At 61.9% G+C, this 98,830-nt stretch carries 94 protein-coding genes, 2 tRNA genes, 4 pseudogenes and 1 riboswitch (1 of these 101 only partly in view); of the genes and pseudogenes, 47 read left to right on the top strand and 53 right to left on the bottom strand.

Annotation, left to right across the window (positions count from 1 at the left end):
• Both ACT6VE_RS18530 and ACT6VE_RS18525 read right to left on the bottom strand, forming a co-directional pair.
• On the bottom strand, positions 1-953 hold a 953-nt coding region (locus tag ACT6VE_RS18530), incomplete at its 3' end, for a hypothetical protein (protein ID WP_444799982.1).
• Positions 954-1,304: 351 nt separating this feature from the next.
• Positions 1,305-2,333 (bottom strand): annotated as a pseudogene (locus ACT6VE_RS18525) (IS3 family transposase).
• Here ACT6VE_RS18525 and ACT6VE_RS18520 point away from each other — a divergent pair.
• Positions 2,223-3,179 carry a pseudaminic acid biosynthesis-associated methylase gene (locus tag ACT6VE_RS18520; RefSeq protein ID WP_444799981.1) on the top strand — a complete coding sequence of 319 codons (957 nt, stop codon included), beginning with the start codon at positions 2,223-2,225 and terminating at the stop codon, positions 3,177-3,179. The pseudogene ACT6VE_RS18525 and the gene ACT6VE_RS18520 sit on opposite strands and share 111 nt — an antisense overlap.
• Before the next feature lie 150 nt (positions 3,180-3,329).
• Here ACT6VE_RS18520 and ACT6VE_RS18515 read toward each other — a convergent pair.
• A pseudogene (locus ACT6VE_RS18515) lies at positions 3,330-4,135 on the bottom strand (IS256 family transposase); the annotation flags it as partial.
• A 252-nt stretch (positions 4,136-4,387) separates the two neighbouring features.
• Between ACT6VE_RS18515 and ACT6VE_RS18510 the strand changes: the two are divergent.
• Positions 4,388-4,579 carry a hypothetical protein gene (locus tag ACT6VE_RS18510; RefSeq protein WP_444799980.1) on the top strand — a complete coding sequence of 64 codons (192 nt, stop codon included), beginning with the start codon at positions 4,388-4,390 and terminating at the stop codon, positions 4,577-4,579.
• Positions 4,579-5,274, top strand: coding sequence for a pseudaminic acid cytidylyltransferase (gene pseF / locus ACT6VE_RS18505; RefSeq protein ID WP_444799979.1), 696 nt, complete (start codon positions 4,579-4,581; stop codon positions 5,272-5,274). Before ACT6VE_RS18510 ends, pseF (ACT6VE_RS18505) begins: the two co-directional genes overlap by 1 nt.
• Positions 5,275-5,577: 303 nt before the next feature.
• Here pseF (ACT6VE_RS18505) and ACT6VE_RS18500 read toward each other — a convergent pair.
• A pseudogene (locus tag ACT6VE_RS18500) lies at positions 5,578-5,950 on the bottom strand (transposase); the annotation flags it as partial.
• A gap of 383 nt (positions 5,951-6,333) precedes the next feature.
• On the opposite strand from ACT6VE_RS18500, the gene pseB reads away from it, so the two are divergent.
• Genes pseB through pseI form a run of 6 tightly spaced genes read left to right on the top strand, consistent with a single transcriptional unit; the run spans position 6,334 to position 12,004 of the window.
• The gene (gene pseB / locus ACT6VE_RS18495) at positions 6,334-7,332 is read left to right on the top strand and encodes a UDP-N-acetylglucosamine 4,6-dehydratase (inverting) (RefSeq protein ID WP_444799978.1); all 999 of its coding nucleotides are present in this window, start codon (positions 6,334-6,336) and stop codon (positions 7,330-7,332) included.
• 2 nt (positions 7,333-7,334) lie between these two features.
• Complete coding sequence (gene pseC / locus ACT6VE_RS18490; RefSeq protein WP_444799977.1) at positions 7,335-8,498, top strand: UDP-4-amino-4,6-dideoxy-N-acetyl-beta-L-altrosamine transaminase; 1,164 nt, start codon at positions 7,335-7,337, stop codon at positions 8,496-8,498.
• On the top strand, positions 8,495-9,190 hold the full coding sequence (gene pseF / locus ACT6VE_RS18485) for a pseudaminic acid cytidylyltransferase (RefSeq protein WP_444799976.1): 696 nt from the start codon (positions 8,495-8,497) through the stop codon (positions 9,188-9,190). The genes pseC and pseF (ACT6VE_RS18485) overlap by 4 nt, the downstream gene beginning before the upstream one ends.
• Positions 9,187-10,299: a UDP-2,4-diacetamido-2,4,6-trideoxy-beta-L-altropyranose hydrolase gene (pseG, locus tag ACT6VE_RS18480; RefSeq protein WP_444799975.1), complete on the top strand. Its 1,113-nt coding sequence runs from the start codon at positions 9,187-9,189 to the stop codon at positions 10,297-10,299. Before pseF (ACT6VE_RS18485) ends, pseG begins: the two co-directional genes overlap by 4 nt.
• Positions 10,300-10,959: a formyltransferase family protein gene (locus ACT6VE_RS18475; protein WP_444799974.1), complete on the top strand. Its 660-nt coding sequence runs from the start codon at positions 10,300-10,302 to the stop codon at positions 10,957-10,959.
• Positions 10,943-12,004 carry a pseudaminic acid synthase gene (gene pseI / locus ACT6VE_RS18470; RefSeq protein WP_444799973.1) on the top strand — a complete coding sequence of 354 codons (1,062 nt, stop codon included), beginning with the start codon at positions 10,943-10,945 and terminating at the stop codon, positions 12,002-12,004. The genes ACT6VE_RS18475 and pseI overlap by 17 nt, the downstream gene beginning before the upstream one ends.
• Positions 12,005-12,132: 128 nt before the next feature.
• Here the strand turns inward: pseI and ACT6VE_RS18465 are convergent, their stop codons facing one another.
• Positions 12,133-13,239 carry a 2'-deoxycytidine 5'-triphosphate deaminase gene (locus ACT6VE_RS18465; RefSeq protein WP_444800001.1) on the bottom strand — a complete coding sequence of 369 codons (1,107 nt, stop codon included), beginning with the start codon at positions 13,237-13,239 and terminating at the stop codon, positions 12,133-12,135.
• A 79-nt stretch (positions 13,240-13,318) separates the two neighbouring features.
• Positions 13,319-13,397, top strand: a riboswitch (SAM riboswitch).
• A 43-nt stretch (positions 13,398-13,440) separates the two neighbouring features.
• Here ACT6VE_RS18465 and ACT6VE_RS18460 point away from each other — a divergent pair.
• The gene (locus ACT6VE_RS18460; protein ID WP_444799972.1) at positions 13,441-14,625 is read left to right on the top strand and encodes an O-succinylhomoserine sulfhydrylase; all 1,185 of its coding nucleotides are present in this window, start codon (positions 13,441-13,443) and stop codon (positions 14,623-14,625) included.
• A 122-nt stretch (positions 14,626-14,747) separates the two neighbouring features.
• Complete coding sequence (apaG, locus tag ACT6VE_RS18455) at positions 14,748-15,140, top strand: Co2+/Mg2+ efflux protein ApaG (protein ID WP_444799971.1); 393 nt, start codon at positions 14,748-14,750, stop codon at positions 15,138-15,140.
• Between the two features lie 15 nt (positions 15,141-15,155).
• Here apaG and ACT6VE_RS18450 read toward each other — a convergent pair whose 3' ends face one another.
• The 3 genes from ACT6VE_RS18450 to ACT6VE_RS18440 all read right to left on the bottom strand — a co-directional run bounded on the left by ACT6VE_RS18450 (position 15,156) and on the right by ACT6VE_RS18440 (position 18,472).
• Positions 15,156-16,148, bottom strand: a complete 993-nt coding sequence (locus ACT6VE_RS18450) for an Hsp33 family molecular chaperone (RefSeq protein ID WP_444799970.1) — start codon at positions 16,146-16,148, stop codon at positions 15,156-15,158.
• Between the two features lie 194 nt (positions 16,149-16,342).
• Positions 16,343-17,254: an ornithine carbamoyltransferase gene (gene argF / locus ACT6VE_RS18445; RefSeq protein ID WP_444799969.1), complete on the bottom strand. Its 912-nt coding sequence runs from the start codon at positions 17,252-17,254 to the stop codon at positions 16,343-16,345.
• A 27-nt stretch (positions 17,255-17,281) separates the two neighbouring features.
• Positions 17,282-18,472 carry an aspartate aminotransferase family protein gene (locus ACT6VE_RS18440; RefSeq protein ID WP_444799968.1) on the bottom strand — a complete coding sequence of 397 codons (1,191 nt, stop codon included), beginning with the start codon at positions 18,470-18,472 and terminating at the stop codon, positions 17,282-17,284.
• Between the two features lie 425 nt (positions 18,473-18,897).
• Between ACT6VE_RS18440 and ACT6VE_RS18435 the strand changes: the two genes are divergently transcribed.
• On the top strand, positions 18,898-19,434 hold the full coding sequence (locus ACT6VE_RS18435; protein ID WP_444799967.1) for a GcrA family cell cycle regulator: 537 nt from the start codon (positions 18,898-18,900) through the stop codon (positions 19,432-19,434).
• A gap of 135 nt (positions 19,435-19,569) precedes the next feature.
• On the opposite strand, the gene phoB is transcribed toward ACT6VE_RS18435, so the two are convergent.
• The 7 genes from phoB to phoR all read right to left on the bottom strand — a co-directional run bounded on the left by phoB (position 19,570) and on the right by phoR (position 27,500).
• Positions 19,570-20,253: a phosphate regulon transcriptional regulator PhoB gene (gene phoB / locus ACT6VE_RS18430; RefSeq protein WP_069060129.1), complete on the bottom strand. Its 684-nt coding sequence runs from the start codon at positions 20,251-20,253 to the stop codon at positions 19,570-19,572.
• Between the two features lie 14 nt (positions 20,254-20,267).
• Positions 20,268-20,996, bottom strand: a complete 729-nt coding sequence (gene phoU, locus ACT6VE_RS18425; protein ID WP_069060130.1) for a phosphate signaling complex protein PhoU — start codon at positions 20,994-20,996, stop codon at positions 20,268-20,270.
• A gap of 107 nt (positions 20,997-21,103) precedes the next feature.
• Complete coding sequence (gene pstB, locus ACT6VE_RS18420; protein WP_444799966.1) at positions 21,104-21,919, bottom strand: phosphate ABC transporter ATP-binding protein PstB; 816 nt, start codon at positions 21,917-21,919, stop codon at positions 21,104-21,106.
• A gap of 14 nt (positions 21,920-21,933) precedes the next feature.
• Positions 21,934-23,262: a phosphate ABC transporter permease PstA gene (pstA, locus tag ACT6VE_RS18415; protein ID WP_444799965.1), complete on the bottom strand. Its 1,329-nt coding sequence runs from the start codon at positions 23,260-23,262 to the stop codon at positions 21,934-21,936.
• Positions 23,259-24,743, bottom strand: a complete 1,485-nt coding sequence (gene pstC, locus ACT6VE_RS18410; protein ID WP_444799964.1) for a phosphate ABC transporter permease subunit PstC — start codon at positions 24,741-24,743, stop codon at positions 23,259-23,261. The genes pstA and pstC overlap by 4 nt, the downstream gene beginning before the upstream one ends.
• A 232-nt stretch (positions 24,744-24,975) precedes the next feature.
• Positions 24,976-26,010, bottom strand: a complete 1,035-nt coding sequence (locus tag ACT6VE_RS18405) for a substrate-binding domain-containing protein (protein WP_444799963.1) — start codon at positions 26,008-26,010, stop codon at positions 24,976-24,978.
• Positions 26,011-26,198: 188 nt separating this feature from the next.
• Positions 26,199-27,500, bottom strand: a complete 1,302-nt coding sequence (phoR, locus tag ACT6VE_RS18400; protein WP_444799962.1) for a phosphate regulon sensor histidine kinase PhoR — start codon at positions 27,498-27,500, stop codon at positions 26,199-26,201.
• A 144-nt stretch (positions 27,501-27,644) separates the two neighbouring features.
• On the opposite strand from phoR, the gene ppk2 reads away from it, so the two are divergent.
• On the top strand, positions 27,645-28,526 hold the full coding sequence (gene ppk2 / locus ACT6VE_RS18395) for a polyphosphate kinase 2 (RefSeq protein WP_444799961.1): 882 nt from the start codon (positions 27,645-27,647) through the stop codon (positions 28,524-28,526).
• A 9-nt stretch (positions 28,527-28,535) separates the two neighbouring features.
• Here ppk2 and ACT6VE_RS18390 read toward each other — a convergent pair whose 3' ends face one another.
• Complete coding sequence (locus tag ACT6VE_RS18390; protein ID WP_444799960.1) at positions 28,536-29,684, bottom strand: biotin transporter BioY; 1,149 nt, start codon at positions 29,682-29,684, stop codon at positions 28,536-28,538.
• Between the two features lie 476 nt (positions 29,685-30,160).
• On the opposite strand from ACT6VE_RS18390, the gene ACT6VE_RS18385 reads away from it, so the two are divergent.
• The 4 genes from ACT6VE_RS18385 to ACT6VE_RS18370 all read left to right on the top strand — a co-directional run bounded on the left by ACT6VE_RS18385 (position 30,161) and on the right by ACT6VE_RS18370 (position 32,629).
• Complete coding sequence (locus ACT6VE_RS18385; RefSeq protein ID WP_444799959.1) at positions 30,161-31,123, top strand: NAD(P)H-dependent flavin oxidoreductase; 963 nt, start codon at positions 30,161-30,163, stop codon at positions 31,121-31,123.
• Between the two features lie 126 nt (positions 31,124-31,249).
• A tRNA-Thr gene (locus ACT6VE_RS18380) sits at positions 31,250-31,325 on the top strand.
• Positions 31,326-31,530: 205 nt separating this feature from the next.
• Positions 31,531-32,307 carry a hypothetical protein gene (locus tag ACT6VE_RS18375; protein WP_444799958.1) on the top strand — a complete coding sequence of 259 codons (777 nt, stop codon included), beginning with the start codon at positions 31,531-31,533 and terminating at the stop codon, positions 32,305-32,307.
• Positions 32,252-32,629 (top strand): DUF3768 domain-containing protein, encoded by a 378-nt coding sequence (locus ACT6VE_RS18370; RefSeq protein ID WP_444799957.1) that lies wholly within the window; start codon positions 32,252-32,254, stop codon positions 32,627-32,629. Before ACT6VE_RS18375 ends, ACT6VE_RS18370 begins: the two co-directional genes overlap by 56 nt.
• A 56-nt stretch (positions 32,630-32,685) precedes the next feature.
• On the opposite strand, the gene ACT6VE_RS18365 is transcribed toward ACT6VE_RS18370, so the two are convergent.
• On the bottom strand, positions 32,686-32,955 hold the full coding sequence (locus ACT6VE_RS18365; RefSeq protein WP_444799956.1) for a helix-turn-helix domain-containing protein: 270 nt from the start codon (positions 32,953-32,955) through the stop codon (positions 32,686-32,688).
• Positions 32,956-33,115: 160 nt separating this feature from the next.
• Here ACT6VE_RS18365 and ACT6VE_RS18360 point away from each other — a divergent pair, with 160 nt between their 5' ends.
• Positions 33,116-33,448, top strand: coding sequence for a DUF805 domain-containing protein (locus tag ACT6VE_RS18360; RefSeq protein ID WP_444800000.1), 333 nt, complete (start codon positions 33,116-33,118; stop codon positions 33,446-33,448).
• Positions 33,449-33,726: 278 nt separating this feature from the next.
• Here ACT6VE_RS18360 and chrA read toward each other — a convergent pair whose 3' ends face one another.
• The 3 genes and pseudogenes from chrA to ACT6VE_RS18345 form a co-directional block, all read right to left on the bottom strand.
• On the bottom strand, positions 33,727-35,127 hold the full coding sequence (gene chrA, locus ACT6VE_RS18355) for a chromate efflux transporter (protein ID WP_444799955.1): 1,401 nt from the start codon (positions 35,125-35,127) through the stop codon (positions 33,727-33,729).
• A gap of 4 nt (positions 35,128-35,131) precedes the next feature.
• The gene (locus ACT6VE_RS18350; protein ID WP_444799954.1) at positions 35,132-35,944 is read right to left on the bottom strand and encodes a chromate resistance protein ChrB domain-containing protein; all 813 of its coding nucleotides are present in this window, start codon (positions 35,942-35,944) and stop codon (positions 35,132-35,134) included.
• Positions 35,945-36,095: 151 nt separating this feature from the next.
• Positions 36,096-36,311, bottom strand: a pseudogene (locus ACT6VE_RS18345) (transposase); the annotation flags it as partial.
• 565 nt (positions 36,312-36,876) lie between these two features.
• Here ACT6VE_RS18345 and ACT6VE_RS18340 point away from each other — a divergent pair.
• Positions 36,877-38,160: a M10 family metallopeptidase C-terminal domain-containing protein gene (locus ACT6VE_RS18340; protein WP_444799953.1), complete on the top strand. Its 1,284-nt coding sequence runs from the start codon at positions 36,877-36,879 to the stop codon at positions 38,158-38,160.
• 80 nt (positions 38,161-38,240) lie between these two features.
• On the opposite strand, the gene ACT6VE_RS18335 is transcribed toward ACT6VE_RS18340, so the two are convergent.
• On the bottom strand, positions 38,241-39,512 hold the full coding sequence (locus tag ACT6VE_RS18335) for a hypothetical protein (RefSeq protein ID WP_444799952.1): 1,272 nt from the start codon (positions 39,510-39,512) through the stop codon (positions 38,241-38,243).
• Between the two features lie 430 nt (positions 39,513-39,942).
• Between ACT6VE_RS18335 and ACT6VE_RS18330 the strand changes: the two genes are divergently transcribed.
• The gene (locus ACT6VE_RS18330; RefSeq protein ID WP_444799951.1) at positions 39,943-40,881 is read left to right on the top strand and encodes an omptin family outer membrane protease; all 939 of its coding nucleotides are present in this window, start codon (positions 39,943-39,945) and stop codon (positions 40,879-40,881) included.
• 66 nt (positions 40,882-40,947) lie between these two features.
• On the opposite strand, the gene ACT6VE_RS18325 is transcribed toward ACT6VE_RS18330, so the two are convergent.
• The 3 genes from ACT6VE_RS18325 to ACT6VE_RS18315 all read right to left on the bottom strand — a co-directional run bounded on the left by ACT6VE_RS18325 (position 40,948) and on the right by ACT6VE_RS18315 (position 43,144).
• A complete protein-coding gene (locus ACT6VE_RS18325) occupies positions 40,948-41,184 on the bottom strand; it encodes a DUF4189 domain-containing protein (RefSeq protein ID WP_150129962.1) in 237 nt (78 codons plus the stop codon).
• Between the two features lie 190 nt (positions 41,185-41,374).
• Positions 41,375-41,893, bottom strand: coding sequence for a hypothetical protein (locus ACT6VE_RS18320; protein WP_444799950.1), 519 nt, complete (start codon positions 41,891-41,893; stop codon positions 41,375-41,377).
• Positions 41,894-41,953: 60 nt separating this feature from the next.
• Positions 41,954-43,144 (bottom strand): AI-2E family transporter, encoded by a 1,191-nt coding sequence (locus ACT6VE_RS18315; RefSeq protein WP_444799949.1) that lies wholly within the window; start codon positions 43,142-43,144, stop codon positions 41,954-41,956.
• A gap of 310 nt (positions 43,145-43,454) precedes the next feature.
• Between ACT6VE_RS18315 and ACT6VE_RS18310 the strand changes: the two genes are divergently transcribed.
• Positions 43,455-45,155 (top strand): long-chain-fatty-acid--CoA ligase, encoded by a 1,701-nt coding sequence (locus ACT6VE_RS18310; RefSeq protein WP_444799948.1) that lies wholly within the window; start codon positions 43,455-43,457, stop codon positions 45,153-45,155.
• Between the two features lie 127 nt (positions 45,156-45,282).
• Complete coding sequence (gene pgi / locus ACT6VE_RS18305) at positions 45,283-46,908, top strand: glucose-6-phosphate isomerase (protein WP_444799947.1); 1,626 nt, start codon at positions 45,283-45,285, stop codon at positions 46,906-46,908.
• 2 nt (positions 46,909-46,910) lie between these two features.
• Here pgi and ACT6VE_RS18300 read toward each other — a convergent pair whose 3' ends face one another.
• The 4 genes from ACT6VE_RS18300 to ACT6VE_RS18285 form a co-directional block, all read right to left on the bottom strand.
• Positions 46,911-47,996, bottom strand: a complete 1,086-nt coding sequence (locus tag ACT6VE_RS18300; RefSeq protein WP_444799946.1) for a glycosyltransferase family 4 protein — start codon at positions 47,994-47,996, stop codon at positions 46,911-46,913.
• Between the two features lie 50 nt (positions 47,997-48,046).
• Positions 48,047-48,976 carry a carbohydrate kinase family protein gene (locus ACT6VE_RS18295; protein ID WP_444799945.1) on the bottom strand — a complete coding sequence of 310 codons (930 nt, stop codon included), beginning with the start codon at positions 48,974-48,976 and terminating at the stop codon, positions 48,047-48,049.
• A gap of 66 nt (positions 48,977-49,042) precedes the next feature.
• On the bottom strand, positions 49,043-49,741 hold the full coding sequence (locus ACT6VE_RS18290; protein ID WP_444799944.1) for an orotate phosphoribosyltransferase: 699 nt from the start codon (positions 49,739-49,741) through the stop codon (positions 49,043-49,045).
• Positions 49,742-49,871: 130 nt separating this feature from the next.
• Positions 49,872-50,315 carry a DoxX family protein gene (locus ACT6VE_RS18285; protein ID WP_444799943.1) on the bottom strand — a complete coding sequence of 148 codons (444 nt, stop codon included), beginning with the start codon at positions 50,313-50,315 and terminating at the stop codon, positions 49,872-49,874.
• A 197-nt stretch (positions 50,316-50,512) separates the two neighbouring features.
• Between ACT6VE_RS18285 and ACT6VE_RS18280 the strand changes: the two genes are divergently transcribed.
• From ACT6VE_RS18280 to ACT6VE_RS18265, 4 genes are all read left to right on the top strand, one after another.
• Complete coding sequence (locus ACT6VE_RS18280) at positions 50,513-50,701, top strand: hypothetical protein (protein ID WP_444799942.1); 189 nt, start codon at positions 50,513-50,515, stop codon at positions 50,699-50,701.
• Positions 50,702-50,820: 119 nt separating this feature from the next.
• Positions 50,821-51,525 carry a Crp/Fnr family transcriptional regulator gene (locus ACT6VE_RS18275; protein ID WP_444799941.1) on the top strand — a complete coding sequence of 235 codons (705 nt, stop codon included), beginning with the start codon at positions 50,821-50,823 and terminating at the stop codon, positions 51,523-51,525.
• Between the two features lie 38 nt (positions 51,526-51,563).
• The gene (locus ACT6VE_RS18270) at positions 51,564-53,408 is read left to right on the top strand and encodes a CHASE2 domain-containing protein (RefSeq protein ID WP_444799940.1); all 1,845 of its coding nucleotides are present in this window, start codon (positions 51,564-51,566) and stop codon (positions 53,406-53,408) included.
• Between the two features lie 30 nt (positions 53,409-53,438).
• The gene (locus ACT6VE_RS18265; protein WP_444799939.1) at positions 53,439-53,867 is read left to right on the top strand and encodes a DUF4279 domain-containing protein; all 429 of its coding nucleotides are present in this window, start codon (positions 53,439-53,441) and stop codon (positions 53,865-53,867) included.
• Here the strand turns inward: ACT6VE_RS18265 and ACT6VE_RS18260 are convergent.
• Positions 53,864-54,502 carry a FecR family protein gene (locus ACT6VE_RS18260; protein WP_444799938.1) on the bottom strand — a complete coding sequence of 213 codons (639 nt, stop codon included), beginning with the start codon at positions 54,500-54,502 and terminating at the stop codon, positions 53,864-53,866. The two genes, ACT6VE_RS18265 and ACT6VE_RS18260, sit on opposite strands and share 4 nt — an antisense overlap.
• 186 nt (positions 54,503-54,688) lie before the next feature.
• Between ACT6VE_RS18260 and ACT6VE_RS18255 the strand changes: the two genes are divergently transcribed.
• A complete protein-coding gene (locus ACT6VE_RS18255) occupies positions 54,689-55,723 on the top strand; it encodes a tetratricopeptide repeat protein (protein ID WP_444799937.1) in 1,035 nt (344 codons plus the stop codon).
• Positions 55,724-55,874: 151 nt separating this feature from the next.
• Here the strand turns inward: ACT6VE_RS18255 and ACT6VE_RS18250 are convergent, their stop codons facing one another.
• Positions 55,875-56,909, bottom strand: coding sequence for a proline racemase family protein (locus ACT6VE_RS18250; RefSeq protein WP_444799936.1), 1,035 nt, complete (start codon positions 56,907-56,909; stop codon positions 55,875-55,877).
• Between the two features lie 192 nt (positions 56,910-57,101).
• On the opposite strand from ACT6VE_RS18250, the gene spdA reads away from it, so the two are divergent.
• Positions 57,102-57,908 carry a 2', 3'cyclic nucleotide phosphodiesterase SpdA gene (gene spdA, locus ACT6VE_RS18245; RefSeq protein WP_444799935.1) on the top strand — a complete coding sequence of 269 codons (807 nt, stop codon included), beginning with the start codon at positions 57,102-57,104 and terminating at the stop codon, positions 57,906-57,908.
• Positions 57,909-58,032: 124 nt separating this feature from the next.
• Positions 58,033-58,668: a DUF1236 domain-containing protein gene (locus ACT6VE_RS18240; protein WP_444799934.1), complete on the top strand. Its 636-nt coding sequence runs from the start codon at positions 58,033-58,035 to the stop codon at positions 58,666-58,668.
• 47 nt (positions 58,669-58,715) lie between these two features.
• Here the strand turns inward: ACT6VE_RS18240 and ACT6VE_RS18235 are convergent, their stop codons facing one another.
• Together ACT6VE_RS18235 and ACT6VE_RS18230 are read right to left on the bottom strand one after the other, a co-directional pair.
• Complete coding sequence (locus ACT6VE_RS18235; protein ID WP_444799933.1) at positions 58,716-59,963, bottom strand: alpha/beta hydrolase; 1,248 nt, start codon at positions 59,961-59,963, stop codon at positions 58,716-58,718.
• Positions 59,964-60,266: 303 nt separating this feature from the next.
• Positions 60,267-60,968, bottom strand: a complete 702-nt coding sequence (locus ACT6VE_RS18230) for a winged helix-turn-helix transcriptional regulator (RefSeq protein ID WP_444799932.1) — start codon at positions 60,966-60,968, stop codon at positions 60,267-60,269.
• Between the two features lie 139 nt (positions 60,969-61,107).
• Here ACT6VE_RS18230 and ACT6VE_RS18225 point away from each other — a divergent pair, with 139 nt between their 5' ends.
• Positions 61,108-62,523: an FAD-binding oxidoreductase gene (locus ACT6VE_RS18225; protein WP_444799931.1), complete on the top strand. Its 1,416-nt coding sequence runs from the start codon at positions 61,108-61,110 to the stop codon at positions 62,521-62,523.
• A gap of 60 nt (positions 62,524-62,583) precedes the next feature.
• Here ACT6VE_RS18225 and ACT6VE_RS18220 read toward each other — a convergent pair.
• The 3 genes from ACT6VE_RS18220 to ACT6VE_RS18210 form a co-directional block, all read right to left on the bottom strand.
• Positions 62,584-62,660 (bottom strand) — tRNA-Arg (locus tag ACT6VE_RS18220).
• Positions 62,661-62,796: 136 nt separating this feature from the next.
• On the bottom strand, positions 62,797-64,269 hold the full coding sequence (locus ACT6VE_RS18215; protein WP_444799930.1) for a sensor histidine kinase: 1,473 nt from the start codon (positions 64,267-64,269) through the stop codon (positions 62,797-62,799).
• A gap of 187 nt (positions 64,270-64,456) precedes the next feature.
• Complete coding sequence (locus tag ACT6VE_RS18210) at positions 64,457-66,463, bottom strand: methyl-accepting chemotaxis protein (protein WP_444799929.1); 2,007 nt, start codon at positions 66,461-66,463, stop codon at positions 64,457-64,459.
• A gap of 421 nt (positions 66,464-66,884) precedes the next feature.
• Here ACT6VE_RS18210 and rpmH point away from each other — a divergent pair, with 421 nt between their 5' ends.
• The 5 genes from rpmH to yihA all read left to right on the top strand — a co-directional run bounded on the left by rpmH (position 66,885) and on the right by yihA (position 71,082).
• Complete coding sequence (gene rpmH, locus ACT6VE_RS18205; protein WP_083242913.1) at positions 66,885-67,022, top strand: 50S ribosomal protein L34; 138 nt, start codon at positions 66,885-66,887, stop codon at positions 67,020-67,022.
• A gap of 33 nt (positions 67,023-67,055) precedes the next feature.
• Positions 67,056-67,448 (top strand): ribonuclease P protein component, encoded by a 393-nt coding sequence (gene rnpA / locus ACT6VE_RS18200; protein WP_069060155.1) that lies wholly within the window; start codon positions 67,056-67,058, stop codon positions 67,446-67,448.
• Positions 67,448-69,244, top strand: a complete 1,797-nt coding sequence (gene yidC, locus ACT6VE_RS18195) for a membrane protein insertase YidC (protein WP_444799928.1) — start codon at positions 67,448-67,450, stop codon at positions 69,242-69,244. The genes rnpA and yidC overlap by 1 nt, the downstream gene beginning before the upstream one ends.
• Before the next feature lie 220 nt (positions 69,245-69,464).
• Entirely contained in the window at positions 69,465-70,376 is a 912-nt protein-coding gene (locus tag ACT6VE_RS18190) for a DMT family transporter (RefSeq protein ID WP_444799927.1), read from the top strand.
• Positions 70,377-70,428: 52 nt separating this feature from the next.
• On the top strand, positions 70,429-71,082 hold the full coding sequence (yihA, locus tag ACT6VE_RS18185; RefSeq protein WP_444799926.1) for a ribosome biogenesis GTP-binding protein YihA/YsxC: 654 nt from the start codon (positions 70,429-70,431) through the stop codon (positions 71,080-71,082).
• An 82-nt stretch (positions 71,083-71,164) separates the two neighbouring features.
• On the opposite strand, the gene ACT6VE_RS18180 is transcribed toward yihA, so the two are convergent.
• The 3 genes from ACT6VE_RS18180 to ACT6VE_RS18170 all read right to left on the bottom strand — a co-directional run bounded on the left by ACT6VE_RS18180 (position 71,165) and on the right by ACT6VE_RS18170 (position 73,181).
• Positions 71,165-71,722: a fasciclin domain-containing protein gene (locus tag ACT6VE_RS18180; protein WP_444799925.1), complete on the bottom strand. Its 558-nt coding sequence runs from the start codon at positions 71,720-71,722 to the stop codon at positions 71,165-71,167.
• A gap of 188 nt (positions 71,723-71,910) precedes the next feature.
• Positions 71,911-72,645, bottom strand: coding sequence for an anti-sigma factor (locus tag ACT6VE_RS18175; RefSeq protein ID WP_444799924.1), 735 nt, complete (start codon positions 72,643-72,645; stop codon positions 71,911-71,913).
• Complete coding sequence (locus ACT6VE_RS18170) at positions 72,642-73,181, bottom strand: sigma-70 family RNA polymerase sigma factor (protein WP_444799923.1); 540 nt, start codon at positions 73,179-73,181, stop codon at positions 72,642-72,644. Before ACT6VE_RS18170 ends, ACT6VE_RS18175 begins: the two co-directional genes overlap by 4 nt.
• A 131-nt stretch (positions 73,182-73,312) precedes the next feature.
• Here ACT6VE_RS18170 and argB point away from each other — a divergent pair, with 131 nt between their 5' ends.
• Complete coding sequence (gene argB, locus ACT6VE_RS18165) at positions 73,313-74,200, top strand: acetylglutamate kinase (RefSeq protein ID WP_444799922.1); 888 nt, start codon at positions 73,313-73,315, stop codon at positions 74,198-74,200.
• Positions 74,201-74,232: 32 nt separating this feature from the next.
• Here argB and ACT6VE_RS18160 read toward each other — a convergent pair whose 3' ends face one another.
• Complete coding sequence (locus ACT6VE_RS18160) at positions 74,233-75,135, bottom strand: DMT family transporter (protein WP_444799921.1); 903 nt, start codon at positions 75,133-75,135, stop codon at positions 74,233-74,235.
• A gap of 102 nt (positions 75,136-75,237) precedes the next feature.
• Between ACT6VE_RS18160 and ACT6VE_RS18155 the strand changes: the two genes are divergently transcribed.
• Both ACT6VE_RS18155 and ACT6VE_RS18150 read left to right on the top strand, forming a co-directional pair.
• Positions 75,238-75,933: a pyrimidine 5'-nucleotidase gene (locus tag ACT6VE_RS18155; protein WP_444799920.1), complete on the top strand. Its 696-nt coding sequence runs from the start codon at positions 75,238-75,240 to the stop codon at positions 75,931-75,933.
• A gap of 128 nt (positions 75,934-76,061) precedes the next feature.
• Positions 76,062-77,015, top strand: coding sequence for an EF-hand domain-containing protein (locus tag ACT6VE_RS18150; RefSeq protein ID WP_444799919.1), 954 nt, complete (start codon positions 76,062-76,064; stop codon positions 77,013-77,015).
• Between the two features lie 88 nt (positions 77,016-77,103).
• On the opposite strand, the gene ACT6VE_RS18145 is transcribed toward ACT6VE_RS18150, so the two are convergent.
• The gene (locus tag ACT6VE_RS18145; protein WP_444799918.1) at positions 77,104-78,003 is read right to left on the bottom strand and encodes an LOG family protein; all 900 of its coding nucleotides are present in this window, start codon (positions 78,001-78,003) and stop codon (positions 77,104-77,106) included.
• Positions 78,004-78,177: 174 nt separating this feature from the next.
• Between ACT6VE_RS18145 and dapD the strand changes: the two genes are divergently transcribed.
• The 4 genes from dapD to ACT6VE_RS18125 all read left to right on the top strand — a co-directional run bounded on the left by dapD (position 78,178) and on the right by ACT6VE_RS18125 (position 81,315).
• On the top strand, positions 78,178-79,035 hold the full coding sequence (dapD, locus tag ACT6VE_RS18140; RefSeq protein ID WP_444799917.1) for a 2,3,4,5-tetrahydropyridine-2,6-dicarboxylate N-succinyltransferase: 858 nt from the start codon (positions 78,178-78,180) through the stop codon (positions 79,033-79,035).
• Between the two features lie 3 nt (positions 79,036-79,038).
• Positions 79,039-79,425, top strand: coding sequence for a DUF805 domain-containing protein (locus tag ACT6VE_RS18135; protein ID WP_444799916.1), 387 nt, complete (start codon positions 79,039-79,041; stop codon positions 79,423-79,425).
• A gap of 92 nt (positions 79,426-79,517) precedes the next feature.
• On the top strand, positions 79,518-80,711 hold the full coding sequence (gene dapE / locus ACT6VE_RS18130; protein WP_444799999.1) for a succinyl-diaminopimelate desuccinylase: 1,194 nt from the start codon (positions 79,518-79,520) through the stop codon (positions 80,709-80,711).
• Positions 80,698-81,315, top strand: a complete 618-nt coding sequence (locus tag ACT6VE_RS18125) for a hypothetical protein (RefSeq protein WP_444799915.1) — start codon at positions 80,698-80,700, stop codon at positions 81,313-81,315. Before dapE ends, ACT6VE_RS18125 begins: the two co-directional genes overlap by 14 nt.
• Here the strand turns inward: ACT6VE_RS18125 and truA are convergent.
• The 3 genes from truA to def are packed head-to-tail and all read right to left on the bottom strand — an operon-like array spanning position 81,296 to position 83,550.
• Positions 81,296-82,039 (bottom strand): tRNA pseudouridine(38-40) synthase TruA, encoded by a 744-nt coding sequence (truA, locus tag ACT6VE_RS18120; RefSeq protein ID WP_444799914.1) that lies wholly within the window; start codon positions 82,037-82,039, stop codon positions 81,296-81,298. The two genes, ACT6VE_RS18125 and truA, sit on opposite strands and share 20 nt — an antisense overlap.
• Positions 82,039-82,983, bottom strand: coding sequence for a methionyl-tRNA formyltransferase (gene fmt / locus ACT6VE_RS18115; RefSeq protein WP_444799913.1), 945 nt, complete (start codon positions 82,981-82,983; stop codon positions 82,039-82,041). Before fmt ends, truA begins: the two co-directional genes overlap by 1 nt.
• Before the next feature lie 42 nt (positions 82,984-83,025).
• Positions 83,026-83,550 (bottom strand): peptide deformylase, encoded by a 525-nt coding sequence (def, locus tag ACT6VE_RS18110; protein WP_444799912.1) that lies wholly within the window; start codon positions 83,548-83,550, stop codon positions 83,026-83,028.
• A 123-nt stretch (positions 83,551-83,673) separates the two neighbouring features.
• Between def and ACT6VE_RS18105 the strand changes: the two genes are divergently transcribed.
• The 3 genes from ACT6VE_RS18105 to ACT6VE_RS18095 all read left to right on the top strand — a co-directional run bounded on the left by ACT6VE_RS18105 (position 83,674) and on the right by ACT6VE_RS18095 (position 88,425).
• Complete coding sequence (locus tag ACT6VE_RS18105) at positions 83,674-84,867, top strand: DNA recombination protein RmuC (RefSeq protein WP_444799911.1); 1,194 nt, start codon at positions 83,674-83,676, stop codon at positions 84,865-84,867.
• Between the two features lie 43 nt (positions 84,868-84,910).
• On the top strand, positions 84,911-85,810 hold the full coding sequence (locus ACT6VE_RS18100) for a ribokinase (protein ID WP_444799910.1): 900 nt from the start codon (positions 84,911-84,913) through the stop codon (positions 85,808-85,810).
• Positions 85,811-86,094: 284 nt separating this feature from the next.
• Positions 86,095-88,425 carry a methyl-accepting chemotaxis protein gene (locus ACT6VE_RS18095; RefSeq protein ID WP_444799909.1) on the top strand — a complete coding sequence of 777 codons (2,331 nt, stop codon included), beginning with the start codon at positions 86,095-86,097 and terminating at the stop codon, positions 88,423-88,425.
• Between the two features lie 59 nt (positions 88,426-88,484).
• On the opposite strand, the gene ACT6VE_RS18090 is transcribed toward ACT6VE_RS18095, so the two are convergent.
• Positions 88,485-88,844 carry a hypothetical protein gene (locus ACT6VE_RS18090; protein ID WP_444799908.1) on the bottom strand — a complete coding sequence of 120 codons (360 nt, stop codon included), beginning with the start codon at positions 88,842-88,844 and terminating at the stop codon, positions 88,485-88,487.
• The gene (locus ACT6VE_RS18085; RefSeq protein WP_444799907.1) at positions 88,844-89,785 is read right to left on the bottom strand and encodes a nucleoside hydrolase; all 942 of its coding nucleotides are present in this window, start codon (positions 89,783-89,785) and stop codon (positions 88,844-88,846) included. Before ACT6VE_RS18085 ends, ACT6VE_RS18090 begins: the two co-directional genes overlap by 1 nt.
• Before the next feature lie 181 nt (positions 89,786-89,966).
• On the opposite strand from ACT6VE_RS18085, the gene ACT6VE_RS18080 reads away from it, so the two are divergent.
• Together ACT6VE_RS18080 and ACT6VE_RS18075 are read left to right on the top strand one after the other, a co-directional pair.
• Positions 89,967-90,398, top strand: coding sequence for an Hsp20 family protein (locus ACT6VE_RS18080; protein ID WP_444799906.1), 432 nt, complete (start codon positions 89,967-89,969; stop codon positions 90,396-90,398).
• A 132-nt stretch (positions 90,399-90,530) separates the two neighbouring features.
• Positions 90,531-90,788: a DUF1150 family protein gene (locus ACT6VE_RS18075; RefSeq protein WP_069061543.1), complete on the top strand. Its 258-nt coding sequence runs from the start codon at positions 90,531-90,533 to the stop codon at positions 90,786-90,788.
• A 20-nt stretch (positions 90,789-90,808) separates the two neighbouring features.
• On the opposite strand, the gene trmB is transcribed toward ACT6VE_RS18075, so the two are convergent.
• The 8 genes from trmB to miaB form a co-directional block, all read right to left on the bottom strand.
• Entirely contained in the window at positions 90,809-91,510 is a 702-nt protein-coding gene (trmB, locus tag ACT6VE_RS18070; protein ID WP_444799905.1) for a tRNA (guanosine(46)-N7)-methyltransferase TrmB, read from the bottom strand.
• Positions 91,511-91,517: 7 nt separating this feature from the next.
• Positions 91,518-92,756: a methionine adenosyltransferase gene (gene metK / locus ACT6VE_RS18065; RefSeq protein WP_444799904.1), complete on the bottom strand. Its 1,239-nt coding sequence runs from the start codon at positions 92,754-92,756 to the stop codon at positions 91,518-91,520.
• Positions 92,757-92,961: 205 nt separating this feature from the next.
• Complete coding sequence (locus ACT6VE_RS18060; protein ID WP_069060181.1) at positions 92,962-93,381, bottom strand: helix-turn-helix domain-containing protein; 420 nt, start codon at positions 93,379-93,381, stop codon at positions 92,962-92,964.
• Between the two features lie 149 nt (positions 93,382-93,530).
• On the bottom strand, positions 93,531-95,114 hold the full coding sequence (gene lnt, locus ACT6VE_RS18055; RefSeq protein ID WP_444799903.1) for an apolipoprotein N-acyltransferase: 1,584 nt from the start codon (positions 95,112-95,114) through the stop codon (positions 93,531-93,533).
• A 211-nt stretch (positions 95,115-95,325) separates the two neighbouring features.
• Positions 95,326-96,492, bottom strand: coding sequence for a hemolysin family protein (locus ACT6VE_RS18050; RefSeq protein ID WP_444799902.1), 1,167 nt, complete (start codon positions 96,490-96,492; stop codon positions 95,326-95,328).
• A gap of 9 nt (positions 96,493-96,501) precedes the next feature.
• Entirely contained in the window at positions 96,502-97,011 is a 510-nt protein-coding gene (ybeY, locus tag ACT6VE_RS18045; RefSeq protein WP_444799901.1) for an rRNA maturation RNase YbeY, read from the bottom strand.
• 16 nt (positions 97,012-97,027) lie between these two features.
• Positions 97,028-98,080 carry a PhoH family protein gene (locus tag ACT6VE_RS18040; protein ID WP_444799900.1) on the bottom strand — a complete coding sequence of 351 codons (1,053 nt, stop codon included), beginning with the start codon at positions 98,078-98,080 and terminating at the stop codon, positions 97,028-97,030.
• Positions 98,081-98,106: 26 nt separating this feature from the next.
• Positions 98,107-98,830, bottom strand: partial view of a tRNA (N6-isopentenyl adenosine(37)-C2)-methylthiotransferase MiaB gene (gene miaB / locus ACT6VE_RS18035; RefSeq protein WP_444799899.1) — the 3' portion only. It continues 665 nt past the right edge of the window; 724 of the gene's 1,389 nt are visible here — the last part of the coding sequence; its start codon lies beyond the right edge, outside the window — the gene reads right to left on this strand; its stop codon occupies positions 98,107-98,109.

The following is a 98,830-nucleotide window of genomic DNA, read 5'->3' as shown; positions in this document are numbered from 1 at the left end:
TTCTCCACGACCGAAACCGCCACCGGCCAGTATTCGGTGTAAACCAGCTCGGAAACAACGCGCTCGACATTCGTCAGTATCGCGTCCAACAGTGTGGGTTTCCGGCGCTTCACGACGTCTGTCGCAGCCTTTATCAGCAGGCTTCTTGCCTGGTAGAACTCTTGCTTGCGCAGAACGGAGAGAACACCCTCCACGTCGCCAGCCTTGAGACGCCTTGTAATTTTCTCGAGAGGGGTCGGCTTGCGGGCTTTGCTCGCGTTCTTCCGGGTCGTGCCATGGGCGAGCAGGATTCCGGCTGTTGCGGTGTCACCGGCATTGGCGTGGCGTTTGGCAATGGCGAAAAGGGCGCTAGCGCCTTCCGGCGAAGCGGGAATGAGTGCGAGAAGAGCCGCAATACCGTCATGTTCCCCCGCGGCAACCAGCGTACCGAGGGCTGAGGCCACGTGATTGAGGCGCGGTTTTGCTGCCGCATTCGACGCGAAGGACGAAATGCAGTCACCGAGACCGGACGGCGAAAGCCAAAGCTGAAGATGGACCGCCGGCACGAAAAGGCTCGGCGGCATGTCGCTCGCCGACAAGGTCAGGCTGCCGTATTGTTCCATAAACTCCCGCCGCGCCGAGATGACATAATCCTCGGCGAGCGTCCTCTTCCGGCGCAACATGTCGAGGATGAGCAGCAACTTAGCGTGCCGAGCATCCTGTTCCAGCGCCGCCGGATAGGAAACCGCTGCATCGAAACGGTCCGAGGCCGCGTCCTTGACGGCGGCAACCAGCGCGACGATATTGCGGCCGCTCAAGGCCGGCGCAGTGCGCCCGTTCTCCACGAGCGAAACGGCCACCGGCCAGTACTCGGTGTAAACCAGAGCGGAAACGACGCGCTCGACATTCGCGAAAACCCCTTCCGACCGCTCGGGCTTCACGCGCTTCGCGATGTCGGTCGCCGCCTTTATCAATAGGCTTTTTGCTTCATCGAACTCATGTCGGCGCAGAACGGACAGAACACCCTCTGCATTGCCAGACCTGAGGCGCTTTGTAACTTTCTCAAGCGGGGTGAGCTTGGGCGCCTTGCTCGCGCTCTTTATCCCCTCTTCCGGCTTATTCTGAGATGCACGCTCCTGGGGAACCTGCTTCGCTCCTGCCGAAAATGGTGCCCGGAGGAAAAGGTATAGTCTTTTGAACATGTTCTCGGACTTCGCTAGTTAGGGATGCGCGCCTTAATAGACCACCCCTCGTTCTGAGTCCACCAAGCGGCCCAGCCCCAATCCAAGCAGTGAATAGCCCCGATTTTCGTAGACATTCTCGGGTTACATTTTCTGCTGCTTTTCGAACTCGACGGGCGACAGCATCCCGTTTCTGACATGTTTGCGCTTCGGGTTATAAAACATCTCGATGTAATCAAACAGGTCCTGCCTGGCGTCGTCTCTTGAACGATAGACCTTCCGGCGTATCCGCTCTCGCTTCAACAGATTGAAGAAGCTCTCAGCCACGGCATTGCCATGACAGTTCCTCGGCGGCTCATCGAATGAACCGGATTGTAGTGCTTTAGGAACGCTGCCCCAGCCCATGCTGGTGAATTGCGATCCCTGATCCGAATGCACCAGCACCTTTTCTTTCGGCTTTCGCCGCCAGACAGCCATCAGCAACGCCTGCAGCACCACATCGGTCATCTGTCGGCTCTGCATCGACCAGCCAATGATGCGGCGGGAATAGAGATCGATCACCACCGCGGGATAGGCGACGCCTTCGCAGGTTCGGATGTAGGTAGTGTCCATGACCCATGGCATTGTCTGGAGCATCGACGTCGAATTGCCGATCCAGCGTGTTGTCGATGACAACGGAAGGCCTACCGCCATAAATGCCTGGGCGACGCTTGTAGCCGATCTGGGTTTTTATCCCGGCAATCCGCGTCAGGCGGACAATCCGGTTCGGGCAGCATGTCTCACCGTGGTCGAGCAAGTCGCCGTGAAGCTTGCGATAGCCGTAAACCTTACCACTTTCCTCCCAAACCTTCCGAAGCAGATCGATTTGCCGCTTGTCTTCGCAGGCACGGTTGCTCAATGGCGTCTGGGGCCAGGCATGGAAGCCGCTGGGATGGATGCGCAACAGGCGGCACATCGTCCGCACCGAAAGCCGCTGTTGATGCTGGGCAACGAACGCGTACTTCACTTTGCATCACTGGCAAAAGATGCCGACGAAAACCTCTTCTTCCACGCGTAGAGCGAATGCTGGCTCACACCCAACCGCTGCGAAACCTCCGAAACCGGGTAGCCCCGCTCAGTGATCTGGCGCACAGCGTCACGGTTAAACTCTTCACTGAAATTCGACCTGCTCATGATGCTCTTCTTGCCTCAAATTTAGGAAAGAAGACCTCTACAAATCTAGGGGCTATTCACGTTACTGGCTTCGCCTCACGGTGGACGGAGCGTACGTCATCCTGTATTGGTGGCGCCACCCAGGGTGAAGCTCCGGCTAACTTACGGCATCACTCAGGGCTGCCCTACTATTTAAGCTTGTTTGTCGGGGGTAACTGTGATGAACGTAGCGCGCAAAAGAGGAAGAGAGCATTGACATACAATACACCGCAAGAAAACTTCTGGGCCGGCGAGTTTGGCGACACCTACGTTGATAGAAATGACGGGGGAAAACTTCTCGCGTCAAAAATTTCGATGTTTTCTAAGATATTGGCGCGAACCCACGACGTAAAGTCTGTGCGGGAACTCGGTGCTAACATCGGCCTAAATATGCTCGCATTCAAGAATCTGCTTCCTGCGGCAACACTCCAAGCCATCGAAATTAACGAAATCGCGCTCGCGCGACTGTCAAGCATCGAAGGTGTGGACGCTAGACTCGGCTCACTGCTGGACGACCATCAAATGGCTCCGGTTGATATGGCGTTTATTGCCGGCGTACTAATTCATATCAATCCAGATGCGCTTGAAACCGCCTATCAGCGGCTCTGGGAATCGAGCAAGCGTTACATTGTGATGGCCGAATATTACAATCCATCGCCAACCTCAATTACCTACCGTGGGCATGAAGGTCGTCTGTTTAAGCGTGATTTCGCCGGTGAAATGATGGATAAATATCCATCGTTGAAGCTGGTCGATTATGGGTTCGTTTATCATCGAGACCCCGTCTTCCCCGGTGATGATCTAACCTGGTTCGTAATGGAAAAATAACGTCGGTCGCTCGCTCTACAACCTCGACGCATGTTGATTGCTACGCCAGCTGCATCGGCTCGTATAAGGTGATATTTCATGCCTGCCCTCCGCTCCGGCGGAGGGCAAAATCTGTGTGTAGTGGATGTACAATCAGATAGCCCGGCGTAAGGCGGAGACGACGCGCCGTCCGCTCTTTCCGGCATAGGCGAGTGCGTTGCGCATGAAGTGAACCCTGCAACGCTGTCAGGTGGAGGAAAGAACTTTCGAGACGGCGGCCTTGATGCCTTCGTGGGCATCGGAGACGACGAGCTTGACGCCACGCAGACCTCGCCGCGTCCGCTTGCGCAGAAACTCCGCCCAGATCGGCTCGGCTTCAGATGTTCCGATTTCGATGCCGAGCACCTCCCGTCGCCCGTCGGGGTTGACGCCAATAGCGATGATAACGGCGACAGAAACGATACGGCCGCCGCGCCGGACCTTGAGATACGTGGCATCGATCCACAGGTAGGGCCAGTCGCCTTCGATGGGGCGGCTGAGGAATGCCTTCACCTTGTCGTCGATCTCTTCACAGAGTCTGGAGACCTGGTTTTTGGAGGTGCCACTCATGCCCATCGCCTTGACCAGATCATCGACGGAGCGGGTGGAGACGCCCTGAATGTAGGCTTCCTGGATCACGGCCGTCAGGGCCTTCCTAGCCATGCGGCGCGGCTCAAGGAAGCTGGGGAAATAGCTGCCGATAGCAGCTTCGGGATGCGCAACTCGACCGTCCCGGCACGGGTCTCCCAGTCCCGGTCGCGGTACCCATTGCGCTGGGCAATCCGGAACGCATTCTTCTCGCCATGGGCCGCGCCCGTCTTCGCCCCGACGTCAAGTTCCATCAACTTCTCGGCGGCAAAGCCGATCATCTCGTGCAGCAAATCCGCATCAGCGCTCTTCTCAACAAGCGAACGCAGGTTCATCATCTCGGCGGTCATCAGTGATCTTTCCATCAGGTTGAGCTTAAACAACCCGACCCTACCGGAAAAAACACTGATGGCTGCCTTCATGCTACACCACTCCATGGTACATCATCTCTCATGCACAGATGATGAATCCATCGCCCTAGGGACTAGATATCTCGCGCAATTCCACGAAGGTTGCTTATCGGTTGCAGCCGCAGGCTAAGTGGACTCCCGATTTGGGGCAATGTATGGATGTTCGCAACCGCGTCACTCTGGAGGCTTAGAATGTCGTACTTTGTCGTCTACTCCGTCATGGGGGAGTCTCGGATAGACGAATTTCCAATCCTAGAGGGCGCGAAAACAGATTTTGCCGAGAAGAAGCGTCTGGATGGTCTTCAGTTTTTTGATGACCGCTTCGTAGTCGGCATTGAAGATCACGCCGGCCAGCGCGTAAGTATTCAGCGGGCCGCGGCCTGATGTCCCTCAACATCGTTGCGATCATCCCTGCCCGTGGCGGCAGCAAGCGCATACCCAAAAAGAACGTCAAGGACTTCTGCGGAAAGCCGATGATCGTTTGGCCGATCGATGCTCTAAAAGCTTTTCCACTGGTCAGCGACATTATCGTATCGACGGACAGCGAAGAAATCAAAGAGGTCGCAGAAGCTCACGGTGCGCGAGCCCCCTTTATGCGCCCGGCAGAGCTGTCCGACGATTTCACCGGCACAGCAGCAGTGACCAAGCACGCAGCTCAGTGGTACTGCGACAACGTTTGTGTCCCAGATCTCTTCCTGACCGTCTACCCGACTGCGGTTTTTCTGTCAGGCGAAGACCTTTTGAAATCAGTCGATCGAATGACCGAGACGGGCGCGGAGATCGTTTTCAGCGCCGCGGAATTCCCCTCCCCGATCCAGCGAGCCGTTTTTCTGAATGATGACGACAGAGCTATCATGTTTCAGCCAGAAAATTACTACATGCGCTCGCAGGATCTCCAGAAGGCGTTCCACAACGCCGGCCAGTTCTATCTGACGAAACCGGAGACGGCGCTGCAGGGAACGCCCGTCTTTGGCGCGCACGCTTCGCTTATCGTTCTTCCACGGCATCGGGTCGTTGACATCGACACTATGGAGGATTTTGAGCTTGCTGAGCGGCTGTTTATGGCTTCACGTCCTTAATCCCTGGTAATATGTATAACGTTTCTCGAAAGACGCGTGTCTGAACCTGAGGGTATGTCCGCCGCTACGAGATCCGCAGAAAGCTGACCGGTCCCGGAATGCCGGAAGGCGACTTGTGCCGAATTTGCCAACTTGGGCGCTGATCCGCGCATAATTTGCCTCGGTGACACTGGCGTGCCCCCATCGGTTGATCCGGGTTTAATGCTAGTGCATGCTGGGTCTGACCGCTCCTGCTGGCGTTGAAGCCGGGCCGTTGTGACGCGGGCACACGGTGGCTTCAGGTGCCGGTGGCTTGTAGTTCAGTGTGGAACGATGCTGGCCGAAAGCCAGGCATGCCCGCCGTTCGGACACACCCAGTTCCTCGGGGACATGGTCCACGCACAGCGGCGGGCGTGGGTTGGAAGCTTCCCCTGGCAGCCTCAGCGAGGATCATCTTGTCCAATGTCAGATCGGAAACAGCCCGCCGAAGCCGGGCATTCTCGGTCTCCAGCTCTTTCAGGCGCTTCACCTGATCGCCCTTCAGGCCACCGTAGTCTGCCCGCCAGCGGTAATATGTAACTACCGTTCCGCCTATCGACCGGATCGCCTCCGCCATCGATTTGCCCTGCGCATTCAGCACGTCAACCTGACACAGCTTCCTGACAATCTCTTCCGCCTTGTGTCTTTTCACTGCCATTTCAATGGCCTTCTTCGGCTCAAAGCCATACTTCAAAAAGGATCACTTTTCAGAGGGAAGACCATTAATAGACCTCCCCTCGTTCTCAGTCCACCAAGCGGCCCAGCCCCAATCCAAGCATGTCCGGCTATGATAAGAAGGTCTTCTGTCATGATCAGCCACGCTCTGCGTGGGCCATAAGGCTGCCTTATTCGACGGCAACATTCTCTCGGTAACGTTACCGAACATGATCAACTAGATCGACCAGAGTTAACCTTTCGATTCAAGTCTTCTCAAGTTGAGACCCTGCGTACATTTAAAACAGTTTGCGAATGATCGCCCTAGCGCATCCACCGGCGTGGTGCTATTTGAGCCATCCGAAAAGCGGATTATAAGGAGTTCCGATGCTCACAGAAGCGTCCATACTTGTCACGGGGGGTACGGGATCATTCGGCAACGCATTCCTGCCGATGACGCTCGCAAAATACAATCCGAAGCGCATTATCGTCTATTCTCGCGACGAAATGAAACAGTGGGAAATGGCAAGGAAGTTCGAGGGGGATCCCCGCGTCCGCTTCTTTATCGGTGATGTCCGTGACAAGGAACGCTTGCATCGCGCACTGGATGGCATCGACTACGTCGTTCATGCGGCCGCGACCAAGATCGTGCCGACGGCAGAATACAATCCGTTCGAATGCGTGAAGACCAACATCCACGGCGCCATGAATTTGATCGACGTCTGCATCGATCGTGGTGTGAAGCGGGTCGTGGCGCTTTCCACGGACAAGGCCAGCAGCCCAGTCAATCTCTACGGTGCGACCAAGCTTGCATCCGACAAGCTGTTTGTGGCGGGCAACTCGTATGCCGGCGGCCATGACACACGTTTTGCAGTCGTGCGCTATGGCAATGTCATGGGTTCGCGCGGCTCGGTCATTCCGTTCTTCCTGTCCATTGCCGACAAGGGCGAACTGCCGATCACCGACGAGCGCATGACACGCTTCATGATCACGCTCGAACAGGGCGTCGAGCTTGTCTGGCATGCATTCGACGATATGGAAGGCGGCGAGATCTACGTCAAGAAGATCCCCTCCATGAAGGTAACCGACCTTGCCCGCGCGATCGTCCCCGACGCGGAACTGCGCTTTGTCGGCATTCGCCCCGGCGAGAAGCTGCACGAGCAGATGATCGGTGAGGAAGACGCGTTCTACACGTATGAATATCCTGATCATTACAAGATTTTGCCCGCCATCCACAACTGGCATGTCAGCAACGAGCGCATCAAGGACGGCGTCAGAGTGCCGGATGGGTTCAGCTACACGAGTAGCAACAACCATGAATGGATGACCACCGAGACCCTCCAGTCCTGGGTCGAAACCAACCGCACGAAAATCGGGGCAGTCTGATCATGATACCGTACGGACGGCAGGAGATCGTCAACGCTGATATCGAGGCCGTTACCAGCGTCCTCAAGTCGGATTATCTGACCCAAGGGCCTGCCGTACCGCGCTTCGAGCAGGCTGCTGCTGCCTATTGCAGTGCCGCCCATGCGGTGGCGGTCAACAGCGCCACGTCGGCTCTGCATATTGCCTGCCTTGCCCTCGGGCTTGGACCTGGCGATTGGCTGTGGACCTCTCCTGTCAGCTTCGTCGCATCCTCGAATTGCGCGCTCTATTGCGGGGCGCAGGTTGATTTTGTGGATATCGATCCTCAAACTTACAATCTGTGCCCTGTCGCGCTCGAACAGAAGCTCTTGGAAGCCGAGAAAACCGGCAAGTTGCCGAAGATCGTCGTCCCGGTTCACCTTTGCGGGCAGCCGTGCGACATGGCTGCGATCGCCGAATTGGCGCGCAGATTTGGCTTCCGCGTCATCGAGGACGCTTCTCATGCGATCGGCGGGAAATACCAGGACAAGGCTGTGGGCAGTTGCCAATACAGCGATATCACGGTGTTCAGCTTCCATCCGGTCAAAATCATCACGACTGCCGAAGGTGGCATGTCGGTGACGAACGACGACAATCTTGCGGAACGCATGCGTCTTCTGCGCAGCCATGGCATCACACGGGATGCCAGCCTGATGACGCATGCGCCGGATGGCCCCTGGTACTATCAGCAGATCGATCTTGGCTTCAACTACCGCCTGACCGAGCTGCAGGCAGCGCTCGGCCTGAGCCAGATGGAGCGGCTCGATGCCTATGTCGCGCGGCGCCACCAGCTCGCAAAGCGCTACGACGAGAAGTTTGCAGGACTGGCGGTCAAAACGCCGTGGCAGCATCCAGACGGCTATTCTGGCCTTCATCTCTACGTAATTCGGCTGGAGCTTGACGGCCGACCGGATGATTTCCATCGCACCGCCTTCCAGGGCCTGCAGGCGAAGGGTATCGGCGTCAACCTGCACTATATCCCGATCCACACGCAGCCCTACTACCAGAAGATGGGCTTCCGGAAAGGCGACTTCCCGCAGTCAGAAGCCTATTATGCGGAAGCAATCAGCCTGCCTATGTTCGCCGCCATGACGGATGAGCAGCAGGACACGGTTGTCACCGCCCTGACGGAGGTCCTGTCGGCATGAGGCTGGCGGTTATTCCGGCACGCGGCGGGAGCAAGCGCATACCGCGCAAAAACGTCAAGCCGTTTGCCGGCAAGCCAATGATCGTCTGGTCCATCGATGCGGCGCTGGAAAGCGGCTGCTTCGACCGCATTATCGTCTCGACCGACGATGAGGAAATCGCGGCAATCGCTTCGAAAGCGGGCGCCGACGTTCCGTTCATGCGGCCAGCCAATCTGAGTGACGACTATACGGGCACGATCCCGGTTGTCGCGCACGCCATATCCTGGATGCAGGAACACGCGCGTCCGGCGGAAACTGTCTGCTGCATTTATGCGACTGCGCCATTCGTGCGCGCAGAAGACATCCGCCGGGGGCAAGCCATCCTCGAAGAAGGCGGCGCCGATTACGCTTTCAGCGTGACGTCTTTTCCCTTTCCCATCCAGCGGGCCATTCGCCTGAAGGCCGAGGAAAGGGTCGAGATGTTCTGGCCTGAGCATTTCGCCAGCCGCTCCCAGGATCTGGAGGAAGCCTTCCACGATGCCGGGCAGTTTTACTGGGGGCGGGCGGAGGCTTGGCTCGCGGGGCGTCCACTTTTCTCGCCGCAAGCCGCTGCCGTCGTTCTGCCGCGCCATCGTGTCCAGGATATCGACACTCCGGAAGACTGGCAGCGCGCAGAATTCATGTTCACCGCGCTCAATGCGGCAGGCGAATGACACGACGGATCCGGGTTGCATTTCGCGCAGATGCCTCTCTCGATATCGGGACCGGCCACGTGATGCGTTGCCTGACCTTGGCGCAGGCCCTGCAAGCCCACGGCGCGGAATGCCTGTTCTTATGCCGTGAGCATGCCGGGCACCTGTTGGATGTCATCCGAAATCGCGGTTTTGAGGCCCGGTCCCTGCCCTTGCACGATCCAGCCGTTTCGACCAGCACCGAAGGCGAGCCCTCTCACGCCGCCTGGCTTGGTACCGATTGGCGTACCGATGCGGACGATGTGATTGCGGCTCTCGACGGCGAGGTCCTAGACTGGCTGGCCGTCGATCATTATGCACTCGACCGGCGCTGGGATAGCGCGCTTCGCCCCTTCTGCAAGCAATTGCTTGCCATCGACGACCTTGCCGACCGCAAGCACGATTGTGACGTGCTGCTCGACCAGAATCTCGGGCGCGCTGTCTCGGACTATAGCGGGCTTGTCCCACCGCATGCGCGCGTCCTGGCAGGCCCCATGCACGCGCTGCTGCGTCAGGACTTCTCGGTATTGCGCGATGCCAGCCTAGCCCGCCGGCATACGTCCTCAACCATTCGCCATGTCCTGATTTCCATGGGCGGTGTGGACCAACCCAACGCTACGGCGCGAATGCTCGAAGCTCTGCAGCATACGGATTTGCATGCCACCTGCCGGGTGACCGTCGTGTTGGGGCCGCACGCGCCCTGGCGCGCCGACATTCTCGCACGCGCGACCGGCATGAAATGGCCGACGGAGGTTTTGATCAATGTCGCCGACATGGGGTCATTGATGGCCGCGAGCGATCTGGCCATCGGAGCGGCGGGCACCACATCCTGGGAGCGTTGCTGCCTTGGTTTGCCGGCCCTCATCGTTGTCCTGGCCGACAACCAAAAGGATGCCGCCCGTGCCCTGGAACGGGAAGGCGCCGCGGTCGCCCTGAAACAGTTTCCGGATACGGCATTCGACATCGAACTCGAAGCAGCCGTGCATGAATTGATCAGCGCCCCGGAAAAGCTTATGGCCATGAGCAAGGCGGCATCCGCCGTGACGGATGGCCAGGGCGCCGACCGCTTGGCCTTATCTATGGTGACGTGAATGACACTCAGGATCACGATACTTTGCAGCTCGGAAACGCACCCGATCAATCAATATCTGTTTGACTGGATGTCGCAGAACGCGACTGAAAACGAAATCTCCATCGCCCGGAAGAAATCCGAACTTCAGGGCGGGGATATCCTTTTCCTGATTTCGTGCAATGAGATCCTGAAGCAGGAAGATCTTGACCGCTACGGAAAGGCCCTGGTTCTTCATGCCAGTGATCTTCCATTGGGCCGCGGGTGGAGCCCGCATATCTGGCAGATTGTCGATGGCGCCACGGAAATCACGATGAGCCTGCTGGAAGCCGCGGAAAAAGTGGATCGCGGCGATATCTGGATGAAGTTGAAGGTGCAGGTTCCTCGGGGCGCACTGTGGAACGAAATCAATCACCTCCTGTTCAAAGCAGAACTGCAGCTGATGGATTTTGCCGTGAAGGCCTATCATACCGTTCGCCCGGAACCCCAATCCGCAAGCATAACGCCGACATATTACCCCAAGCGAACCCCTGCAGACAGCAGGCTGGATCCGACAAAGAGCCTTGAAGAGCAGTTTGATCTGATAAGGGTATGCGATCCCGAGCGGTTTCCTGCCTTCTTCGAACTGCATGGACACACGTATGTGATAAAATTGGAGAGACGCGATGAAGCCGCCGATTAAAATTGCAAACAGATCGATTGGGGACGACTTCCCCCCCTACGTCATTGCCGAAATGTCGGCAAACCACAACGGCGATCTCTCCGCCGCCTTGAGGATCATTGAGGCCGCCAAGGAAGTCGGTGCAGACGCCGTCAAGATCCAGACCTACCGTCCAGACACCATCACGCTGAACAGCAACCTGCCCGATTTCCAGATCGTTGGCGGCCTGTGGGGCGGAAAAACCCTGTACGAGCTCTATGAGTGGGCACATACGCCGTGGGAATGGCATGCGGAGCTTTTCGAGCACGCGCGCAAACTCGGCATCACGATGTTCAGCTCACCCTTCGATACGACCGCCGTCGATCTGCTGGAAGACCTGAACGCCCCCGCATACAAGATCGCGTCCTTCGAGGCGGTTGATCTGCCGCTGATCCGCTATGTTGCCTCCACCGGCAAGCCGATGATTATTTCGACCGGTATGGCCGACGCGGAAGAAATCCAGGAGGCCATCGACGCGGCCTACGCCGGGGGCTGCCGCCAGCTTGCGGTTCTTCACTGCGTCAGCGGTTATCCGGCACCCGCCGCGGACTACAATCTGCGAACGATTCCGGACATGATCGCACGGCACGGTATCGTGACCGGGCTTTCGGATCACACGTTGGACAACACGACGGCAATTGCCAGTGTTGCTCTGGGTGCCAACATCATCGAAAAGCACTTCACGCTCGACCGCTCGGCTGGCGGCCCGGACGACAGCTTCTCCCTTGAACCCGCCGAATTCTCTGCACTTTGCAGCGGTGCGCGCACGGCGTGGGAAGCCATTGGCCGTGTTGACTATGGTCGCAAATCCAGCGAACGCGACAACGTGAAGTTCCGGCGATCCCTTTACTTTGTGAAAGACCTCAAGGCTGGCGACGTGATCACGGCTGATGCGGTGCGCAGTGTGCGTCCCGGCTTTGGCCTAGCGCCCAAGCACCTGGATGTTGTCATCGGCGCACGCCTATCGGTGGACGTGCAGGCCTGCACCCCGGTTCTGGCGGCAGTGATCGCTGACAGGCAGTTCTAGGCCGGCACTCCGCCGCCTCGAATTCATGACAACGCGCCGGCTGTTAGCAAATAGCCGGCGCTGAACTGTCGTAGACACCCCGAAGCTTCACAGGCACATAGCTGCGGGAAACGCCTTCGCGAACAGCTTTATCCGACGCGGAAATGCTTGGAGAGTTTTAGACCCTGTGCCTGATAGTTCGATCCGAGACCGGAGCCGTAAAGGCCCTCCGGCGTATCAAGCATGTGCTCATAGACGAGGCGGCCGACGATCTGGCCGTGTTCCAGGATGAAGGGCACTTCGTGGCTGCGCACTTCCAGCACCGCGCGGCTACCGGAGCCGCCGGCCGGGGCGTGGCCGAAGCCGGGATCGAAGAAGCCGGCATAATGCACGCGGAACTCGCCGACGAGCGGGTCGAAGGGCGTCATCTCGGCGGCGTAGAGCGGCGGGACGTGCACGGCTTCCCGCGAAACGAGAATGTAGAACTCGTCCGGATCGAGGATCAGTTCGTTGCGGCCGCGGCTGAACAGCGGCTCCCAGAAATCGAAGATGTCGTGCTGGTTCTTGCGATCGACATCAATGACAGAGGTGTGATGTTTGCCGCGATAGCCGATCAGTCCTTCCGGGCCGGTGCCCTTGAGGTCTATCGACAGCGCGATGCCGCCGCCGGAGACGTTCGGCGTGTCGCTGGCAACGAGCGTGTCGCTGGTGTGCAGCGCCAGCAGTTCGTTTTCGCCGAGCAGGGCCTTGCCTTTCCGGAAGCGTATCTGCGACAGGCGCGAACCGCGCCGCACGACTATCGGGAAGGTACGCGGCGAGATTTCGAGATAGAGCGGGCCGGAATAGCCGGCCGGGATCTTGTCGAATTCCTGCGCGCGATCGGTGATGACGCGGGTGAAGATATCGAGGCGACCGGTCGAGCTTTTCGGGTTCGCCGAAGCCGCGAGTTCCGCCGGCAGGTCGAGGCTTTCCATCAGCGGCACGATGTAGACGCAGCCCGTTTCGAGCACCGCGCCCTCGGACAGATCGATGACGTGCAGCTTCAGCCGGTCGAGCTTGTCGGCGACGAGATGGGCGGGGCCGGGCAGGAAGCTGGCACGCACGCGAAAGGCTATCGCGCCGAGGCGCAGGTCCAGGCTCGCCGGCTGGATCTGGTCGTCGTCGAGGGGCGCCTCGCTCTTCAGCCGTCCGCTGTCGAACAAGCCGCGAATGGCGTTGTCCGCCAGAATGCCCGTGCTGCGCACCGCAGAAGCCATCATCATACCGTCCCGTGAGAAGGCCCGCACAAAACCAAATGCCGGCAATTGACGCAAGCGCGGCCGCGCAGTAATAACAAGGTTATCCCGTGGTGATTTGGCCGGCCGGCTTGCAGCCACGTAAAACAAGTAGCTAAAAAGGCCGGGTTTGAAACCGGCCTGCTTTTGCGGCCGGTTTTTTTGTTTGAAGGCGACAATCACATGAGCAAGTCCTGGCGCCCGGCCACCCAACTCGTTCACGGCGGAACCACCCGCTCCCAGCACGGCGAAACCGCAGAAGCAATCTTCCTCACGCAGGGTTTCGTCTATGACACGTCGGCTGCGGCCGAAGCCCGCTTCAAGGGCGAGACGGACGGTTTCATCTACGCCCGCTACGGCAGCCCGACCAACGACATGTTCGAAAAGCGCATGTGCCTGCTGGAAGGCGCCGAAGACGCACGCGCCACCGCCTCGGGCATGGCTGCCGTCACCGCTGCGATCCTCTGCCAGCTCAAGGCCGGCGACCATATCGTCGCCGCCCGCGCGCTGTTCGGTTCGTGCCGCTGGGTCGTCGAGACGCTCGCGCCGAAATACGGCATCGAATGCACGCTGGTTGATGGCCGCAATCTCGCCAACTGGGAAAAGGCCATTCAGAAAAACACGAAAGTGTTCTTCCTCGAAAGCCCGACCAATCCGACGCTGGAAGTGATCGACATTGCCGGTGTGGCGAAGCTCGCAAACCAGATCGGCGCCAAGGTCGTCGTCGACAACGTGTTTGCAACGCCGCTCTTCCAGAAGCCGCTCGAACTCGGCGCGCATATCGTCGTCTATTCCGCCACCAAGCATATCGACGGCCAGGGCCGCTGCCTCGGCGGCGTCGTGCTGTCCGACAAGGAATGGATCGACGAGCATCTGCACGATTACTTCCGCCACACCGGCCCGGCCATGTCGCCGTTCAATGCCTGGACGCTGCTGAAAGGGATTGAAACACTTCCGCTGCGCGTAAAACAGCAGACGGAAAATGCCAGCCGCGTCGCCGACTTCCTCGCCGAACAGAGTCAGGTTGCCAGCGTGATCTATCCGGGCCGCAAGGACCATCCGCAGGCCGACATCATCGCCAAGCAGATGACGGGCGGCTCGACGCTCGTCTGCTTCGAGCTGAAGGGTGGCAAGGAAGCAGCCTTCGCGCTGCAGGACGCGCTCCAGGTCGCGAAGATCTCCAACAATCTCGGCGACGCAAAGAGCCTGATCACCCATCCGGCGACGACGACGCACAAGAACCTGACGGACGAGGCGCGCGCCGAGCTTGGCATGTCGGACGGAACGGTCCGCTTTTCCGCCGGTATCGAGGACAGCGAAGACCTGCTCGAGGATTTTGCCCGCGCGCTCTCCAAGGTCAGAGCCTGACCTTCAGCAACAGATGGACAAATACGGAGGCACCGGTCGATGAGGCCGGTGCCTCTTTGCTTATCCTTGACGAAACCACATTCCTGTAGAATAGCAGGAGCTAATCAGTTCAAGGCTTGCCCATGTATCGTGCGCTGACCCGCGACATCGAAGTGACCGTAGAGCCGTACTATCTGGCCGACCAATCAGACCCCGACGACAGCCGGTATGTTTGGGGATACAGGGTCGTCATATCCAACCATTCCAACGTCGCGGTGCGGCTGATGACGCGCTACTGGCATATCACTGACCAGAATGGCCAGGTGGACGAGGTGAACGGTCCAGGCGTCATCGGCGAGCAGCCGGTGCTGCGCCCCGGTGATACCTACGAATATTCCTCCGGCTGCCCGCTCGAAACCCCCTCCGGCATCATGTTCGGCCGATATCTCATGGAAACCGAGAGCGGCGAAGCCTTCAACGTCGCCATTCCCGCCTTCTCGCTGGATACACCGGGACAACCGCGCACCCTCAACTGAGGATGCGCTTGGGCCCTACTGCGGCAGGACTTCCGCCGCGTCGAAGCGGTAGGTCGTCGAGCAGAACTCGCAGGTGACCGAGATGTCGCCCTTGTCGTCCGCGGTGTGCGCAATATCGTCGGCGCTGAAGCCGACCAGCACACCCTTCAGTTTCTCGCGCGAGCAGGAGCAGCGGTCAAAGACCTGTTGCGGCTGGTAGACACGCACGCCGCGCTCGTGGAAGAGGCGGAACAGCAGCCGTTCGGTGCCGACAGTCGGGTCCGTCAGCTCGTCAGCGTCGATCGTCTCGACCATCGCCTTGGCTTCCGCCCAGTTGTCATCGTCGTCGATCTCGTGGCCGACATCGTCGCCATCGCCGCCGGGCAAATCGGGGTGGCGCATGCGTTCCGGTGCCTGCGGCAGGAACTGCATGACCATGCCGCCGGCCCGCCAGCGGTGGCGCGCCTTGCCGGCCTCGTCACGATCGAAGAGTTCGGCAACGCCGAGCCGCACCCTGGTTGGAATCTGTTCGGACTGACGGAAATAGACGCCGGCAATCTCCTCCAGCGTCTCGCCGTCCAGCGGCACGATGCCCTGGTAGCGTTGCGTGTGCACGCCCTGATCTATCGTGAAGGCCAGAATGCCCTTGCCGAGCAATTCGTGCGGCTCCGTCGTGCCGGCGGCGATGGCGGCATCGAGGGCTGCCTGGTCGAAGCGGGCATAGGCGCGCACATTCTCCGGTGCTGAGAAATCGGCAACGAGCAGGTCGACCGGGCCGTCGCCCTTCGTCTGGACGATCAGCTTGCCTTCGAACTTCAGCGAGGTGCCGAGCAGCACGGTGAGTGTAATCGCCTCGGCGAGCAGCCGAGCGACGGGGGCAGGATAATTGTGCCGGCCCAGAATAGTATCGAGCATGGGGCCGAGCTGCACGGCACGGCCGCGCACGTCGAGACCCTCCACCTGAAACGGCAGGATATGGTCGTCGCCGGAATAACCGAGCTCACCGAGTTTCAAGGCATTGTCAGCCATCATCATTCTGCTCCTTGCACACCGGGAAGCCACCGGGCCATGGGCCCGGCTGCTTGCGACCGGCATTCTACCGTGATTCAGCGCTATCACCCGATCATTCCATACCGGACGGGCATGCGCCAGAGAGAGCGCCTTACAAGCGCCCTGTGATGGCCCCTAGATCGTGTCGGTCGCCGTGTTTTTCAAGACGGCCGTCAGACGGCGCCGAGGCACCAGGCAAGGATCGATTTTTGCGCATGCAGACGATTTTCCGCCTCATCGAAAACCACCGACTGCGGGCCGTCGATCACTTCGTCAGTGACCTCCTCGCCACGATGCGCCGGCAGGCAATGCATGAACAGCGCATCCTGGTTCGCACGCGCCATCATCTGCTTGTTGACCTGATAGGGTTGGAAGATGTTGTGGCCGCGGGCGCGGTGTTCCTGGTTCATCGAGACCCAGCAGTCGGTGACGACGAGATCGACGCCGTCGATGATCGCCTCGGGATCATGGCCGAGCAGGATGTTGCCGCCATTGTCGCGCGCCCAGTTCAGGATCTTGTCATCCGGCTCGGAGCCCATCGGCACGGCCATCCTCATCGTGTAGCCGAAGCGGGCCGAGCCCTCGACGAAGGAATGCAGCACATTGTTGCCGTCGCCCGTCCAGGCGAAGGTCTTGCCTTTCGTCGAGCCGCGATGCTCCTCGAAGGTCATGATGTCGGCCATGATCTGGCAGGGATGCGTCAGGTCCGTCAGCGCGTTGATGACCGGCACGGTGGCGTGCTCGGCAAGCTCCAGCAGACGGTTATGGTCTGTCGTGCGGATCATGATGGCATCGACGTAGCGCGACAGGACCTTGGCCGTGTCGCCGATCGTCTCGGCGCGGCCGAGCTGCATTTCCGTGCCCGACAGGAACAGCGTCTCGCCGCCGAGCTGGCGCATGCCGACATCGAAGGAGACGCGGGTTCGGGTCGAAGGTTTCTCGAAGATCATCGCGAGCATCTTGCCGGCGAGCGGCTTGGCTTCCGTGCCGGCCTTGCGGGCGGCCTTTCGCGTGTGCGCATCGTCCATGATGACGCGGAGATCGCTTTCCGAAACGGCGGAAAGGTCGAGAAAATGCTTGGCCATGATATGTCCTGTCTGTCTCGGTCCTGCTTATGCGGCTTTGGCCGCCGTCAGCTTTTCGGCTGCGCGCTCGATGCGGGCGAGCCCCTCGCGCGCCTCTTCCGCCGTGACGGTAAGCGGCGGCAGCAGCCGCAGCACATTGTCACCGGCGGGCACGCCGAGCAGCTTTTCCGCACGCACGGCCTTCAGAAGGTCGGCGACCGGAATCTTTGCCTTGATGCCGAGCATCAGGCCTTCGCCGCGGACATCCTCGATGATCTCCGGGAAACGGTCCTTGAGGGCCGCGAGGCCCTGGCGGAAGACGAGGGCGATGTCGCGGACATGATCGAGAAACCCGTCTTCCAGCACGACGTCGAGCACGGCATTGCCGACAGCCATGGCGAGCGGATTGCCGCCATAGGTGGAGCCGTGCGTGCCGGCGACCATGCCGGCGGCCGCTTCGTTCGTCGCAAGGCAGGCGCCGAGCGGGAAGCCGCCGCCGATGCCCTTGGCGACCGCCATGATGTCCGGCGCAACACCGGACCATTCATAGGCGAACAGGCGACCGGTGCGACCGACGCCGGACTGCACTTCGTCGAGGATCAGCAGCAGGCCATATTCGTCGCAGAGCTGGCGCAGTTCCTGCATGAATTCCTTCGGCACCGGGCGGATGCCGCCCTCGCCCTGTACAGGCTCGATCAGGATCGCCGCTGTTTCCTCGGTGATCGAATCCTTGACGGCCGTGATGTCGCCGAAGGGAACCTTGAGGAAGCCTGGCGCCTTGGGGCCAAAACCCTCGATGTACTTTTCCTGCCCGCCGGCGGCGATGGTCGCGATCGTGCGGCCGTGGAAGGCGCCGTCGAAGGTGATGATGTGGAACTTGCCGGGGTGACCCTTGGCGAAATGGTAGCGACGCGCCGTCTTGATCGCGCATTCCAGCGCTTCCGCCCCCGAATTGGTGAAAAACACCTTGTCGGCGAAGGTCGCCTCCGTCAGCCGGCGACCGAGAATTTCCTGGCCCGGAACCTCATAGAGGTTGGACAGGTGCCAGACCTTGTCGGCCTGGTCCTTCAGTGCGGCGACGAGATGGGGATGCGCATGGCCCAGCGAATTGACGGCGACGCCGGCGGCGAAATCGAGATATCGCTCGCCATTTTCGGCGACCAGCCAGACGCCCTCCCCGCGCGTGAACCGGAGCGGTGCACGCATATAGGTTTCATAGAGCGGCGCGGCATCGGCCATGGCGCGGATCCTCCGAAAAGAGATGCGGAAAAACTCGTTTACGACTTGACTTTTCCAGGCTCCAGAAAAATCAAAAACCGCCTTTCGGCGGCATGCTGCACTATCGGCATTTCCCCCTGCAATGTCAATGAAATGCGCGTCTGAAATGCCGCTGAACCTACCGCAACGTGAGGATTCACGATACGCGCGCAAGGTGTCGCTCTTGAGTCACACCAGGGCAGCAAGTTGGGGAAAACTACGAAATCGATTCGCACCGATTCCCGCGACTCTTGTCACAGAGTCCCCCGAACTCTAGGTTAAAGACCAATTACTAGACTGCATGCGGCGGAACTAGTCACCAAAAGAGTTAGGGCGTTCAAATTCCGGACCTGTCCGGAACGCGATGAGGGATTCCCACATTGCGAACGTCGAACGGAGACGAGAAGATGAACTGGACAGACGAGCGGGTCGAGAAACTCACGAAGCTCTGGAGCGAAGGCCTGAGCGCGAGCCAGATCGCTGCGCAGCTCGGCGGCGTCAGCCGCAACGCTGTCATCGGCAAAGTGCACCGGCTGAATTTGCCGGGCCGTGCGAAAGCCGGCGGCACACCAAGCGCCACCCGTCCGAAGCGCCCCGTCGTTGCAGCGCCGCGGCCGTCGAACTTCGCGGCCCGTCCGGTCCCCGCTCGCGTAGCAACGCGCCCGGCCGGCATGATCATCGCCAAGGAAGATATCGACGCCGGTTTCGACGCGCAGATCGAGCAGCTTCCGGTTCCCGCCAACGGCAACAAGACGGTTGTGCCGATGTCGCGGAAGCTGGAACTGACCGAGCTGACCGAGCGCACCTGCAAATGGCCGATCGGCGACCCGCTGAACGACGACTTCCACTTCTGCGGCAATGAGTCCCCGGACAACTCGCCCTACTGCACCTACCACCAGCGCCTCGCCTACCAGCCTTCGGCTGAACGGCGCCGGATGCGCTAGCCGAAACGAAAAGCTGAATGCGATGAGGGCCCGGAAGGGCCCTTTCTTTTGTGCTGACGAAGGGCGCGTACGGCCCCCAAAAACGCAAACAGGCCCCGAAAGGCCCATTTCCGTCCTTGGGAGGAAACGTTTTTCTCAGGTTTCCAGCGAGTAGCCGGCGCCGCGGACCGTGCGGATGACGTCCTGCATGTTGGCGAAATTGAGCGCCTTGCGCAGGCGCCCGACATGCACGTCGACGGTGCGTTCGTCGACATAGATGTCATGGCCCCAGACGCCATCGAGAAGCTGCGAGCGCGAGAAGACGCGGCCGGGCGAGGTCATCAGGAACTCCAGCAGGCGGAACTCCGTCGGGCCGAGGCGGACTTCGCGAGTGCGCCGGTGCACGCGGTGCGTCTCGCGGTCGAGTTCGATATCGCCGCAGCGCAGCACCGTCGAGACGACCTCGGGCTTTGCGCGGCGCAACATGGCGCGAACGCGGGCGACAAGCTCCGGCGTCGAGAACGGCTTGACGACATAGTCGTCGGCGCCGGTCGCGAGCCCACGTACGCGCTCGCTCTCCTCGCCGCGTGCCGTCAGCATGATGATCGGCAGGCGCTCGGTTTCGGGGCGCTGGCGCAGCCGCCGGCACAGCTCGATGCCCGAAACGCCCGGCAGCATCCAATCGAGGATGAGAAGGTCCGGCAGTCGCTCCTGCAGGCGCATCTCGGCCTCGTCACCGTTCAGGATCGTATCGACCTCAAAACCTTCGGCCTCGAGATTGTAGCGCAGGAGGACGCTGAGCGCTTCCTCGTCTTCGACGACGGCAATTCTGGGCACCATGGAGGTGAAACTCCTTACTCGGAGGCGTCGGTAACGTCGGCAGTGACAACCGACGTCGTGGTGTCGTCCTTCGGGCGCTCACCCTCGGGCTGCGAGCCGGTCGCCATATAGTAGATGGTTTCCGCAATGTTGGTCGCGTGGTCGCCAATGCGCTCGATGTTCTTGGCGCAGAACAGCAGATGCGTGCAGGGCGTGATGTTGCGCGGATCTTCCATCATGTAGGTCAGGAGTTCGCGGAACAGCGATGTGTAGATCGCGTCGATCTCGTCGTCGCGCTCGCGGATGGCCTTGGCCTTCTCGATCGAGCGGGTCGCGTAGACGTCGAGGACTTCTTTCAGCTGCATCAGCGCGAGTTCCGCGAGATGCTCGAGACCACGGGTGAGCTTGCGCGGCATGCCCGAGCTCTGCACGGCGATAACGCGCTTGGCGGTGTTCTTGCCAAGGTCGCCGACGCGCTCCAGTTCGGCCGCGATGCGGATGGCGCCCATGATTTCGCGCAGATCCGCCGCCATCGGCTGGCGCTTGGCGATCGTGACGATCGCCTTCTCGTTGATCTGGCGCTCGGCAGTGTCGAGGATGACGTCCTCGGAAATGACCTTCTGCGCCAGGGCGCCATCGGTGGCAACCAGGGCCCGGACGGCATCCGCCACCATCTGCTCGGCCGTGCCGCCCATCTCGGAGATGCGGCGGGAGAGGTATTTCAGTTCTTCGTCGTAAATCGAGACGATATGGGTCGATGACATGGTTCTGTCCTTAATGCGCTCGGGTTCTTCGTTTGACGCAATTCCGAACGCAAAACCGTTTCACACTTTTGCTGGAATTGCTTGGGTACTTGGCGACGCCGGAGGCGTCAGCCGAAGCGGCCCATGATGTAGTCCTGCGTGCGCTGGTCGTCCGGGTTGGTGAACATCTTGTCGGTGTCGTTCTCCTCGACGAGATTGCCGAGGTGGAACATGGCGGTGCGCTGCGAGACGCGGGCCGCCTGCTGCATCGAGTGCGTCACGATAACGATCGTGAAGTTGGCGCGCAGCTCATGGATCAGTTCCTCGACCTTGGCGGTCGCGATCGGGTCGAGCGCCGAGCACGGCTCATCCATCAGGATGACTTCCGGGCTGACGGCGACGGCACGCGCGATGCACAGGCGCTGCTGCTGGCCGCCGGAGAGGCCGGTTCCGCCCTCCTGCAGGCGATCCTTCACCTCGTTCCACAGGCCGGCCTTCTGCAGGCTCTTTTCGACGATGGCATCCATGTCCGGCTTCGTCTTGGCGAGGCCGTGGATGCGCGGGCCGTAGGCGACATTTTCGTAGATCGACTTCGGGAAGGGGTTCGGCTTCTGGAACACCATGCCGACGCGGGCGCGCAGTTCCACGACGTCGATGTTCGGGTCGTAGATGTCGTCCGTATCAAGCGTGATGCGGCCGGTGACGCGGCAGCCTTCGATCGTGTCGTTCATGCGGTTCAGCGTGCGCAGGAACGTCGACTTGCCACAGCCCGACGGGCCGATGAGCGCAGTCACTGTGTTTTCACGAACGTTCAGGTTGACGTCGTATAGGGCGCGCTTGTCGCTGTAATAGACCGAAACGTCCTTGCCGATCATCTTGTAGGAAATGTCGTTCATTTTCTTGTCCAGCGCTTTCTCGACTGCTGCTTCTGACATGATGTTCATCTGTCTATAACCTTCTACCAGCGCCGTTCAAAACGGCGGCGCAACAGGATTGCACCCACATTCATGAGGATGAGGAAGATGAGGAGGATGATGATCGCTCCCGATGTACGCTCAACGAAGGCGCGCTCAGCCTCGTTCGCCCACATGTAGATCTGCACCGGAAGGGCCGTTGCGGGATCCATCGGCGTGGACGGAATATCCGCGACGAAGGCCACCATGCCGATAAGCAGCAGCGGTGCGGTTTCGCCGAGCGCGTGGGCGAGGCCGATGATCGTGCCGGTCAGGATGCCCGGCATGGCGAGCGGCAGGACGTGGTGGAACACGGTCTGCATCTTCGAGGCGCCGAGGCCCAGCGCCGCAGCGCGGATCGACGGCGGCACGGCTTTCAGGGCCGCGCGGGTCGCGATGATGATCGTCGGCAGCGTCATCAGGGTCAGCACCAGGCCGCCGACGAGGGCTGCCGAGCGCGGGAAGCCCGCGAAGTTGACGAAGACGGCGAGACCGAGCAGACCGTAGACGATCGACGGCACCGCGGCGAGGTTGTTGATGTTCACCTCGATAAGGTCGGTGAAGCGGTTCTTCGGGGCGAACTCCTCGAGATAGATCGAGGCGGCGACACCGATCGGCAGCGACAGCGCGAGCACGATCAGCATCATGTAGAGCGAGCCGACGGCCGCGACGCCGACGCCGGCGGCTTCCGGACGGCTCGATGCGCCGTTGACGAAGATGCCGGTGTTGAAGTGCTTGGCGAGCACGCCGCTTTCAGCAAGCTGGTTCATCCAGCCGAGCTGCTTGTCGGAGATCTTGCGGTTGCTCTCCGCGACGGAGAGATCGATCTGCCCTTTGAAGGCCGAGTCGAGATCGCCGTGCGCGAGGAACGTCACCGTCTGCGTGGTGCCGATGAGCGCCGGATTGGCCGTGATGAGGTCACGCAGCTGAACGCGGACGCTATCCGAAATCATGCCGTTAACCGCCTTGAGGCCAGCGCGGTCGTCTTCGCTGACGCCGAGCACCTTGGCGAGCGCATTGCGGGCAACGACCGGATAGTTGGCCGAGACCAGCTTCTGCGGATTGGTGGCGCGCTCATTGTTCTTGTCGATGATCTGTTCCGAGAATTCGACCGGAATGGTGATCATCGACTGCTGGAATGCGGTGTAGCCCTTGGAGACGACCGAAAACAGCAGGAGGAACAGGAACAGCAGGCCGAAGCTGATTGCGGCCATGCCGTAGAGGCGGAAGCGGCGTTCGGCGGCGTAGCGACCACGCAGGCCGATATCGCGGCGTTCGGGTTTGGCGACACTGCCAAGGGCGGCCATCGAGGGGCTCGTTGAGACCTGGCTCATTCGTACTGCTCCCGGTATTTGCGCACGATATAGAGGGCGTAGATGTTAAGGCAAAGTGTGATGACGAAGAGCGTGATGCCGAGCGCGAAGGCCACCAGCGTCTGAGGCGAGGTGAATTCGAGGTCGCCCGTCAGCTGGTTGACGATCTTGACCGTCACCGTCGTCATCGGCTCGAACGGGTTGATCTGCATGCGGGCGGCAACACCGGCGGCCAGCACCACGATCATGGTTTCGCCGACAGCGCGCGATGCAGTCATCAGCAGTGCGCCGACGATGCCCGGCAGTGCCGCAGGCAGGATGACGCGCTTGATCGTTTCCGAGCGGGTGGCGCCGAGGCCGAGCGAACCGTCACGCAAGGCGCGGGGCACGGCGGTGATGATGTCGTCCGACAGCGAGGAGACATAGGGGATCAGCATGATGCCCATCACGATGCCGGCCGTCAGAACGCTCTGCGCCTGGATGAAGTTCGAATAGTTGCCGGTGACGAGGCCGTTCAGCTGGGCGGAAATATCGCGCAGGAACGGGCCGACCGTGATCAGGGCAAAGAAGCCGTAGACGATGGTCGGGATACCGGCGAGCACTTCGAGCAGCGGCTTGGCGATCGAGCGGACGGTGCGTGAGGAATATTCGGACATGTAGATCGCCGCGAAGAGGCCAACGGGCACAGCAACCAGCATGGCGACGAAGCCGATATAGAGCGTGCCGGCGAGGAGCGGGATCAGGCCGAACTGGCCGGACGAGTCCGTCGCACCCGCAGCCGCAAAGCGCGGATCCCAGGTCGTGCCGAAGAAGAATTCCCAGGCAGGCACCATGTTGAAGAAGTGAATGGCTTCCGTCGCCATGGAAGCAACGATACCGATCGTCGTCAGAATGGCGATCGAGGAAGCGCCGATAAGACCGACAAGCATCACCCCTTCGACGCGGTTGCGCGCCCGGAACTTCGGCGCGATCGACCGATAGGCGAAGACGGCCCCGCCGAGCGCCGTGACGATGACGAGGATCGACAGCATGGTGCTGCTTGCACTCGACATGCGGTTGAAATCGTCCGCAGAGGTCAGCATGTAGGGCGCCGGATCGGCGGCGAGCGGCACACCCTTGCCGGCCAGCACTGTGCGTGCGGTGGTTCCATCGGCAAACACCCCAGCCCGCTCTTCAGCAGAAAGCAGCCGCAGGCCGCGGGCGATGGCGCCGATCATGTTGTAGTTGAGGTTCTGCGTCGCCTGCGGTTCGGCCTTCACCTCATCGGGAAAGCCGGCGCGCACGGTCGAGCTGATGTAAAAGGGGCTCGCGATGATCCAGACGAGGAGCACGGCGATCGCCGGCAGCATGGCCCAGATGGCAACGAAGGAGCCATAGTAACCCGGCCGGGAATGCAGGTTGGAAAGTTTGCCGCCGGAGAGCGCGTTGGCGCGCCAGCTGCCGACCAAATAGCCCGCCACGCCGATGACGGCGATGATGAGCAGAAGAAGGGAAATACTCATTTAGGAAATTCTCCCGGCGAGATCATCCGCGGTGTCAATTTGTTTGTCGCAATGCCGGACGCAAAACCGCATTCCGCACGTTGCTGGCATTGCTGCGGGCGTAAAATCGCTCGCCTCGACCGTTCGACAAGGCGCCCATTCCCGGTCGAAAAACATGACGCGGGCGAGAACCAGCCGAAAGGAAGCGGCCGGCGCGGCATCTCGTGAGAAATGCCGCGCCGGCCAAAGTCAATTACATGATCTTGCCGTCAGCGAAGGTCTTGCGAATTTCTTCGCGCTCTGCATCCGGAGCCGCGACGAGGCCGTATTCAGCCAGCGGGGAGTCCGGGCCAACCATGTCGTCGCTAGTGAAGAACTCGACATATTCCTTCAGGCCCGGGATGACGCCGAGATGTGCCTTCTTGACGTAGAAGAACAGCGGGCGGGAAACCGGGTATTCGCCGGAAGCGATCGTTTCGGTCGACGGAACGATACCGTTGACGGTGGCGACCTTCAGCTTGTCGGCGTTGTTTTCGTAGAAGGAGAGGCCGAACACGCCGACGCCGGACTTGTTGGCAGCGATGCGGGCGAGCGTTTCGGTGTAGTCGCCGTCGATGTCGATAGCCAGACCGTCCTTACGAACGGCTACGCACTTGGAGAGCTGCTCCTTGGCGTCGGCGATAGCAGCCTTGATGACGTCCTGAGCGCCCGAGTCCTTGCAGCCGTGAGCGAGGATCTTCTCTTCGAAGACTTCGCGCGTGCCGTGCTTTTCGCCCGGGATGTAGGCGGCGATTTCAGCGTCCGGCAGGTCCTTGTTGACTTCCGACCACTTCTTGTAGGGGTTGGCGACGAGCTTGCCGTCAACGACGACTTCGGCGGCGAGCGCGAGGTAAAGGTCCTTCGGCTCGAGCTTCAGGTCGGCATTGCCGGCGTCGGTTGCGAAGACGATGCCGTCGTAACCGATCTTGACTTCCTGGATTTCCGTTACGCCGGCAGCCTTGCAGGCTTCAACTTCGCTGTCCTTGATCGGACGCGAGGAGTTGGCGATGTCGATGGTTTCCGGGCCGACGCCCTTGCAGAATTCCTTCAGGCCGCCCGAAGAACCGCCGGACTCGACGATCGGGGTCTTGAAGTCGGGGAAGGTCTCGCCGAACGTCTCAGCGACGATCTTGGCGTAGGGAAGAACGGTGGAGGAGCCTGCGATCTGGACCTGGTCGCGCGCAATGGCAACGCCTGCGAAAGCGGCGGAGGCAACAAGCGCCGCAACAGTGAGCTTAAGAGATTTCATCTGGGTTCTCCCGAAGAGGACATATGTGGGAAGCGCTGTTCTGCGCTCTCTGCCGTTGACCGGCGGCTCTTCTCTAACCCCCGATCGCCCTCTCTTTTATGTCAGTTTGACGAAACATTTGTGACACGCCAAGCATCTGAAATTAATAGGTAATTTTAATTTACGCCGAAGTAGTACGACTTTTCATGTCAGAACTTGACGGTAAACACCGTTCCCTTGCCCACTTCGGACTTCACCACAAGGCGCGCCCGGTGACGGGTCAGGATGTGCTTGACGATGGCAAGACCGAGGCCTGTGCCCTTCTTGGACCGGCTCGCTTCCACGTTAACCCGGTAGAAACGTTCGGTTATCCGCGGGACATGTTCCGGCGGGATGCCGGGACCGTAATCCGTGACGCTGAATTCGACGGGCGTATCGCCGCCACCGGAGAGCACGACGTCCACCCGCTTGCCCTCCTGGCCGTATTTGCAGGCGTTTTCGATGAGATTTTCGAAAACCTCGACCAGTTCGTCACGGTCGCCCGGAACGGGGACGGGATGTTTGGGCAGGTCGAGCTTGATTTCTACACCGAGATCCGATGCCAGCGGCTGCAGGCTATCCCGCACATGGCCGAGCAGCGGCACGAGGTCGACGGTCTGGTCCGGCGTGAGGTTCGAGCGCAGTTCGAGGCGCGAGAGCGAGAGAAGGTCATCGACGAGGCGGCTCATCCGCGTCGCCTGCTCGTGCATGATGATCAAGAAACGTTCGTGCGCCTTGGCATCGTTCTTGGCCGGGCCCTGGAGGGTCTCGATGAATCCGCGCAGCGATGCCAGCGGCGTGCGCAACTCATGGCTGGCATTGGCGATGAAATCCGAGCGCATGCGATCGATACGGCGCGCCTGGGATATGTCCCGGAAGGTCAACAGCCAAAGCGGTTCCGTCGTTGGACCGGCAAGCGGGGCAATGCGCACGACATAGACCGTCTCGGACGGCAGGCGCTCGGCGTGCTCCGTCTCGCGCGGCTGGCCCGAACCGATGGCATCGCGCACCATGTCGAGAATGCCGGGCGCGCGGATCCGGCCGGCGAGGTCGCTGCCTTGCGGGATCGGGCCGAAAATAGCCTCTGCCGCACGGTTCTGGAGCTTTACCGTTTCGCGCGCCGACAGAAGAAGCGCCGGTGCGTCGAGAGCGCCGAGAACGGCTGCTATCGCCGTGAGGTCATCGGCGGTCGGGGCCGGCTCGACGGCCGGCTGTACGGAAACAGGTACGGCAAGCCCGGCCATGGCTTTGCTGCCAGCCTCAGCCGCACGGCGCTCCATGCGCAAAAGGCCCGCGATGATGAGCAGGAGGACGGCGAACGATACCCAGCCGAGATGAAGCCCGGCAAGCCACATCATGAAGCCAACAAAAAAGGCGGAAGCTATGAGAACGCGCTCGCCCCACAGTTGTGCTGTCAGCCAGCCGAGGCCCGTCCGCTGATCCGTCACCGCCACCCATTCCCTTGCAAGCATCGTATCCTCCGCACCTCCATCGATTCTCCATGGATAGCGCAGCTTCATGACATGTTTTTCACGGTGCGCTTGAATTCGCAATCCGGTTGTGGCCACCTCTCAGTGTAGCGGTATGCGCCGCAGCTGTTTCTGAAGGAGTGGACGATGGCGGAAGAGGCCGAAAGCCGGGCTGTGGAGCTGGATATCGACGGCAAGAAGCGGGTGTTCGATATAGACGATCCAAAGCTTCCCGACTGGATCGACAAGAGGGCTTTCGGCTCCGACGACTATCCCTATGACAAGAAACTCGATGGCGACGAATACGAGGAGACCCTCGAAGCCTTGCAGGTCGAGCTGGTCAAGGTGCAGTTCTGGCAGCAGAAGACCGGCAAGCGCATCATGGCGATCTACGAGGGACGCGACGCCGCCGGCAAGGGCGGTGCCATCCACGCCACCATGTCCAACATGAACCCGCGTTCCGCCCGCGTCGTCGCGCTGACCAAGCCGACCGAGACGGAGCGTGGCCAATGGTATTTCCAGCGCTATGTCGCGACCTTCCCGACATCCGGCGAATTCGTGCTGTTCGACCGCTCCTGGTACAACCGCGCCGGCGTCGAGCCGATCATGGGCTTCTGCACGCCGGAGCAGTCCGAGAAATTCCTGAAGGAGACGCCGCGCATCGAAAAGATGATCGCCTCCGAAGGCATCCATTTCTTCAAGTTCTGGCTGAGTATCGGCCGCGAGATGCAGCTCAAGCGCTTCCACGATCGCCGGCACGATCCCTTGAAGGTCTGGAAGCTCTCGTCGATGGATATCGCCGCGCTCAACAAGTGGGATGACTACACGGAAAAGCGTGATCGCATGCTGAAGGCGACCCATACGGACCGGGCTCCGTGGACCGTGATCCACGCCAACGACAAGCGCCGCGCCCGCATCAACCTGATCCGCCACATCCTGACGACGCTCGACTACGAGGGCAAGGACGAGAAGGCAATCGGCGAGATCGACGACAAGATCGTCGGCTCCGGCCCGGGCTTCCTTAAATAGAAACGAAGCTTATTCACCCGGCAGGATGCGGACAGCATAGAGATTTACGCTCGCATCCCCGCCGGTCATGTCGCTGTTCAGCACCAGATGCCCAGCGCCGCTCGGCGAGAGCGAGCGGTCGAATTCCACCTGGAACAGGATATCTGTGCGCTCCGACACCGTGAAGCGATGGCGGCCGCAGTTGCCCATCGTCGCGAAGTCGCACTCGACCGAAACCTGGATCGGCTTGCCGTTGACCGATTGCAGCGTGAGCGCGACCGTCGAGGTCTTCCCGCCCATTTCGCCCAGGACGTCGGGAGACACCTCGATCAGCACCGAACCGTCGCGCTCGGGATTGGTGGAGGTGACGCGCACCGCCGGACCGTCATTCGTGCTCACGGCTTCAAAACGACCGGCCGCGCCTGCGGAAAGCTTGGCGGTCTCGGCCGGCGAAAAGACGGCGCGCCAGTCGGAAGAGAAGCGGCTCTGCGTATCGAGCGCCTTCTTGAGCGGATCTTCGCCGGAAAAATCCTCCCCGGAAACGGTCGCCGGTGGTGTCGAGCCATCCGCGCCATTCTGCAGGTCGTCGAGAAGCCCGCTCGTCTGCATCCACCAGGCAAGCGCGCCGAAGGCCGCAATCAGCGTCGCCACAACGAGCAGGAAGGAGAAAACCCGGCCACGCCGCTTGCGCGCCTTGGCGACACGCTCCGGGCGGAAATCCGAAGCTTCGTTCGTTGCAGCGCTGCCGGTAGATGTTGTTGCCTTGCTGCTTTTGGCAAAGCCGTCCGCGCGCTCGGGGCGAATGGCGCCGAAATCGCCTGCCGCTGCCGGCTGACGCGTATCGACACGCGGCTCGGCGTCAATCTTCGGTTCGGGACGCACCTCGCGCTCGGCACGCAACACCGGTTCCGGCCGCGCCTCCACGACAGGTTCCACACGGTGGACATCATGCGCGGGCACTGTCGCCAGCTGCGCTCGTTCTTCCACCTCGATTTCGTGGATCGTCGCTTCCAGCCGGTGGCGCTGCGTGGCGATCGTCTCTGGATCGTTTATCTCCTGCTTGCGCAGGCCGGCCTCCAGCGCATTGCGCGCCGACTGGTAGATTCGCGCCCGAACTTCGGCATTGGCGCGTTCGGAGCGCGCCAGCGCGTTTCTGATTGCCGTTTCCAGTCCGCTCACATCTAACCCTTCTGCGGGAGCCGCCTAACGTAGCGGTCACGATACATCTGTAGAAAGAGCCCTACTTTCCGGCCTTTGTTAGCTTTTGCGTAACGTTTGCCGGGGCTTTGCGCAAGTCTTCCGGCCGAAACTGCCTCAGCACCGCCGGGGATAAGCGTTTGGGAGGGCGATGGATTCCGTGCTCCACAGGGAAAGCGCCAGACCGGATTTTGGGGGCAGCGACAGGTTTTTGTCGCAGCATGGCATCAAAACGCGCCGCCAAATCGGCCCGGCCGGCATTTCCAGGCGCGCGATAACCTTCCGCTTCGCGCAATCCGGCCCTGCTCCCTGGTGCCATAGACTTCCAATCTTGACCGCAAACACCCGCCTCGCAGCCGCATACTCCTCCCTTCGCCGCACACCCCTTTTCAGAGAGAAATCCCGCTGCTATGGTTTTGACGTTTTCGTAAACGTCAAAACTGGACTGGACTTCCACCATGGCCCTGCCCGCGATCCTCAAGGACAAGCTGCGCCTGCCCGTCGTCGGCGCGCCGCTCTTCATCGTCTCGCATCCCGCATTGACCCTCGCACAATGCAAGGCCGGCGTCATCGGCGCCTTCCCGGCGCTGAATGCGCGACCGGAATCGCAACTCGACGAGTGGTTGGCGGAAATCACCGAAGGCCTCGCCGCGCACGACGCACAAAACCCCGACCGCCCCGCCGCCCCCTTCGCCGTCAACCAGATCGTCCACCGCTCCAACAAGCGGCTGGAGCACGACCTGATGATGTGCGTGAAGTACAAGGTGCCCGTGGTGATCTCCTCGCTCGGCGCCGTGCCGGAGGTCAACGCCGCGATCCACTCCTATGGCGGCATCGTGCTGCACGACGTGATCAACAACCGGCATGCCAATTCGGCGATCCGCAAGGGCGCGGACGGCCTGATCGCGGTTGCGGCCGGCGCCGGTGGCCATGCCGGCCCGCTCTCGCCCTTCGCGCTGATCCAGGAAATCCGCGAATGGTTCGACGGCCCCCTCCTCCTCTCCGGTGCGATCGCGAACGGTGGCGCTGTCCTCGCCGCCCAGGCGATGGGCGCCGACATGGCCTATATCGGCTCCCCCTTCATCGCCACGACGGAGGCGCGCGCAAGCGACGCCTACAAGCAGATGATCGTCGATAGCGCCGCCGCCGACGTCGTCTATTCCAACTACTTCACGGGCATCCACGGCAACTACCTGAAGCCCTCCATCACTGCCGCTGGCATGGACCCGGATCATCTGCCGGAAGCCGACCCGACGAAGATGGACTTCGAAGCGGCAACGACCGGCGCCAAAGCCTGGAAAGACATCTGGGGCTGCGGCCAGGGCATCGGCGCCATCAAGGAAATAGCCCCCGTCGAAAATCTCGTCGCCCGGCTGGAACGCGAATACATCGCCGCAAAACACCGCATTTGCGCCGCCTGACCGCGGCGCAACGGAAAATCGCACAGGGAAAAATGCGGAAGTTGAAACTCCCCGCTTGAAATCTCTTCCCATTGCGGTTATCAGCGCACCAATTCCGGTCCCGACACGCTTCGGGATCGATAGAAGGCCGCTTTAGCTCAGTTGGTAGAGCACGTCATTCGTAATGACGGGGTCAGCAGTTCGAGTCTGCTAAGCGGCACCATTCTTTTCAATCACCTAGCTAAGTTCCTCGGCAAGCGCGCTAAGTGCTAGAAATCAAATAGCAATCAGCGCAGCGGGAGCAGCCGGGTACGTTCGTACGCGGCCTGCAATCTGGTTCTCAAGGGCAAATTGCCGTCGGCGGCACGATAACTTTTCACAGAGAACGTCCTACGGGCGCGCGCTTTTTCGTTTCAGGCGCACCCCATATGCACACTGCCGCATATCCCTCGCCGTCAAACCCGGCCGTTTCGCTGCCCCGCCTGTCCATCCTCGGCCACCCGCCCAAAGGGCAGGCGCTGCTACCCCTGCCGGTGCCGGCCATCGCCAAGCCGAAACCGCTGCAGGAGGCGCCACCGGCCGCGTTGGTGCTGTTCGGGCTGGACGATCGGGGCAAGGCGCATGGGGCGTGGTTCCCGCAAGGGACTTCAGAGGCGGCTGTCTCCGCCGCCGAAGCCATGGGCATGCTCAGCCTGCCGGTGGACGTCGATGCAGTTCGCTCGCTGGCCGGGCAGTTGCCGCAGGGCAAGATATTCCCGAGCGGCAAGGCGTTCATGCCCTTCGTCAAGACGCCGTTCTACGATGAGCTGATGGCCCACCTGCCGGAGAGCGAGCGCGACCGGGCACGACAGCCGTTGCAGGCAAGCGGCGGAAAAGGCTCTGCCGTTGCCGGTGCTGAGGCGACAGGGACAGGCGCGGTGACCGTGCAGCGCGACAAGCCGGAAGACTGGTCCAAGATCAAGGTCGGCGGCCTCGTGCTCGCTTCCGATGGGGAGGGCGACGGCTGGTATGAGGCCGATGTGGTCGAGGGGCTTCCGGAGGAGTCAAGCTGCGCTGGTATCAATGGCCTGACCTCCCCGACTTTGTGCGGCCGGTCACGGACATCGCCCTGCTGCATCCCCGGCACCAGTTCGCTTGAGGCTGGCGACCATGCGCTTTGCCGATCTCATCACCGATGCGCTGGAGACCGGCCGGGACAGGCTTAACCGCGCCGACACCCTGCGCCGCCTCAACGACAGCTTCCGCCGCACCTTCGCTGACGGCCATGTCGTCCCGACGCGCGGGGTGATGCTGCTCGACCCGGCCGACTGGCGCACCCTGTTTCAGGCGGTTCGGGACTTCGACAGCTTTGACCCTGAAGACGACCCCTATGGCGAACATGACTTCGGGGCGCTGGCCTTCAAGGGCGTGCGGTACTTCTGGAAGATCGACTATTACGACCTCGATCTTCGCCATGCCTCGCCTGATCCCACGGACCCGGCCTTCACCATGCGCGTGATGACGATCATGCGGGCGGACGAATATTGATGCCGGCCCTCGTGATCATCACCGCACCCCGCAAGCCCGCCCCTCGGCGGGCTTCTTCAGTTCAGGGCCTTGGGTTTCCTGCCGGCCTTCAGCGGTGCCGGCTCAGGCTCGCTTGGATCGACATCACGGAACCGGGCTGAGACCCGCACGCCGAGCACAGTGGCAAAAGCCTCCAAGGTCGAGACGGTCACGTTTTCCGAGCCACGCTCGACCCGCCCGACATAGGCGCGATCGATACCAGATTCCAGCGCCAGCCTTTCCTGCGAAAGGCCCTTTGCCACTCGAAGGCGGCGGAGGCTCCAACCGATGGTGCTGTGCGTGTCCATGCCGAGGACATGAGCCACATGGGAGGCTTGACAATCGACGGATTTATAGCCTCCCATTATTCAACTCAAGCACGAACAGAAGGCAAAACCAAATGAACGCCTACGTTGAAGCAATGCGCCGCTACTTCGACTTCAAGGGACGGGCAAGCCGCACCGAGTTCTGGATGTTCACGCTCGTCTGATCGTCGGCGGCATCGTCGCCCTGATCCTCGACGCGGCGCTCGGAAACGGACAAAGTGGCACGCCCTTCGTCACTGCGCTGTGGATCATTCCACACTACATTCCGGCGTTGGCCGTCGCTGTTCGCCGCCTGCATGACCTCGACCGGACAGGCTGGTGGGTGCTGATCGGCATCATCCCGCTCGGCGTACTGGTCCTGCTGGTCTTCTACTGCCAGCCCTCGACGCCGGGTGTGAATCGCTTCGGCACGGGGCGGGCCGGCAAGGGCGCACAATCGCCCGTACAGGCCCGCCAGCAGGCGAATGCGGGTTAGCCGAAACAGCCCCAGCCAAAGCTCAGCCCCCCACAAACCCACACCTAATCAATTCGACCAAAGCGGCTTTGCTGTGGACCTGGTCCGCGCCGCCTCACCTTATGTCACCTGAGGGTCAAAAGCTGAGGCTAATGCGTCACAAATAGCGGGGGTCAACCCGGACGTTACGGGTCATGCACATCGCCAGTTACGTCACGGCAGGGTGTACCGCGCTGTGACGGTCAAGCCCAAGCCATTGCGCTGACTGGAGCCGCCTTTGGCCCCAAGCAAACCTTGCCCTACAACATCAAGCGCCAACCAATCCCCGCTGCCGCCGAGATCGCCAGTGTGACGATAACCGACAGCTTGAGGCGGAAGATGGCGAATACCGCCAGCAAGGTCAGTGTCAGCGACGGTAACAAGAGCGACCCGAAAACGGGTATGTCGAGGGTGAGCGGGCCAAGGACTGTAGGCCGGACCTCGGCGAACAGCACGTGAAGCCCGAACCAAACAGCGAGGTTGAGAATCACCCCGACGACGGCGGCGGTGATCGCCGACATCGCGCCACTGAGCGCGGCGTTGCTGCGCATCTTCTCTATGAAGGGCGCGCCGGCGAATATCCAGAGGAAACTCGGCAGGAACGTCACCCAAGTCGTCAGGATCGCTCCGAGTGTCGCCGCGGCCAGCGGAGACAATGTTCCCGGATCGCGGTAGCCAGCCAGAAAGCCGACGAACTGGGTGACCATGATCAGGGGACCGGGGGTCGTCTCCGCCATGCCAAGGCCATCGAGCATTTCTCCCGGACGAAGCCAGCCGTAGTTTTCTACCGCAGCTTGGGCAACGTAGGCGAGGACGGCATAGGCTCCGCCGAAGGTCACAACCGCCATCTGGCTAAAGAACAACCCGATCTTCGAAAACACATTGTCCCAGCCGAGCCCGAGGACCAGCGCCACCACGGGAACCAGCCAGAGTGCCGCCAGTGCGCCGGAGGTCTTGAGCGACCAAGCGAGGTTGGGCTTGGCGTGCGGCGGGATACCTTCGCCGAGAACGGATTCCCTGTCTTCGAGTATATTGCCCGATCCGAACTTGTGCCCTCCGCCAGCTCTGAACGCGGCAAGTCCCGCCCGACCTCCGAAGTAGCCTATAAGACCGGCGACGATGATGATCAAGGGAAACGGCACATGGAGGAAAAAGATAGCCACGAAGGCGGCCGCCGCTATCGCGACCATCACGTTGTTCTTGAGCGCCCTACTGCCGATCCGGAAAACCGCTTGGATGACGACGGCGAGGACCGCGCATTTCAGGCCGAAGAACATCCCCTCAATCGCGGTGGCGTCGCCGAAAATCACATAGATGTAGCTAAGCGCCAGAATGGAGAGGAAACCCGGCAGGACGAATAGCAGGCCCGCGATCATTCCGCCCTTGGTCTTGTTCAGGAGCCAGCCGATATAGATGGCGAGTTGGTGGGCCTCCGGCCCCGGCAGGAGTATGCAGTAGTTGAGCGCGTGGAGAAAGCGGTGCTCACCCACCCAGCGTTTCTCGTCCACGACGATGCGGTGCATCACGGCGATCTGGCCTGCGGGGCCTCCAAAGCTAAGGGCCGCCACGCGCGCCCATACCTTCACGGCTTCAGATAGCGGGACGACATCGGTGCTGGGCGCAGCGTCGACGCGTGCGTTTGTCTTCGCGAGGTCGGTCATGGTCTTATGCCTTCCTCGGGTTGGGCCAGTTGTGGGTTTCCTCGGTCGCGTCACGGCACCATCTGTAGAAGGCATCGTAGACTGTCATGCCCGCATTGAGTTGTTCAAGATCATCGTTGAACATGCGCGACAGTCCGAGCGATGCCGCCAGTAGCCCCGGCACTTCAAGAGCAAGTTCGGGTCTGGACGTATCGGCTCCCCGGACAATCGTCGCGAGGCGGAGCATCGGCTCGGTCCCGAGACCGAACTCCTCGACCATGACGTCGAAGGTGCAAAGCTCCCCGCGGTGGCTCCAGAATATATCCTCGATGTCGAAGGGCGCGGCGTTGAATCGATCGGCGACGGCCGCAACTTCCGCGGCCGGCACAAACAGGAAGACCGCAGACGGATCGACGAAGCGCCTGATCAGCCACGGACAAGCAATACGGTCGATTTTCGGCCGGGAGCGCGTGACCCAAACTGTCCGCCCGTGGCTGTCGCGGGGCGGCAGCTTTTCCTCGGGGACAAGTGCAACCTTCGACGCACGCCATGCCTCGAAGCCCCCCTCAAGAACCTCAGCAGCCTTGCCAACGGCACGAAGATGGGCGGCGACACCGTGGCCAAGCTTCTGTCCCTTTTGGCAGAGGACAACGCAGGGGCCGTCTAGCCCTTCCGCCCATTCCGTCACATTGCGGTAATCGCGCCGCACCGATCCCGGTATGAGGCGGGGGTCGGCGGCAAAATCCTCGTCGTTGCGGACGTCGATAATCATCGGCGCGTTCGGCGTGCCGACGATGCGGTTCAGCTTGTCGGATGTGATCTCAAGAAATGACGGCATAGCGCGTCCCTCCGGTTTCTCGGGTTTAAAGGACGCGATTCTTCGGCCGTGGCCTCGTGGGGCGATCGCTGCCCCATGCGAGAGAATTTGCACCGCTGCCACGCGGTGTCAAGACCTTCGGCAGGGGCTGGGAAGGTGTAGGCTCCGAGGGCACGGCCAACCGGTTGAACACGCCGAGTCTGCTCCAGCGGATGAAGCGATTATAGATGGTCTTGTGTGGCCCGTATTCCCTGGGCGCGTCACGCCACCGCAACCCATTGCGCAAGACAAAGACAATGCCACTCAAAATCAACCGGTCATCGACACGTGGCACCCCGTGCGACAGCGGGAAATAGCGCTCTATCCGGCGCATCTGCACCTCCGACAAAGCATCGGCTCACTCATCAAGGCGTCGCCATTCGATCCCAGTGAATCAAAGAGAGGAAGACGCTGAAAGTAATTCAATAGGGCCTGAGCCTAAGCCGCACCATTTCCTTTGCAAAAGTATTGTTTCCCCAGGCTTTGCGGCCGGTGGATTTTTGACACGCCCCTATTGGGCGCGCTGGAGCCTCTTGCCCGCCCCAGCATGGGGGTCTTGGCTACGAGGCTCGGCGAATTCGTCTGTGCAATCCCAGGGCGACATTTGACATGCTTCGCGCGAAATGAGAATTTCCGACGGCACTCTACCTGTTGACCCGCGAAACAACTTCTCCCGGTAATTTACCATCCCGAACCGGACATGAAGCGCCAGATCGTGGGTTCTCTCACCCGGATTCAGGCAATGCCGATTGCACCTCTGGCAACGCCGATCCAGGAACGCGCGCGAACGGGAGCATAGACCGCCTATGAAGGCGGCGCATTCTTGACCATTAGATTTTACCGGGCGGCAATTGCCTCGCACGGACACCCAAACCGACATGCGCTGCGGGCGCGAAATCAAGAGAGATCGATCCATGGCCACCAAAAATTACGCCGGCATCATCACCGACACCATCATGGTCGATACCAGCGGCGACACCTACAACGTCCAGCAGGGCGCGTTGGTTCTGCGTGTGGCGACCGACGTCGATCTCACCGCCGCCATTGCAGAGAACTATTTGCTCGACAAACCGGTCAGAGACAACACGTTCAACATTGACGGCACCGTGATCGGCTACGAGGCTGGCATGATTTCGGGCGGACAGAATACCCGTATCAATGTCGGCACGACGGGTACTGTCAGCGGTCTCGTTGCCATCGCCATGGGCGGAGACGATTCCCATCTCGTCAACGACGGCACCATTACAGGCGAGGGCGTGGGCCTGTTCGCCACCATGGCCAGCAACCTCGATATCCGCAACAACGGCCTTTTGCGCGGCGCGGTCGGCCTGTTTCTGGATCGCACCGACAATGCCCAGATCGTCAACGGCGCCACGGGCAGTATCTACGGAACCGAGTTTGGCTTGGGCTCGGATTCCGACGCGACCGACACGATCAGGATTACCAATCACGGCATCATCGGCAGCTTCGGCGGATTCGAGTCCCTGACATTGGGCGCCGGACGCGAGATCGTCATCAATGGTGGCAGGCTGATCGGCGATGTTTCCCTCGGCGCCGGCAACGATACGCTCGACAATCGCGGCGGCTTCATCAAAGGCCTGATCTATGGCGACGCCGGCAACGACACGCTGTTCATCGACAATGCTAAATACAAGCTGATCGAAGCCAGCGGCGAGGGCATCGACAGGATCGTTTCCAGCGTTTCCTACACGTTGTCCGTCAATGTCGAAAACATGCTGCAACTTGGCACCGGCAATATAAGCGGGTCCGGGAATGCACTAAACAATCTACTTACCGGCAATATCGGGAGCAACAGACTGGACGGCAAGGCCGGCGATGACAAGCTCATCGGAGGGGCAGGTGCGGACAAGCTATACGGGGGTACCGGGGCGGATAGCTTTATATTTCAGAAAGTCTCAGACAGCATTCTCAACGCACGCGATAGGATCTACGATTTCTCCCGTGTCGAAGGAGACAAGATCGATCTGTCCCGTATCGATGCTGTTGCTGCGACCGAGGGCAACGAGGCATTCACCTTCATCGGAACAGATCCGTTCAGTAAAACGGCTGGCGAGTTGCGCTATTTTAAAAGCAGCCACACTTTCATCTACGGAGACGTGAATGGTGATGGAGCAATTGATTTCACCATCTGCCTGGATCCCAAGATTGACGTGACAAGTACTGATTTCATCCTTTAACAGGATCGATCGTCATCAGCCGGCGCCTTGCCGCTCTCGCATCGTCATCCCCTCTGGCCCGGTCCGGCGCTGGAATGCCGTCAACCCCGGCCCAGCGTCTTGACGTCTCTCTTCGAAAAATCATCCGTTCGGTGCGCCGGAAATGGACTGACGGTTAGAAGGCTGAAGTCAAAGGCGCCGCGCTTGTCGCCGTGAAGCACGTATTGGCGATGGACGCGGAGAAAATCGCGCTTGATTCGCTTGTAGCGCTCGGGTTCGAGCAGTTTCTTCACCCGGATATACATTTGCTCCGCCTGGGGGGCATCCGGGTGCCCGCACAGGGAGACGACCGGGCATTTGTAGAAATGGATCACGTCGGTCAGGCAGTGCACTTCCACGAAGGACACTTCGGGCATGCGCGCTATCGCCCCCACTCTTTCGCGCAATTTGACCGCCGGCCTGAGAAGAGCGCATTGCAGGATCGCCCCTCCGAGGGTGAGGAAGACGACCTTTTTTCCAGCCAATGCCGCAGGATTGTTTTCCAGCACCATCCCGAACACATGGGCTGCGAGCGTCGAGCCCATGCTGTGGGAGCTGATGACATACTCGTCGGCGGGCTCGTCGAGCGCTTTGGCAAGCCGTGCGGCGCATTGCTCCAGCCATTTGGCCAGGTCGGGATCGTCAAGACGGGCGGCTGACACCGCCAATTGCCAGTCGGCAAAAAGATGGAGGGTGAGAAACCGCTCCGAAAGCGGAAAAAGCACGTATTGAAAACAAATCCAGGCGAGCGGAATGCTCCAGACATAGTGCCAGGGCCGCAAATCCAGCCAGAAAGGGGTCGCCGCCACGAAAAGGCAGGCTCCGAGCACGAAGCCCATCAACAGGTATGGAAACACGAAGAACAGCCCGAACCGCCATGCGTGCCGGAAGTAGCCGGCCGCCGCGCCATAAAACACGACCTGGGCGGCACTGAAAAAGCCCGCTAGAATACGGTGCAGGATCGGTTTTTCAGTCAGCTTTTCGAGCAATCCGTTGTGATCGCACAGGTGTACGGTCGTGGACGTATTCCAGCCCCCGACGTCGCTCGAGACGGTGAAATTTGGACTGATGCCTTCGTCGGCGAGCGGAGATACGTTTGCCGCGTATTCCCAGACCTTTGCCGAAAATTGGACGGATCGCTTGAAGCGGCCGTAGTGTGCCTGAGCGGCCATTGGCTCGAAGCCGGGAAAATGCACCACAACGCGGCGGTCTATTGCTTTTGTCATGTCGTCCTGTAGCAACTCCGCGTCGAAAGCATGGTTGGTCGGCTGATCGCGTTCGCCAAATGCCGCCGACGAAGATGGTCCCGGTGATCTGTGGATGGTGCGTCTCATAGTCAAGTTTGCAGTCGCCGGAAACCGGCACGCCCTTCAGCGTCGCTGTATCGGCGTTGGCCGACGACATGCGGTCGGGACCCAACAGGTCTTTTGGTCGAAATTGCGGCTATCGGATCACCCGATTGGCCGGACGCACAACACGTCGCAACGTGTGCGCGAACCGATGTGCTCGCTGGGTGTTTCGGCCGTTGCTCTGGTTTTCATGAGCAGCAATCCGGCAGGATGCGAGGCGTGGCTTTTCAGAGAAAAGGGTGGACGACGGAGTTCAACCCTTTTTTGTCCTCAACTTGCGCGGCACCAATAGTGCAGATTTGCAACGACCCTCTGCATTACCAAGTTCAGATGGATCGCACGGTTACTAGCCACTCCGAACACGCCAGAAAACAGGCCTGTCCTTGCTCCGGGATTGTCACATATGAGATTTCTAATGCTTCGATCTACGCTGGTCGCATTGGCGCTTGGTACGTCCATGGCGCATGCAGGCGATGGGGTTGTACGGCCTGCTGACAGCAGTTTCTGGCTGTCCGGCGGCGTCGGCCTCATGAACATCGAAGCTCACGAATACGTCTATCTGGGCAATGACAAAGCGAGCCAGCTCGACTGGGACACCGACGGGGTCGTCCTCTACACGGTAGCGGCAGGCGCTGAACTCGGCAGCGACTGGCACGTCAAAGGTAAGCTCGACTTCGGCTTTGGCGGCGATGGCCACATGGTCGACTATGACTGGGTGCCGAAATATGCCATCGACCAGAGCATGGACGGCTGGAGCGATCGCTCCATCCATCCCGATACGCGCCTCGACTATTATTTCAGCGGCACGGTTGAGATCGGCAAAAACGTCTTCGCTGACGAACGCAGCACTGTCAGTGTTGGCGGCGGTGTGAAATACACCCAGGTGCGCTGGGACGCCTTCGGCGGTTCGTACATCTACAGCGACGAGGGCATCCGCAACGACATTGGCGAGATCCCGGATGGTCTGCGCGGCATTACCTACCAGCAGAACATACCCACGCTCTTCGTCGGCTTCGATGGGTCGACCAGCTTCGACCGCCTGACCCTGTCCGGCGGCGTCAAGGGCGGCATGACTGTCGGAATCGACGACACGGACGACCACTGGCTCACCAGCACCCGGTCTTTCGGCGATATGAAAGCCGCGCCGGTCCTTATGCTCAACGCAGCGATCGACTATCGACTGACCGAAACAGCATCGTTTTACCTCGCCGGCAACTTCGAGAATGTCTTCCACAGAAAGGGTGACCTGAACTCGACGGACACATCGACCGGCGACGCGACGCTCTACAGGAACGCTGCCGGCGCATCCTTCAAGACGATGTCTTTGCAGTTTGGCTTTCGCGGCCGGTTCTAACTCACGCGGCACGGCAAGGCAGGGCGAAGCCCGCCGGGTCGGCGGGCTTTCCAGGCGTGAATTTCTTTAGTCGTTTTCGTCACATTCGGTGATCTCGCACACGGATTCTTCCGTGGTGCGGTTTGCGCACTCGGTCAGCGCCTTTTCGCGCGCATCGCCTTCGTCGTCATAGCTATAGCTGTAGCCGTAGCTGCCTTCCTCGGAGACTGCGATGCAGCCCCAGGCCAACGCCGAAGTGGTGGATGCGGTGAAAGCGGTCGCAAGAACGAGGGCAGCAAGCCCTGTCCGCATTGTCGTCGTCATGTTTAGTCCCCCAAAAAGTGCGCGAAGGCGCGGGGCAACCTATGGCACGCATACTAATTTTAGCAAGTAGCGGCGGCAGTCCCGCGCGGCCAATTCTGGCGGCATTCTCGGGCGGCTTCGCTATCGGCAAATCCCGGACGGAGAGTAGATCGCCGATCTGGCGGTGGGTATGAGCCGCCGGCGAACGGGGTTAATCGCGCTCCAATTGGATCGTGCAGTTTTTGCTGGTGGATTTGCCTGACATCGTGTTCGCGTCGATTTTAACGACATAATCGTATGTAGCCGCCTTCGCGGTGACGATGATGTAGGAATCGGGCGCATCCTCGGTCGGCATGGGGCTTATCTGCGCCTCGTCGGTTCCTGTTCCCGCACCGCTGAAGGCAAACGAGCCTTTGGCGACCCTGCCGAACTGCTCGCCGACCGACAGGGTGACCGAGAACTGGCGGCGGCCGCAGGAAACGCCGCCGAGCCACGTGCCGATGAGGCTGCCCTTCTGAGGCACGTTCTCCACAGGGGACGCATTTTCGCGAAGTCGGGAAATCTCGCGCTCCATTTCGCGGATAACGGCCTTGAGGCGGTCGATTTCGGCCTGGGCCTCGTTCTGGCTGATACGTGGCCCGGTCGGCCCGCTGGCGTCGAATTCCTGCGCCTCGACCTGGGTGGCCATGGCGAGCGTGGATACTGCCACGATAAAGCCGAAGATGCGCATTGACTGTGCCCTCACCTGAGACAATCGCTCATCCAAAGCCACGAGTCGAGGGGCGCCGGCTCAGCCGACATTGCGCTCCTGATCGGCCTGGCTTGGCGGCACCGAATGGGGATCGAGAATGATCGGCGATGGCGATTCCATTGTGTCGACTTCGCGGATCCATTCTCGCCAGATCGCAACGAGCAGCGCCATCAGCACGGGGCCAATGAAGAGGCCGAGGAAACCCATGGTCTTCACACCGCCGATAAGGCCGAAGAAGGTGGGCAGGAACGGTAGCTTGATCGGGCCACCGACCAGGCGGGGGCGCAGCGTCTTGTCGACGATGAAGAGTTCGACCGAGCCCCAGATGAACAAGGCAAGGCCCGCCACGGGTGAGCCACTGGAAACGAGATAGATCGAGACGAGCGAGAAGGACAGCGGCGCGCCGCCGGGGAAAAGCGCCATGATGCCGGTCAGCACACCGAGCGTGACAGCTGACGGCACGCCGGCAATCCAGTAAGCGACGCCGAGCACGATGCCCTCGCCGATGGCGATCAGCGTCATGCCCGTGACGGTGGAGCTGATCGTCGCCGGTACGATGCGGGAAATGCGCTCCCAGCGCATCGGCAGAATGCGTTCTCCGAGGCGATCGACCTGGCCTGCGAAGGACTGGCCGTCGCGGTAGATGAAGAACAGCGCGATCAACATGAACAGCATGGCGAGCAGCAGGCCGAAGGCCTTGCCGCCGGCTGCGAGCGCGACGCGGTAGATATTGCCGATATTGGCGCCGCTGACGATCTGTGTCAGCTCGCCGATCGCACCCGGATGATCGATGAAGCGCGTCCACTGCATGTCGAGCCAGCCGCCGATGATCGGCAGCGCGCGGATCCAGTCCGGTGTCACGGCCCCCGTGCGATTGGTCTCCACCGCCCAGCCGATCCAGTCGCGGATTTCGTGAAAGGCATAGGTCGAGGCGATCATGATCGGCCCGATGATGAAGGCCAGGATGAGGAGAATGGCGATGGAGGCCGCGAGTGTGCGGTTGCCGTTCACCTGCGCCAGCAGGCGCGCATAGAGCGGCCAACTGGCAAAGGCGATGACGAGGGCCGCGAGCACCGGCACGACGAAGCCATGGAAGAAGTAGATGCCGGCGAAGACGACAAGGACCAGGAGCCAGCGCGCCGCCGAGATGGGCGATATGAGCGCGACGCTGCTCGGACGGGCAGCGCCGAGAAACCGGGGCTCATTTCTGCGATGTTCCGAATGCAGCAAGCGCGTTCACTCCAATGCGGCCGTCGTTCAGGCCAGACTGCCTAGATAAGCTGTACCCCAAGATTGTTAAACATATACGTGATATTTTAGGCCAAAGCGCGATGAGACGCCGCAGGGGCAGCGATTGCCTCGCTCACGGAAAAGCTATCTGGGGAGAGACCGTCCGAATGTTGACGTTTACGTCAATGTAATATAGCGATGACTCTTGATGGCGCCCGCTAAAAGCATCATCTTGTCCGCATCGAACGGTTGGAGGACCTTCGGTGCCGGCGGGGAGGATGATGCCCGCGCCCAATGAGGAGGAGCATGCATGTCGGCCACAGTTCAAGACCCTTCAACGCAGCCGTCCGGCCGCTTCTGGCTTGCCTCGTATCCCGAGGGCATGGCCGGCGACATCGCGCCGCTCGGCTATCCGTCCATCGGCGCGCTGGTTGAAAGCTGCTGCGCCCAGTTTGCCGATCGCCCCGCCTTCACCAGCATGGGCAAAACGCTGACCTTCCGCGAATTCGAGGCCGCCTCCCGCAGCATCGCCGCCTGGCTCCAGGCGCGCGGCCTTGAAAAGGGCGACCGCGTCGCGGTCATGATGCCGAACATTTTGCAGAACCCGGTGATCATCTTCGGCATCCTGCGTGCCGGCCTCGTCGTGGTGAATGTCAATCCGCTCTATACGCCGCGCGAACTCGAACACCAGTTGAAGGATGCGGGTGCCAAGGCGCTGTTCGTGCTGGAGAATTTTGCCAGCACCGTCGCGCAGGTCGCCTCACGCACCGCGGTCAAGCACGTTGTCGTCACCACGATGGGCGACATGCTCGGCCTCAAGGGCCTGATCGTCAATTTCGTCGTGCGCAGGGTGAAGAAGCTGGTGCCGGCCTGGTCGTTGCCAGGCCATATTCCCTTCAAGCAGGTGATGGCGGAAGGCGCGCGCGGCACACTGAAGCCCGTCAGCGTCGCGCCGGACGATACGGCCTTCCTGCAATATACCGGCGGCACGACGGGCGTCTCGAAGGGCGCCACGCTGACCCATGCCAACCTGCTCTCCAACATGGAGCAGATCAAGCTGTGGATCGAGCCGATCTTCCATGTGAAGAGCCGCCCGGACCAGCTCGTCTTCATTTGCGCGCTGCCGCTCTACCACATCTTCGCCTTGACCGTGAACGGGCTGATGGGCATCGCGCTTGGCGGCCACAATGTGCTGATCGCCAATCCACGCGACATCCCCGCCTTCGTCAAGGAACTCGGAAAATACCGCGTCCACATCTTCCCGGGCCTCAATACGCTGTTCAATGCGCTGATGAACAACCCGGACTTCGCCAAGCTCGACCTGTCCGACCTGCTGCTGACGCTTGGCGGCGGCATGGCGGTGCAGCGGCCGGTCGCCGAACGCTGGCAGAAGATGACCGGCTGCGCCGTCATCGAAGGCTACGGCCTGTCGGAAACCTCGCCGGTCGCAACCGCCAACCGTTTCGACCGCGCGGAATTCACCGGCACGATCGGCCTGCCGCTGCCCTCGACGGACATCGAGATCCGTGACGACGACGGCAGGACGCTGGGACTGGGCGAAGTGGGCGAGATCTGCATCCGCGGCCCGCAGGTCATGGCCGGCTACTGGCAACGGCCGGACGAGACGGAAAAGGTGATGACCCCGGACGGTTTCTTCCGCTCCGGCGATATCGGCTTCATGTCACCGGAAGGCTTTACCAAGATCGTCGACCGCAAGAAGGACATGATCCTCGTCTCCGGCTTCAATGTCTTCCCCAACGAGATCGAGGAAGTGGCGATGTCGCATCCCGGCATCCTCGAATGCGCGGCGATCGGCGTGCCGGACGAACATTCCGGCGAGGCGGTAAAACTGTTCGTGGTGAAGAAGGATCCGGCACTCACCGAAGCCGACGTGAAGGCGCATTGCGCGGCAAACCTCACCAATTACAAGCGGCCGAAATTCATCGAATTCCGCACTGAACTGCCGAAATCCAATGTCGGCAAGATTCTCCGCAAGGATCTCCGGGGCTGACGCCGGCCCCGGTTCTACCGAGCCTAAACCGATTTAATTTTTTCGACCAAGTCGCGTTTGCGGTCTTGATTTGCACATACCAAAGCGACTAGCTAGCCGGCATCGTCCAAAGCCAAGGAAGACGCCGATGAACGCGCTTGTCGAAAAGCTGAAATCCATCGCCCGCGATACCAACGCCACAGACATCAGAGCCGCCTTTGCGGCCGACCCCAAGCGGTTTTCCCGCTACAACGCCAAACTCGACGATTTCCTGTTCGACTATTCGAAATGTGCGGTGAACGACGCCGTGCTCGACGGGCTGGAAGCACTCGCCAAGCAGGCCGGCGTCGAGAAGAAGCGCGATGCGATGTTCGCCGGCGCGATCATCAACATCACGGAAGAGCGCGCCGTGCTGCACACGGCGCTGCGCAACCGCGCCAACACGCCCGTGCTGGTCGACGGCAAGGATGTCATGCCTGATGTCAACGGCGTGCTCGACGCCATGGGTGTGTTTGCCGACGGTATCCGTTCCGGCACATTGAAAGGCGCGAGCGGCAAGAAAATCACCGACGTCGTCAATATCGGCATCGGTGGCTCGGATCTCGGCCCGGTCATGGCGACGCTGGCGCTTGCACCCTTCCATGACGGCCCGCGGCTGCATTTCGTCTCGAACATCGACGGCGCACACATTGCCGACACACTGAAACTGCTCGACGCCGAAACCACACTGTTCATCGTCGCCTCGAAGACCTTTACGACCATCGAGACGATGACGAATGCTGCGACGGCACGCAAGTTCATCGCCGACGCGCTGGGCGATGCTGCGGTCGGCAGTCATTTCTGCGCGGTCTCCACAGCGCTCGACAAGGTTTCGGCCTTCGGTATCGGGGCTGAGCGCGTCTTCGGTTTCTGGGATTGGGTTGGCGGTCGCTATTCGATCTGGTCGGCGATCGGCCTGCCGCTGATGATCGCCATCGGCAAGGAGAATTTTGCCGAATTCCTGGCCGGCGGCCATGCCATCGACAACCATTTCCGCGAGGCGCCGGTCCGCGAAAACATTCCGATGCTGCTCGGGCTCATCGGCTATTATCACCGCAACGTGCTCGGCTACCCGTCGCGCGCCATCCTTCCTTACGACCAGCGCCTGTCGCGTTTCCCGGCCTATCTCCAGCAGCTCGACATGGAATCGAACGGCAAGTCCGTCACCATGGATTCGACGCCGGTCGAGGGCCAGACCGGCCCCGTCGTCTGGGGTGAGCCCGGCACCAACGGCCAACACGCCTTCTACCAGCTCATCCACCAGGGCACGACGATCATTCCGGCCGAGTTCATGATCGCGGCGAATGGCCACGAGAAGAACCTACGCCACCAGCACCAGCTTTTGATCGCCAACTGCCTGGCGCAGTCGGAAGCCTTGATGAAAGGCCGCACGCTGGCGGAAGCCAAGGCGCAGCTGACGGCGAAGGGCATGGACGAGGCAAAGGCCGACAAGATCGCGCCGCACCGCGTGTTTTCCGGCAACCGTCCGTCGATCACCATGGTCTATGACAGCCTGACGCCATTTACGTTTGGCCGGCTGGTTGCGCTCTACGAGCATCGCGTCTTCGTCGAAGGCGTGCTCTTCAACATCAACTCGTTCGACCAGTGGGGCGTGGAGCTCGGCAAGGAGCTGGCGACGGGCCTGCTGCCGGTCGTCGAGGGCAAGGAAAGTGCTGACGGCCACGATTCATCGACCGCCGGCCTCGTTGCCGCGCTCCTGAAGGCTGCCAAGTAAGCTCAGCGCAGGCTGAGACGCCGTGCCGCGAATGCATCGCGCGGCACGCGCGTGAGGTTTCCGAGGAATTCCCGCGCGCAGGCGCGCCAGCTATAGGTCATGGCACGGTCGCGCGCGACGTCCTTCGGGATATCGAGCGCAGCAAGTGCTGCCTCCCGCAGGTTTTCCGATAGCGCACCGGCATCGCCGAGCACATCGCGCGGTGCGGTCACCGGAAAAGCGGCAACCGGCACGCCGCTGGCGAGCGCCTCCAGCATGACATTTCCAAACGTATCCGTACGGCTCGGGAAGACGAAGACGTCGGCCGAGGCATAGACGGCAGCGAGTTCCTCGCCGAGCTTACGACCCAGGAAATGCACATCCGGATAACGCTGGCGCAGCATGGCGAGGTCCGGCCCGTCGCCGACGACGACCTTGCTGCCCGGCAGGTCGAGGCCGAGGAAGGCGGGCAGGTTCTTTTCCACCGCGACCCGACCAACATTCAAGAAGATCGGGCGCGGCAGGCCGAGATCGCGGCGCTTGGCCGGATCGAACAGTTTCGTATCGACACCGCGCGACCAGCGCTTGATACGCACGAAACCACGCGCCGCCATTTCCGCGCCGAGCGACTTCGTCGCCACCATCATGCCGTTGCCGGCATTGTGAAAGCGACGCAGCCACCAGTAGCTGACACTCTCCGGAATGGGCAGGCGGGCGCTGATGAATTCTGGAAAACGCGTGTGATAGGCCGTGGTGAAGGGCAATCGGCGCTCCAGGCAGGCGCTGCGCGCCGCCATGCCGAGCGGGCCTTCTGTAGCGATGTGGATGTAATCCGGCGCGATCTTCTCGATCTCGGCCAGTACGCGGCGCTTCGAGGTGATGGCGAGACGGATTTCCGGGTAGGACGGCAGCGGCACCGTCGTAAATTCCTGCGGCGTCAGGAAGACGACGTCGACGCCCTCCTCCGCCATCGAGCGGGCCAGCTCTTCGAGCGTATGCACGACGCCGTTCAACTGCGGGCGCCAGGCATCCGTGACGACAAGAATGGTGGGAGCCCGTCCATCGGAACGGGCGGCGGGGAGCGAATCTGGGGCGGTGTGGTCGAGCATGGCCCCTTTGACCATGCGGCGATGACAGGCGAATGAAGGCTGCTAGCAGCCTACGCCAGCCCGATTTCCTTCGCCCACGGCGGGTTAGCACCGGCGCGCGAGACGGTGACGGCGGCGGCCTTGGCGCCGAGCGCCAGCACCTTGGCGATCTGGTCCTCGTCGAGCTTCGCCACCTGCTGCTTGGTCAGCAGGTTCTGCATCTTCAGAGAGGCGAGAACACCGGCATCGAACGTATCGCCGGCGCCGACCGTATCGACCACGGTCACACGCTCGCTCGGCACCACGACCTTGTGGTCGGCAGTATAGCCGACGGCACCTTCCGCGCCGCGCGTGACGACGACGAGTTTTGCACCATGGTGCAGCCAGTGACGGGCAAGCGCGTCCTCGTCCCCTTCGAGGCCGAACCAGGCTAGGTCCTCATCGGAGAATTTTACGATATCCGCCATGGCGGCCATCCGGCGGATGCGGCCCATATGGGCGTCCTTGTCCTTGATGAAGCCGGGGCGAATGTTCGGGTCGAGCGAGATGACGCGCTTGTCGTGCTCGCGCTTCAGAAGTGCCTCGTAGGTGGAGCCGCAAGGTTCCGGGATCAGGCTGATCGCGCCGAAATGCAGCGCCTCGCAATCGTCGCCGAGCATCGGAAGCTCGGCGTCGGTAATCATGCGGCCGGCGGTGCCCTCGTCGTAGAAGGCATAGCTCGCGTGACCATGGATCAGCTTGACGAAGGCGACGGTGGTCGGGCGCGAGAGAGTTGCGCAGTAGCTGTAATCGACGCCGCTTTCGCCGAGCGTCGTGCGCAGGATGTCGCCCATCATGTCGTCGGAAAGGCCGGTGAAGAAGCCGGTCGGTACGCCGAGGCGGCCGAGCGCGATCGCCGTGTTGAAGATCGCCCCGCCGGCATAGGGGGCATAGGCATCCTCTCCGAGCGTCGATGTGCGCGGCAGCATATCGATCAGGGCTTCACCACAACACAGGATCATGTGCATTTCCTCCCAAGCGGACTTTCAATCGATTTAAACGATCACAACGGAAAGCGCCAGAGCCTTTTACGACGTCGGCAGCTCCGCAACGCCGCCATGGGCGGCCGACCAGACGAGAGGCGCATCGAAGAAGGATTCGACCGAGGCGAGTGTCGCATCATCGAAGAGTTTTTCTGCCTTCGCAACCGCCAGTACGTTCCGCCAGGTGGCGATGTGGTGCAGCTTCACGCCGCCGTTGGCATAGCGCGCCTCGGCTTCCTTGAAGATGCCGTAGTAGAACAGCGACATGCCGTGATCCACGATGCCGCCGGCTGCGCGGATCGCGTCGATGAAGGTGAACATGGAGCCGCCGACCGTCACGAGGTCCTCGATGACGAGCACGCGCGCGCCCTCCTGCATCACACCTTCGATCTGGGAGTTGCGGCCATGGCCCTTCGGCTTCTTGCGCACGTAGATCATCGGCAGGCCGAGGCGGTCTGCCAGCAGGGCTGCGAAGGGGATACCGGCCGTTTCGCCGCCGGCGATGACGTCAAAACGCTCGAAGCCGGCCTCGCGCGTGAGGGTCGCGGCGGCGAAATCCATGATCGCCGAGCGAATGCGCGGATAGGAGAGCAGCTTGCGGCAATCCATATAGACCGGAGAGGCCATGCCCGAAGCGAGCTTGTAGGGCTGTTCAGGGCGGAAATGCACCGCCTTGATCTCCCACAGCATGCGGGCCATCAGCTCCGCCATCACGTCGCGGTCCGGAAAGGAATTGGAAAACATCGGCATCTCCCCACATGGCTGTCTTACCCGAGCGCATAGCAGCAAGAGACGCGGCTTTCCAGCAGGTGGGAAACGAAAAACCCTCCCCGGAGGCCGGGAAGGGTTTCTGGAGGATCAGAGTATTGGTCGCTTAGGCGGTGACGGCCTTGCCGGCAGCGGAGCGGGCATCGAGCGAGTAGGCGCCGGGGCCGAAGGCGGCGAGCACGAGGAAGCCGCCGGCGATCGTGATGTTCTTCCACATCATCAGGCCGTTGAAGAGGGTCAGCAGGCCGTTTGCGCCTTCCGGGAAGTCCGGAACGTTGATCGCGCCACTGTGGAAGACGAGCGCGGTGAAGACGCTGAAGGCAGCGAGAAGGTAGGCGGCAATCTTCGTCTGGAAACCGACGAGGACGAAGAGGCCGGCAACGAGTTCGAAGAGACCGGCGAGGTAGGCAAGCGCGGTTGCGGCCGGAAGGCCGGCACCGGCGATCATCCCGGCGGTGCCAGACGGATCGATGAGCTTCGGATAACCGGCGGTGATAAACATGGTGGCGAGAAGAATGCGTCCGAGAAGGACGACGGCGTTCTGTTGCATGATAAGCTCCTGAGGCTTGGTTGTTTGCGTTGGCAAAGAGATATCAGCTTTCCGTCGTCAAACTAGACGGGCGATCAGAATACAGATCGTTCGCTTTTTGTGAACGACGCCCCTGTTACCGGCGGAACAGAGGGGCGGTTCGGGCCATGCGACAAGAGGGTCGTTGCAGCCCGCCCCTCCTCCTCCCCGGAATCCTCATGCGTCATTATCTTCTCGCCCTCGCGCTCGCCGCCGCCTCCCTCGCCTTCACCGCAACCGGCCATGCCGGCACGTCCTATGTGGACGGCACCTATGGGCATTACCAGCAGACCTGCATCACCAAGCGCATCCAGACGCTGGACCAGCACGGCAAGGCGGTCACCAAGCGCGTGCGGATCTGCCAATAACGAAGGGGCAAGCCCAAAGCCCTCCGTTCTTTTCTGTTGCAAGCACACGGCGGGTGGGCGAAGGTTTCTGCCGAGCGGCGCGTGTTTGTTTCGTTTGCGGCGGTCGGGGGAAAGCGGATATGAATGAGATCAACAAGAGTGCCGCGTTCTGGCGTTCATTCCCGATTTTCGAGGGATTCAACAAGGAAACTCTGGTCGAGATTGCTGGGATAGCGACGTGGCGCAAATGGTCGCCCGGCACGGTGATCTTCCAGCGCGGCGACGAGGGCACCTATCTCATCGTGCTCGTGACCGGCCGCATCAAACTCTCGCTCATCACGCCGCAGGGCAAGGAACTGTCGCTGCGCCAGCTGGAAGCCGGCTCGATCCTGGGCGAAATGGCGATCCTCGACGGACAGCCGCGTTCGGCCGACGCCACCGCCGTCGTGGCGACAGAAGGCTACGTCATCTCCAAGCGCGATTTCATCGATATCCTGACGCGCAACCCGACGGCCGCGCAGGCGATCATCCACTATCTCTGCACCAAGCTGCGCGAAACGACGGAACAGCTCGAAACCATCGCGCTCTACGATCTCGACGCCCGCGTCGCCCGCTTCTTCCTCGCGACGCTGCGCAATATCCATGGCGAGGAGCTGCCGGACAGCGCGAACCTTCAGCTTTCGCTCAGCCAGACGGAGATCGCCAGCATCGTGGGCGCCAGCCGGCCAAAGATCAACCGCTCGATCCTCGCACTGGAGGAGGCCGGTGCCATCCGCCGCAACGATGGTATCATCCACTGCCATATCGGCCGGCTCTACGGCATCGCCGAGCCGGATGACGACTAGGCCGCCGGTGGCCCGCATCTTAACGAAAGCGGCCGATCATGTTCGCCAAGAGATATAGACCGCTCATCGCCGGCCTCGTGGCCAGCCTTGCCGGTGCGCTGGCGCTGTTCTCGCTCGGCGAGACAGCGTTGGAGCAGCAGCGCGAATTCTATTTCGATGCGCTGACCCAGGCGGTGCCGGCGCGCCAGAGCGACCGCATCGTCGTGGTCGATATCGACCGCAAGGCCTTCCAGAGCGTGCCGGACAAGGAGTGGACGCGCACACAGACGGCAGAGCTGATCGAGCGGCTTGCCGCCGCAAAACCGACGGCGATCGCCTTCGACTTCATCTTCTCCACCGATTGCGCACCGGACGAGCCCGCCAATGCGGCACTGGCAAGCGCCATCGGCAAGACGCCGACCATTCTCGGCTTCCTCATCGGCGAGGCGACGGACGGGGCGCCGCATCCGATCCCCGCCCTTGCGCTGCAACGGCCGGTCACCATTCCGGAACTCTGGTTCATCGACGGCACGGAAAGCTCCTGCGCCTTCCTGCAGGATAAATCGGCGGCCGCGGCGGCGGCCTTCCTGGTCGGCGACGAGGATGCGGTCGTGCGCCGGGTGCAGGCCTATGCGATCCTTGGCAATGCGGCCTATCCGTCGCTCGGCGTGGAGGCGGCGCGGCTGGCGGCCGGGGCGGGCACGCCGGTGCTTGGCGGCAATCCCGCCTGGGTTCGCCACGATTCCCGCATCCTGCGGCTCGACGAGGACGGCAGCCTGCGCTTTGTGGCGAGCAGGGCCGATACGGTGGGCGCGCGCACCTTTTCCGCGGCGGATATCGTGGCGGGCCGGGTGGCCGCGGACAGGATCGCCGGCAAGGTCGTGCTGATCGGCAGCAGCCTGCCCAATCTCGGCGGGCTCAGGACCAGCGCCTCCATGACGCTCGAACCCTCCGTGCAGATCCATGCGGACGTGGCAAATTCCATCCTGGCCGACCATATCCCGATGCGCGATCTCGGCCTCGTGCCGATCGAAACGGGCTTCGCCTTTGCCGCAGGTGCGGCGGTGGCGCTGGCGGCGGCGCGGCTTCGCCCGCTCTTCGCGGCAACGGCCGGTCTCGGGCTTGTCGGCCTCGTGTTCGGCGCATCGGCCCTTCTCTATATGCAGACGGCGCTTCTATCCGACGCGGTCGGCGTTTCGCTGGTCGTGGCGGCGGCGGCCCTCGTTACCGGCCTCCTGCAATTCGCCCATGTGCGCCGCGCGGAAGCAACCGCCCGCCAGCGCTTTGCGCAGTACCTGCCGCAATCCGTCGTTTCACGGTATATCGACAACCCCGATCTCGGCCGCGTGGCCGGCGAGGAGCGCCAGGTGACGGCGGTGTTTACCGATATCGAGGGCTTTTCCTCGCTCTCCAAGAAGATCGGCCCGCATGACTTGGTCAAGCTGCTGGACATCTACTACACCGAGGTGAACGCGCTCGTCGCCCGCCATGGCGGCATGGTTGACAAGGTGGTGGGCGACGCCGTGCATGCGCTCTTCAACGCGCCCGACGATCTCGATCATCACGTGGACAAGGCGCTCGCCTGCGCCGATGACATCCGCACGCTGACCGAAGAAATGCGCCGCCGCCCAGCCTTCCTCGAACAGGAATTCGGCCGCACGCGCATCGGTATCGAGACGGGCATGGTGGTGCTGGGGGAAGTGGGCGTCGGCGGCAAACTCGACTATACGGCGCACGGCAATTCGATGAACCTGGCGGCACGCCTGCAGGATGCCAACAAGTTTCTCGGCACCCACATCTGCGTCGGCCCGCAGGCGGCAAGCGAAACGACCCGTCCGCTGCGCCCCATCGGCAGCCACGAAATCCGCGGCTTCGGCCAGGTAGAGTTGTTCACGTTCGATTAGCGAACGGGATGACAGGGGATTATAAATAGCATGGCCGAACTACATCGAACCGCCGCATGTCTTCGCTTTTCCGGGGACGACCTTGACCCTGAAGAGGTATCGCGCATTCTCGGAACGCAACCAACGAAAGGCGTGAAAAAAGGCGGTACTCACGCTACACCAAAAGGGAAAGAGATCGTTGCTCGTACGGGTATGTGGACTCTCTCGACCCCCGACGAAAGTCCAAGCGATCTCGACAAACAAGTGGCAGCACTCTTTTCTGTGCTGGATGGTGATCTCGATGCGTGCCGGGCACTGGCTGTGCGCTTCCACGGAAACATCTTCGCAGGCCTCTTCCTGTCCGGCTTCAATGAAGGCCTTAGCCTCTCGCCAGCGAAGATGCGTGCGATTGGAGCACGTGGATTGATTCTCGACCTGGACATCTACAGCGGTGATGACATCGACGAAGACTTGGCCTAGCGAATACCAACGCTGGCATAGGCCTCGCGGATGCGGGCATCACCCCATTGCGCAACCTCGCTGGGTGCAGCACCCGGCGTCGCGATATCAACGCCCTGGCCGCGGCCGACCTGGCGTGTCACGCCGCCGCCGGTGACCTCGACAAGGCCGTGCTCGACGAAGACGCCGAAGACGCCGCGGCTCGGACCGGCGAAGAATTTCGTGCCGCGCACGCCGATCATGCCGAAGGCGGTGCGCATGGTGAGGTCGATCTTGGCAAGGCCCTCCGGCCGGTCGAAGACCATCTGCCCGGTGCCGAGTTCAATGGTGCCGCCCTGCCCCGCGATAAAGGTGTCGATCAGCAGTTCCGTGTTGCTACCGAGCAGCAGGCTGGTGTCATCACCGAGTTCGAGCGAGGCAAAACTCTTGGCGCCGGTCTTGACGAAATCATGGTCCATCAGGCTGGCGCCGGCCTTCAGGCCTTCCAGATGGTTTTCCTGCTTGCGGGTGACGTCGCCGGTGATTTCCACCGCCTTGCCGATGATCGCGTTGGCCTGCGTTGCGCGGATGCCGACGCCTGTCAGCGCCAAGGCGCCGCCGGCAATGAAAAGCCTGCGGCTGAGGGTGATCGGTTCAAAAACCTTGAGCGTTCGCATGACACACCTTTCGGACGGGACAAGCCGTCGGATGGAATTGAACTGATAGGGCCGGCCCGTCAACCGCACAAGCCGCCTGTGCTGCATCCGTTATGCGCCGCTCTTTCCGTTCCCTCTGTTCCCGTGGAAACAGCCGCCTTCTGCCAGTCGTCTAAGGTGCGATCATTCAACGAAGGGAGACGGATCATGATCACGCGATCCACAGTAGTAAAGACGGCTGGCCGCGCCCTTTTCTTCGCGGCCCTTCTTGTCGGTGCCGCAAGCGGCGCTGAGGCAAACACGCTTTCCATCGAAGCCCGCTGCGACCAGAGTGCCGGCAGCCGGTATGACAGCACGCGCAACAAGGCCTTCGCACCGGTCGTACTGGAAGACATCCAGATCGGCGCGGCCCTTTCGGCCTGCCGAGAGGCTTACAATGCTGGCCGTAGCGCACGCATGGCCTTTCAGCTCGCCCGGGCGCTGGAGCGTGCCGGCCAGGACCTCGACGCCATGAAGCTCTACGCGGAAGCAGCCGCGCTCGGCAATACCGTGGCCATGGTCAATTACGGCGCGATGCTCGGCAAGCGCGGTGACCCCGCCGCCGAATTCAGCCACTACAAGAAGGCTGCGGAAATGGGTGATGTGCTGGGTGCCTACAATCTCGGTGTCGCCTATCGCGACGGCATCGGCACGGCGATCAACGGCGCGGAAGCGGCCCGCTGGTTCGACAAGGCGGCAGCGGCCGGTGACGAGACCGCTGCCTTCAATCTCGGCGTGCTGCTCGATGATGGCAGCCTGGTCGACGAAGACAATGCGCGGGCAGCGGCCTTCTACAAGCTCTCAGCGAAAGGCGGCAGCATCGACGCGATGATCAACCTTGGCCTGATGCTGGAATCCGGCGAGGGCATCGAGCAGGATCTCACCGCCGCAGCCGGTTATTTCAAGCAGGCCGCCGATCAGGGCGACAGCTACGGCAAGCTGAAATTCGGCCTGATGCAGCAGAGCGGCACCGGAATCGTCAAGAACATCGAGCAGGCGGTGAACAGCCTCGTCGCCGCCTTCGAGATGCGCGATGTCGATCTCGAAGTCATCCTGCGCGACCAGCCGGAGCAGTTGAGCGCCGACGCCCGCCTCGCCATCAAGCAGGTTCTGGCCAAGCGCGACCTGATCGACGAGGCCGGCAATGCGGAGATCGACCCCATCACGCTCGGCGCCATTGAGAAGCACTACGCCAAAAAATAAGCCTGCGCGGCCCGGAGAGGTGATCCACTCCGGGCCGAACTTTGTGCCCTAGAGCATTTCCGGTGAAATCTGGTTCACCGGAAATGCTCTAGGGTATTGTTTTTATCGCATTATCCGACGCCGAAGCGATGCCGCTTCGGCTGGAAATGCTCTAGCTGATCTCGCCAGCCTGCGGACCCCAGGTGTCGGTCATCGCAAAACCGTTTGCGAGCGGGTCCGTCGGGTCGAGCGCTATCTGGTGCAGGCCGAACGTCCAGCCTCGGCCGGTGATGGTGGGGATGATGGCCTTGCGGCCGGCAACCTCGGTTTCGGCTTGCAGCCCCACCTCGAATTCCGAGCCGATGATCGAGCGCGAGCGGAACGTGTCGCCCACCTTGGCAAGGCCGCGGGCATGCAGCGTCGCGAGGTTGGCGGAGTTGCCGGTGCCACAGGGCGAACGGTCGACGCGGCCGGGCCACATCGTTGTCGCCGTGCGCACCACGCCGTCCGGATCGCGATCGCGGAACATGACATAGGCGACGCCGTTGATTTCCGGGATTTCCGGGTGCACGACCTTCATCGACTTGTTGATCAGGTCCTTCAGCGCCATGCCGGCATCGACCAGCGCGCGTGCATTGGCCTTCTCGATCTTCGTCCCGATCTGGTCGACATCGACGAGCGCATAGAAGATGCCGCCATAGGAGATGTCGAAGCGCACGCGGCCCCAGTGCGGTGTGTCGATTTCGACATCGAGCGCCTCGACGAAGGACGGCACCATCGTGAGCTTGACCTTTTCGCAACGTCCGTCGCGGCAGGTCGCCGTCGCCTTGACGAGGCCCGCGGCCGTGTCGAGCACGACGATGGTTTCCGGCTCCTTCATCTCGACGATGCCGGATTCGAGCAGCGCCGTGGTGACGCAGATCGAATTGGAACCCGAGGAGGCGTGCGCCTGGTCGGCCTGGAGGATGATGAAGCCGGCATCGGCCTCGGGGCGCTTGGCCGGCACCAGCAGATTGACCGAGCCGGTCGCCGCCGCACGCGGCTCCAGGCAGAGGAAGCGGCGCAGACTGTCATCGACCGTATTGATGTGGTTGAGCTGCTCGGCGATCGTGTTGCCGGGGATCTTCGGCACGCCGCCGATCGCCACCTTGCCGATTTCGCCTTCACAATGAACGTCCAGCAGCTGGATCGTGCGCTTCCATCTCATGTCGTTGTGCTCCGTCTTCGCCGGCCCGCCGGCTATTTCTGTCCCGCGCGGCCAATGCCGGGGATTGATTGGCTTCGCTTTGCTGATATATCAGATTGCCATGCGTTCCAACTGCTTTTCATGCCGCAGGTTTGCACGCTACGACAGGCATTCCGGAATTCCCGGAACATCATCCCGTCAAGAGACCTTTCCATGACCAAACTCATTGTCTTTACCGATCTGCACATGGTGCCCGAAGGCTCGGCGATCATCGGCCTCGATCCCTATCAAAGGCTGCTCGCCGGCATCGAACACGTCAACCGCTATCATGCGGATGCCGACCGGGTAATCTTTACCGGCGACCTGACGCACCGCGCCGACACCCAGTCCTATGAGCGCCTGCGCGACCTGCTCTCTCTGCTCGTGCCGCAAGCGGCAATCACCATCGGCAACCACGACTATCGCGACCGTTTCCTCGAGACCTTCTCGCATGTGACGCCGGACGAGGATGGCTTCGTGCAGCAGGCAATCGACTTTCCCGATTGCCGCGTCGTGCTGCTCGATACGCTGTTTGCGCCGCCCTACGACTATCCGAGGAGCCATGCCGGCTATCTCTGCGAACGGCGCCTCGCCTGGCTCGACCGCACGCTTGCAAGTGCGGGCGGCCTGCCGGTCCTGCTCTTCATGCACCATCCGCCGCACAAGACCGGCTTTACCGGCATGGATGTCATCCGGCTTAGCAACGAGGACGCCTTCTACGATCTCGTACTGAAACACGGCAATGTCCGCCATATCTTCGCCGGCCATGTGCACCGCACGATCGGCGGCTCGCATCGCGGTATTCCCTTCTCGATCTTCAAGAGCCCGGTGCACCAGCAGCCGATGCCCTTCGATGCGCCGAACGCCTCGCTCTCGGTCGACGAACCGGCTGCCTACGGCATCGTCGTGGTGACGGAAGAAGGGCTGCAGGTGCACCACGAAGACTATGAAATCGCAAAGCTTGAATCGGAAATAGCCTAAGACGCCGGTTAACGCGCGTTACACAACGTGACATGCCGCGCCGCCGATCCGGGGGAACAGAGCAAAGCATGTCACGTTGTCTCCGCCGAAGGGGTGGGAAACCCAACTTTCGAAGGAGAAAGACATGCGCAAGATTCTCATGGCTGGTGCGGCCCTCGCACTCATCGGTGCGACCGTCGCCCATGCGGACGATGCCGATAAGGAAGTTCTCGGCGGCGCTGCCGGCGGTGCCGCAGGTGCGACCGTAGGCGCCGTCGTCGGCGGCCCGGTCGGTGCCATCGTCGGGGGCGTGGCCGGTTTCGCCATCGGGGCGGAAGCTGCCGTTCCGGATGACGCCCGTGTCTATGTGATGGAAAACCCGACGCCACCGGTCGTTCTGCAAGGTCAGGTGACGGCCGATACGCGCTTTGACGACACCGTCATGCTGACGCCGATCCCCGATCACCCGGACCTCGCCTATGTCTATGTCGACAACCGCCCGGTGATCGTGCGCACCGAGAGCCGACAGGTCATCTATGCGCCTGAGATGGACACGACGGCCAGCATCTCGTCCGACATCCCGGAAACGACCATCACCTATGTCGAGCGCCACCCGCTGGAGCCTGTCATGCTGGAAGGCCCGGTCGAAGCCGGCGCGCTGATACCGGAGACGGTGCAGATCGTCGACGTGCCGGAAAGCCCGAGCTACGGCTACATCTATGTCGATGAGCGGCCGGTTCTTGTGGATCGCGCCACCCGCGAGGTGATCTGGGTTCGCTAATTTTCGGCAAAACACGGAAAGGCGGCCTTTACTGGCCGCCTTTTATTTTATTGACCGACAGCGGTCGTCGTCGTGTCTTCGACCGCGTTGCCGAAGCGCCGCCATTGATCGTCGTAGTTCTTGCGCGTTACCGGATCGAAGATGGCGATCGGCGTGGACACAACGATGCTCGCCGCACTGCCAACCGTCTGAGCCGTGCCGAGCGCGACGGCGCCGAGCCGCTCGCCCAAACCAACTTGCGAATCCGTGACCGCCTGCCCATCGATCAGGCGATTGCCGATCAGGCGCACGACATCGGGGCTTTCGGCAAATTTTCCGTGGTTGAGGCGGTCGCCGGATTTCAGCGCCGTCAGGTCGAGCACGGTGATACCCTGCTTTTCCAGCATGGAGCGGTAGGGCTCTTCCGCCGGATTGATCTGGCCGAGGCGATCGACGTTGCCGGAGATGCGGCGCGAGAGCGTCAGCGCCCGGTCATCGCGCGAGACGAACAGGGTAAATTTCGGCTTGTCCTTGCCAAGGGCACGAAGCTGCTGGCCAAAGACGTCCACATCGAGGTCCGGCGAGGCCAGGATGACCTGCTGGATCTTCTTCGGCACATGCCCGTCGCGGATCGCCATCTGGCGCAGCGTCTCGACGGCAAGCCACGTCCCCATGGAATGCGCCATGATGGTGATTTCGCCAACCTTCGGCGACTTGACGGCTTCCCGCAGCAATTCCTCGAGCGCATCACGCGAATAGTTCGTGCTTTCCTTGTCATAGGAATAATCGAAGATGCTGGCACGCGACGGCCAGGTGAAGATCACCGACGCAGCGTCCGTCTTGGAATCGTGCACGATCTGCGCGAAGCGGTAGACCGCATCCTCATAACGATTGTTGAAGCCGTGCACGAAGATCAGCAGGCGCCGGCTTTTCGGCAGGTTCTGGTCAAGCCAGGCGCCGCCGGCCTTGGCGCCATCGATCGGCGTCACGCTGACGGTCGAAAAGTCCTTCATCGGGTCGGCCGGCAGCTTTTCCGGCCATTGCACCTGGCCGACCTTGCGCTTGTCTTCCGGCGGGATGGAGACGACGATGTCGCTCATCAGGAGATCAGAGCCACGTTCACCGGAAAACAGCACGCCCGGCTGGCTGGACCGCGCGCGCGTCGTGGCAACGAGCAGATTGACCGTCGACACACCTGCCGGCGTCTCGCCGCTCGGCACCAACACGCCTTCCGGCCGGCCAGCGCACCCCACCAACACCAGCAATCCGGCGAGTATCACGCGACGCAATACGCGCGGTCTTTCGCGGTTCGTCATGTCCCGCTTCCTTCCGCTATTCCTGTTTCGCCGGCGTTATGCAGACACCGTTGCTGCCTGCTTAGCCGAGTGACGGATGGATTTGAAGAGACCGAGGACGCGGAGCCCTCTGCCAGAGCAACGGCCGGGGCCGGCGCGTGGCATATCGGTCACGCTCGCGTCAAACCGGCAAGGGCCACGGAGCACCGACAATGTCAACCGTGCTGAGACCGTTTGGGGTGGAAGGTCCGCTTTGCCTCACGAGCGGCCATCACGACGGGATCTGCATTTGGAAGATTTGGCGTAAGGCGGCCAAGCAGCGGGTCACGTCTGCGCCAGCTTTTGCTCCGTCGCAAATGCACTCAACCCAAGCCAGGTGGGCATCTGGTCCTCAAGCTCGCGATTGCCCACCGCCGTGAAGCGATTGCTGGAGGATTCAGCGCGAATGGTCGTGAGCCCCAGCCAGATCGCGGTCATGGTACGCAGGTCAGTGGTGACGTAGAGATCGACCTCAAATCCCGGATCGAGCGAGCACACGTCGACCGCCCCGTTCGCTTCGATGACGAGCCAATATCGGCGCTTCTTTTCAGGCCGGTCAATGTAGCTGAACTGCACCACCGTGCGCTGGCGCGGCAGGGCCGCGACCTTGATGCTGCGCCGCATGTCCCACATCAGCAGTTCGGGGTCGACGTTCTGTAGCGTCGGAGCCGTTTCTACCCAGCGCTGCCCCCAAAAACCCATGGCCCTGACGATCGGCTCGAGTTCCCGGCCTGCTGGGGTGAGCCGATATTCGTAAGCGGCGGCGCTGCCGCCGGTAGCCACACGCTCGACGACGCCAGCGGCCTCAAGGTCCTTGAGCCGCTTGGAGAGCAGCGCAGGCGACATCCGCGGGACACCACGCTTGAGATCGTTGAAACGTGTCGAACCACAGATAAGCTCACGGACCACGATCATGGTCCAACGACTACAAAGCACCTCCGACGCCATGGCGACGGGGCAGAATTGGCTATAGCTGCCATCGGTCATTGGCTGCCTCCCTATCCAAGGGGGAGCATAGGCCAGGTTCGAGAAGGCAGCCAGTACAGATTCAATATCGCATTTGCTTCAGTTCCTGAACTAGAGGCGGCGGCATGAACAGGCGAAAACACCGCAAAGGAGTTTTGCCATGTCCGCAGTCAATGTTCCCATTTCCATCTCGGCCCTTACGGCGCTGGAGCGCGCCCTCGAGGGTTCGCTCCACCTTCGGGGCGACCCTGCCTATGAATCATGCTGCACCATCTGGAACGCCATGATCGAAAGACGGCCAGCCCTGGTCATCCGCCCCGTCAGCGAGGCCGACGTTGCAGCAGCCCTCGCCTTTGCCCAGGATAATGCAATGGCAGTATCGGTCCGTGGCGGGGGCCACAATGTCGCCGGCGCGGCCCTCAGCGATGGGGGCGTCACGATTGACATGAGCCACCGCCGGACGGTGACGGTCGACCCTCAGGCCATGACGGTCCGCGTCGACGCCGGTGCGGCCTGGCGTGACGTCGACGCCGCAACCCAGCCGCATGGCATCGTGGTGCCCTCGGGCATCATTTCGGCAACGGGCGTTGCTGGCCTCACGCTCGGTGCCGGCTTTGGCTGGACCTCGCGGCGGTTCGGCTTCACGGCGGATAACATGCTCTCGGCGCGGGTGGTTACCGCCGACGGCAAGGCGCGTACCGCGAGTGCGAGCGAAAACCCGGACCTGTATTGGGCTTTGCGCGGCGGGGGCGGCAATTTCGCGGTGGTGACCGAGTTCACCTTCCGAGGCCATGCGCATGGTCCCGAAGTCCTGGCCGGCATGGTGGTGCACCCGTTCTCAGCGGCAAAAGACGTCATCGATCTCTATGTGGACCTGACAAGCGCAGCGCCGGACGAGCTCACCTGCCTGCTGGTTCTGCGCCGGGCCCCACCGGCACCCTGGATACCCGAAGCCTATCACGGGCAGCTCATTGCTGGGATTGCCGCCCATTGGACAGGCCCTGCGGGGCAGGGCGCGACATGGATGCGGCGGCTCAAGGCTTTTGGCAGCCCTGTCGCTGACACTATCGCGCCCAAGAGTTTCACCAGCTTTCAGAGCTTTCTTGACGGGGGGCAACCCTTCGGTCGGCGCTACTACTGGAAGTCGGAAGAGACGTCAGCAATCGAGGACGGCCTGACTGACGAATTGCTCACGGCGGCGGAGGCAATCACCTCCCCTTTCTCGGCGATCCTATGCATGCATCTGGGCGGCGCGCCCGCACGAATACCGGTCGAGGAGACAGCGGTCGGCATCCGCCGGGCACAGTACGGGCTGGTGTTTCAGGGCGCCTGGACGGACGCCACCGAAGACAGCCGCCATATCTCCTGGGCGCGTTCGGCCGCCGTCGCGGCAATGCCTTTCACCTCAGGCTCGACCTACGTCAACTTCATCACCGACGACGAAGCGACAGCACGCATGCCCGCGGCCTATGCCAGTGAGACATTCCATCGGCTGCAGAAGGTCAAGGCCATATACGATCCGCGGAGCCTGCTTGGTGGCGCGCTCAATATCCCGCCGATTGGCAGTTTGGTATAGGTCAGCCTGGGTCCGATAACGGACCCAAGTGCTCGGTTTTGTTCTGGATTGGTAATGAAATGGCGCACCCGGAACGATTCGAACGTCCGACCCCCAGATTCGTAGTCTGGTGCTCTATCCAGCTGAGCTACGGGTGCGCTGGCAACAGGGTTTTTGTATTGCCCGGCTGCGAGGCGGTTCCTAAAGGGTGCGCCGGTTTATTGCAAGCGTCTTTCTGAGAAAAAATGTACTTTTTTTCATCGTGCCGTCACATCCCGCCCGGAATGCCGGGCTTTATGCGCGGTGGCGGAAGGCGTCGAGGGGGACTGGGCGGTCGGGGAGTTCGATACGGAAGAGCGTGCCGGGCGTTACCTTCTCGACCAGCGCGATCGTGCCGCCATGGGCGAGCACGAGTTCGCGGGCAATGGCCAGGCCAAGGCCGGTGCCGCCGGAGCGGACGGAGCCGCGGAAGGCGGCAAACAGGTTTTCGCGGGCCTTGGCCGGCATGCCGGGGCCGTTGTCGTCGATGGCGATCGACACCACGCTGCCGGTGCGCAGGCCCGTTACTAGAACGGTGCGTCGCTCCACGCCATTATCCTGTGACAGCGCCTCGACGGCGTTGCGGCAAAGGTTGTGGATGACGCGGAAGAGCTGCTCGCTGTCGGCATCGACCTGAAGGCCGGGCTCGACCTGAAGCGTAAACTCGATATCGCCGCGCAAATCGAGCGCCAGCACTTCCGAGACCTCCTGCACCAGCGGACGGAGTGCGACGAAGCGGCGGCGCGGCTCCGGCTCGCGCATGCGGCCATAGGAGAGCACCTCGTTGGTATAGCCAACGGCCCGGTCGATGCTGCGCAAAAGCTTCGGCGCGACACGCTTGACCACCGGGTCGTCGACATCCGACAGGCGGTCGGACATCAGTTGGGCGGAAGACAGGATGTTGCGCATGTCGTGGTTGATCTTCGACACGGCAAGGCCGAGATCGGCGAGGTTCTTCTGTTCCTTCAGCGTGCGTTGCAGCGTCTGCTGCATGGCGGCAAGGTGAATGCCTGCGACGGCAATCTCGTCACGCCCGCCGGAAGGCTCCAGCACGCGGCTCGGATTGGACGGGTCGGCGGTGAACTCCTGGATGTTCGCCGTCATGCGGCGGATCGGGCGGATCAGCAGGCGGTTCAGCGCGAAGAAAATCGGGCTCGCCGTGACCAGCGAGATGATCATCGACAGGATGAAGACGTTGCGCGCATAGCCGAGCATGGCGCGGCGCAGCTTGTACTCGTCGAGCAGCAGCTCGATGCGCGTGCTCGATTCGCCGACCGGCCCAAAGACGCGGATGATGCGATCGCCGCCAAAGACCAGCGTGTCGAAGGCGTCGTAGATGGAGGTGAGCATCGAGACGTCGGAGAGGTCGTATTGCGCATCGATGCTCGGCGGCATGTCGGCGGCGGCGGCGACGATGCGCGAGGCATCCTGCTTCTTCAGCACGATCGCCTTGGCGCCGGTCGCCATCAGGGTCTCTTCCTGCACCGCGCGCGGCAGCTCCTGGTCCGGCAGGCCTTCGATGACGACGCTGGCGGCAGCGGCGGTGTTCAGCCTGTCCCGCAGCCATTGCAGGCGCATGTTGGCGACCGAGGGCACGAAGATCAGCACTTCGGCGATCAACACGAACGCGGCGGTCAACAGGAGAAGCCTGCCTGACAGGCCGGACAGAAAGCTGACCGCCGGTACCGGCTTCTCGGTCAAGGACGGTGTCCCGTCTCTGTCCACCATCTGCAAAACTCCCGGGCAGGCCGCAACGCGGCACACAGATCGTGACGAAGGATCGACGCACCTTCGGTTCACGTCCGACAGCCAATTATAGGAGATTGCGGCAATTTTTCCAACGCAGTCGCCGCAAAAGGAAAAGCGCGACGATCTTGCGACCGCCGCGCCTGTTTTTCGGGAATCCGGCTATGGATCAGAACTCTTCCCAGCTCTCCTGGGCGACCGCTGCCGTCGCTGTGGCACGGTTGCCGCCAAAGGCACGGGCGACATTGCCCATCATGCGGCGGGCCGGCGATTCGACCGGGCGGGTTTCGGCCCGCACGGCTGCCACCCGCTGAACGGTATCACCCGTGCGGAAGCGCGCAACCAGATCGGCCAGGCTGTCTGCCTCACCCTTCAGCTTGTGCGTCGCAGCCGAGGTTTCCTCGACCATCGCGGCATTGTGCTGAGTGACCTGGTCCATCTGGTTGATGGCGGTGCTGATTTCCTGAAGACCCGTCGCCTGTTCACGGGCGGCGGTGGCGATCGCATGGATGCGGTCGTTGATGGTGACGACGCGGGTCTCGATATCGGAGAGGGCAGAGCCGGTCTCCTGCACATATTTCACGCCGACCGACACTTCGGTGCCCGACTTGGTGATGAGGCCCTTGATGTCCTTGGCCGCACTGGCGGCACGCTGGGCGAGTTCGCGCACTTCCTGTGCGACGACAGCAAAGCCCTTGCCGGCTTCACCCGCACGCGCGGCCTCGACGCCGGCGTTCAGCGCCAGCAGGTTGGTCTGGAAGGCGATTTCGTCGATCACCGAGATGATCTGGCTGATCTCGCTCGACGCCTGCTCGATGCGGCCCATGGCGTCGATGGCGTTGCGCACGATGGCGCCGGACTGTTTTGCGCTCTGCGTCGCCTCACCGACCATCGTGCTTGCTTCATTCGCCCGTTCCGTCGAATTCTTGACGGCGGCGGTGATTTCCTCGAGCGCGGCGGAGGTTTCCTCAAGCGCTGCGGCCTGCTGCTCGGTGCGCTTGGATAGATCGTCGGAGGCCGAGCGCAGTTCGCCGGAATTGGCGTTGATCGCATCGGTCGAGCCGCGCACTTCGCGCATGGTGCGCTGGAGCGTGGCAAGCGTTGCATTGACGTTCTGCTGCAATTCGGCGAAGGCGCCGCGGAACGCGCCGTCCATGGTCTGCGTCAGGTCGCCATCGGCGAGCGCGCCGATCACACGGCGTGTTTCGGCAATGCCTTCTTCCACGCCGGCAACGAGTTCGTTGACGCTGCGGGCGAAGCGGTTGAGGTCCTCGTTCTGGTAGTCCTTGCTGATGCGCGAGCTGAAATCGCCGGCAGCGGCGGCATGCACGACGGTCGCAATCGAGGACTGGAGGTCGGCACTCTTCTCGCGCAGGACCTGCTCCTGGGCATTGAGGTCGCGCACGGTGATGGCGTTCTGGCGGAAGATCGCAACGGCGGCAGCCATGTCGCCGATCTCGTCCTTGCGGCCGGCATAGGGCACTTCCGTATCGAGGTCGCCGCCGGCAAGACGCTTCATCGTCTCGGTGACCGTCTGGATCGGGCGGCTGAGCTGGTTGGTCGCGATATAGAAGGCAACGCCACCGCCAAGCACCAGGCCGGCGCCCACGGTGCCGAGCACGAGCGTCAGCATGAGGGTTTCGAAGGCGGAAATGTCTGCCTTGATCGCCGTCAGGTTCTCGCCGTCCGTCTCAACGACGGCATCGATTTCCTTCTGGAAAGCCTTGCGGTTGGCACGGTTGAGCTCGTTGTTGCCCTGCTCGTTTGCAGCGGCAATCGAGACGGTCGTGCCGAGACGGGCGGTTTCCGTGCGGAAGGTGCGGAATTCCGCAGCACGCGCCACGACGGCGTCAAAAGCGGCCTTCTGTGCATCCGGCACGCTCGGGCGCCACGTGTTCAGGGTCTCGTCGATGCCGTCGAGTTCCTTGGTGATGCCGTCGGCGAATTTCTTCGCGCCCTCCGTATCCTTGGACGCATAGACGCCGCGGGCTTCCATGACGACGGCCGTGACCTGGCGGTTCAGGTGCTCGCCGAGGAAGGCGCGGTCGGCCGCGTTTTCATACTGATGCAGCTTGTCGCTGTATTCAGAAACCACATGGACGGCAATGCCACCGATGAGAACCGAGATGAGCCCCATCAAACCCACGATGAGGTAGATCCTGCCGCGTATCTTCACGTCAAACTCCAAAGCCATGCTTGAGAACTGACAAGACCGCACAGCCGCCTCGCCATTTGATACGCACGATAAACGCTAAAGGTTAATTAGACTTTGATGCAACCGCCCGAGCCAGGTAAAAGTAATCCATTCCTAATATTGCGATGCGAAAAATTATTGAGGAAAATCAAATACCTAGCCTTAAGTGACGTTAGGGAAGCACGCTTTTTACCTGTGATTTGCAATCTGAGATTGCTCAGACGTTAAGAATTATGACGATCCGGCACACCAGAGAGCCGCAATTGACTTTCGGCCGGTTTTGCCCTTATAAGCCGCGCACGTCTGGAAAGATGCCTTCCCGCGAGGGACGGGCTATGCCGGACTTTCAAAACTGCTTGCGTAATGCAAACCAAGAAGGGCCGCACACCGCGGTATTAAATAAATGACAAAGCGTACCTACCAACCCTCCAAGCTTGTTCGCAAGCGTCGTCACGGCTTCCGTGCCCGCATGGCTACCAAGGGCGGCCGCAAGGTCCTGTCCGCACGCCGTGCACGCGGCCGTGCAAGCCTCTCGGCCTAAGGCCGTGCCTGCCCGGAACAGAGGCGACGGGCAATGACGAAGACTGTTAGACAATCTGCTGTCGGACGGCTGAAAAGCCGTCCGCAGTTTCTTTTTGTGCGCGAGGGCGAGAAACGCAGGGGACCTTTGTTCCTTCTCGAAGTGCGCGACCGGCAGGCGCCGGACGAACAGCCCCGCGTCGGCTTCACTGTTACCAAGAAACACGGCAATGCCGTGGAACGCAATCGCATGCGGCGACGCCTGAAAGAGGCGGTGCGGCTATCCGCCGGGTTTGCAATGGAGCCCGGACACGACTATGTGGTTGTCGCCAGACGGGACGTGTTGAACGCGCCCTTCAAAACCCTTGAAGCCGGTCTCAAGGAGAGGATCGCGACAAGGCAGAAACAGAAGCAGCAGCAGCGCCCTGCTGCTCCCGGGAAAGAGTGATGGAAAACAACCGCAATTATTTCGTGGCGATCGCGATGTCCGTCGTGATCCTCATTGCCTGGCAGTTCCTCTATGTGAACCCCAAGCTGGAGAAGGACCGCGTCGCGCTCGAAGCGCAGCAGGCCCAGATCCAGCAGACGACCACCACCGCCGGCGGCACCACGACCACCGCCACGGGCACCAGCGGTACGTTGCCGGGTGGCGCGGCAACGGGCACCACGACCGAGACGCGCGAGGCAGCCCTTGCCAGGTCCGCTCGCGTCGAGATCGACACGCCTTCGCTTTCCGGCTCGATCAACCTGACGGGCGCCCGCTTCGACGACCTGAAGCTCAAGGGCTTCCATGAGACCGTCGACAAGACGAGCCCGATCATCACGCTGCTCAGCCCTGCCGAGACCGAACACGGCTATTTCGCCGAAATCGGCTACGTCGGCAGCGATGCAACCGGCCAGGTTCCGAACCCGCAGACTGTCTGGGTCCAAGAAGGCACCGGCAAGCTGACGCAGACGACCCCGGTGAAGCTGACTTTCACCAACGACAAGGGCATCACCTTCACCCGCACGATCTCGGTCGATGAGCATTATATGTTCACCGTCGCCGATAGCATCGAGAACCGCACGGACGCCGCAATCGCCCTTTCGCCCTACGGCCGCGCAACGCGCTTCTTCAAGCCGAAGGATCCCTCCGTCTACGTGCTGCACGAAGGCTTCATCGGCGTGCTCGGCGCGCTCGGCCTGCACGAGGTGAAGTACACCACGACAGAGGAAGACACGACGGTAGCGCCCGGCAAGGCGACCGGCGGCTGGCTTGGCATCACCGACAAATACTGGGCAACCGCGCTCGTGCCGCCGCAGGCGACGCCCTACGAGACGCGTTTCTCCTACTTCACGGACGGCCGTCCGCGTTATCAGGCGGATTACCGCCAGGATGACATCACCATCGCGCCCGGCCAGAAGGCCGACGTCAAGAACCTGTTCTTCGGCGGCGCCAAGGAAGTGCCGATCATCGACCAGTACGAGACGTCCTACTCGATCCCGCAGTTCGACCTGATGATCGACTGGGGCTGGTTCTGGTTCTTCACCAAGCCGATGTTCCAGTTGATGGACTTCTTCTACCGCTACTTCGGCAATTTCGGCATCGCGATCCTGATCACCACGATCGTCGTGAAGGGCCTGTTCTTCCCGCTCGCCAACAAGCAGTACTCCTCCATGGCGAACATGAAGAAGATGCAGCCCAAGATGGAAGAGCTGAAGGCCAAGCACGGCGACGACCGCATGGCGTTGCAGCAGGCGATGATGCAGCTCTACAAGGAGGAAAAGATCAATCCGCTCGCGGGTTGCTGGCCGATCCTTCTGCAGATCCCGGTCTTCTTTGCGCTCTACAAGGTGATCTACGTCACGATCGAAATGCGCCATGCGCCGTTCTTCGGCTGGATCCAGGACCTTTCCGCGCCCGATCCGACGTCGCTGTTCAACCTGTTCGGCCTGCTGCCTTACGACGTGCCGCACTTCCTGATGATCGGCGTCTGGCCGCTCATCATGGGTGTCACCATGTTCCTGCAGATGCGCATGAACCCGACGCCGCCGGATCCGACCCAGGCGATGATCTTCACCTGGATGCCGCTGATCTTCACCTTCATGCTGGCGACCTTCCCGGCTGGTCTCGTGATCTACTGGGCCTGGAACAACACGCTGTCGATCATCCAGCAGGCGATCATCATGAAGCGCCAGGGCGTGAAGATCGAGCTCTTCGACAATCTCAAGGGATTGTTCGGAAAGAAGGCCGGATCATCCTGACGACGCTTTCAGCGAACCACATGAAAACCCCGGCCTTCGCGCCGGGGTTTTCTTTTGCCTGATTTTTCAGCACGGCCCGCTTGCGACATGCTCCCGTCGCTGGCATGGAAGCATGGCGAACAGGCTGCTGGCATGCTCGCGACAATGTCTTTGTTTTTCACGCAATTCCAGACGCAAAACCGCTTTACACTTTTGCTGGAATTGCTCTAGCGAGCGTCCCATGTCCGCTTCATCGCTTCCGGTTACCCCCACCCTCCCGGACAGCCGGGGGCAAGGGTATGGCGCAGCGCTCGTGCTCGGCTCCGCCGTCGTCTGGAGCTTTGGCGGCACGCTGGCGCGCTTCCTCCATATCGAGGATGGCTGGACGGTCGTCTCCTGGCGCTCGCTCTTTGCCGCCCTCTTCCTGCTGGGCTTCATGCTGGTGCGTGATGGACCGCGCGGTACGGTGCAGCTATTCAAGGGCATGGGCCTTGCCGGTGTCGCGGTCGGCGTGTGTTTCGCGACGGCCTCCACCTCCTTCATTCTCGCGCTTGCCTATACGACCGTCGCCAATGTCGTGCTGATCCAGGCCGGCGTTCCGCTGATCGCTGCGCTGATGGCGTGGCTGCTCTTCCGCGAGAGGATCGCGGCTCACACCTGGCTCGCCATCGCGGCCGTCATCGGCGGCGTCGCCATCATGGTGTCGGAATCGCTCGGCGGCAGTGTTTCGATGATGGGCGACGCACTCGCCATCCTGATTGCCTTCGCCTTTGCCACGGCGACGATCATCACCCGGCGCTTCGCCCATGTGCGCATGACGCCGGCCGTCTTCCTAGGCACCGTGATCGCCTGCGCCACGGCAGCAAGCCAGGCGTCTGGTTTCGCCATCACCGCGCAGGAACTCGGCGTCCTCATCGTCTTCGGCGCGCTGAATTTCGGCCTTGGCCTGGCGCTCTTCGTCACCGGTGCGCGCCTCGTTCCCTCGGCGCTCGCCGCCCTGCTCGGCACCGCCGAGACGGTGCTCGCACCGCTCTGGGTCGCTGTCATCCATGGCGAAGTGCCCGGTGCACGCACGGTCGTCGGCGGCTTCATCGTGCTTGCCGCGCTGCTCTGTTATCTCGGCGTGGAACTCTGGCGGCAGCGGCGCGCTTGACTTTCGCGGCCAAAACCGGGAAGCCGGGGGCCAGACAACAAAGGCCAGACTTATGACCGAGACGACGTTACCGGGCGACAAGCCGCTGTTCGGCAGGCCGTGGATCTTCATCCGTGGCGTGCCGGCCATGAAATTCCTGCCGCCCGAAGGCCCGCCGGAGATCGCCTTCGCCGGGCGCTCGAACGTCGGAAAGTCTTCGCTGATCAACGCGCTCGTCGGCCACAAGGGTCTGGCGCGCACCTCGAATACGCCGGGCCGTACGCAGGAACTCAACTACTTCGTTCCGGACGGGTATTCCGGCGCGGAAGACGACCTGCCGCCGATGGCGCTGGTCGACATGCCCGGCTACGGCTATGCCCAGGCGCCGAAGGAACAGGTCGATGCCTGGACCAAACTCGTCTTCGATTACCTGCGCGGCCGTTCCACGCTGAAGCGCGTCTACGTGCTGATCGACAGCCGCCACGGCATCAAGCCCAATGACGACGAGGTCTTTGCGCTGCTCGACAAGGCCGCCGTCTCCTACCAGGTCATTCTGACCAAGACCGACAAGATCAAGGACGTCGCGGTGCCGCGCCTCGTCGAGGAAACCCGCCTGAAGATCATCAAGCACCCGGCGGCCTATCCTGAAGTGTTGTCGACCTCGTCGGAAAAGAGCCGTGGGCTCGACGACGTGCGCAACGCCATCATTACCGCGATTACGCGATAAAAAGGCCGCCGGCAGAACCGGCGGCCCAAGGCTGACGAAGGTCAATCCGCGCTGGTTTTCGAGGCGGGCGCGGATTTAGAGGTCAGGCCTTCGGCAGCAGAACCTTGTCGATGACGTGAATGACGCCGTTCGACTGCTTGACGTCGGCGATCGTCACCGTTGCGACACCGCCCGTCTCATCCGTCAACGTGATCTTGTCGCCATCCATCTTGGCGGACAGAACGCAGCCGCCAACGGTCTTGACCGGGTGATTGCCGCCGTCATCGGCGATCATCTTGCCGATTGCCTCGGACAGCGCATTTGCTGCCACCACATGGCAGGTCAGCACCTTGGTGAGCTGGTCCTTGTTTTCAGGCTTCAGCAGCGTATCGACCGTGCCGGCCGGCAGCGCTTCGAAGGCTTCGTTCGTCGGCGCGAAGACAGTGAACGGGCCGGCGCCCGACAGCGTTTCCACCAGGCCGGCAGCCTTCACCGCGGCAACCAGTGTGGTGTGATCCTTCGAATTAACGGCGTTTTCGACAATGTTCTTGTCTTCGAACATCGCCGCGCCACCGACCATCGGGTTTTCGGCATGGGCAGCAAAGGCGCCGAGCGCAAAAACCGTGGCGAGGGCGGCAGTGCGAAGGGTGAAACGGCTCATGGGGTGGATCCTTCCTTTTCGGCCCGCATTATGCGGGTCCTCCCGGTTGCGATGCCCAACGGGCGATCATTGTGAGCAACGGGAGCTTTGGAAAAAGAGTTTCAGGGCCGGCTGTCTTTTTTATAAATTGTTGATCGGAAAATAAAAAAGCCGCGCAAAGCGCGGCTTCCGCTGTCTTGAGTGCCGGATCAATCGAAGCGCGCCGCACCCGATGCGATGACCGGGCCGGTCGCGCTTCCGGTCGGCGATCCGCCGAAGGGCTCGACGCTGACGGCCAGCACCACGCCTTGCACGATGCGCCCGCGCATGACCGCCGGCACCGCCAGTTCCCCCTCACCCGTCTGCGGCAGCACGCCGAGCGAGACCGGCGACTTGCCATCTTCGACAAGCCAGAGTTCGAGCGATTTCTCCTTCTCCTTGCCGGCCGCAACGGGGGTGATGCGCAGCGCACCGTTCGCCTCGTCGTAACGGGCCACCAGATTGATCGTGGCGCCCTCGCCGGAAAGGTCGGCGACCAACCTTCCGCCGCTCATCGGGCGCGGCGCCAGTAGCGCACTCATCGAGAAGGCAAGGCCAGCGGCGACCGCAAGCGAAGCAAAGGCGAGCGAGCGCCAGAGCGCCAGCGAATTCCAGAAACCGCCAGAAACCTTGCCGGAAAAGGCGGCATCGGGCGGTGTCGTACCGAGAATGCGCTGCTCGATGGCGGAATAGGTGCGCGGCGGCGGTTGCATCGCCTCGTAGTCGTCGTTGAACGTGGAGAGGTTTTCCTCCCAGCGGTTCACCATGGCGGCGAACTGGCGGTCCTGCGCAAGCCGCGCCTCCACCTTGCGGCGGTCTTCGGCGGAAAGCACCCCGAGCACGTATTCGCCGGCGATCACCTCGTCGCGGCGGGGGTCTCTCATGTCTTTGTCTGACGCCGTCATCGGCTCATGCACTCTCTCAGCTTCAACAGGCTTCGGCGAAGCCAGGTTCTCATCGTGTTCAACGGCACGCGGTGGGTTTCGGCGAGTTCCTCATAACTCAGGCCCTCTATATAGGCATGCCTGACGGCCGATGCCCGGTCGGGCTCCAGCTCTTCCATACAAATATCGATTCGTCGGCCCTCCGACCTGAGCACGACCGCCTCCTCCGGCGACATGAGCGGGTCGGCGATATCATAAGCTTCATCGATGTCCGTTGCCACCGGTCTTCGCGCACGGATCACGTCGATCGCATGGTTGCGCGCGACCGCGGCAAGCCAGGCCATCGGGTGCACATTTCCGGCCACGTAGCGATCGGCGCGCTGCCAGATTTTTACGTAGACCTCCTGCAACGCCTCTTCCGCTTCGCTTCTGTCTCTGAGGATACGCAAGCAGACGCCGAAAAGTTTCGGGGCGCTCGCATCGTACAGCGTGGCGAAGGCCTTGCGGTCCTTCAGGCTCACACGGCCGATGAGATAGGAGATGTCATTTCCGGTCACGCGCTGCTCCATGCCTGTCGCGCCCGCAACCTAGTCTTTTTGCCCGGCCATGCGCAATCTCGCACCCAAATCATTCCATCGTCACAAAACATGCGTTAAACAGGCCGCCATCAAAGTCCCATGAGGCCGCCATGTCCCTATCCGAAAGCGAAACCCAAGCCCGCCTTCTCGCCCAGGCCCTGCCCTACATGCAGCGCTACGAGAACAAGACCATCGTCGTGAAATACGGCGGCCACGCCATGGGCGATGCGGAACTCGGCAAGGCTTTTGCGAGCGACGTGGCACTGCTCAAGCAATCCGGCGTCAACCCGATCGTCGTGCATGGCGGCGGCCCGCAGATCGGCGCCATGCTGACCAAGATGGGCATCGAATCGAAGTTCGAAGGCGGCCTTCGCGTCACCGACCAAAAGACGGTCGAGATCGTCGAGATGGTGCTGGCCGGCTCGATCAACAAGGAAATCGTCGCGCTCATCAACCAGACCGGCGAATGGGCGATCGGGCTTTGCGGCAAGGATGGCAACATGGTCTTTGCCGAAAAGGCCAAGAAGACCGTCATCGACCCGGACAGCAATATCGAGCGCATCCTCGATCTCGGCTTCGTCGGCGAAGTGGTCGAGGTCGACCGCACGCTGATCGACCTGCTCGCCAAGTCGGAGATGATCCCGGTCATCGCCCCTGTCGCCCCAGGTCGTGACGGCCATACCTACAACATCAATGCCGACACCTTTGCCGGCGCCATCGCCGGCGCACTGAACGCCACGCGCCTGCTGTTCCTCACCGACGTGCCGGGCGTGCTCGACAAGGACGGCCAGCTCATCAAGGAGCTTTCGGTCGCGCAGGCCCGCGAACTCATCAAGGACGGCACGATCTCCGGCGGCATGATCCCCAAGGTCGAGACCTGCATCGACGCCATCAAGGCCGGCGTGCAGGGCGTCGTCATCCTGAACGGCAAGACCGCCCACTCCGTCCTACTCGAAATCTTTACGGAGCACGGCGCGGGCACGCTGATCGTGCCCTGATGTTTTCGCCGGCGGTTACGACCGCCGGCGCTCTACCAGAACAGCAGGCCCAAGATTCCGCAGACAATCAGCAGGCATCCCGCCACTTCCGTGCGGTTCACCCGCTCGTGGAAGAGGAAGTAGGAGGCCATGAAGGTGAAGACCAGTTCGATCTGGCCGAGCGCGCGCACATAGGCGACCTGCTGGAGGCTCATGGCGGTGAACCAGCAGGCGGAGCCCAGCACGCCGGCAATGCCCACCAGCGATGACGACCGCCAGCTCCGCAGTACCTGCACGATTTCGTTCTTGTCCTTCCACATCATCCAGACCAGCATGAAAGCCGTCTGGAAGGTGGTGACGCAGGCCAGCGTGACGGCGGCGTTCATGATCGGGCCGGGGCCGTCGAGCGACAGCGACGCACTGCGATAGGCGACTGCCGAAACGCCGAAGACGGCACCCGACGCGATGCCGATCAGGGCGGTGCGGCTGGTCAGCGCAGCGAACGTGTTGCGCCACGAGAGCGGTGCGCGGGCGACCGAAATCAGCATCACCCCGATGACGCCGACGATGATGGCGATGACGGCGCCAAAAGTGATGCGTTCGCCGAGCAGCACGAAGCCGAAGATTGCCGCCTGCACCGGTTCCGTCTTGGAATAGGCGGTGCCGACCGCGAAATTCCGAAGCGAGAACAGGTAAACCAGCAGCATGGTCGCATAGATCTGCGCGAGACCGCCGATCACCGCCCAGAAGGCAAAGGCGCCGTTGAACGTCGGGAAGGGAAGGCCGACGATCCAGTGCAGGACCACCACATAGAGGATCGCCAGCGGAAAGCCGTAGCCGAAGCGCACGAAGCTCGCACCGCGCGTGCCGAGCTTGCCCTGCAGATGTTTTTGCAGGGCCGAGCGCAGGTTTTGCATGAAGGCGGCGGCGATGGTGATGGGGATCCAGAGTTCCATGTCCTGCCGCTAGCATGCGGGCCAGGTCAAATCCATCGTCGGCAAAGACCTGTGCTGAAAATTCCATTTCCCTCGGCAATCGGCCATGTCATAAGACGCCCCATGACCGATCTTCCGAACAAAGCCGATTTCGCAAATGTGCGTGACTGGGTCTTCGACCTCGACAACACGCTCTATCCGCATCACATCGATCTCTTCGCCCAGATCGACCAGAATATGACGGCTTATGTCTCGGCGCTGCTGGGTCTCTCGCGCGAGGACGCACGGACCTTGCAGAAGCAGTACTATTACGATCACGGCACGACGCTGAACGGGCTGATGATCCACCACAAGATCGATCCGGCCGATTTCCTCGAAAAAGCGCACGCCATCAATTACGACGTGCTGTCGCCCGACCTCTCGCTCGGTGATGCGATCCAGGCTTTGCCCGGCCGCAAGTTCATCTTCACCAATGGCAGCGTGAAACATGCCGAGATGGCAGCCAGGGCGCTCGGCATCTTCCACCATTTCGACGACGTCTTCGATATCGTCGCGGCGGAATATGTGCCGAAGCCGGCGGGTGCGACCTATGACAAGTTCATGGCGCTGCACCGGGTGGATACGGGCCATGCCGTGATGTTCGAGGACCTGCCGCGCAACCTTCTCGTGCCAAAAACGCTCGGCATGAAGACGGTGCTGCTTGTTCCTCGCGACGAGGGCCACGAATTCGTCGACGCCTGGGAAAAGCGGACGGACGATGACAAGCATATCGACTACATGACGTCGGATCTTGTCGGCTTCCTCAACGCCCTGCTCTAGCCGAACACAATCCTGACACGGAAAAAACCGTTTCTTGTCAAAAGGTTAAATTACCAATTTGTAACTGGCGAAAGCCGGCGTTCTCCCTATCCTGCCCTCAGGGACAAGATGGATACAAGGAAACGACCATGGCTAGAAAAGACCTTCTTCTCGGCGCCGTAGCGGCCAGCCTTCTTCTTTCGGGTATTGCCGCCCCCGCTTTCGCCGCCAAGGGCGAGGGCAAACATGGCGAGCGTGGCGCTGCGATGATCGAGCGCCTCGATGCCAACAAGGACGGCAAGGTCTCGCTCGACGAGTTCAAGACGAACATCTCCGCCACCTTCAAGACCTTCGACGCCGATGGCAACGGCCAGGTGACGAAGGACGAGATCAAGGCACGCCGCGATGCCTTCAAGGATGCCCGCAAGGCTGTTCGCAATGCGGCCGATGCCGACAAGGGCGCGGCCCGCGAAGCGCTCCAGGCGGCCGGCCCCTTCATGCTGCCGGGTGCCGGCAAGATGTTCGACCGCGCCGATACGGACAAGAACGGCACGCTTTCGGAAGCCGAAGTGCTCGCCTCGGCGGAGAAGATTTTTGCGCGCCACGACAGCAACAAGGACGGCACCATCGACACGGCGGATGCCCGCCCGATGAAGGGCAAGGGCCATCACGGCAAGGGTGGCGAAGAACGCGCCGAACGCATGCTGGAGCGCCTCGACACCAACAAGGACGGCAAGGTCTCGCAGGACGAAATGCTGGCTCAGGCCTCCGCAACCTTCCAGCGCTTCGACGCGGACAAGAACGGTGAGGTGACGAAGGCAGAAGTGGATGCCAAGCGCGACGCCTTCCGTGACGCCCGCAAGGCGTTCCGCGAGGTGAAGGCGACTGATGGTGAAGCCAGAGAGGCCGCCCGTGAGGCGCTGCGCGACGCGCGCATGGACCGCATGGGCACCCGCATGTTCGAGCGGGCAGACGCCGACAAGAACGGCACGCTGACCAAGGCGGAAATGGAAACCGCCGCCGCCGCGATGTTCAAACAGCGCGACAGCAACGGCGATGGCTTCATCACCACCGACGAGGTCGGCAAGCGCCACAAGAAGTAAGTATTCCTAGCAAGCACGTCCGACTGAAACGCCCCGGTTCGCTGGGGCGTTTTTTTGTTATGGGTTTCGCCGAGGCGCGCCGTGCCGCCTAGCCGTGCGCCACAGCGGCGGCGGCGTTTTCCGCTTCCATGTTCTCGTAAAACTTCACGATGATGTCCCAGGCCTCGTCTGCGGTCTCGACGAACTGCATCAGCTCGACATCCCCCGGCGCGATCGTGCCGAAGGCGGCGAGCGCGTCGAAATCGATGATCTTGTGCCAGAAGGCTTTGCCGAACAGGATGAGCGGCACCAGTGCCATGCGCCCGGTCTGCATCAGCGTCACCGTCTCGAACAGCTCGTCCAGCGTGCCGAAACCACCCGGAAACACCGTGACGGCCTTGGCGCGCAGCAGGAAGTGCATCTTGCGGATCGCGAAATAGTGGAAGTTGAAGCTGAGCTCCGGCGTGACATAGGGGTTCGGCGCCTGCTCATGCGGCAGCACGATGTTGAGGCCGATCGACGGCGCGCCGACATCGGCCGCACCGCGGTTGCCCGCTTCCATCACGCCCGGCCCACCACCGGTGACGACGACATATTCCTTGTAGTCGAGTTCGGCGGACCGCTCGGAGCACATGCGCGCGAATTTCCGCGCTTCCTCGTAATAGACAGACGCCGCTTCGAGATTGGCGCGCTGTGTCTCGTTGCGCGCGGCCCAGGCATCCATCCCAGGTGCCGGAATGCGCGCACCGCCGAACATGACGACAGTCGACTTGATGCCGCGCTCGGCGAGCATCATCTCGACCTTCAGCAGTTCGAGCTGGAGGCGCACCGGGCGCAGCTCTTCGCGGCAGAGGAAATCGTCGTCGACATAGGCCAGGCGGTAGGCGGGGTGTGCCGATTGCGGCGTCAGCGGCACCACGGCGGCGCGGTGCTTGTCCTGCGCGCTATCGGCCAACGGGTCCCATACGCCATCCTTGCGGCGCAGGCTCTTCTTCTTCAGTCTTGCCATGTCACTTCCTGCTTTCAGATCTCACGGGATTACCATTTCGCCCGTGCGACAGTATCTGCCGGAAAGGGGCTTCATCTTTCCCGGCACTTGCTCTAGAGCATTTTGCTGATTGATGAAATCGACCTTCCGGCATCCCGACCATCGAAAATAAGCGTCGAAGTTTAAGGAATTCCGATGAACACGTCCAACCTGTCCGCCCTTTCCGCAACCATCGACCGCGCCTTCGAGGAGCGGGACAGCATTTCGACCTCCACACGCGGCGAAATACGCGATGCGGTCGAGACATCGCTGAACCTGCTCGACACCGGCAAGGTGCGTGTCGCCGAACGCGGCGAGGATGGCAACTGGACGGTGAACCAGTGGCTGAAGAAGGCCGTGCTGCTCTCCTTCCGCCTCAACCCGATGGAAATCATCAAGGGTGGCCCCGGCGAATCCTCCTGGTGGGACAAGGTACCCTCCAAGTTCGACGGCTGGAGCGTCAACGAATTCGAAAAGGCCGGCTTCCGCGCCGTGCCGAACTGCATCGTGCGCCGCTCGGCCTATATCGCGCCGAATGCCATCCTGATGCCCTCCTTCGTCAACCTCGGCGCCTATGTCGGCGAAGGCACGATGGTCGATACCTGGGCGACGGTCGGCTCCTGCGCGCAGATCGGCAAGCATGTGCACCTCTCGGGCGGCGTCGGCATTGGCGGCGTGCTGGAGCCGATGCAGGCCGGCCCGACGATCATCGAGGACAATTGCTTCATCGGCGCGCGTTCGGAAGTCGTCGAAGGCTGCATCGTGCGTGAAGGCTCCGTGCTCGGCATGGGCGTCTTCATCGGCAAGTCGACCAAGATCGTCGACCGCGCGACCGGCGAAGTCACCTATGGCGAAGTGCCGCCCTATTCCGTCGTCGTCGCAGGCTCCATGCCCTCCGACAAGACAATGCCGAACGGCCTGCCGGCGCCAAACCTCTACTGCGCCGTCATCGTCAAGCGCGTCGATGCGCAGACCCGCTCCAAGACCGGCATCAACGAACTGTTGCGAGACTAAGCCATGGCAGCCGTGGAAGAGCAGAGGCCAAACCTCACCTGGTTCTTCTTCGGCTGGTCCGGCCGGCTGAGCCGCGTGCCCTTCGCGCTCGGCTGGGCCTTCTGGCTGATGCTGCTTTCGGCAGCGCTTGTCCGCATCATCATCGTGCCGAAGGAGGATCCGTCTTTCCTCCTCTGGTCCTTCGTCTTCGTCGGTGTGGCCATCGTCTCCGCCGTTTCCACCGTACTGCTGACGGTCAAGCGGTTGCACGACATGAACCTGCCGGTGCCGCTGATCATCTGCCTCTTCGTGCCGGCCATTTCCTTCTTCGCGCTGATCGTCTTCCTGGTCTGGCCGGGAACGAACGGTCCGAACCAATATGGCGAGTTGCCCAATCGCCCGAAGGACTGAGCGCCGCGGCCACGCGCCGCTCGTGACAGGCCCCGGACGATCGGCTAAACCTCGTTCCCACACCTCCCTCTCGTCGCAGTGACCGCATGCCCATGACCCCTGCCGATCCGATCGAAAATCTCGCAACGCTCATCCGCTGCCCCTCCGTGACGCCCGCCGAAGGCGGTGCGCTGACCGCACTTGCCGCCATGCTGGAACCGCTCGGTTTCACCGTGGAGCGCGTCACGGCCAGCGAGCCCGGCATGCCGGATATCGAGAACCTCTATGCCCGCATCGGCACCGAGGGTCCGCACCTGATGTTTGCCGGCCACACGGATGTCGTGCCCGTCGGCAACGCGGCTGCCTGGACGCATGCGCCCTTCAGCGCCGAGATTGCCAATGGCGAGATGTTCGGCCGCGGCGCGGTCGACATGAAGGGCGGCATTGCCTGCTTCGTCGCCGCCGTTGCGCGCCAGATCGCCAAGAACGGTCCGCCGAAGGGCTCCATCTCCTTCCTGATCACCGGCGACGAGGAAGGCCCGGCCGTCAACGGCACGATCAAGCTGCTGCAATGGGCGGCGGAACGCGGCGAACGCTGGGATGCCTGCCTGGTCGGCGAACCGACCAATCCGGACCAGCTCGGCGACATGATCAAGATCGGCCGGCGCGGCTCCGTCTCCGGCGCCATCACGGTGCACGGCGTGCAGGGCCATGCGGCCTATCCGCACCTTGCCGACAATGCCGTGCGCGGGATCATTGCACTCACCGATGCGCTGATGTATCCGCCTTTCGATACCGGCACGGAAAGCTTCCAGCCGTCGAACCTCGAAGTGACGACGATCGACGTCGGCAACCCGGCCACCAACGTCGTGCCCGCGGAAGCCCGCGCCGCCTTCAACATCCGCTTCAACGATACGTGGACGGCCGAGACCGTGATGACCGAGATCGTGCGCCGGCTCGATGAGGCCGCTGCCGACGAGAAGCTGCGGCCCGGTCGCGCCGCTCTCAGCTACGATATACAATGGGCCGAGCGGCCGAGCCATGTCTTCCTGACGCGCAACAACAACCTGATCGCCTCGCTGTCGGGCGCCATCGAGGCCGTCACCGGCCGGGCGCCAAAACTGTCGACGACCGGCGGCACGTCGGACGCGCGTTTCATCAAGGACTATTGCCCGGTGGTGGAATTCGGCCTTGTCGGCCAGACCATGCACATGGTGGACGAGCGGGTGGCGGTCGCCGACCTCGAAACGCTGACCGTGATCTACCAGACCTTCATCGAGCACTGGTTCGGCGATGCCCAGGCTTGATGAGGTCCTGTACTACCTGAACGGCGTCTTCCTGCTGCTTCGGCAAAAGCAGGAGGGGTTCGGCTGGCTGGACCTGACCTTGCGCGGGCTTGCCCGCTCGTTCTGGGCCTTCGTCTGGTGCCTGCCCGCCTTCGCCGTCATCTGGGCGTCCTGGCGGCTCTATTATCTCGGCAGCATGCCGGCGGAAACGCCGGCGGGCGTCGGCTTCTTCGTCAAGCTGTTGGTGATCGACGTGGCTGGCTGGTTGCTGCCGCTGGTCCTGCTTGTCGCCCTGGCGCGCCCGCTCGGTTATGGCAAATATCTCGCAACCGTGGTGACGGCGAGCAACTGGGTGGCCGTGCCGTTCTCTTACGCGGCGGCGGTTCCCTTCGCGCTGACCCTCGTCTTGCCGACAAGCGCGCCTTTTGCCGGCCTCCTGCTCTATGCCGTGTTCGGCGCGAGCGTCGTACTGCAGTTCCGCCTCGTCTGGATGTGCGTCGGCAAGCAGACGCTTCTCGCCTCCGCGATGACGGCGATCTTCGTGCTGCCGCCAATGATCGCCGGGCAGGAGTTGCAGCGCATGCTTGGCACGTTGCCCATGGAAATCAGTAGTCAACAGCCATGAAATAGAGCCCTTCCGGCGGCGCCACGGGGCCGCAGGCCTTGCGATCGCGCGCTTCGAGTGCGGCGTGCACGTCCGCAGCCGTCCACTTGCCTTCCCCCACCAGCTTCAGCGTCCCGGCAAAGGAGCGGATCTGGTTGTGCAGGAAGCTCTGCGCCGAAACGCGCATCTCGATGAGGTCGCCGCTGCGCGTGACCTCCAGCCGATCGATGGTGCGCACCGGGCTGTTCGCCTGGCACTTGACGGCGCGGAAGGTGGTAAAGTCGTGCCGCCCGACCAGCATCTGCCCGGCTGCATGCATGGCCGCGTGATCGAGTTCCCTGGTGACGAACCACGCCCGGTTCGCCTCCAGCGCCAATGGCGAGCGCCGCGAGATGATGCGGTAGAGATAGTGCCGCTTGACGGCCGAGAAGCGGGCGCTGAAATCATCCGGCACTACCGCGGCATCGAGGATCACCACCCGCTCGCGGGCCGTGCCCAGATAGGCGTTGAGGGCATTCCTCAGCGTATGCTCCGGCCATGCACGCGAAAGGTCGGTATGGGCGACCTGCCCCATGGCATGGACGCCCGAATCCGTGCGCCCCGCGCCGTTGACTGAGACCGTCTCGCCGGTCAGCGAGAAGATCGCCGCTTCGATGGCGCCCTGTACGGAATGACCGTTCGTCTGCCGCTGCCAGCCGACATAGGGCGTGCCGTCATATTCAATCAAGAGGCGATAGCGTGGCATCAGGCGATGACCTGGCCGACTGCGACCGGCGTGCCGCGCAAAAAGTCGGCCGCATCAAGCGGCTTGCCGCCGGCCTTCTGCAACCGTGTGAACCGCACCGCGCCGCTATTGCCGCAGGCGATTGTCAGCCGATCGTCGAGAACCGTGCCGGCGGGCTTGGCCGAGGCTTCATCTGCCCGCTCGCTTGCCAGCACCTTCACCCGCTCCGGTTTACCGGCGATCGAAAGCTCGAACCAGGCGCCGGGAAACGGCGAGAGGCCGCGGATATGGTTGTGCACATCCGTGGCCGGGCGGGAAAAGTCGATGCGGGTCTCGGCCTTGTCGATCTTGGCGGCATAGAGCACACCCTCTTGTGCCTGCTCTGTCAGCGGCAGATCGCCGGCTTCGAGCTTCGCCATGGCCTCCACCAACAGCGCACCACCCGCCTGCATCAGCGCATCGTGCAGTTCGCCGGCAGTCGTGGTCTCGCCAATCGCCACACGGGCGGTCAGTGCAACCGGGCCAGTGTCGAGCCCCTTGTCCATCTTCATGACCATCATGCCGGTTTCCGTATCGCCCGCCATGATCGCCCGCTGGATGGGGGCGGCGCCGCGCCAGCGCGGCAGCAGCGAGGCATGGCCATTGTAGCAGCCGAGTCGTGTTCCGGAGAGGATAGCTTCCGGCAGCAGCAGGCCGTAGGCGACGACGACGGCCACATCCGCCTTCAACGCGCGGAAAGCGTCTCGATCGGCCTCTTCACGAAAATTGACCGGTGTGAAGACGGCAATGCCGAGCTGCTCGGCTTTCTGATGCACAGGCGATTTCACCAGTTCGAGGCCGCGGCGGCCGGCAGGACGCGGCGGCTGCGAATAGACGGCGACGATCTCGTGACCGGCCTCGGCAAGCGCCGTCAGCGTCGGGACGGAGAAATCCGGCGTGCCCATGAAGATGATGCGAAGGGCCATCGGTCAGCCTCCGTGAGAGGGATGGAAGCGGACGTTGCCCGCTCAGAGCGCCTTGCTGCCGCGCATCTTAGCCGCCTTGGTGAACTTGCGGATCACCATTTCGCGCTTCAGCTTGGAAATATGGTCGATGAACAGCACGCCGTTCAGGTGGTCGATCTCGTGCTGGAGGCAGGTGGCGAGCAGGCCATCGGCCTGCGTCAGCTGTTCCTTGCCGTCACGGTCGAGATACTTCACCGTGATCATGGCGGGGCGCTCGACTTCGGCATAATAATCCGGGATCGACAGGCAGCCTTCCTCATAGACCGAGCGCGCATCCGACGCGGAGACGACTTCCGGATTGATGAAGACGAGCGGCGTCTTGTCTTCGCCGTCCTTCGAGACGTCCAGCACGAGCATGCGGCGCGCGACGCCGATCTGGATGGCGGCAAGCCCGATGCCTGGCGCATCGTACATGGTTTCCAGCATGTCGTCGGCGAGCTTCTTCACCTCGCTGTCCATGGTCTCGATAGGCTTCGAGACCTCGCGGAGGATCGGATCGGGAAGGATAATCAGCGGCTTGATGGTCATGTGCCTCCTTAGCGCGGTTTTTTTGCGCTTTCAATCGGATTTGGCCGCTCACATGCCGCTTTGGCCGGCGATTTGTTCACGGTATGATCTAGTTTTCACCGCAAACCATGGTATGGTCGCGGCATGATCGACCCTACCTTTGATGCCCTGCTCTCCTCGCTCGTTGCCCGGCTGGGCGGCCCTGGCCCGGCGCTGGTGCTGCTTGCTGCGGTTTTTTTTGCCGTCTTCGGCCTCATCTCGGCCCGTCGCAGCCAGACCCGCCAGCGGGAAGCAGGCAGGATGGCGGAGGTGCACTTTGCCGAACTCCTGAAGGCACAAACCGAGATGCAGGGCCGTGTCGCCGCCATGGCAGAGGTGTTTGGAGCCAAACAATCCGAAACGAACCAGGCGCTCAATACGCGTCTCGACGGACTGACGCAGCGGCTCGGCCAGTCGATCTCCGAGCAGACACGCTCGACGCACGAAAACCTGCGCCGCCTGCAGGAGCGGCTCGCCGTCATCGATACGGCGCAGACCAATATCCAGTCGCTGGCGAAGGACGTCGTCGGGCTCCAGGCGATCCTCTCCAACAAGCAGACGCGCGGCGCCTTCGGGCAATCGCGCATGGAGACGATCATCGCCGACGCGCTGCCGCACGGCGCCTACCAGTTCCAGGCGCAGCTTTCCAACGGTGTGCGCCCCGACTGCACCATCCGCATGCCGAACGGCCAGCCGCCGCTGGTGGTCGACGCCAAGTTCCCGCTGGAGTCCTGGAACGCCATGTCGGACGGGCGACCACCGGAGGCCACCAAGGTTGCCGCCCAACAATTCCGCCGCGACATGGAAACCCATATCCGCGATATCGCCGAAAAATACCTGGTTGCCGGTGAGACGCAGGACACCGCCTTCCTCTTCGTGCCATCGGAATCGATCTTCGCCAGCATCCACGAACATTTCGAAGCCGTTGTGCAGCGGGCACACCGGGCGCGCATCGTCATCGTCTCGCCGTCGCTGCTGATGCTCTCCGTGCAGGTGCTCCAGGCGCTGCTCAAGGACCAGCGCATGCGCGAGCAGGCCCATGTCATCCAGGGCGAAGTCGCGCGCCTGATGGACGATTTGACGCGGCTCGACGACCGGGTGCGAAAACTGCATGGTCACTTCACGTCCGCGCAGAAGGATGTCGACCTGATTCTGACCTCAACCGAGAAGCTGACACGGCGCGGCGCGCGTATCGGCGACATGGAATTCGAGACGGTTGCTGCCCCTTCCGAGCCGGTGGAGAAGGCTGTCGAGAGCCGAAGCGGGCCGTTACGCCTGAGAGTAGTTGACGAAGACTGACCGCCTCGGGCAGTGTCCGGCGGAAACGACAAGGGGCACTCTCATGATCACCGTCTTCGGCTCCATCAACATGGACCTCATCGCCACGCCAGACCGCCTGCCGAAGCCGGGTGAAACCGTGGTCGGCAGCAGCTTCACCACGGCCGCCGGCGGCAAGGGCGCCAACCAGGCGCTCGCGGCGCGGCGTGCGGGTTCCATCGTGCGCATGGCGGGTGCCGTCGGCGACGACCGGCTGGCGAGCCAGGCGCTGGCGCTGCTTGCCGATGCCGCCGTGGACCTTAACTCCGTACGCTCCGCAGCCGAAGCGACCGGTACCGCGCATATCCTCGTTGCCGACGATGGCGAAAATGTCATCGTGGTCGTGCCCGGCGCCAACGGCACGGTCACGGATGACGACGCCAAGCGCACCGTTGGCGCCATGTCGCGCGGCGACTACCTGATGCTGCAGTTCGAAATCCCCAGCGCCGCCATCGAGGCAGCCCTTGTCAGCGCGAAGCAGAAGGGCGTCACCTCCATCGTCAACATCGCGCCCTTCGGCGCCGATGCGAAGCGCCTCGGCGCGATGGCGGATATCCTCGTTGCCAACGAGACGGAATTCGACCTTTTCGTCGGCAAGGGGGAACTCTCCGATGAGGCGCGCGAGACGACCATTCGCGCGCTGCATGCCGAAAGCGGCCAGACGATCATCGTGACGCTCGGCGCCGACGGCGTCATCGCCATTCGCAAGAATGACATTTTCCGCGCAGCCGGCCTTGCCATCGAACCGGTCGATACGGTCGGCGCGGGCGACACGTTCTGCGGCTATCTTGCCGCCTCGCTCGATGCCGGGCTCAGCTTCAAGGAGGCGTTGCGTCGAGCGGCGGTCGCCGGTTCGCTCGCCTGCCTCAAGCCGGGCGCCCAGCCGTCCATCCCTTTCGCCGCCGCTGTCGACGCCAAAGTCTAGAACATTGCACAACCGCTGCTGGCCGTAATTTCGCAAATGGCATATCAGGCGTCGCGTTGCTTGCGACGCCTGATAATTCAGTCTGTTGAGACTGATATGTCGTCGTGAAACTTGGTTCTTTATTAATATTTTATCGGTTACTGAAATCCCAGACACCGGCCTGTTCAGGGGCCGGTCCGTCTCTGGCGCTGGTCGCGCGCCCCGCCCTCCATGATGGAGACCCCGCAAATGAATGTGCCCTATCGCGGCCGTCCGCCGCGGCTGTCTCTCATGGTGAGGATTCTATGTTCAAATTCCAGGCCAAGTCGCTCGCGACGAAGCTTATCGCTGTAACCGGCGGCACGATCGCCCTGGTGATGCTCGCGTCCAACACCGTTCTGATCTCCGAGACCCAGACCCGCGTCTCCGATCTCGTCTATACCGCTGCCGACACGGAGGCGAAAGCGATTGCATCCGATATCGCCGCCGATATCGGCGCGCTTGCGGGTGCCGCCCGCGCCATGGGCGGCGTGATCGAACAGGGACATGCCAACGGCTTGCTGGACCGCAAGGCTGTGGTCAACATCATCAAGGCGAACACCGACAAGAACAGCTTTGCCCTCGGCAGCTGGTTTGCGGAAGAACCGAACGCCTTCGACGGCAAGTCGCGCGAGACGCCCGAGCAGCTGGAAACCGGCACCTTCAAGGACGGCTCGTTCAACCCCTACTGGACGAAGCGCAAGGACGGCTCGATCACGCTGTCGACCTTCGAATCCGACTACAAGGCGGAATGGTACGCACTGGCTGCCAAGAGCGGCAAGGGTGCCATGAGCTCACCCTATGCCGAAACCTCGACCGGCGAAGGCCTGACCATGGCCTCCATCGCCTATCCGGTCAGTGTGGGCGGCAAGATGATCGGCGTCACCGGCGTCGACGTCTCGCTGAAGACACTCTACGAGAAACTCAGCCAGCTGAAGCCCTTCGGCGAAGGCCGCGTCATGCTGGTCTCGCAGACTGGCAAGTGGATCGTCGCACCGACTGTCGAACTCCTGATGAAGGACTATGACGGCCAGGGCCATGAGATCGTCAAGGATGCACTTGCCACCGGCAAGGTCGGCCACATCAAAGACCTTTCATTCGACGAACTCGCCTCCTTTGACCGCGTGGTCTATCCGTTCGCCCTGCCGGACATCAACACGACCTGGGCGGTTCTCGTCGACGTGCCGCACAGCGCGATCAATGCGCCGGTCAACGACCAGACCTATGTGATGATCATCGGCGGCCTAATCGTGCTCGGCGCCGTGCTGGCCGGCCTTTACCTCGCCGTACGCTTCTTCGTGCAGAAGCCGCTTGCCGGCCTCGTCAGCGACGTGGTGGCGCTCAGCAACGGCGTCTACACCCAGCCGATCGCCGGCCAGCAGCGCTCGGACGAAACCGGCTCGGTCGCCAAGGCGCTCGAAGGCTTCCGCCACCAGCTCGCCGACACGAAACGCTTGGAAGCCGAAGCCAGCAGCCAGCGCCAGATGACGGAAGCCGAGCGTAGCCGGTCGGAAACCGAACGCGCGGAATCGAATGCCCTCCAGCGCGACATCGTCGCCCGCCTCGGCGATGGTCTGGCCCAGCTTTCCTCCGGCAACCTGACTTTCCGTCTCTCCGGTGACTTCCCGGGCGAGTACGGCAAGCTCAAGACCGACTTCAACTCGGCTATCGCCAGCCTCGAAGAGACGATCCAGACGGTCAACGCCTCGATCGGTAATATCGGCGGCGGCACTGGCGAAATTTCCAAGGGCGCGGCCGATCTTTCGCATCGCACCGAGCAGCAGGCAGCGAGCCTGGAAGAGACCGCGGCGGCACTCGACCAGCTCACCTCGCAGGTCAATTCCAGCGCGGAGAACGCCCGCGTCGCCGCCAAGTCGGTGGATACGGCGAGCCAGGATGCCAGCAAATCCGGTGAAGTGGTGCACAAGGCCATCGCTGCCATGCACGGCATCGAACATTCGTCGCGCGAAATCTCCAACATCATCGGGGTGATCGACGACATCGCCTTCCAGACCAACCTGCTGGCGCTCAATGCCGGCGTGGAAGCGGCACGCGCCGGTGATGCCGGCAAGGGCTTTGCAGTGGTCGCCCAGGAAGTGCGCGAGCTCGCCCAGCGCTCTGCCAAAGCTGCCAAGGAGATCAAGGCGCTGATCAACACCTCCGAGGTGCAGGTCCGCGAAGGGGTCGATCTCGTCGGCAAGGCCGGTGGCGCATTGGAAAACATCGCCGAACAGGTCATCCAGATCAACGGCCTTATCCGCCAGATCTCCGGCTCGGCCACAGAGCAGGCCGTCGGTCTCAAGGAGATCAATTCGGCCGTCAACCAGATGGACCAGGTGACCCAGCAGAACGCCGCGATGGTGGAGGAAACCACCGCCGCCTCGATGGCGCTGAATGACGAGGCCCAGACGCTGAAGGCGCTCGTCGCCCGCTTCCGCGCCGGTGCCGCCAGCATGGCCGTCCAGCCGGTGCAGCAGGCGGCTCGCACGCAGGCGGCCCCGCGCTCAAGCTACCAGGCACCGCGCAGCACCGCCCGTTCCATGCCCCAGGTCGCCGGCAACACGGCACTCGCCCGGGACGACTGGGAAGAGTTTTGAGCCAAGATACCAGGCAAAGAAAAGGCCGGCGTTCGCGCCGGCCTTTTTGTTTGGGGAGCCTATTTCGGCTCCGTGGGTTGCGCCTGAAGCCTGCCGCGGGAGCGAGAGCGGGAAGCACTCGCGAGGCGCTGTGTCGCTTCCTTCAGCTCCAGATCTGAAAACAGGCCCTGATATTCGGGCCGAAGCATCATCGCCTCCATGGAAAGCTCGGCCTTGCCGGCATCAAGCAGGCGTTCCAGGCCCGTCGTGCCGGGCTTGAAGACGAGGTCCTTTGCCGCCGCCACGCCACCATTCAAAAGCACGAAGCGGCGCAGCAGAACCGGGCGGAAGCCTAGTTCGGCGAAGCGATCATAGAGGCTCATCATCTCCTTGTGGAAACGGCCCTCCGCGCCCGGGGCGGCGTTGCGCGGCCCACGCATCAGAGACGACCGACGCGCTCGGTGAGCAGCGCGAAGAAGCCATCGGCATCGACGTCCTTCATGACGCGGGCATTGTGCTTGCGCCCGGTGACCTGCCACCAATCGACGACCGTCATGCCAACGGTGAGCGGTGACGCGGTCTCCACCTCGACATTGCAATCGCGGCCGGCAAACAACTCCGGCTTCAGGAGATAGGCGATGACGGTCGGATCATGCAGCGGGCCGCCGTCGGAGCCGTATTTCTCGATGTCGAAGCGCTCGAAGAAGTCCAGCATCTCGACCAGTGCGATGGCCGGACGGCTACCGATTTCGCGCAGTTTCGCGACACGACTCTTCAGCGTCAGCACCTTGTGGGTCACGTCGAGTGGCATCATGACGATCGGGATCCCGGACTTGAAGACGGCGGCGGCCGCTTCCGGGTCGACATAGATGTTAAATTCGGCGGCCGGCGTGATGTTGCCGCCCTCGAAGAAGCCGCCACCCATCATCACCAGTTCGCGCACGCGGCCGGCGATCTCCGGCGCCTTCTCCAGTGCAGTGGCGATGTTGGTCAGCGGGCCGAGTGTGCAGAGCGTCACCGTCCCGGCCGGCTCGCGCTTCAGCGTCTCGATGATGAAATCAACGGCGTGCTGGTCCTGCAGCGGCATTTGCGGGTCGTGCAGTTCCGGGCCATCGAGACCGGTCTTGCCGTGTACATGTTCAGCTGTGATGAGTGGCCGGGCAATCGGTTTGTCGGCGCCCGCAAAAACCTTCACGTCGGGCCGCGCGCAGAATTCCAGAATGATGCGGGCATTGCGGGAGGTCAGCGCCAGCGGCACGTTGCCGGCGACGGTCGTGATGCCGAGGATATCGAGTTCCGGGCTTCCGAGCGCCAGCATGATCGCGGCGGCATCGTCCTGGCCGGGATCCGTGTCGATGATGATTTTCCGTGGCTCAGACATGCCCGCTTCCGTCCCTTGTTTCTTATGATTCTACCCGCGCCGCGCGGGCGAAGCGGCGACTATATTTGCGAAATCGCCTTTCGCAAGCGTCTTGCGTCATGCGCCGGCAATCACCATATTGCAGCCAAAGGGATGCCGATGTCGGGTCCCCTTACAGTCGCTTGAAGCCAAGGACTAGACGATGTCACGCATGACCCCTTTTACGAGCCCATTGCTCCTGGGTTTCGACGCCATGGAAAAGACCCTTGAGCGCATCGCCAAGGGCAACGATGGCTACCCCCCGTACAATATCGAGCGGCTGCGGCCGGACGGCGACACGGGTGCGCCCGAGCGCCTGCGCATCACGCTTGCCGTCGCGGGTTTCTCCGACGAGGAGCTCGACGTGACGACGGAGGAAAACCAGCTCGTCATTCGCGGCCGCCAGGTCGACAGCGGCGAGCGGGATTATCTTTATCGCGGCATAGCGGCCCGCCAGTTCCAGCGCACCTTCGTGCTTGCCGATGGCATGCGTGTTCAGAGCGCTGAACTGAAGAACGGCCTGCTCTCCGTCGATCTCGTCCGGCCGGAGCCGATGCGAATGGTAAAGAAAATTAACATTTCCGTATCAGACTAGATCATGAGCCGTTCCTGCGGGAACACCCGCCGGACCGTCTCGAGCGTAACCTGATCGCTGACGCACCGATGGGCCATTGTGGCCATAGGCGTCCAGCGGCCGGCACATGCCGGCATTGCCATGGAGGCAAAGATGGGACTGAAAACTGCAATCCACACCGTCTCGAAGGCAGACCTTGCGCATCTCGGCGCAGGCGAGGTCGGCTATATCCGCAAGATGAAGGCGGACGAAGTGTCGCGCGTCTTCCCGGAAGCGCCTGAAATCGATCCGAGCCTCGACCTCTGGGCGCTGTTCGGCGCAGACGGCACACCGATCCTGCTCACGGACAATCGCTCGAGCACCTTCTACAAGGCCGCCGAAGACGAGTTGCGCACCGTCAGCCTGCATTGATAGCGGAATGAAGCCTTCCGTCAGAGACGGCGGAAGGTGAGATAGGCAGATTCGCGGCCCTCGCGCTTGGCCTTGGCCTCGTAGCGCGTGCCCGGCCAGCCAGCAAACGGCGTCAGCCAATCGGCCGCGTTTTCCGCGGTCCACACAAAGGCGGGATGAGCCCCGCAATGCATCAGCGTCCAGTTGACATAGGTATCGATGTCGGATGCAAAGCAGAAGAGCCCGCCCGGCTTCAGCACGCGGGCAAAGCGGTCCAGGTTGACCCTCGAGACGAACCGCCTCTTCCAATGCTTCTTCTTCGGCCATGGATCCGGATAGAGCAGGTCGATCTGGTCGATCGACGCCGCCGGCAGCCAGTCCAGAAGCTCCGTCGCATCATCATCGTAGAGCCGGATATTTTTCGCGCCGGTTTCCTCGACGCTGCCCACCAGCTTCGCCATGGAATTGACGAAGGGTTCCACGCCGATGAACCCGGTCTCCGGCTGCTCGACGGCACGATGAATGAGATGTTCGCCGCCGCCAAAGCCGATTTCGAGGCGCAGGCGCTCAGGCCTCACGTCATAGAGCGTCGTGATGTCCGCCGGGGCCGGGGTCGAAAGGTCAACCTTCAGCTCCGGCAGCAACGTTTCGAGATGCTGCGCCTGCCGCTCGCGCAACGGCTTTCCCTTGCGGCGACCGAAAAAGGCCTCGGTCGCCCGGCTGCGGCGCTCCGCATCACTCATGTCGGCCTCAGTTCTTCAGCGCGTCCTTGAGAGCCTTGACGAGGTCGAGGCGCTCCCAGGCGAAGGAACCGTCACGGCCGGCCTTGCGGCCGAAATGGCCGTAAGCGGCGGTCTTGGCATAGATCGGCTTGTTGAGGTCGAGATGGCGACGGATGCCCGACGGCGAAAGGTCCATGACCTTGCGGAGCGCGGCTTCGAGGGCATCTTCGCTGACCGTGCCCGTGCCGTGCAGGTCGACATAGACCGACAGCGGCTGGGCGACGCCGATGGCGTAGGATAGCTGGATCGTGCAGCGATCGGCAAAGCCGGCGGCAACGACGTTCTTGGCGAGATAGCGGGCGGCATAGGCAGCCGAGCGGTCGACCTTGGTCGTGTCCTTGCCGGAGAAGGCACCACCACCATGCGGGGCAGCGCCGCCATAGGTATCGACGATGATCTTGCGGCCGGTCAGGCCGGCATCACCATCCGGGCCGCCGATGACGAATTTTCCGGTCGGGTTGATGTACCAGGCGCAATCGTCGGCAATCTTCAGGTCGTGCAGCGCTTCGCGGATATAGGGCTCGACAACCTCGCGGACCTTGTCCGAATCCCAGCTCGCATCGAGATGCTGCGTGGAGAGAACGATGGAGGCGACGTCGGCCGGCTTGCCGTCAACGTAGCGCACGGTCACCTGGCTCTTGGCGTCGGGGCCGAGCTTGCCGGCATCGCCCTCGCCCTTCTTGCGGGCCTCGGCGAGCAGCTGAAGGATACGATGCGAATAGTAAAGCGGCGCCGGCATGAGCTCTGCCGTTTCGCGGCAGGCGTAGCCGAACATGATGCCCTGGTCGCCTGCACCCTCGTCGCCCTGCTTGTCGGCAGCGTTATCGACGCCCTGGGCGATATCGGCGGACTGGGAGTGCAGCAGGACGTCTATCCTCGCCGTCTTCCAGTGAAAACCGTCCTGCTCGTAGCCGATGTCGCGGATCGCCTTGCGGGCGGCGGCCTTGAACTTCGCGGGATTGATGACGTCGTTGCCGTCCTTGTCTTTCTTGAGCAGGCTCGGCGGCAGGCGGACTTCACCGGCAATCACGACGCGGTTGGTCGTGGCAAGCGTCTCGCAGGCGATACGAACCGACCAGGGATCGACCTTCGACTTCACGGCTTCGCGATAAACCAGATCGACGATTTCGTCAGAGATCCGGTCGCAAACCTTGTCCGGGTGACCCTCGGCGACGGACTCGCTGGTGAAGAGATAACTGCTGCGCATGCGGGAATTCCCCTCAAAGAAAATAGACTTCGACGTTGTTATTCAGTTCGCGGGGGAAAGACAAGCACAGAAGGACATAAGAATATGTTTATGTCCCGTGATTTCAGGCGTTATTCCGCGGCTGCCACTGGCGCGATACGGGCCGCCAGAAACAGGAAAGGCGGCCCCGAGGGACCGCCCTTTCATCCGTTGCCAGAACGATTAATCACTCAAGCTCGGCTTCGGCCGCCAGCGCCTTGACGAGGTCGACGAGCTTGCGGCGCACCTTCGGATCACCGATCCGGACGAAGGCGCGGTTGAGCTGGAGACCCTCGGAGGACGACAGGAAATCGACCACATAGTTGGAGCTCGATGCTTCAGCGAACCCGGCCTGCGTGTTTGTCTGGTCGCCCGGCGCGTCCTCGAAGAAGAAGGAGACGGGGACGTTCAGGATGCTCGAAATATTCTGCAACCGGCTGGCGCCGACACGGTTCGTGCCCTTTTCGTATTTCTGGATCTGCTGGAAGGTGATGCCGAGGCTCTCCCCCAGCTTCTCCTGGCTCATGCCGAGCATGGTCCTGCGAAGCCGGATCCGGCTGCCGACATGTATATCGATCGGATTCGGCTTCTTTTTGTTTTCCATCATCACTTTCGTCCTAACGCGCGGAATTGGCCCCACCCATCCGGCAGCCCTCACGATGACTTAACGTCACGTTGTATGCGCAACCACTGAAGGTCATCACAATACAGGAGAACAGCCGGCGGCGTGCACTATGCTATTTTAGGGGTTTTTGGTCAATTCACCCTGTTTCTAAAACCAATGCGAGAAATGCCCCCTATTGCGAAGAGAAAGCCGAGAACGATCGGAAATGACCAGTTCCGCCACTTTGCCCCCTCACCCAACGTAAACCTTCCCGGAAGAGTTGCGTCCACGAAGCCCGGTACGTCGTGTGCAAGGCCGGCCACGACCTGCCCTTTCGCATCGATGACGGCCGAAATGCCATTGTTGGCGGCGCGAATCAGTGGCAGGCCGCGCTCGACGGCCCGCAGGCGCGCCTGCTGGAAGTGCTGGAAGGGGCCGGGCGTTGTGCCGAACCAGGCATCGTTGGTCACATTCAGCAACGCGGCCGCATCGTCTGCCGATCCGTTGATCTCGTGTGGGAAGATCGCCTCGTAGCAGACCAGCGGATAAAGACCCTTGCCGAGTGCATTGAGAAGCTGATGGTCGCGGGCGGCGGAAAAACCACCCGGCATGGCGACCGCACTCACACCAAAACTTTCAAACACCTCGGCAAAGGGCATGTATTCGCCGAACGGCACCAGATGAACCTTGTCGGCCGCGCCGATGATCTGCCCCTTGCCGTCAATCGCGTAGATGGAATTGTAGTAGCGCGGCGCCTTGCCGGAACCGGCACTCTCCGTACGCACCGCGCCGGCGATCAGCACCTGATCATCCTCCAGCACATCGGCAATGCGCACGAGGGCATCCGGATTGTCCGTCAGGATGAAGGGAATGGAGGTTTCCGGCCAGACGACGATATCGGGCCGCTTGCCGCCCTCTCCAGGCTTTGCCGCACTCAAGGAAAGGTGCCGCTCAAAAATTTCGCCCCGGGCGGAATCATCGAGTTTCGTCGACTGGTCGATGACGGGCTGGACGAGCCGGATGACGGTCGCCTCGTTTTGCGGCGTCGGCACCATGTTCAGCGCATAATAACCATAGCCGACATGAGCGGCAAAGAGCACTACGGCGAGCGTGAGGCCGGGAACCCTGCCACGCCGGGTGCCAAGCAGCGCCGGCGCGGCGAAGACGAAGACGGCGAGCGCATTCATGCTCGCAATGCCGACGAGACCGGACGATTGCATGAGCAGCGGTACGGGCATCGCGCCATACCCGACAGCATTCCAGGGAAAACCGGTAAAGAGGGTGCTGCGCAGCCACTCGCCGATACCGAAGGCAAGCGCGAGCGCGGCAATGCGGCCCATGCCATCCGACCAAAGAAGGCGCGCGAGCGCAGTCGCAAAACCGTAAAACAAGGCGAGGAAGGCGGGCAGGCCGAAGACGGCGAGCGGCAGCGCCCAGGCGAATGCGTCGGCCTCCACGAGCAACGCATTGCCGAGCCACCAGAGTCCGCCAACGAAATAGCCGAAGCCGAAGAACCAGCCGATGCGAAAGGCTGGAGCAAGGCGCCGCAGGAAACCGGCCTCCGGCGCGGCGCTGGCGCCGTCGAGCAGCCAGACAAGCAAGGTGAAGGAGACAAAGAAAGCCGCGAAGAAGCCGAAGGGTGGCAGTGCCAGCACGCCGATCAGTCCGGCAAGAAATGCCACAAGCGCCCGTCTCGTTCCAGACAGGAGCATGACCGTGCTCGCAAGCCGCTCCATGCCGTCCCCTTTGCTCGAGCCTTCTCGCTTCGCCGAAACGCGAAAACGCCCTGTCCCCTTGTTTTGTCGCAGTTTCGGACGAAAATCCCCACGCAACGTGCTGGAGTTTCTGCCCGAATCAGCCCGCGCCAGTCTTCCAAAAAACCAACGCCTTGTCCCGCTTCACGGCGGCACAAGGCGCAGATCATTTTAGAAGAATGGCGGACGCAGCCTATTCGGCACTCGCCCCGTCATTCTGCTGTTCAGGCAGCTTTGCGTGGTCGGCGGGCGTGGTCGTCCCCTCGCCTTCCGGCCGGCGCTCGCGGCGGCGGACCGAGCCGGCGCGCTTGCGCGTGACACGCACGCGCTTAACGCGGCGCGGATCGGCATCGAGCACATGGAATTCGAAGCCCGGCACCGCCTGCACGACCTCGCCGCGCACCGGAATGCGGCCGAGCGAGGCGAAGATCAAGCCGCCAAGCGTATCGGCATCTTCCAACTGGTCACGAATATCGAAATCCCGACCGATCGCTTCGGCGAGTTCCTCGAGTTCGACGCGTGCATCGGCAACAAACACGTCGTCGCTGACACGCTGGATCATCACTTCGTCGTCGTCGTGTTCGTCCTCGATGTCGCCGACAACCATCTCGACGATATCCTCCAGCGAGGCGAGACCGTCGGTACCACCATATTCGTCGATGACGAGCGCCATCTGCGTGCGGTCGGCCTGCATACGCGCCATCAGGTCGGCGGCGAGCATGGACGGCGGCACGAAGAGAACCTGGCGGATGATGCCTGCCTCGGCGACCGTCTTGGAGAGATCGACACGTCCAAGATCGAATTCCGGCTTGGGCTTGCGTACCGGCTTCTCGGCGGCGGCAACAACAGCGGCGGCCGTGCCGTTCTTCGCTCCGGTGCGGCGTTTGTTGCGGGCCTGCTTGGTGACATAGGCGAGAAGGTCGCGGATATGGACCATGCCGCGCGGGTCATCGAGGCTCTCATTATAGACCGGCATGCGCGAGCGGCCGGAATCCTCGAAAATCACCATCAATTCGGCGATCGTGATGTCCTGGTCGACGGCCTCGATATCGGCCCGCGGCACCATGACGTCTTCGACCCGAACCTCGCGGAAACGAAGAATGTTGTGCAGCATCGCCCGTTCTTCGGGCAGGAAAGCCGGCACGCCGCCGCTGTCCTCGGTCATCAAGGCCTCGGTGAGGTCCTTGCGAAGGGTCGAGGCACCCGTCATGCGCCAAAGCCGTGTCGCGCGGGACCAGAGGGATGACCGGCCCGCGCTTTCCTGCTTCGGCGCGCTGCTACTACTGCCCGCCTCGTCCTGACTTGAGGCGTCCGCCTCGTTCTTTTCCGTCGCTACCGACTGGCTTCTAAAGTCGCTCATTGGTCCAAACTATTCATCGGGGTCATCCCCGTAAGGGTCAGATAGGCCAAGCTCGGCAAGAATGCGAGTCTCCAGCCCTTCCATTTTTTCCGCTTCTTCATCGTCCATATGATCATAGCCGAAGAGATGCAGAAATCCATGCACCAGGAGATGCGTGAGGTGATCGTCGAAAGACTTGCCGAGTTCGCCCGCCTCGCGGGTCAGCGTTTCCTCGGCAAAGATGATGTCGCCGAGCATCGGCCCCGGCATTTTTCCGGGTGTCAGCGGGAAGGCCGGGAAGGACAGCACGTTGGTCGGCTTGTCCTGGCTGCGCCATTCCGCATTGATGCCGCGGATTTCTTCGTCACTGGTGAAGACCAGCGAGACTTCGGGCGCACCCGTCTTGGGGAACGGTTGTTTTTCCTCTCTTGCGAGGAATCCCGCCGCCACACTCAGAACGCGTTCGCTGGTCTCGCGCAGCCGCTCTTCAGGGGGCCATGCGCCCTCCTCCACGGAAATCTGGATATCGAGTTCGCTCATTGGATTTCGGACCACCTCAGCGGTCTGTCTGCTCGCTTTCGTCCTGCACGGCCGTCTGGGCTTCATAGGCCCGGACGATACGGGCGACCATCGGATGGCGCACGACGTCGACATCCTTGAAGCGGGCGACCGCGACGCCTTCGACACCCTTGAGGATCTGCAGCGCTTCGACGAGGCCCGACTTGACACCGCGCGGCAGGTCGACCTGGCTCGGGTCGCCGGTGACGATCATGCGGCCGTTCTCGCCGAGGCGCGTCAAAAACATCTTCATCTGCATCGAGGTCGTGTTCTGCGCCTCGTCGAGGATGACCACGGCATTGCCGAGCGTGCGGCCGCGCATGAAGGCGAGCGGCGCGATTTCGATGACGCCGGCGGCGATGGCGCGTTCCACCTTGTCGCCGGGCATCATGTCGTAGAGCGCATCATAGAGTGGCCGAAGGTAGGGATCGACCTTCTCCTTCAAGTCGCCCGGCAGGAAGCCGAGCCGCTCGCCGGCTTCGACGGCCGGACGCGACAGGATGATGCGATCGACAGCGCCACGCTCCAGAAGCTGGGCGGCATGGGCGACAGCGAGATAGGTCTTGCCGGTACCGGCCGGGCCGACGCCGAAGACAAGCTCGGAACGCTCCAGCGCGCGGATATAGGTATCCTGCATCGGCGTGCGGGCAACGATGGTCTTCTTGCGGGTGGAGATCTGCGACATGGAGAGCTTGGCCTTGCGCTCCATGGTCGGCAGCGAAAGCTGGTCGTCCGCGGCGATCGCCATGCGGATCGCGCCTTCGACATCGGAAAGCTCGATCGAGCCGCCGCTTTGCAGGCGTCCGTAGAGATAGTCAAGCGCACGGCGGGCCTGGTTGGTGGCCACGATTTCACCGGAGATCGAGACGGAATTGCCACGCGCTCGAGCGTCTATGCCGAGGCGCTGCTCGATAAGTTTGAGGTGCTGGTCGAACTGGCCGAAAAGCTCGCTTGCGTATCGATTGTTCTCGAAAGTGAGCACGAAGTGATTTGCGTCGGTCTGGGTTTTCGACTGGCGCGGCGGTGACGTCATCAGTTCGTGTCCGTTCAAGCGGTCAAGCTCCTTGGGTCCGCCCGTCACCCGATCGCTTCTGCGAAGAGGCTGTTGGGCCCGGTATCGGTGATTCGTACCCTGATAATGTCACCGATTTTCGACGCTTTTGCATCAACATTCACAGGCTGCAGCCAGGGCGAGCGGCCGACGAGCTGTCCCGGCATGCGGCCGGGCTTCTCCAGAAGCAGGTCAATCTCCTTGCCGATGCAGGTGCGGGCGAATTCGCGCTGCTGGCGAAACAGCAAAGCCTGCAATCTTTCAAGGCGTTCCGACTTCACGTCCTCGGCGACATGGCCGTCCATCTCGGCACCCGGCGTGCCGGGGCGGATGGAATATTTGAACGAAAATGCCTGTGCATAACCGACCGTCTCGATAAGACGCATCGTGTCCTCGAAGTCCTGATCGGTCTCGCCGGGGAAGCCGACGATGAAATCGCCAGAAATCGCAAGCTCCGGCTGGATGGCTCGGACGCGTTCAATCAGGGCGATATATTCCGCCGCCGTGTGGCGGCGGTTCATGGCTTTCAGGATACGGTCGGAGCCCGACTGCACCGGCAGATGCAGATAGGGCATCAGCGCCGGCAGGTCTCGGTGCGCCTCGATCAGGCGATCGTCCATGTCGCGCGGATGGCTCGTCGTATAGCGGAGCCGCGCGAGGCCCTCGATCTCGGCGAGCCGATAGAGTAGCTCGCCCAGGCCCCATTCGGTGCCGTCCGGGCCAAGGCCGTGCCAGGCGTTAACGTTCTGG

Origin of the sequence: Shinella sp., from assembly GCF_052438155.1 — a bacterium.
GTDB lineage: Bacteria > Pseudomonadota > Alphaproteobacteria > Rhizobiales > Rhizobiaceae > Shinella.
Note: the sequence above shows the minus strand (reverse complement) of the source record. Positions and strands in the feature narration are given on the sequence as shown.

Excerpts from the sequence above, each read along its gene's own strand:
- ACT6VE_RS18520 (WP_444799981.1), top strand. The coding sequence starts at position 2,223 with ATGCTGGCTCACACCCAACCGCTGCGAAACCTCCGAAACCGGGTAGCC.
- ACT6VE_RS18510 (WP_444799980.1), top strand. The coding sequence starts at position 4,388 with ATGTCGTACTTTGTCGTCTACTCCGTCATGGGGGAGTCTCGGATAGAC.
- pseF (WP_444799979.1), top strand. The coding sequence starts at position 4,579 with ATGTCCCTCAACATCGTTGCGATCATCCCTGCCCGTGGCGGCAGCAAG.
- pseB (WP_444799978.1), top strand. The coding sequence starts at position 6,334 with ATGCTCACAGAAGCGTCCATACTTGTCACGGGGGGTACGGGATCATTC.
- pseC (WP_444799977.1), top strand. The coding sequence starts at position 7,335 with ATGATACCGTACGGACGGCAGGAGATCGTCAACGCTGATATCGAGGCC.
- pseF (WP_444799976.1), top strand. The coding sequence starts at position 8,495 with ATGAGGCTGGCGGTTATTCCGGCACGCGGCGGGAGCAAGCGCATACCG.
- pseG (WP_444799975.1), top strand. The coding sequence starts at position 9,187 with ATGACACGACGGATCCGGGTTGCATTTCGCGCAGATGCCTCTCTCGAT.
- ACT6VE_RS18475 (WP_444799974.1), top strand. The coding sequence starts at position 10,300 with ATGACACTCAGGATCACGATACTTTGCAGCTCGGAAACGCACCCGATC.
- pseI (WP_444799973.1), top strand. The coding sequence starts at position 10,943 with ATGAAGCCGCCGATTAAAATTGCAAACAGATCGATTGGGGACGACTTC.
- ACT6VE_RS18465 (WP_444800001.1), bottom strand. The coding sequence starts at position 13,239 with ATGGCTTCTGCGGTGCGCAGCACGGGCATTCTGGCGGACAACGCCATT.
- ACT6VE_RS18460 (WP_444799972.1), top strand. The coding sequence starts at position 13,441 with ATGAGCAAGTCCTGGCGCCCGGCCACCCAACTCGTTCACGGCGGAACC.
- apaG (WP_444799971.1), top strand. The coding sequence starts at position 14,748 with ATGTATCGTGCGCTGACCCGCGACATCGAAGTGACCGTAGAGCCGTAC.
- ACT6VE_RS18450 (WP_444799970.1), bottom strand. The coding sequence starts at position 16,148 with ATGGCTGACAATGCCTTGAAACTCGGTGAGCTCGGTTATTCCGGCGAC.
- argF (WP_444799969.1), bottom strand. The coding sequence starts at position 17,254 with ATGGCCAAGCATTTTCTCGACCTTTCCGCCGTTTCGGAAAGCGATCTC.
- ACT6VE_RS18440 (WP_444799968.1), bottom strand. The coding sequence starts at position 18,472 with ATGGCCGATGCCGCGCCGCTCTATGAAACCTATATGCGTGCACCGCTC.
- ACT6VE_RS18435 (WP_444799967.1), top strand. The coding sequence starts at position 18,898 with ATGAACTGGACAGACGAGCGGGTCGAGAAACTCACGAAGCTCTGGAGC.
- phoB (WP_069060129.1), bottom strand. The coding sequence starts at position 20,253 with ATGGTGCCCAGAATTGCCGTCGTCGAAGACGAGGAAGCGCTCAGCGTC.
- phoU (WP_069060130.1), bottom strand. The coding sequence starts at position 20,996 with ATGTCATCGACCCATATCGTCTCGATTTACGACGAAGAACTGAAATAC.
- pstB (WP_444799966.1), bottom strand. The coding sequence starts at position 21,919 with ATGAACATCATGTCAGAAGCAGCAGTCGAGAAAGCGCTGGACAAGAAA.
- pstA (WP_444799965.1), bottom strand. The coding sequence starts at position 23,262 with ATGAGCCAGGTCTCAACGAGCCCCTCGATGGCCGCCCTTGGCAGTGTC.
- pstC (WP_444799964.1), bottom strand. The coding sequence starts at position 24,743 with ATGAGTATTTCCCTTCTTCTGCTCATCATCGCCGTCATCGGCGTGGCG.
- ACT6VE_RS18405 (WP_444799963.1), bottom strand. The coding sequence starts at position 26,010 with ATGAAATCTCTTAAGCTCACTGTTGCGGCGCTTGTTGCCTCCGCCGCT.
- phoR (WP_444799962.1), bottom strand. The coding sequence starts at position 27,500 with ATGCTTGCAAGGGAATGGGTGGCGGTGACGGATCAGCGGACGGGCCTC.
- ppk2 (WP_444799961.1), top strand. The coding sequence starts at position 27,645 with ATGGCGGAAGAGGCCGAAAGCCGGGCTGTGGAGCTGGATATCGACGGC.
- ACT6VE_RS18385 (WP_444799959.1), top strand. The coding sequence starts at position 30,161 with ATGGCCCTGCCCGCGATCCTCAAGGACAAGCTGCGCCTGCCCGTCGTC.
- ACT6VE_RS18375 (WP_444799958.1), top strand. The coding sequence starts at position 31,531 with ATGCACACTGCCGCATATCCCTCGCCGTCAAACCCGGCCGTTTCGCTG.
- ACT6VE_RS18370 (WP_444799957.1), top strand. The coding sequence starts at position 32,252 with ATGCGCTTTGCCGATCTCATCACCGATGCGCTGGAGACCGGCCGGGAC.
- ACT6VE_RS18365 (WP_444799956.1), bottom strand. The coding sequence starts at position 32,955 with ATGGACACGCACAGCACCATCGGTTGGAGCCTCCGCCGCCTTCGAGTG.
- chrA (WP_444799955.1), bottom strand. The coding sequence starts at position 35,127 with ATGACCGACCTCGCGAAGACAAACGCACGCGTCGACGCTGCGCCCAGC.
- ACT6VE_RS18350 (WP_444799954.1), bottom strand. The coding sequence starts at position 35,944 with ATGCCGTCATTTCTTGAGATCACATCCGACAAGCTGAACCGCATCGTC.
- ACT6VE_RS18340 (WP_444799953.1), top strand. The coding sequence starts at position 36,877 with ATGGCCACCAAAAATTACGCCGGCATCATCACCGACACCATCATGGTC.
- ACT6VE_RS18335 (WP_444799952.1), bottom strand. The coding sequence starts at position 39,512 with ATGAGACGCACCATCCACAGATCACCGGGACCATCTTCGTCGGCGGCA.
- ACT6VE_RS18330 (WP_444799951.1), top strand. The coding sequence starts at position 39,943 with ATGCTTCGATCTACGCTGGTCGCATTGGCGCTTGGTACGTCCATGGCG.
- ACT6VE_RS18325 (WP_150129962.1), bottom strand. The coding sequence starts at position 41,184 with ATGACGACGACAATGCGGACAGGGCTTGCTGCCCTCGTTCTTGCGACC.
- ACT6VE_RS18320 (WP_444799950.1), bottom strand. The coding sequence starts at position 41,893 with ATGCGCATCTTCGGCTTTATCGTGGCAGTATCCACGCTCGCCATGGCC.
- ACT6VE_RS18310 (WP_444799948.1), top strand. The coding sequence starts at position 43,455 with ATGTCGGCCACAGTTCAAGACCCTTCAACGCAGCCGTCCGGCCGCTTC.
- pgi (WP_444799947.1), top strand. The coding sequence starts at position 45,283 with ATGAACGCGCTTGTCGAAAAGCTGAAATCCATCGCCCGCGATACCAAC.
- ACT6VE_RS18300 (WP_444799946.1), bottom strand. The coding sequence starts at position 47,996 with ATGCTCGACCACACCGCCCCAGATTCGCTCCCCGCCGCCCGTTCCGAT.
- ACT6VE_RS18295 (WP_444799945.1), bottom strand. The coding sequence starts at position 48,976 with ATGATCCTGTGTTGTGGTGAAGCCCTGATCGATATGCTGCCGCGCACA.
- ACT6VE_RS18290 (WP_444799944.1), bottom strand. The coding sequence starts at position 49,741 with ATGTTTTCCAATTCCTTTCCGGACCGCGACGTGATGGCGGAGCTGATG.
- ACT6VE_RS18285 (WP_444799943.1), bottom strand. The coding sequence starts at position 50,315 with ATGCAACAGAACGCCGTCGTCCTTCTCGGACGCATTCTTCTCGCCACC.
- ACT6VE_RS18280 (WP_444799942.1), top strand. The coding sequence starts at position 50,513 with ATGCGTCATTATCTTCTCGCCCTCGCGCTCGCCGCCGCCTCCCTCGCC.
- ACT6VE_RS18275 (WP_444799941.1), top strand. The coding sequence starts at position 50,821 with ATGAATGAGATCAACAAGAGTGCCGCGTTCTGGCGTTCATTCCCGATT.
- ACT6VE_RS18270 (WP_444799940.1), top strand. The coding sequence starts at position 51,564 with ATGTTCGCCAAGAGATATAGACCGCTCATCGCCGGCCTCGTGGCCAGC.
- ACT6VE_RS18265 (WP_444799939.1), top strand. The coding sequence starts at position 53,439 with ATGGCCGAACTACATCGAACCGCCGCATGTCTTCGCTTTTCCGGGGAC.
- ACT6VE_RS18260 (WP_444799938.1), bottom strand. The coding sequence starts at position 54,502 with ATGCGAACGCTCAAGGTTTTTGAACCGATCACCCTCAGCCGCAGGCTT.
- ACT6VE_RS18255 (WP_444799937.1), top strand. The coding sequence starts at position 54,689 with ATGATCACGCGATCCACAGTAGTAAAGACGGCTGGCCGCGCCCTTTTC.
- ACT6VE_RS18250 (WP_444799936.1), bottom strand. The coding sequence starts at position 56,909 with ATGAGATGGAAGCGCACGATCCAGCTGCTGGACGTTCATTGTGAAGGC.
- spdA (WP_444799935.1), top strand. The coding sequence starts at position 57,102 with ATGACCAAACTCATTGTCTTTACCGATCTGCACATGGTGCCCGAAGGC.
- ACT6VE_RS18240 (WP_444799934.1), top strand. The coding sequence starts at position 58,033 with ATGCGCAAGATTCTCATGGCTGGTGCGGCCCTCGCACTCATCGGTGCG.
- ACT6VE_RS18235 (WP_444799933.1), bottom strand. The coding sequence starts at position 59,963 with ATGACGAACCGCGAAAGACCGCGCGTATTGCGTCGCGTGATACTCGCC.
- ACT6VE_RS18230 (WP_444799932.1), bottom strand. The coding sequence starts at position 60,968 with ATGACCGATGGCAGCTATAGCCAATTCTGCCCCGTCGCCATGGCGTCG.
- ACT6VE_RS18225 (WP_444799931.1), top strand. The coding sequence starts at position 61,108 with ATGTCCGCAGTCAATGTTCCCATTTCCATCTCGGCCCTTACGGCGCTG.
- ACT6VE_RS18215 (WP_444799930.1), bottom strand. The coding sequence starts at position 64,269 with ATGGTGGACAGAGACGGGACACCGTCCTTGACCGAGAAGCCGGTACCG.
- rpmH (WP_083242913.1), top strand. The coding sequence starts at position 66,885 with ATGACAAAGCGTACCTACCAACCCTCCAAGCTTGTTCGCAAGCGTCGT.
- rnpA (WP_069060155.1), top strand. The coding sequence starts at position 67,056 with ATGACGAAGACTGTTAGACAATCTGCTGTCGGACGGCTGAAAAGCCGT.
- yidC (WP_444799928.1), top strand. The coding sequence starts at position 67,448 with ATGGAAAACAACCGCAATTATTTCGTGGCGATCGCGATGTCCGTCGTG.
- ACT6VE_RS18190 (WP_444799927.1), top strand. The coding sequence starts at position 69,465 with ATGTCCGCTTCATCGCTTCCGGTTACCCCCACCCTCCCGGACAGCCGG.
- yihA (WP_444799926.1), top strand. The coding sequence starts at position 70,429 with ATGACCGAGACGACGTTACCGGGCGACAAGCCGCTGTTCGGCAGGCCG.
- ACT6VE_RS18180 (WP_444799925.1), bottom strand. The coding sequence starts at position 71,722 with ATGAGCCGTTTCACCCTTCGCACTGCCGCCCTCGCCACGGTTTTTGCG.
- ACT6VE_RS18175 (WP_444799924.1), bottom strand. The coding sequence starts at position 72,645 with ATGACGGCGTCAGACAAAGACATGAGAGACCCCCGCCGCGACGAGGTG.
- argB (WP_444799922.1), top strand. The coding sequence starts at position 73,313 with ATGTCCCTATCCGAAAGCGAAACCCAAGCCCGCCTTCTCGCCCAGGCC.
- ACT6VE_RS18160 (WP_444799921.1), bottom strand. The coding sequence starts at position 75,135 with ATGGAACTCTGGATCCCCATCACCATCGCCGCCGCCTTCATGCAAAAC.
- ACT6VE_RS18155 (WP_444799920.1), top strand. The coding sequence starts at position 75,238 with ATGACCGATCTTCCGAACAAAGCCGATTTCGCAAATGTGCGTGACTGG.
- ACT6VE_RS18150 (WP_444799919.1), top strand. The coding sequence starts at position 76,062 with ATGGCTAGAAAAGACCTTCTTCTCGGCGCCGTAGCGGCCAGCCTTCTT.
- ACT6VE_RS18145 (WP_444799918.1), bottom strand. The coding sequence starts at position 78,003 with ATGGCAAGACTGAAGAAGAAGAGCCTGCGCCGCAAGGATGGCGTATGG.
- dapD (WP_444799917.1), top strand. The coding sequence starts at position 78,178 with ATGAACACGTCCAACCTGTCCGCCCTTTCCGCAACCATCGACCGCGCC.
- ACT6VE_RS18135 (WP_444799916.1), top strand. The coding sequence starts at position 79,039 with ATGGCAGCCGTGGAAGAGCAGAGGCCAAACCTCACCTGGTTCTTCTTC.
- dapE (WP_444799999.1), top strand. The coding sequence starts at position 79,518 with ATGACCCCTGCCGATCCGATCGAAAATCTCGCAACGCTCATCCGCTGC.
- ACT6VE_RS18125 (WP_444799915.1), top strand. The coding sequence starts at position 80,698 with ATGCCCAGGCTTGATGAGGTCCTGTACTACCTGAACGGCGTCTTCCTG.
- truA (WP_444799914.1), bottom strand. The coding sequence starts at position 82,039 with ATGCCACGCTATCGCCTCTTGATTGAATATGACGGCACGCCCTATGTC.
- fmt (WP_444799913.1), bottom strand. The coding sequence starts at position 82,983 with ATGGCCCTTCGCATCATCTTCATGGGCACGCCGGATTTCTCCGTCCCG.
- def (WP_444799912.1), bottom strand. The coding sequence starts at position 83,550 with ATGACCATCAAGCCGCTGATTATCCTTCCCGATCCGATCCTCCGCGAG.
- ACT6VE_RS18105 (WP_444799911.1), top strand. The coding sequence starts at position 83,674 with ATGATCGACCCTACCTTTGATGCCCTGCTCTCCTCGCTCGTTGCCCGG.
- ACT6VE_RS18100 (WP_444799910.1), top strand. The coding sequence starts at position 84,911 with ATGATCACCGTCTTCGGCTCCATCAACATGGACCTCATCGCCACGCCA.
- ACT6VE_RS18095 (WP_444799909.1), top strand. The coding sequence starts at position 86,095 with ATGTTCAAATTCCAGGCCAAGTCGCTCGCGACGAAGCTTATCGCTGTA.
- ACT6VE_RS18090 (WP_444799908.1), bottom strand. The coding sequence starts at position 88,844 with ATGCGTGGGCCGCGCAACGCCGCCCCGGGCGCGGAGGGCCGTTTCCAC.
- ACT6VE_RS18085 (WP_444799907.1), bottom strand. The coding sequence starts at position 89,785 with ATGTCTGAGCCACGGAAAATCATCATCGACACGGATCCCGGCCAGGAC.
- ACT6VE_RS18080 (WP_444799906.1), top strand. The coding sequence starts at position 89,967 with ATGTCACGCATGACCCCTTTTACGAGCCCATTGCTCCTGGGTTTCGAC.
- ACT6VE_RS18075 (WP_069061543.1), top strand. The coding sequence starts at position 90,531 with ATGGGACTGAAAACTGCAATCCACACCGTCTCGAAGGCAGACCTTGCG.
- trmB (WP_444799905.1), bottom strand. The coding sequence starts at position 91,510 with ATGAGTGATGCGGAGCGCCGCAGCCGGGCGACCGAGGCCTTTTTCGGT.
- metK (WP_444799904.1), bottom strand. The coding sequence starts at position 92,756 with ATGCGCAGCAGTTATCTCTTCACCAGCGAGTCCGTCGCCGAGGGTCAC.
- ACT6VE_RS18060 (WP_069060181.1), bottom strand. The coding sequence starts at position 93,381 with ATGATGGAAAACAAAAAGAAGCCGAATCCGATCGATATACATGTCGGC.
- lnt (WP_444799903.1), bottom strand. The coding sequence starts at position 95,114 with ATGGAGCGGCTTGCGAGCACGGTCATGCTCCTGTCTGGAACGAGACGG.
- ACT6VE_RS18050 (WP_444799902.1), bottom strand. The coding sequence starts at position 96,492 with ATGAGCGACTTTAGAAGCCAGTCGGTAGCGACGGAAAAGAACGAGGCG.
- ybeY (WP_444799901.1), bottom strand. The coding sequence starts at position 97,011 with ATGAGCGAACTCGATATCCAGATTTCCGTGGAGGAGGGCGCATGGCCC.